The sequence below is a fragment of the Diplocloster modestus genome (assembly GCF_019042245.1).
Classification (GTDB): Bacteria; Bacillota; Clostridia; order Lachnospirales; family Lachnospiraceae; genus Diplocloster; species Diplocloster modestus.
The window spans coordinates 1-115,343 of sequence record NZ_JAHQCX010000004.1; the positions used below are offsets into that span (position 1 = coordinate 1).

Genomic DNA, 115,343 nt, shown 5'->3' on the forward strand with positions numbered 1-115,343 from the left:
TTTAAGTAAAGCGGATGAAACCACCACCATAAGTATAACATTTCTAAACGGATAAGACATCTATCCGTTATTAGTCATGCTTAAATTTTCTGCTCCGTTCATCCTTCTTTACTCCTATGGCTTCCCGTCTCAAACAAAGTGGGATATTTATTCTATTATCCCATATGTTTATCCTTAACTAACTGACATTGATTCACAGCCAGGGAGAGGGCTGGCATCTTTCGGCTATTTTCCCAATAAAACACTAATCACATACTCATTGTTAGGCACAGTTTTATGAGTGATATTCTCCAGCCGGTTCATCACAGCGTCTATCCAAAGGTCATCAATGGCGATCATCAGGTGTGCGAGAACTATCCCCATGTCCACCCGTTCCCACTTCCTGCTTCTGTAGGCCAAACGAGCCGATTTCCTCATAAATACATGGATTCGGTTCCCATACACCACGAATCTCCATGGCTGTCCATTCATGGCGGACGGTGCCATACGGGCAGCCTCCAGCAGCTCCTTTTCGCTGAGGCCGGGTTCTTCTTTGAATACACACAGATCCTGCAAATCCAGTCTTTTGGCATCGGAAGGTTTCCTGCGGAGTTCACCTTTGGCCTGACCGAAGGCGATCACCAGCGCCAGGATCCGGCCCTGTTCGTCAACTTCACCTTCTGCTAATCTGGCCATTCCCTGATAGCAGCTGCCGATTCCCCTGGAAAACAGGTATAATACCATCTGCTGCGCCATATAGCCCGCGTTCTGCAGATATCCTTCCTGTTCTTCGGAATAAAACAGCAGATAATAAGGAGCCTTTACCGTAAACATACCCTTGATGCCGGCCTGCTTGTCTAGATTGGAAATGATCTCTATATTTGTATCAATTTCCGCAAAAAGCGGAATCAGCTCTTCTTTATATCGGCTGATTCCGCTCATACTCTTTTCATTCAATGGATCCATCCGGAAATTTCGGACGGATCTCCGCTCAAATATACTTTCATACAGAGTCATGCACTTTCACCACCGTCATAATTCTGTAATTATTATACTACAAAAATCACAAACATTATGACAAAAATGCAATAGAATTTAAAGAAATTCTTATTAATTTTCTCCTTCTGCATCGAGCCCATTCATATAGTCATCCACAGCAGTCAAATCTACATAGGCAGTTTCCACAGGTTTTTTCTGAACGATATCGTAAACGGAAAAACCGACCCAGCCCAGAGCCGCGACCAAAACGACAACGGCAACCACCTTTAAGACTATCCGTTCCACTTTTTGTTTTTTTAATATTTTCTGTCTGTTCGCCTTTTCTTTCTTATAGCGATCCACTTTTTCCTGGCTCATTCGTATTTCTCTCCTTGTGCATAAGTTCCAACCGCTTTGGCTGTTTATCTCGTATCAGTATACACTATTCGCGGGGATCTGTCCAGATTCTCATGTAAAATCGCTGTCTCCTGCATCCTTATTCTTCAGAGAAGAGTTCTTTGCCAACACCACAGATCGGGCAGACCCAGTCATCCGGAAGATCTTCAAAAGCTGTTCCGGGCTGAATTCCATTATCGGGATCTCCTGCTTCCGGATCATAAACATAACCGCATGGATCACAAACATATTTTTTCATCGTAAATCCTCCTGTTTTCTCAATGTTTAATATCAGTAACTATTACTGTTATTATAGTACCATATTTCTCCACATTGTCAAGTCTATTCCGTAGATTTTTAATTTATTTATCAAATTTAGTGTTACTATTCACGGCCAATGTCAGTTAGTTAAGCTCATAGATTGAATACCCTATGAGCTTAACTAACTGACATTGGCCGTGAATAGTAACAATTTAGTTCCAATTTCAAAATTTTTCTTTTTTATTAATTGAAGAGATGGGCATCAAAAAAGCCGCCTGAATAAATAATTTCCTGCGGCTTATCGATTTGCATTTTAAGAAAAGTTTATGTGATCACAACTGCTCTTACATTATTATATCGTATGGTCGGACGGATCACCGGTTTAGACTGCGATAATGATACCTCCGTCATTTGCGTACATACTGCTGATACCGGCTGTGTCTACCACAAAGATGCCTTTAGGCATATAGCGGGCAATGATTTCCTTTTTCACTTCCAGCGCCCGTTCCGGACAGTTGCAGTGGGCGATTCCCAGTACCCTGTTCTTAATATCCGGTGTTTTTTCTCCGATTTGCTCTATCATCTTCATCAGGGCTTTGCGCACTCCGCGGGCCTGGCCCAGTTGATAGATCGTTCCCTCATCTGTAGCTCCCATGACCGGCTTAATGTTCAGCGCGCTTGCTACCAGAGCCTTAACACCGGTCAGCCGGCCGTTTTTGCGGAGAGTCTCCAGGGACTCTAATACAAAAAAGGTATTCATGGAATTCAGATAAGCCTCCACGGTTTTTACAACCTTTTCAAAGGGCATTCCCGCCTCCTCACACTGCTGTATCTTCATGGCAGTCAGGGTCTCTCCAACGGACGCCGAACGTGAATTAAATATCCATATTTTCTTATCGTCGTGTTCTTCTTTATATAATTTCTTAGCCAGCTCCGCGCTATTGTGAGAACCGGATAGTTCCGCGGACAGGGTTACCGCGTAGACATGCTCCGCTTCTCCTTCAAAGGCCTCCACATATCTCTTGGGAGATGGACAGGAAGACTTCGGACAATTAGGGCTGGCCGCTACTTTTTTTAAAAAATCGGCCTGATCAAACGTCTCGTCATCTACTATATGATACTCATCCACATCCATAGACAGAGATACCGTCTCAAAATGTGGATCTTTCTTTAAATTTTCAGGTAATTCCCCGCAGCTGTCGACAACAATTTTATAACTCATAAATTTCCTCCAAAATAATTACCATGATATGTAGTTTTTAATACCACATAATAGTAACATAGATGACACTTTTTGAAAAGGGGGAAACTTAATTAAATCCAAAGAAATGCTGCGTGATTTTATAAGCCGCGATCGAAAGCTTTCGTCCACCCTTTCCCGGAAGGTTACAGGCTCTTCCCAAAAGGCCGAATCTCAGTTTGATGTACAACCTGAGATTTTGCTGTTTTAAATATTTCCACAAATCATTTTTCTTATTCAGATTTTCTTCGGTTCCGGAACGAATCAGCATAATAGAAGATACCGTCATCATGATCTCCAGATAATTGATCATATATTTTCTGAGTTTCCGGCTGGGAATCCGGAATACGTCATAGGCGTCGATCATCAGCCGGTTGACTAAGAGCTGCTGGTCGATCCTGCGGATCATGACCTCCTCATTCACAGACTGGTCTTCCCTGCCGATAAAATAGCGGTAGAAATTCACATCCAGATAATACATCGTCTTTACATAGGGCAGCGGCTGGTATACAAAAATGTTATCCACATAAAAGGTGTGCTTCGGCAGCTCTAATCCACATTCCCGCAACAGTTGTGTACGGTAGATAACCGAGTGCATCAGAATATACTGGCCTCTGTGAAGATGCATCACGTCCTTCCAGCCGAACAGCTCGTCCACCGGAAAAGCCGTCTTATAGCGCATGACCTTCTTGTGAACCGCGCCCTGTTTTTCATAGACGAAATTACTGATCAGCATATCCAGTGTCGTTCTGCCTCCCGCCATCTGGTGAAGAACACTTAATATTTTCTTATAAGCCGCTTCGTTTACCCAGTCGTCACTGTCCACCACCTTAAAATACAGACCGGTGGCATTCTTAAGCCCGCTGTTCACTGCTTCACCATGCCCCCCGTTCTCCTGATGGATCGCTTTCACGATACCCGGGAAATGCCTCTGGTATTCATCTGCGATCTGCGCGGTCCGGTCTGTGGACCCGTCATCCACGATCAGTATTTCGATCTCCTCTCCACCGACTAACAGGGAATCGATACATCGTGTCATATATCCGTCAGAGTTATAGCAGGGTACTGTTATCGATAATAATTTCATTTTTTCCTTGTCCCCCTATGCATTCATTTACTTGATCAATACTAACTGCATTATAAAGGCTTTTATCCGATATTCCAATGGACTTTTCCAAAAATTAATGAACTTTTATAATTGTTTAAAGAATTTTTAACTTCTGCCTGAACCTTCTCACATGTCTTTTTGTTATGCCTGTTATAGGTCCTGCTTTGTCTCTTTTGGCGCCTCGTACAGAAGTTCTCCTTCTTTTAATGTCGCCAGGACCCGTATCCTGCGGATCGCATCTGGCTCCGCCTTAAGGGGATTTTCGGACAATACGATCATATCGGCCAGTTTCCCCGGACTCAGCGTTCCCTTTTCGTCTTCTTCAAAATACTGCCGGGCCGCATGACAGGTTACTGCCTGCAAAGCCTCATACGGAGTGACCACATATTCCGCTCCCAGCGTCTGGCCGCTTCTGGTTTTCCGATTGACCGCACACCAGACCGTCTCCAGCATATCCGGCTCGATTACCGGAGTGTCCTGGTGAAAGGTATAGGTCATATTCAGATCCGCTGCTTCCTTTGCGGGGCTGATTCTGTCTGCCCGGTCCTCTCCCAGGTTTTTCCTGTGGATCTCACCCCAGTGGTAGACGTGAGCGATAAAAAAGGATGGGATAATCCCAAGCTCTTTCATCCGCACCAGTTGATCCCTGCGAACAGTCTGCGCGTGAATCATGACCGGACGCAGCTGTGTAGGCTTCGGATAGGCCCCGATCATCTGTTCCGCCGCGGCATCCCCGTTACAGTGAACCAGAAGCTGGCGGCCTTCCCCCTCAGACCGCTCCACATAGGTATCCACCTGTTCCTGGGTATAGACCGGATATCCGCTGTATCCGTCTTCCGCTTCCTCATAGGGTTTGGACAGCCACGCGGTCCGTCCCTGTGGAGATCCGTCCAGAATGATCTTATATCCGCCGATCTTCAGATGCCGGTTATAATGCCGGTCATATTCCGGTTCTTTTTGAACCAGCTCCGGTGCTTTTAAAAGATCCGCGTAGCAGACGATATCCGTCTTTAAGCGGCCGGCCATGGCTGCCTCTTTTAATAGGGTAAATGCAGCCTCCTCGGTTAAACCGTCCTGAATCGTGGTAATTCCATAACTTACATATATATCCTGCGCTTTTTCAAGGGCGTCTGCCGCGGATCCGGAAGAGGGCCTGGGTATCTTTGAGGAAAATGTCATAAAAGCTTTCTCCTCCAGATAGCCGTCCGGCGTCTCCCCGTCCGCTTCCCGACCGATACGCCCGCCCGGCACTTCCGGGGTCTTAGCGTCGATTCCTAGCGTTAAGAGGGCTGCTGTATTCAGCACTGCCATGTGTCCGGATGCGTGGACCGCTATGACCGGTATGGTCCCGCTGACCCGGTCCAGCACTTCTCTGGTCGGATGCCGCCCCTCTTCCAGGCTGTTGTGGTCGTATCCAAAACCCATGAGGAATTCTCCGGGCGCCAAAGACCTCTCTTCCAGGAACTTCTTCAGGCAGCCGACCAGCTCATCGAAACTGGACGCGCTGCCAAGCCTGGCCTGGCTCAATATCTCGGCGTAGGCCGTGATATGACTGTGCGGATCCAGAAAAGAAGGCATTAAAGTCCTTCCCTGCAAATTCAAAAGCTTCGTATCCTTGCCCACAAGCTTTGTCATCTCGCTTTTGGTTCCGGTGGCCAGAATCCTTCCATCTCTTACGAACAGAGCTTCCACATAGCGGGGTTCGTCGCCCTCCATGGTCAGAATATCTCCGTTAAAACAGATCGCATCGCTCACAGATGTCACTTCCTTTTTTCTTCTAATTATTATCCAATCCCCATTTAATATTCATATATTTGGTATAGGCTCCGAAGGCAGCCGGTATCGGATAGTCTCTTCGGGTATCCTGGGGTTCGATAAAAATCCAGTCGGAGATATCCATATCCTCCAGCTCTTCCACCCGGACTACATAACCAATCATATGCCATTCGATATGGCTGAATATGTGTTTGGATGGTTCTAACTTCTGAATCCGGATCGGGGACAACTTTCTTCCTTTTAAAAACGCCAGCACCTCGTCATCCGACAAGAAGCCCTCCACATTGGGGAATTCATACAGACCGGCCAGCAGTCCTTTTAGGGGCCTTCTGTGTATGGCCACCTTTTCCCCGTCCCGGACAACCAATACTGTCCTGTCTTCCAGTTTTCTGGCTTTTTTCGGGGTCTTTTGGGGAAGTTCCATGACAATTCCCTGTTTTCTGGCCTCGCAGAGTTCCCGGAGCGGACAGCTGTCACATCTGGCCATGCCGTTCGGCACACACACCATTGCCCCCAGCTCCATCAGCGCCTGATTAAACGCTCCCGGCCGTTCAGCCGGAATAACATCCCCCACCAGTTGTTCCATCCTCTTCTTTACAGACTGTTTCAATATGTCATCCCGGCTGGCTGTCAAACGGGAAACTACCCGAAGAACATTGCCGTCCACAGCCGGAACACAGATTTGATAGGCAATAGAAGCGATCGCTCCTGCCGTATAAGAACCAATCCCCGGAAGGGCCAACAGCTGTTGATAGTCCGCAGGAAGCCCGCCTGCGAACTCATTTACCACCTTCTGCGCCGCCTTCTGCATATTTCGGACCCGGTTATAATATCCCAGCCCTTCCCATAGTTTCAGCAGCCTGTCCTCCGGCACCTGTGCCAGAGCCTGCACATCCGGAAGCTCCCTGGTAAACCGTTCAAAATATGGTTTGACCGCCTCCACACGGGTCTGCTGCAGCATAATCTCAGAAACCCATACCCGGTAGGGGGTTGCATCTTCCCGCCAGGGCAGAACCCTGGCATTGCCGTCATACCAGGTAAGCAGCGGCTTTACAATATTCGTTAATTCCATAGCATCTCCATTCTATAGACACAAAAAAGAGCAATCATCAAGGATGAGGGTGTCCCGCTGTGCTAGCCTGAACACCCCCATACCCGCTCACAAATCCGGTGGCAGCTGTATTTCCACCTCATCCCGGATTTTCAGCGTATCCACAGTAACCACACAGTCCCGGGCCATCAGCCGTACTCCGGCCTTTTGGGCTCTCACCAGCGCTTGTCCGAACTCCGGCGCTGTCGCCATGTTCGGAATAAAACAGGCTACTCCCTTCATCTGTATCACGAAAAGCACATAAGCCTCGTATCCCTCCCGGATGCAGCCGCAGAGTTCATTCAGATGTTTGATACCGCGTTCTGTGGGCGCATCCGGGAACATGGCGATCCCGCCCCGTTCCAGTGTCACCCCTTTTACCTCCAGGAAGATTTTTCTTCCCATTTCTTCTATATATAAATCAAATCGGGAGCTGCGATATTTCATTTCTCTTCGTACAAAGGACGCGCCGGGAAACAGTCCGCCTTCCCGGATCCACTCTTCTGCCACCTGATTGGGCGCCTGAGAATCCATATTGATCAGCCGCTCTCCCTTATAGACCCCGATCAGGTCCAACGCAGTCTTACGCTTTATATTATCCGACCTCTGCACCAGAATATCTGCCCCTGGAATCAACAGTTCGGCACAGCGCCCCGTATTCTTCACATGACAGATCTCCCGGCCCGCATGGGTCTGCACATAGGCTACAAACCGGTTCGGCCGTTCCAGGAATCTGGCCGGCTCCATTCTTTCATATTTCATCTTTCCTCCATGCGCGCGTTTATCCGTACAGATAGATATCGACAAACCTACTTTTTTTGTTCCGCCTCAGACTCGCTCCACCTCAAACTCGTTCCACCTTAGACTCCCCGGAACGTCCAGCCGGGCAGCCACTCCAGCGCATCGGAATAGGCTGTGGAACATTCCACCCCGGATATCACAGGGAAGAACAGAATAAACAGCGCAAGGGCCAGACCCATCCAGGCCCATTTAACCCAGGCCAGTTTCGGATGCTTTTTCTCCAACTCAAACAGCAGGCAGACCGTCGCCAGCAGGATAAACGGCACTGTGGCGAAGAAATGATAGATAAAGATACAGCGCCGGATCAACAGCCACGGCACAAAATTGGCAGCTATACCCACCAGCGACATAAAAATCGCTGGATTTCCTTTTATTTTACGCAGGCATAAAGCCACGATCAGCGCAATTGAACCGGTGGAGCAGATCCACCAGACCGCGGGATTACCCATGACAGAGATCGTAGCCACCGAGCCTTCCGGCTCGAAAGTCCCCATAAAATACCAGACCGGACGCAGAATATAAGGCCACTCGATGGCCAGAGACTGGTACGGGTGCGTCGCCTCCAATGTGGAGTGATAGCTGTACATGGTCACCTGGCAGTCCCAGATCCCCTTCAAGTCATACCCGATATTGAAATACGGAATATAAGCCAGCAGATAAACCCCGATGGGCAGAGCGATAAAGAAAATGACACACCATCCGATCAAAATCCAGGCATTCTTTTTAAAGATCCGCCCCATTTCCTGCGCGGTCTCATCCCCGGCGATCTTAAGACGCCGGTATTTCAGATACCGCTGTACCAGCGAAGTGAAGAACATCACCGCCAGACCGGCACCCGCATAGATTCCGATCCATTTTACCGCCACCCCGATCGCAAAAAACACTCCCGAAAGCGCCAGCGGCCGCAGCGTCTTCTTCAAGCCGTCCCGGTAAAAATCCATCGTATAATATTCATACATAAAATAGAACATCAGCAGTATAAAAAATACCGCGAACACATCCAGGGTAGCGATCCTGGACTGTGTATAGTGCATAAAGTCAAAGGTAAATAAAAATGAAGCCAGCAGCGCGTATTCGGATTTCTTAAACAGCCGTTTACCGAATACATACATAACCGGTACCATAAAAATTCCAAACATCACTCCCATAATCCGCCATCCAAACGGATTCATGCCGAACATACGGATTCCAAAGGATATCAGCACCTTCCCCAGCGGCGGATGCACAGTCTCATAGGGTTCCATCCCGTGAATATACTCATATCCCGTTCTGGCATGGTAAAGCTCGTCAAAGTACATCCCGTCCGTAAACGTAGGACGCTGTGGCACATGGCCGGATTCATCCAAAAGGTTCTGCGCTTCCGGTTCCCCGGCCGCCAGATAGCCCCTGATCTGTTCCCCCTGCGCATCCCAGAACACGATCTCCAGGATTTCCAGATCGCCGGATTCTGAGGAAAATGTCAGTTGTTTTGTATGAAAATCCCCGCCAATATCCGCATAGCGGTACATCTTTCCAAACTTCTGCTCGTAATCAAGCTCCTGTCCGTCCTCGGAAGTCACCTTCAGATTTCCTTCCGAGATGCCGGAATAAACCCAGATCTGCGCGATATCTTCTTCCTGTTCAAATCCGATCACCGCAGGCGCTCCGCCCTGTTTCAGGGTGTAGCCGTTCTCCGGCGTTTTATTGGATCCGACATTGGTGAGGGCAATGCAGGCGTACAAAAGCGTCAGAGCGATACAAAAAATCCAGTCTTTCTTCGTAAATGTCAACATCATCAACTCCACTTTCTCGTTGGTATTCTGTTCCATTGTACCACATTTTCACTGGGTGGCAAGGGGGAATAAAGAGGGAATAAAGAGGGAACGAAACGGCTGCTGCGCTGCGGCGGGGGATGGGCTTTCGTTTTTGCCGGGAGACTGTGCCTGGGCTGGCCGGGGAGCGGGGACGGATTGGTCATGGGGAATAAGACAACCTCATGGGCAGCTGCAGGAGCCTCTGAAAGCAGCGAGAATGGAGGCGCGGGGGCCTCCATTCTCACTTGAGTCTCCCTCCGCTATTCGGCCATGTCTTTTTCCCCATGACCAATCCGTCCCCGCTCCCCGGCCAGCCCAGGCACAGTCTCCCGGCAAAAACGAAAGCCCATCCCCCGCCGCAGCGCAGCAGCCGTTTCGTTCCTTTTATTGCTAGGCGGTGGTGGTTTTTAGATGGCATTGGAGATAGGGCGGGGTACTATTTAGTACCATAAAAGTGTATGTTAGAGAGGCATTTATCATTATCCAGTTTTGACATTCCTTCATGATAAGGGATATTTCGTATCTGTTGTCAACCCATTTGCAATGAAGAAATATGCGAAGGACAAAGCACTGCAGGAGCTAACGCATATCCTGGATTATGTGATGCCGGGAATCAAGAAGATGTTTAACAGTTGAAATGAAGCGAATGGCAAGGACAAACTCAGCGACTTTGTGGAGAAATTTTGGCATTTTGATTTAATCACGTCTATGAGCCTTGAAGAATTTACAGAGGAGTATTATGCAAGAGTAACAGCTGTTTATCAATAGATTACGAAAACATGAGTTTGTGCAGGCTGGAGCACAATGCCAGCCTTTTTAGCATGCAAAAAAATAGATCGACGAAATAACTTTAAAACCTGCCGGAAAGTACTTGACTTTTGTTAGCAGGTTTAGTCGCATAAGAACCTCACGGTCTGGGCGATTTTTCTCTTAAGGGAGTTTTTTTACAGACCCTTGAAATTTTATTACTCATATCACAGATTATTATATCGACTACATGTGCTAAATCTGGATTAAATTATCTATTACCACAAAAGATTAGTTCAAATTTTTATCTAATCAATTACAGGGATATCTGGAACATCTGAAAACATATGCACACCATATAGAAGTCTTTGGAGAGGAAAGAAACAGTTATTCCAAAACGGACCACGATGCGACGATTATGCGCATAAAACGGGATTACATGGGAAACGACCAACTGCTTCCAGCGTATAATCTCCAGACCGCAGTCTGTGATGAGTACATTTCGGTAGTAGATGTAAAACCATATGCATCAGACATATTCACCATGTTCAAAAAAGAAACAACAGATAAAAAGTATAACGAAAACCCATATCGGGCAGTAAACTTTAAGAGAGCTGAATCCGGAAAACTGATATGTCCAAACGGGAAAAAATTTCACTTTAAAAGCAGTCAACATGTTTACAAAAACAAATATGGAAGAACGGAAGAAATCTATAAAAGCGAATCATGTGAAGGATGCAGTATAAAAGTGACTGTTGTCCTAAAGCATCCAATAACAGGACAATCCGAATGAATCAGGAATTAACCTCTATTCATCAGGAGGTAATTTCAAACCTTGAATCCATACACGGAGCACTTTTAAGAATGAATCGCAGTATGCAGGCACTCACCCTAACTATTGAATAATAAATTAAAGAATCGCCAGACTCGGCAAATGCCGGTTCTGGCGATTCTTGATTAGGGAGTTTTTTTACAGCACCTTCTTTTGATTTAGTTAAAATAAGGAATATTGCTGGTCTCAGATTGGGTTTTGGGGGGTGCATACCTTGGGGATCAGTCTGCAGAACCTCTTTTAAGGATCGTTCCGCCGCCCAGTACACAGTCTCCATCGTAGAAAACTACGGCTTGTCCGGGGGTAATGGCTCTCTGGGGTTCTGTAAAGGTACACTGGATGCGGTCGTCATCCGTTTTTTGGATGCGGCAGGGCGCACCTTTGTGGCTGTAACGGATCTTTCCGGTAACTTCCAGTTCTTCCCCGGTATCCATGCCGGGGATCGACATGAAGTTCAGGTGGTCTGCAGTAAGTACGGTGCAGAATACATCCTCACTTTCTCCGATTACGACTTCATTGGTCTCAGGGCGGATCTCGGTCACAAAGACGGGATGGCCCATGGCAATGCCCAGGCCTTTCCGCTGGCCCACGGTGTAATGGATGATACCGGCATGCCGGCCGATCACCTCTCCGTCTGGTGTTACAAAGTTGCCCGGGGGGAATTTTGTACCGGTGTATTCTTCGATGAAACCGGCATAGTCCTGGTCCGGTACAAAGCAGATCTCCTGGCTGTCCGGTTTGGCTGCTACCCGCAGCCCGATCTTCTGAGCGATTTGGCGGATTTCTTCCTTCGTGTACCCGCCTACCGGCATCAGTGTGTGTGCGAGCTGCTGCTGGGTCAGGTTGTAGAGCGCGTAGGTCTGGTCTTTGGCCGCGGTGGCTGAATGGCAGATCGCGTATCGACCGTTTGGCAGCTGGGTGATACGGGCGTAATGCCCGGTGGCGATGTAGTCCGCCCCGATGTCTAAGCTCCGCTTTAACAGGGATTCCCATTTGACATAGCGGTTACAGGCGATGCAGGGATTTGGCGTCCGGCCCCGCGTATATTCTTCAGTAAAATAATCGATGACATGCTTCTGAAATTCGGACCGGAAGTTCATGACATAGTAGGGGATGCCGAGGCTTTGGGCCACTCTTCTGGCATCATCCACAGCGCTTAAGCCGCAGCAGCCTCCGTTTTCTTCCTGGATGCTCCTGTCTTCTTCCTGCCAGATCTGCATGGTGACACCGATTACTTCGTATCCCTGCTCTTTTAATAAGTAGGCGGCAACCGAAGAGTCTACACCTCCTGACATTCCTACCACTACTTTTTTTCTATCCATGGAGGTTCCTCCGGCTTTAGTAGTCTTCTTCGTCTTCTTCCTCACTGATATCGGATTTGGGTTTTTCCAGGCCCTCTATTTTGATATCATGCTTCTGCGCATAATCCCACAGGGCGGCATGAATCGCTTCCTCCGCCAGAAGGGAACAGTGGACTTTTACCGGGGGAAGTCCGTCCAGGGCTTCCATAACGGCTTTATTGGTTATTTCCAGGGCTTCCTGGACGGTCTTGCCTTTGACGAGTTCTGTGGCCATACTGCTGGTAGCTACGGCTGCCCCGCATCCAAAGGTTTTGAATTTACAGTCCTGAATGATTCCGTCGTTGTCGATATCCAGGTACATTCTCATGATATCTCCGCACTTGGCATTTCCAACAGTACCGACGCCGCTGGCATTTTCTATTTCCCCTACATTTCTGGGGTTTTGGAAGTGATCCATCACTTTTTCTGAGTACATAGTTATTTCCTCCTGATCTTTGTTTTCCCGGCCTGCCGCCTGCTGAACCTGGCGTTTATTTTTACCGGCTTCTTCAAAATTAATCTGTAATTCTCTTTAAAATAATCGTAGCTTTTTCGAGCGCTGTTTATTCTGGTTATATTATCCCCTCAATTCTGCAGGGATTTAATTCTGTTTAATAAAATCCTCATACAGGGGCGACATGCTTCTGAGCTTTGTGACAATCTTTTTAATGGATTCCACAACAAAATCGATGTCCTCCTTCGTGGTCTCAGCGCTTAAGGTGAGACGCAGGGAGCCGTGAGCGATCTCATGCGGCAGTCCGATTGCCAGCAGTACATGGGACGGGTCCAGAGAGCCGGAGGTACAGGCCGAACCGCTGGAGCCGCAGATGCCGTCCATGTCTAACATGATTAACAGGGATTCCCCTTCTACGAACTGGAAACTGAAGTTGGCATTGTTGGGAAGGCGACTGGTCCGGTGTCCGTTCAGTCTCGTATAGGGCACTTCCTTTAATACACGGCCAATCAGATAATCCCTGAGCTCCTTTTCCCGCGCAGTTCGGTTTTCCATAGTACTTACCGCCAGCTCCACCGCTTTTCCAAGGCCCACGATGCCGGGGACATTTTCCGTGCCGGCCCGGCGCTTGCGCTCCTGGGCTCCGCCGTGGACAAAGGAACGGATCTTGATACCTTTTCGGATATACAGGAAGCCTATTCCTTTTGGTCCGTTTAATTTATGGCCGCTGGCGCTCAACATATCGATGTGGTATTCATCCACATCAATGGGTACCTGGCCGAAAGCCTGAACCGCATCCGTGTGGAATAGAATTCCGTGTTCACGGGCGATCTCACCGATTTCTTTGATAGGCTGTATGGTTCCGATCTCATTGTTGGCAAACATCACGGATATTAATATGGTGTCCGGCCGGATGGCTTTCTTTAACTGATCCAGTTTCACGACTCCGAATTCGTCCACATCCAGGTAGGTTACCTCATATCCCTGTTTTTCCAGATATTCCCCGGTGTGCAGGATGGCATGGTGCTCAATCTTGGTCGTGATGATATGTTTTCCTTTATTCGCATATGCTTCAGCTGTGGCTTTTAAGGCCCAGTTGTCGGCTTCACTGCCGCCGGCGGTAAAGTAGATCTCGTTATCGTTGGCATGCAGGGCTTTCGCAATGGTTTCACGGCTTTCGTCCAGAGCTTTTTTACTGATTCCTGCAAATTCATACACACTGGATGGATTCCCGTAATATTCCGTAAAATAGGGAAGCATGGCCTCCATCACTTCCGGTGCAGTCTTTGTTGTCGCAGCATTATCTAAATAAATTAATTTTTTCATGGCCCTTTCTCTCCTTAATTTTTACAGCCTTTGTGATAGTCCTTCCGTTGGTTGTCACATTGCTTTGTCTTACTTTCTTCTATTAACTGGCTTAAATAGATCTCATCCACCGTCTTATTGACGCTGTCATTGATTCTCTGCCAGACATATTTGGTTACACAGGCTCCCGCTCCGCTGCAGCCGCCTTCGTCGCTGATCCCCGGACACTCCACCGGGTCTAAGCTTCCCTCCAGCGCTCTTAAGATATCTCCCACTGAGATCTCCTCGGCTGGTTTGGACAGCATATAGCCTCCGGATGCTCCGCGGATGCTGGTGACGATTCCCGCTTTCTTTAGCTTCGCAATCAGCTGTTCCAGATAGCTCTCCGATATATCCTGTCTGGCGGCGATGCTTGCAATCGATACCGCTTCCTCTTCGCTGTGGACTGCGAGGTCTATCATTGCCCTTAATCCGTATCGTCCTTTTGTGGACATTTTCATAGGCTTCACCTCAATTCCCAGTAAATTACTCGGATTTCGTTCTAAGAATATCACCCTTTCTATGTTCTGTCAAGACGTCTGAAAGAATATATTTACATAGATTACAAATTTGGAGATTCCTATGAAAAAGCACATGCTGATCCGCGGAACCCTGATTTTGACCATCACCGGACTGGTCACCAGAATCATAGGGTTCTTCTATAGAATATTCTTATCCCATACGATCGGTGCGGAAGGGATGGGAATTTACCAATTGATTTTCCCTATTCACTCTATCTGCTTTTCTCTGACCGTGGCCGGTATCCAGACTGCCATCTCGCGCTTTGTGGCCGCAAAGGTATCGACCGGTGACGACCGCAGCGCCAAGGATACCCTGTATGTAGGCCTGGGCCTTTCCACCGTTTTGTCCTTCCTGGCCAGTTATATTTTGTTCCAATACGCGCCGTGGCTGTCTGTACATATGCTGGGCGAACCCAGATGTTCGGTCCTGCTGCAGATCACAGCCATCTCCATCCCGTTTGGTTCCATTCATGCCTGTATCAACGGCTATTATTACGGGCTGCAGAAGACCTCTGTCCCCGCCATGACGCAGCTCATCGAACAGGTAGTGCGGGTAGCCAGCGTCTACCTGCTGTATCTGATCTGTCTGGAGAAAGGATTCGCCGTAACCGCTTCCATCGCGGTGATCGGGCTGGCGGTGGGGGAACTGGTCTCTACCTTGTACTCCCTGACTGCGCTGGGGTACCACTTTCACCGGAATCCGGTCCAGTCCTCCAGAACGGCCACCCCCTTCTCACAGCTGCGCAATATTTTCACCCTCTCACTGCCCCTGACGGCCAACCGGGTGTTGATCAACCTGCTGCAGAGCGCGGAGGCGATCCTCATACCAGGGCAGCTTCGATTGTTCGGCATGGATAATACCGGGGCGCTCAGTGTGTACGGCGTGCTGACCGGAATGTCCATGCCTCTGATTTTATTCCCCTCCGCCATCACCAACTCCGTCTCCGTGATGCTGCTGCCTGCGGTGGCTGAAGCGCAGGCCAGGAATGACCGCCGGATGATTGGTAAGACTATAGAAAATACGATCAAGTACTGCCTGATTCTCGGGATCATGTGCACCGGCGTATTTCTGGCTTTCGGGGATGAAATGGGACTGTTTATTTTCAACAATGAAATGGCAGGCAGTTTTATCGTAACGCTGGCCTGGATCTGCCCGTTTCTCTATCTGACCACCACCCTGTTCAGTATCATGAACGGATTGGGTAAAACCACTACGACTTTCCTTTTTAACATGTTCGGACTCGGGATACGGATAGCTTTTGTGTTCTTCTGCGTTCCCCGCTATGGGATTAAGGGATACCTGTGGGGTGTTCTGATCAGCGAGCTTGTGTTGACATTTATGGGAATGTTCGTGCTGAACCGGGAGGCGGCCATGGACTTTCCTCTGCACGACTGGGTGGTGAAACCGGTGATTTCGATTCTTATCGCCATAGGAGGCGGTCTATTGAGCTATTCTGTATTAAAAAAACTTTCGATTCCGCTGGATCTGATTGTTATGGGTATTTCAGCCGGGATTATCTGTGTGCTTTATGTTATCTTGCTGCTGGCTTTTGGGGCGCTGCATTTGCGGAAGCCTTATTCTGGGGTGAAGGAGGGCCGGTAAATGATTTATTTGCATATTTTCTCTAAGTTCTGTTTGCTTTATGAAACAGGTATTCCAGGCCTTTTGTCCCTGAATAGCCGGTCATTTTAATCTTCTTGGACAATTTCAGATATGTACACAGGCCCACAAAATCATAAAAAAACCAATCCTCAATATATTTGCGGGCCTGTACCCTACTGGCCCGGTAAACAGATGCACCGAAGGCAGTAAAACGCACCTTCTAAAATAAAAAAGATACTCATTTTATCACGTATATCACATGAATATTGATACAAAATATTGGTATAAAGTAAATTATGAACAGAGATAATAGCCTGATAGCCGATGATTCACTGTCTGCCCTATATTAATTTCCCGGCACCCCAGATATACTGCCAGATATCGTGTATCGGGAAATAACAAAATCCTGGATTTAGGTAATCAGCTTTCGCTGAAAAGAATATCATAAAAAGTAAGAAAATAAGAAAAGGAAAAATAAGACCATGACTTTTGAAGAACTGTATCGGGAAGTGTTGAAACAAACTTTGAAGCCGGATGGAAAACCGCTGCCGGAGCACGAAGCAGGGCATCTGGACTGCCTGCTGTACCCGGAAAAATATCCGCCGGTTTTGCGTACCGAGTCCTGTGAGAAGTGTGAATATGACCAGGCCTGTGAGAAGAGCTGTGTATTTGACGCGATCGTTCCGGGGCCGGATGGGAAGCTTATCATCGATCCTGATCTGTGTACCGGCTGCGGCGCCTGTATCGAGGCCTGTCATTCGGACAAGCTCACCGCCAGCAGAGATATCCTGCCTGCCTTAAAAGCAGTCCGGGATAAGGAAAAACTGGCCTACGCTCTGGTAGCGCCGGCTTTTCTGGGCCAGTTCAGCGAAGATGTGACACCGGGTAAGCTGCGCAATGCCTTCAAGGCTCTGGGATTTGACGGGATGGTGGAAGTAGCTCTCTTTGCGGATATTCTGACGTTAAAAGAGGCGCTGGAGTTTGACAAGAATATTCTTCATGACGGGGATTATCAGCTGACCAGCTGCTGCTGTCCGGTGTGGATCGCCATGATTCGGAAGATTTACCGGGATCTTATGCCCCATGTGCCCGGTGCGGTCTCCCCTATGATCGCCTGCGGCCGGGTGATTAAGAAGCTGCATCCGGAAGCGGTCACCGTGTTTATCGGACCATGTATCGCTAAGAAAAGCGAGGCACGGGAGCCGGATCTGGCCGGGGCCGTTGATTATGTGCTTACATTTCAGGAGATACGGGATGTTTTTGAGGCGGCTGACATCGATCCTTGCGTTCTGCCGGAGAGTGAAAAGGATCACTCTTCCCGGGCAGGCAGGATCTATGCCCATACCGGGGGGGTCAGTGAAGCGGTGAAATCCACCGTGGAACAGCTGAATCCCCACCGGAATATCGCGATACACACCAGACAGGCCGACGGTGTGCCGGCCTGCCGGGCCATGATCCAGCAGCTGGAGAATGGCGGGATCGATGGTAATTTTTTCGAGGGCATGGGCTGTGTGGGCGGCTGCGTCGGCGGCCCCAAAGCGATTCTGGACCGGGAAGAGGGCCGCAGGCATGTGGAGGTCTACGGCGATGACGCTGCCTATTACACCCCCCTTGAAAATCCCTATGTGATGGAATTGCTTCACCGGCTGGGATTTGACACGGTGGAAGATTTACTCCACAAGAGCGATATATTTACCAGGGACTTTTAAGGTTTGGGTCTGATCCTATCTTCCGCAGCTTCCTTATCCTTCCGTTTTTGGGCCGCCGTCTTCACTTAGAATAACCGGAGCACAGATACCCGCCTCCCTGTTTTCCGTATTTTGATTGCAAATGACCACGGTACAGGTTCCTGTATTGCCAAACGCGGCAGGTATCTCTACCTTCAGCGGTCCTGATGTCAGATGGATCCGTTCCGCCACCTGTTCTTCATTCAGGCTGACCCAGACCTGGCCTTTGATTTCCGGGAAATACAGGTATCTGCCTCCCTTGTTCCCAGTCAAGGACAGCTGGGTTTGATAAACTCCGAATTTATTCAGCTTTCCGGTGAATTCGCTCTGCGGCCTGCCGTGAAACTCGATCGGCTCAAAGCTGTTTCTGTCATTGACATCGGCGCTGAGCAGGATATCCGGCTGCTGGTCAAGAAGCTGGTGATACATCCTCCACCCTTCCACGACGGTATCTTTCGCCTCTTCCACGTATGGGATATGCGGGATCTGCCGCACCGGAAGGACCGCGTTTGCTTCCTTTAATCCCTCAGACCTTACACGGACTACGACGGCTTCCGGACCTTCGTTTCGTATGACCGCCTGGGCGTATCCGTGAAATAATTTCCGGGATGAGGCAGTATCCGGCTCATGGGAATTGGGATCTCCGTTACCGGTGCCGATCAATACGGCTCCCCCGCTTATTTCAAAGAATACGGTCTGATCCGCGTCCGGGATCACATTTCCTTCGTTGTCCACCGCACAGACATTAACCACGACGGCATCCAGACCGTCACCCTTCAATTCCGCACTGCTGGTCCGGATCTGCAGCGCGCAGGCTGACCGGACCGGCGCCAGCGTATGTTCGGCCGCCGCCTCCCTGTCCCTGTACCCTACTGCCTTTAGAACACCAGCTTCATAGGGAATACGGATCAGTTCCGGTTGGAAGCGGTCTGCCGGTTTCCTCTGAACCAGTCTGCCATTCACCGTAATTTCCACTTCCTGACAGTTCGATATGATCAATATCTTCACCGGTTCACCGGGCGTACTCCCCGTTCCCCACGGGGCCGCCAGATGTACCATAGGCTCATCCGTCCAGAATGCCTGGTATAAGTAACAGGCCTCCTTGGGAAACCCGCAGGAATCATAGGTTCCGAAGAAGGTTCCCACACTGGGCCACTCAAAGGGCGTGGGCTCTCCCCGGTAATCAAATCCGGTCCAGATAAAACCGCCCGCTACAAACCGCCGCTCCATGACCCATCGCCAGGCGTCCCTGTGCGTATCCCCCCAGGGGGCACAGGATTCATCATAGCTTGCAATGATATGAAGTCCTTCGTCGTTCTTATATTCGCCACGGACCATAAAGGCGCTGGCCGTCTCAGAAGCCACCAGAGGAATATCCGGGAACTTGCTGTGGAACTCATCATAGCGCTTCGGATTATAGTTGATTCCCACCGCATCCAGAGACAGGGCGGCGCCTTCTTCTTCCAGATATCCTCCGTTAAATGATCCCAGTACCGGCCTGGCAGGATCCATCTCGTGGACGGCCTGGCGCAGCCTGGCCGCCATGCGTCCTCCGCGGAGCGTCCCCTGTAACGGCTCCTCGTTGAAAATAGAATACAGAATCACACTGGGATGGTTCCTGGCATTGCGGATGATCCCTCTCACCTGGGCGATGGTATCCTCATCGGAGGAAAACGTCCGGTTCTCTTCCATCACCATCATTCCCAGCCGGTCACAGATGTCCAGGATCTCAGGGTCCGGGTTATGGGCGCACCGGTATGCGTTGGCCCCCAGCTTTTTCAACAGTCTGATCCGGTATTCCTTGACCGCATAGGGGACCGCCACCCCTATACCTTCGTGATCCTGATGGCAGCAAAAACCCTTTAGCTTTATGTTCTCATCGTTCAACCAGAATCCGGTGTCTGCATCTAAGCGGATCGTACGGAATCCGAATCTTGTGTTCAGATAGTCCAGCGAGTCTGATCTGAGTAGGATGTCAGGTGCTTTGACCTTTTCCCCCTCCGCGGCCTTACCCTCATATGGCACTTTTTCACCTTCCGAGGCCTCACCATCCGTCCCCCTGCAGACAGACCGCACTTCATAGAGAACTGGATTCCCGGTATTCCAGATTTCCACCTGATCCACAGTGATGCTCTGCTCATAAATGACACGCGCAAATCCGGGCACCTTTTTGCACACCGCAGGAAACTCCCGCTGCTTTTTCCCATCCAGATACAGGGCCGCTTCCAGTCTCATCCTCTGATCCCGTCCGAAGCTGTTCTCAACCGCTGTCTCTACGTCCAGCTTCCACGTTCCGTCCGATTGCTGTTCCGGTTTTACATATACCCCCTGGCACGCGATATGAACAGGGCTTTTTTTGACCATCCAGACATTTCGGTAGATCCCAGCCCCCTCATACCACCAGCCCTCCCAGGCGTCTGCCTCGATCCTGACCGCCAGCAGGTTGACCGCAGGGGCAAAACAGGCCATATCCGTGATATCAATGCAAAAGCTGTTATAACCATAAAACTGCCGTTTACACAGTGTACCGTTTATATAGATCAATGCTTTGCTGCTCAGACCCTCGAACTCCAAAAGGATCTGTTTATTCCGGTCCTCCTCCTGAAGCCGGAATTTTAAACGGTACCATCCTGTCCCCCGCTTCTTATAGCCATGATTCGGGGACGCCTGTTCAACAAAAGGCTTTTCTGTCACCCAGTCGTGGGGCAGGATCACCGGCTCCCAGCCCGAATCATCAAAGGACAGCTCCGCAGGGCCTTTGGCACCGCCCGCCTTCGTATAGTCATAAATATCATCATGCCGGACTCCGGCCGGCAGATCACTGCAATCCGTCTCTTTAAATTTCCAGCCGCGGTTTAAACACCAGACACCCGGCTGATCTTCATAAAATTTCATGTTTAACCTCCTCAATGGGTTATTTTCTGCAGATTTCTCAGCTGCTCATTATATTTCTCGTCCTCTGAGATGCTGACCAGCGTCCAGTTTACATTGTCCCCCATTCCCGATCGGAGTCCCCCAGGTTCCTTCCGCATTCTTCTCCGGCTCTCCCACTTAATAGTCTTATTATATCATTATTTTACGGAAAATATATTCATAGAATTGTCCCTTTTGTTTACTTTTTTGACCCATTCTGGAATAATATTTCATTCATAGGAGCACTTTCCTATGAATGAAATAAAAAAAGCCGGCTGGTTTTAGGAACAGAATTGTCCGAAAACCGGCCGGCGGGCTTCAGCTATATGTTCGGGCCGGGCACCCGTCTCATACGGGCTGCCCGCCGCCGCACTACAAACGTTAAATTTTCCGGGTACTGGCCCGTTTCAGCAATTCCACCGGGAGGATCTCCTGGTAGATATAGTCCCGCTCCCCACTCAGGAGCTTCCTGGCGATCCGGGCCGCCTCATATCCGATCTTAAAGAAAGGCTGTTCTATGGTAGAGATCGGAACCGCAGCGCTCTGGGCGATACTCAGATTATCAAAGCCGATCAGGATCATGTCATCCGGCACCTCGATATGGATCGACTGCAGATAGTTCATAACCTCCACCGCAGTCACATCATTGGCGCAGAACAGCGCGTCCGGAGGCTCCGGCAGTTCCAGCAGCCGGTCCACGATCTGCATGGATTCGTCTCCCGGCTCACTGAACTGCACATACTTTTCATCATAAGGAATACCGGCTTCCTGAAGGGCGATCTCGTAACCCGCCCTCCTCTGCACCAGGGAATAGGCGACGCTGACCGGCTCCATGCTGACGAAACCGATACGTCTCGCATTGCAATTGATCAGATGCCTGGTGGCCATGTAGCCGCCGTTTACATTGTCGCACACGACCATATTTGCCACCAGATGCTGCGGGATCCGGTCCACGAACACGAACTCGACCCCTTTTTGCATCATCTGAAAATACAGAGAAAAATTCTCCGATGAGGAACAGGGCTGGATCATGATGCATTTGGACCCATCCTCCACCAGCCGTTTTATCACCTCGCATTCCTCCTGCGCGTTTTTATGGCTGGAATGCACGGTCAGATAATAGGAATGATTCGATAAATAGGCGTCCGCTCCCTGTATATAGTCCAGGGCACCCGTGTAATCATTTTCACTCGCAAGTACGAAGGGAATAAACTGGATTTCCTTTTCTTCTTCCGTTTCCTCCGTCTCACCGGCGATATAGGTTCCGCCACCCTGCACGCGCCGAACGATACCTCGCTGCTGAAGCTCCCGGATCGCCCTCTGAATCGTGATCCGGCTGGTTCCCAGCTTCTCTACCAGCTGCATTTCCGTGGGCAGTTTATCTCCTGCCGTTAAATGGTGTTCTTTTATGTAATTCAGCAAATAAGTGGTAACCATTGCATATTTGGTTTCGTTTTGATTGCGCATACAGTCACTCCTTCTATCCCCTCTGTTTCTTCTTAAATTATAAATGTGTTTGTGCGGAAGTGCAACTGATATTGCCAAAATCTGGTTCGCACAGTGAATCTGCCGTCAATACAGGATCTTTATGCAGTCCAGCGTGCCGGCTGCCTGGCGGACGGTCAGATCATTTCCTTTGTCTGCCAGTTTTTCACCGGTGTTTTCCATGGCATCCGAACGGCTGACCTCTTTCCAGCTGTTGGGGGAAGCCACTGTCAGCTTTTCATCCTTCTTTGCGCAGTTATAATATCGAAGCAGAAGGCCTTTCCCATCTTCCGTTTCCTTTAAGGCCGTTACTTTTACCTGGCCGTCCACATTCAGGAAACTAAAGGACTGTCCCAGCGTTCCGGGATGGACACTGTTCGAGTAGGCATAGACCGGATGGGAGAAACATATGGCCTCGGACATCATCTCACACCAGTCTGCCGACGACAGAACCCCGATTCCCAGATCCCAGCGATGGAAGCCCTGATCCGGGTACCGGTCAGGTGTGTACGCGGCCCGCAGCAGATTCATCAGGATCGCCTGTTTCTCCGTCCGATAGCCATATTTACTGTCTGACGTGAGCATCAGGCAGCTTCCTTCCTCCACCGGAAGCGGCGCTCCATAGTAGATCGCCGGAACATCATGCCCGGCGCTTTCCCGCTCTACCACACCGCCTGGGACGTCATATCTGGTCTGATCTGAGGCATATCCAAAGGGCATATAGAACTGAAGCTGGGGCGTTACGCCGCCCGGTGTTCCTGTCTCATGCCAGTCTGCCTTTATCCGGTAACGAAGCATCTTAGACTGGTCATCCAATATGACTTTCACCACCAGGGAAGAATGATGGAAATCCATCTGATATGTGATCCACTGCCGGATACCGCTGCTCTTCTGATCCAGGATACGGATCGCACACTCCTCATTCAGATCCTCGATTTTCCGATAGGCCCCGACCATCCACGCGGAGTAATCCCGGGAATCATCTTCCAGGATATACCGGAAGAAACCAGAAGGTGTTCCGGCCAGCAGCTCTTTTTGGTTCTGCTTATCCGTAAGGGAAACCAGTTTCATCGAATCGGTGGCAAATACAGCCTTCAGCTTCTGGTTTTCCAGCACATAGACCCCGTCCTCCATCCGGTGGACCCTGGGTTCATCTGTCTTATGCATTTTTATGGGCAGTTCGTCTTCCCTGATATAATAATTGGCATATCCAAAAGCCGGGACCTGCGCGGTAAACACCAGCTTGTGGAAGCTGTGTTGCCAATAGGCCTGATCCTTCTCCACTACCTCATATTCTACCGGTTTTCCTTCCCCATCTGTCACCCTGGTTCTGTCCAGAGATGCCTGCCAGTCCCATAGGGTGATTTCCACGGGTTCCAGACGGGGATACTGCGTGGTATTGAACAATGTGTAGACTCGGATATTTCCCTTTCCCCTGCACGCCTCTGTGATTTTCCTACCGTCAGACGCGGCCTGGCCGGACCGCATGGGGGTCCCCATGGTATTATAACCCACTCCCGCTCCTTCCGATGTGGAGTCCTGGCCATCCGGATAACCCATGGCCGAAGTGTCGATCCGATCACCCACCGCCTTCATGGACCGGTTCGCACAGGCGATTCCATAGGACATGGCCTCCTGGCTGATTCCCAATGAATAGGATACCGTGTCATCCACGCAGGAGCCGGGCAGGATATCGTGAAACTGGTTGAACATAAGATTTCTCCAGCCCTTCCGAAGGCCGCTGCGGTTGCTCCTGGATTCCTGGCAAAGGTATTCCATCGCTCCCAGCACCTCGCTGTCATAGAAGCTGTCCTCTAAGGTACGGTTCGCATTTTTGATCCGGGACTGAGTCGTATAGCACCCGGTGAAAATGTAATTCAATTCCCGTTCCACAACGGGATAATCTTCCATGTTTTTTTCAAGCGCCTGAAAGAAATCGTGATATCTGCCGAACTGAATCTCTGGCAGCAGCGGCCATTCCCGCATATCGATAATGCGCTCCAGGTCCCTTCTGGTGGGGCCTCCGCCATGGTCACCCACTCCATATACATAGAGCGCCTCCATGGTATGGTTCCTCTTACAGTATCCTGGTACATAGGAAGTCATCTCATAGTCCACAGGTCCCAGATACCAGTTCGGTTCCCGGTACACCAGCACTTCCTTCCCCGAGGGTACTCTCCAGCGGTATACTTCCTCCTGATCATTTCCCCGGCAGTGGAAATAATATTTGATACCGCCGTGGCTTAAAATCTCCGGTACATAACGGCTGTGTCCGAAGGTATCCGGTTCAAAATCCACCTGTATGGAATCCGGATCGATCCCCAGCAGTTCTTTCAGATATTCTTTGGTGTATAAAATATGGCGGACCATGGCTTCCGTACCTGTCATATTTTTGTCCGCTTCCACCCAGCTGGACGCGGTTACCTCCCAGCGTCCCTCCTGCACCCGCTTCCGGATCTCCGGCAGCATGGACGGCGCATATTTCTCGATAATCTCATAAGTCGACGCCTGAGACTGTGAAAAAATAAAATCCGGATATTCTTCCAGCAGGTTCAGCATCGTCTGGAACGTATCGATCACGACGCCGACCGTTTCCGGCATCCCCCACATCCAGTTCATATCGATATGGGCGTGAGCCGCACAGGTGACATGGTATTGTTTGGCTCTGTCGTGATATGCGGCCAGCGCTTCCTCCGCCACTCTCACATCTTGTTCGATGAGGCCGCCCTGGGCCTTTAATTTCCCGTACAGTCCATCTGCTGTCCGGCAGAACAGCTCGGGTACGGCCTGGTCTTCCTCCTCAAACATATTGCGCAGGAATTCCAGTTCGGCCAGAATCCTCTGTTCCCAGTAGTTCCGCCCGCATTCCTCTTTCAATTTCCAATATAATTTTAATTCGCTCATCCTCATCCTCTTTTAACCTTTTCCTGCCCCCGACATACTGAACCCTTTGGACATATAGTTCTGGCCGATGACATATAAAAACAGTACAGGAACCGCATACAGAATGGAAAATGCGGTGAGTTCCCCGTAGGAAATATCCCACATGCCAATATACTGATACATGGTTACCGCAGCCGGATATTTGTCAGCCGATTTCAGCAGAATAAACGGCACCATAAAGTTCCCCCATGCTCCGATAAACGCCTGTATCGCTACACAGAACGTACCAGGCACCATCAGCGGCACGATAATCCTGCGGATCCGCTGCCAGGTACCTGCCCCATCCACACTGGCTGCTTCCTCCAGATACAGCGGCACGCTGTCCATAAAGTTCTTCATCATCCAAAGGGAATACGGCAGCGTCGTGGCAGCCATAAACAAAATGATACCCGCCAGGCTGTCATTGAGTTTCAATGTTACAAACATCCGGTAAACCGGAACGATCAGCACGGTCCCTGGCAGTGATGACATAAACAGCACCGTCATCAAAAAAGATTTCTTATATTTCATCTCATATCTGGACAGCGCATATCCGGCCAGTCCGGAACAGATAATAACCAGAATCGCGACTCCGAACGAGAGAATCAGGCTGTTCAGGAAGGACATCTGATTCGTATGGCTTTTCAGCACGGAGGCAAAATTCTGCATGGTAATACCGGAAGGCAGCTTGGTAAATACGTTCGCGCTGGGATCGACCGAGGCCATAAACATCCACAGCATGGGCAGCAGCCACATAACGGCCATGATGATCATCACGACATTCACAATCAGCGCAAGTTTTCTCTTTCTCTTCATGTCAATCCTCCTTGCCTGCTGCTTTTATGTAGAAAATACCGAAGATCACTCCGACCACCAGTGAAATAATAGAGATCGCCACTCCATAACCCAGCTGAGAATTTTTAAATGCCTTGATATACATCAGGATTGGAAGTGTCTGCGTCTTTCCGCTGGGACCGCCGCCGGTCATGATCCAGATCAGGCCGAAAGATCCAAGCGTCATCAGTGTGATCAGCATGGTATTTGTCATTATCGTATTTTTGATAGTCGGTAAAATAATATAATAGATTTTCTTGATCAGGTTCGCCCCGTCCAATTTTGATGATTCTTCGATATCTGACGGGACATCATCCAACGCTGCCTGGTACGCCAGCATGGAAAACGCGGTTCCTCTCCACACATTCGCTATGATAACCGCCGCCATCGGGAAGGTATACAGCCAGGAAACTCCGGAAATCCCCAGTCCCTCCAGAATCATATTCAAGGTACCGCTGTCATGGAATAGGGAACTCATACAGAAAGCAGCCACCATCTCCGGCATAATCCAGCCAATCATAATGATACTTCCTACAACTTTCCGTACTTTTTTGTGACAGCTTCTCATCATATAGGCAAAGCCGAATCCCAGCAGCGTCTGTCCCACTACGGAACCCACCATAAACACCAGTGTATTTATAATTGCTTTCTTTACCATTGGATCTGAAATCATATGCTTATAATTTTCCAGTCCGATAAACCGCAGATCACTGGCATTGCTGCCTGTTAATGCCATATTGGTAAATGAAAAATAAAGGCTTAATATAACCGGTCCCACGAAAAAAATCAGCAGCAGAACAACAGAAGGAACTAAATAGATTACTTTTTTCCCAAACGAAATTTGTTTATGCAACTTTTTTCTCCTTTTTTTGAAGAGAGTTCGAAACTCTTAGCTTGAATGAAAAGGGGGGCTGCCGGAATCTTGCTTAACAGCCCCCATTTTTCTATTTGGACAGGTCCTGCGTATTCTCCTCGCCTACGATGGAGATTACAGATTGAGAATAGTTCTCCAATGCTTTTGCGGGGTCATTTCCACACACAACGGAATTGACCATTTGAGATAGGAAGGTGGATACTTCCGAATACTTTTCATTGTGCGGCCGGTACTGTGCGTTTTGCAGCAGTTCTGTAGCTTCCTGCATAAACGGCCGTGCAGACAGGTCCGCGTAGTTTGCAGCATCTGTTACATCTATGGTCGGCAGCTGACCGCACTCCATCATATAGGTAACTACCTGTTCTTTGTTATCCATCATAGCTGTGATAAAATCAAAAGCAAGTTCTTTCTCCTCAGAATGGGATGAAACAGACCATGCATAACCTCCGGACATCGTAACGCTTCCGCCCAGATCTCCATTTTGGGTAGGCATCGGGATCAAGGAAAGCGTTTTATCCCAATCCGCCCATTCAAAGCTTTGTCCGGCACTGTAAAACGCATTGGGGACTGCGGTTGACGTAAGTACCATGCCTAATTTTCCGTCTCTCATATACTCCATTGCATAATTCAAAGAGTTGGTATTCGTAACTTCAGAAGCGCTTCCGGTCAGTTCTTCCTGTACCGTAGTCTGGAAAAATTCGAGGCTGGAGAGCATGTCCTTGCTTCTGATATTCCATTTTCCGGATTCCGTATCAAATAGGTGATCGTTGGTTCCGTACAATACCATTTCAAAAGTATTGATGCTGGTAGCCTCTGAAGTCTCCTCACAGGTATACCAGAAAGGAACTACTCCTTCACATTTTTCCTTAATCTGACGGCAGCCATCCAGCAGCTCCGCCCAGGTGGCAGGTTTCCAGTCTTTCGAAAGCCCGGCCTGTTCCAGTACCGCGGTGTTTGCCCAGATTCCTCTGGAATCCGTAGCCAGCGGGATACCATAAACCTTACCATCCATACCGGTTGCCGCTTCTTTACAAGCATCTATCACAGAGCCGTTGGACCAGGACTCCCAGCTTCCCAGATATTCATCCAGCGGAGCCAGATAATTGGCTGCCGCATCCGCCGTCACCTGGAAGGAATCTTCATAGAAAATGTCAGGTGCTGTGCTTTCATCAGAGAGCTCCAGCGCCATCTTCGTAAAGTAATCCCCTTCCGTTCCTACATAGGGAATCAGTTCCAGCTCTACATTATCTTTCTGATCCCATTTGTCGTATGTATCCATTGCCCATTTGTGGATCCAGCCGTCTTCCTTAGCGTCTTCCCCGCTGGCATCCAGATATGCAAAGGTTATTTTCTTTTTATCACCGGACTGTCCGGAATCAGAACTCTGCTCCGTGCCCGTACCGTTATTTGTGTTCGTATCAGTGCCCGCGCCGTCGTCCGACTTTCCACAGGCGGAAATTCCCAATACCGTCATACAAATTACCAATAAAATACAAATTTGTTTTTTCATAACCTTCCTTTTCCTTTCCTAATTACCCTTTTTTCATTCGACCACATGTCTATCTGTACCACTATTCGTAATATCTACTAATTTTCCGGTTTCCCTCCTTTTCAAAGTATTTAAATTTGATATGTATATGATATATCATTTTATATAACATGTCAATATATTTTTCCATATTGTCCTATATATTTGTTTTATTCTATTCTCATATTTGTATTGTCAATTTCAGGACTCTATGATAAAATACTCGTAGGCGCTAGAAGCAATTCTGCGCAGGAAGGAGAAACCGATGATACATAAAAAAATCGAACAGTTTTCTATGAAAGCTCATGATCCCTATACCCCGTTTTTGGGAAATTCTATGGAAACAGGGGAAGAACTGTTAGGAGTCACAGACTGGATTCCCGCAAAAGTACCGGAAAGCGTATATAAAACGCTGCTAAGGGAGGGCTATATCGAAGATCCCTTCCTTGACCAGAATAGTTTAAAATGTGAATGGATCCCCAACCGCTGGTGGGAATACCGGGCGCATTTTCCGCTGCAAAGAAACGGCGGACGGCATTACCGGCTACGGATCGATCATCTGGATTATACCGCACATCTGTGGTTTAATCACCAGCCCCTCGGAGACAGCACCAATTTATTTGTCCCATTTTGCAAAGATGTCACTCCATATATTCAGGAAGATAACGAATTATCCGTTCTGATTGAGCACGCCCCCACGGAACACGGACAGATCGGCTATACGTCCAGGACCCATACCCAAAAACCCCGTTTCAATTACAAGTGGGACTGGTGTATGCGGTTGGTGAGCATCGGCATTGACAGCCCTGTATATATCGAAGAATTCGGCGATACCTCCATTGAATCCCTGCGGGCAGAACAAACCTTTGCAGATGACAATTCCTGTACCTTGTCCGGAGAGGTGGAGCTCTACGGATTCGAGGACAGCGAGCAGCAGCTCCTGCTGGAATTATCTCTTCACGGGGATACCGTAGCCAAACAGGAGCTTACGGTTCCCGTATCCTGCGGCTGCCATCATGCGTTTCCATTTTCCATGGATATCCCTTCCGCACAGCTGTGGTGGCCTAACGGCCATGGCGAACAGCCTCTGTACCAGCTGCGTGTCACCACGCGCAATGCAAGGGGCGAATGCTCTGATGAGAAGTCCTACTCGATCGGCTTGCGTACGATCCGGCATCTGCCGAGTATCGGCGGCGCCAGGGACGCATTTCCCTACCGTATGCAGATAAACGGGAAAGACATTTATCTGAAAGGGGTTAACTATCTGCCGCCTGAGATGCAGCAGGCCGATATCACCCGGGACCGTCTCCGGCAGGTGATCCAGAATATTGCGGATGCCAATTGCAATCTCATCCGGGTGTGGGGCGGAGCTTACATCGGATCAGAAGATTTATACGATATCTGCGATGAGCTGGGCATATTGATCTGGCAGGAGTTTACACAGAGCAGTTCCGGGATTGACAATGTGCCGTCCAAAGATCCCTATTTTATGGCCCAGCTTGCGGAAACAGCGAAAGCGGCCGTGCCCAGGATCCGTACCCATCCGTCTCTGGCTCTGTACAGCGGCGGCAATGAACTGACGGATTTTGACGGGGTCCCGGCTACTTTTGAGGACGAGAACGTAGGAATGCTTCAAAAAATCGTGTCGGAAAATGACAGCAGATACATGCTTCCCACTTCCGCTTCCGGACCAAACGAATTCCTGGATATCACTACCCCCGGGAAAAACCACGATGTCCACGGCCCCTGGAAATATGAAGGCACCACCCAGCACTATACTATATATAATCAATCGGACAGCCTGCTGCACAGCGAGTTCGGTGTAGACGGCATGGCGAACTACACTACCATGAAGCGATTCCTCTCCCCCGAAAACCTGGCCGTCACCAGCATGCGGGACAATCTGGTCTGGCGGCACCGGGGCGAATTGTGGGATACCTATGACAGAACCTGTCGGATATTCGGCACTTTTCCTCCGGAAGCCCTCCAGGAATTCATCATGTGCAGCCAATACATACAGGCCGAAGGTCTTCGCTATGCTCTGGAAGCAAACAGAAGGAGAGCTTTCCAGAACTGCGGAAGCATCATCTGGCAGTATAACGAACCCTGCCCGCATGTGTCCGGCACCAATCTGGAAGATTACTATGGGGAGAAAAAACTGGCCTACTATTTTGTAAGGAACGCCTTTCGTCCTCTCACCGCTTCCCTCCGATATGACAAGCTGCTGTTTACGTCCGGGGAAAACGTACCGCTGCAGGTAACTGTGCTCAACGATTCCGAGGCGTTTCACGGTGAACTATCGGTAACCGCAAAAACGGAAGAAGGACAGATATTATATCAACAGGACATACCAGTATCCGTACCGGAGAACAGGAATATTGCCCTCGAACCTTTTACCGTCACCATTCCAGATACGCGTGCGCTGTCTGTCACATTGAGTCTTACCGGAAAAGGTCCTGCGGTTGTCTCTCATTATATTTTGTTTGTGACGGGCGCAGATCAGATCGCAGATAAGGCAATAGCGGTCAGGGAATATCTCTCCTATATGGAGACTGTATAAAATTAGCCGTCTGCTTAGATAATGGAGCAGCTATGCTGCGACCCCTGCCAGGAGGGCATGTATTAAGGGATGCTGTAAAGTATAAGTTTCTTTGAGACCGGGTTAGGTAAAAAACTGTAAGTTTCTGCGAATCGGTTTCATGATGAGACAGCATGCTGCTGGCGCATGATACTGTGCCAACAATGAAAATCCCCCTGCGCGATGGTACCCAATTGTTCCTATCCGCAGGGGGGTTTTCATCTACTTAATCAAGTACCTATTCCATTTTTATCCTTTTCCCCTCACCTTTGGAGCAGGACGAAACGGCTACGCCGCCGGAACGGAAAGGAATGTGAAAGAATGACCCATACAAAATCTCCGAGGAAATCATTAAGGACAATATGGAGTACGACCACCTTACCGTGGACAACACCATGGTCCGGGAACATCTTGACGAGATTGTAGACCTCATGCTTGCGATCATAGTAGTTTACATACATCTGCATCTGACCAATATTCTGATGCTTCAATTCACCGATTTTTAAATCAAATAAAACAAAACAGCGGAGAATTCTATTAAAAAACACCAAATCTTTTTTCCAATTCAGTTTCTGAATACTCCGGCAGTTCTGATAAACCTAAAAATTCTAACGCATATGGGTCTTTTATCAAATCCTGTGGTAATTCAATTATTTGTCCTTCTGTTGCCAGCTGTGCAACTGCTTTCCTGTTTTTGCTTAATGCCAGCCGTTCATACAAAGAACTATTAAACTGCCTTTTCAGCTCCGATAAACTCCAATCATTTTTTGCTGCCTCTATTTCATAAAAATGACTTTTCGTCACTGCCTCCGTCACCCGTATGTCAAGCACACGACAAAAAATATAATTCTGAAAAGCAGAAAACCCAAGCTACCAAGATGGATTTGATAGCCTGGGTTTTCTGTTTTTGTATCTTCAATTATTCAAAGAGGTCATGGACTTTGTAAACAATCTCAATGCGATTGTCGGGGAATACATACACCTTTTCGATCAGCAGATCGGTCAGCTCGGAGGTTAGAACATCCGCTGCCGCAATCGAGTGAGTAATCTCTTGTCGGCTGTTTTGGCGGGCCTGTTCTTCTCGCTTCAGCTTTGCCTGGGCGGTGACAGCAGCATAAGCATTTTTGACTTTCAGTATTTCTGCGTCATAAACAGCTTTCTCCGATTTATAAGTGTCCAGCTCGATCTGCCCCAGGAGATACCGTTCAAAGAGAGCTTGCTTCTGGTCCTTCAGGCTTCCAGCTGCTTCTCATACTCGGAGCATTTGGCAGCGGTGGCCTCCAGGTGAATGGTGCCGTCCTCATGTACGGGCAACAGGATTTCCAGCTGCTTTTTCAAAGTGAGGAGGACTGCTTCTTCCAGACCGGCAGCATCTGCCCGGACATCTCGGCAGCGGCTGTTTACATCGGCAGTAGAATGGCGGCACATATAAAACGGTCCCTTTTGGGCGATGCGGGAGAGTGTATGGTCGCAGCAGCCGCAATAGACCTTGCCTTTCAGTGGGTACTCCCTGTTTTTCCTGGTCGGCAAGGAAAACCGGCGCTGCACGGCCTGCAACTTTTCAAATAGTTCTTTGTCAACGATTGCCGGATGATGGTCGGGAATAATGAACCACTTGTCCTGGTCTTTCCTGCGGCTTCGCGTGCCGCCCACTTCGATGACTGCACGACGCCCGATGACATAAGAACCGATATAGCGTTCGTCCTCCAGGATACGGAGAACCGTAGAATTACTCCAGCGGCCACGGGAGCGAGAGACATCGTGGTACTGCTGCCCATGAGCTGCTTTGTATTCTCCAGGGGTCGGGATACCTCGCTTATACAGTTCTCTGGTAACGGCTGCCGCTCCAACGCCGGTTGCGGCAAGTTGGAAAATGAGCTGTACCACCGCAGCGGTTTCCGGGTTCGGTTCCATTCTGCCATCGGCGCTTTTGCGATACCCATAAGGGCAAACTTTGCTCGGTATTCGCCACGCTGCATTTGGTTGGTAACGCTGTCGCTCTCGCTGGAGCGATCATCTGTGTAAGACAGACGAATGTAAGCTGTCGCCTGATATTTTATTGTACAACATCATTCTTTATGTTCTGCCATGCCATGTGAAATTTGTATGACACCGTAAATTGGGCCAATAGGTTCGATAACTTCTATCGCCAGCGGCAACCCATCCACAATGGATGTTAGTCTTAATTTTTCAAATCTTGTATGAGTATTTCCTTCCATATCATTACCTCATTTAGTTGTTGCGAGCTTTCCCCCAAAAGAACAATGCTACAGTACCTGGGCCAGTATGCGCTCCAATAATTGCACCGATCTGATAAATCCGAACCCCGCCGGGAATTCTTGGGAAGTTTTGGTTCAAAAGTTCCGCTGCTCGCATGGCAAGCTCCGCACAGCCGGAATGCGCTATAAAACAAGATTCATTATAATTTTGACCATTGTCAGCCAGTAAGCACATTTTATCGTTCAAAGCAGCAATCGTCCGCTTCGTCCCTCTGATTTTTTCCCGTGGGATTAACCTTCCCTTCACATCCACATCCAACAAAGGGCAAATTCCCAACATTGTCCCTGCTATTCCGGCCGTTTTGGAGATTCTGCCGCCTCGAATATAGTATTTAAGATCACTGGAGAAGAACCAATGATTAACTCGTAGCTTGTTTTCTTGAACCCATCGCCATAATTGCTCTATATCCATTCCTTCGTCTCGCAAGTCAGCTGATTTTTCTACAAGAAGCCCACTGCCAGCCGAGGCGGCTAAAGAGTCAACAAGATAAATCGTTCTGTCTGGATATTTATCTTCCAACTCGTTTTTTGCCATCTGTGCAGCATTCAATACACCAGTAATCCCGGATGATAAACAGATGTGTAACACATCTTTCCCTTGTGAAAGAAAAGTTTCAAAATATTGAGTGAATTCATAAGCGTTAATTTGGGCAGTTTTCGTACTGGCACCTTGTTCCATTTCACGGTAAAAGCTCTCCAAAGAGAGTGTTTCCCCAAAATCGTCTTGGTAAAAACGGCCATTTAATTCATAAGGATAACCGATGTAGGCGATGTGTCTTTGCTGAAGGTATGACTTTGTTAAATCTACTGTTGACTCACAGCTAAGTACATATTTGCTCATTTTCCTCATACCTTTCTCTTATCTTTGATTTCCCCTATACACCAGCGCCAGTAGTCCAGGTCCTGTGTGAGCCCCAATAACCGGGCCGACGGATGCGGTATAGCATATTGCATCTGGAAATTGGGAAATAACTGTATCACAGAGCGATTTGACCTGCTCAGGAGATCCGCTGTAAACGATGGCCACAGACTTGGAAATCTGAGGATTCCACTGCTTCCTCATCTTGGTAATTAGTTCCAGCAATGCGCGCCTATTCCCACGTGGCTTTCCGGCCACCTCCAGTTTCCCCTCATTATCTAGTCGTAACAAGGGTTTGATTTGCAAAGCGGTACCGGCGACTGCTGACGCCGTGGATACTCGTCCCCCTTGATGCAGATAAGATAGACCGTCTACCGTAAACCAATGACAGACCTGAAGACGATGTAGCTCAACCCAATCTGCCAGGTCGTCCAGCGAGAATCCCTCTCGTTTCTTTTTGGCTGCTTCCAGGACCAAGAATCCTTCACCTGGTGCAGCACACAGAGTGTCCACACAGCGTATTTTGCATTGCGGATATTGCTCGGAAAGTATTTCAGCTGTCATTTCGGCATTTTGATACATCCCAGATAAACCGGATGAGAATCCGAGATATAAAATATCGTAGCCAAGATCAAGAATTTTTGTAAATTCTGCCAGATAACATGAAGGATTGATTTGAGAGGTGGACGGTCTTTTCCCTTGCTTCAGCAACCTATAGAATTCCTGGTTGCTTAGATTCCCACCGGGCCCATAATTGTAAGAGACTCCTCCAACCACAACTTCCATGGGAAGAACCTGGACTTCAGGAAAATCTGCCACCAGGGAATCGGTTAAATCAGATGCGGCATCAGTAAGAATTTTGTATTGCAATGAACAGTTTTCAGACATAACATTATTTCTCCTTGTCTGTATATTCTCGTATCTGCAGCATTCGTTTATCTGTATCTGCAATTGTATCGGCACAGTCTCGAAGCGCGTCAACTATTTCCACCCCCTTGGTGGATTTACTGTTGTACTTTATTTGGTGCTCCAGAGTTGCCCAAAAATTCATAGCCACCGTACGAAGCTGAATTTCAACTCGCATATATTCTTTTTTTGCAGAAAAATACGGGAACTTCCACTATCATGTGATAACTGCGATATCCGTTCGATTTCGGTTGAGAGATATAGTCTTTTATGGAAACCACTTTGATATCATCCTGCTGGGCAAGCGACTGGGCAACTATATTTATATCATCTAAAAAAGGACAAATTACTCTTACACCGGCAATATCATTTAACTGCGTGCGTAGCGCCTCAATGCTGGGAGTAATTCCTTTTCGGTTCAGCTTATTGATAATGCTGGATGGTGCTTTTAATCGGCAGGTAATGGCCTCAATGCAGGCTCGTCCATTTTGAGCCACAAAATCTTGCTGGAGTATCTCCAGTTTTGTAGTAATCTCTTTTGGTGCTGCCTGATATTTTCGCATCAGTTCGTTAAACTGAACAATGTGTGTGAGCAGATCATCTTTATGTGTAGAGAGATACTCCTGTAATTCTACCGATTCCTGCTTTGTCAAATTAGGATATTCCATGCTCCTCCCCCTGATTCGATGTGTGCATTGAGGTATTGGACCTTTCTCTTGTATACAAGCGCAGTCCGATTTTTTCTGTTACAAACGCACTAAGCAAAAATGGAACAAAATATGTGGAGAGCCGATAGAGAACAAGTACAGAAGATACATCTGCCGCATCCATGTAACAGGAAAACAACAGCAGAAAAGCTGCTTCTACTGAGCCCATTCCAGCAATATTAGGCAGAGCATTGGAAATAACATGGGCCAAAGCAGATAATGTCTGTATTTGAATAAGAGAAAAATAATCAATACCAATCGCTCTTATGCACAGGTATGGAATCGAATAGAGCCCCATCAACTTGATTGCGTTGATTCCTACCCCAACCAAGATTATATTTGGAGTGTGAAGCAAATCCCTTGCTCCCATATGTAGCGCATCCACTTGCTGTTTCCATTGAATCGCACGATCTGCCCACTTTGAAAGACTTTCTAATCGACAGATTCCTTTGCAGATGAACCGATAGAAATTTTCCCGTGTACATATCAGAATGAGCAATATAATGATAACAATACATATCAGCATCGCTTTTCGGGGAAGATGGCGTTTAGCAACAGTGTCGCCCCCAAAATAGCAATATGTGGTGTGAATTTGCCATAAGGGTCAAACAGCAAAAGGAGAGATAAAATCAGACGAATAAGTAGTTCTCCAGAGCAGGCAGGACACCATGTTTGGCCTGATATGCTTCCCAGAAGTCAACGAAAGCATCTGCCGCCTTCCAAAGCCCCAAAACGGCCCAGATAATCCCTATTGGCACCAGTGCAGTTTTGCCTTGAACCAGAAAAGAGATTCCCACGATCAATAGAACCAATTTACGAGCAAATATGTCAGGAGCCTGCCGGAATTTCTCCCCAATTTGGCGGATGCCAATCAGGCCGATTAGAATCATCATAATGCCCATCAAATATGGTAGGAGAGAGGCGATTTGTTTTGGAAACAAGATGCAAACTATTCCAATAAGCCCAAGTGCAATTTGCGTAACACTTATCATAAAATCTCCCCATAATTTACAAGCCGCCGAAATCTCTGCCGCAAACAGAGATTCCGACGGCTTGCTCTGTCAGAGACAGCCTATTGGCTCAATTCTTATTTCTTTCGTTCCATAAAAGGTCCGCTTTCGGGGCCCAACAAGCAGCATAGTTACGGCATTTATCGCACAGATGGTCAGCACTCTCCTGAGACTGAAGATCCGTAGAATGGGCTCCGGATTGATCTACCATCATTTTTAACATGTCAGGATTCTCCAGCATGGGGCAGGGACGCAAGTGGTTGCAGTTGAAGGGCTGGTGGTTGTGATAGGCCATAAACAGAGGAGATTGGAAAGCTTCCAGCAAGGTTTTTTCTCTGATATTGGAGTCAGAGTAGTGGATAAACGCACAGGGTTCCACATCGCCGTTGGCGTTAATATGGAGATAGTTACGGCCTCCCGCAATGCAGCCGCCTACATACTCGCCGTCATTCTGAAAATCAATCGTGAAGATGGGCTTGGTGGAACGGTACTCCCGCACCTTACGGTACATGAGCTTGCGCTGCTCCGGATTGGGCAGCAGGTCGGTCACCGCCTCGTTACCCACCGGCATGTAGTGGAAGAACCAGGCGAACTTGGCCCCACACTCCACCAGATGATCGATAAAAGCCTCGGAGCTGATGGAGTCCACATTTTTCGAGGTGTAGCAGCAGGATGCACCAAAGGGCAATTTGTATTGTTTCAGAATCGTCATGGCCTTCATGATTGCCTGATAGGTACCTGCCCCCCGTCGAAAATCGGTAGCATCTTCAAACCCTTCTACACTGATGGCGGGAATAAAGTTTTTCACCCGCAGCATTTCCTTCGCAAACGCCTCATCAATCAGAGTGGCATTGGTAAAAGCCAGGAACTGGCAGTCGCTGTGTTCGGTACACAGCCGGAGGATGTCCTTCTTCCGAACCAGAGGTTCGCCGCCAGAGAAGATGTACATATAGGTTCCAAACTCTTTGCCTTGGCGGACAATGTCGCTGAGTTCCTCGTATGTCAGGTTCAGCTTGTTGCCGTATTCAGCAGCCCAGCAGCCAGTACAGTGAAGATTGCAGGCAGAGGTAGGATCCATGAGAATCGCCCAGGGAATATTGCAGTTCAGCTCCTTACGATAGTGCTCCTGCTTGGGCCAGCCGATGAGGCTGGCATTCAGGAAGAAGTTCTCAAAAACCACCTTTAACACATCATTGTCAATGTCCCGGAAAACGCTCATAATGAGCTGGTACATGCTGCATTCCGGATCGTTTAAAACATTTCGAAACGCTTTGCGCTGTGCGGGGAAGCTGTCCGGCCCATCTCCGGCCAGTTTATCCACCCAGTCCATCAGTTTGAGCACATTTTCCTCGGGTTTTTTTTCAATATATCCCAGCGCTGTGCGCAAGGCTGTTTTTTTTATCTGCATAGAAATGTCCATCTTCTATTTCTCCTTCTCAAATAGTATCTTTCCATTGAGTACTGTTTGCCGCACGACTATGCGCTGCACAGTTTACAAATGTTCTGACTGGAAGAATTGCTAATATACGATATCGTTATATTCAGTGGAAAAGGTATAATAAAGGTCAGATGACATGATATTCCTTTAGCAGCGTCTCCACATCCGTACCGGAGATTTTTTTCAGCACTTCCTTCAATGCCATCCGCTCTTTTAAGCCCAAATGCATATCTGTGATCTTCCTGCCGTCCCTCAGCTGTACCGTTGCATTGAGCAGGTCTCGAACATCGAAGGTACTGCCCCAGACCTCTGGCACTCCCCGGTCGATGTCCAGCAGGGTATATACCGCCTCCATGCCGGTGCGCATGGAGTATTCCGTAGTGAAGATGGTATCTCGGGGGGTCTCGGCGAACTGACCGATGAAGGCGAAATTGACAGCCTCCCTGGGCACCACATCCGGTCGGTCTCCCGCCGCCCGGGGCATGAAGAAGGCGGTGATGTAGGGCAACATGCAGGGGACGGTATTGGCGCTGTGCTCGGCCAGATACTCAATCTCCCCCTCAGGTACGCCCAAGTGGTAGAGCCACTCCATGCAGATCTCCTTGCCGGTACACTCCCGTATGGGCTTTTTCACATAGTTGCCGGGCTTATCGCTGAACAGGCCGTAGATCCAGCCCACCAGCTGGCCCTTGGGCTCGCTGCGGAACTGGGGCTGGCGGTTGAAGGTCCAGCTCAAAAGCCAGTTGGAATCCTTCACGGTGACGATACCGCCGGTGACCACCTTGCCGCTGAAGGGATCCCGCTGACAGATTTTTTGGATATAGGGCGGGATCTTGTCATCCAGGGTGGTAACGGTGGCACTCATCCAGTTGCTCTTTTCCGGGTCACCGCAGAACTTATCGGGATGACCGAAGGAAGGATCCTGGGCAGCGATGCGCCGCCACATATCCCAGCCGCCGCCCTCTTTCAGCTCCGGCTTGTAAGGAGCGGGAGTGTTCTGTGAACCCAGAGCGGAGTTCTCCACGCAGCCACCCGGTGTGATAAAGACCAGATCCTGCTCCATGAGATCAATCTGCTCCTCTCCGTTTTCAAACTGCAAGGTGAGGCGGCGGGCAAGCTTTTGGCCGGCGCGAATGTCAAAGTCCACATCAATGACCTTGGTATTGTAGTGGAACTGTACGCCTGCCTTCTCCAGATAGGCCACCATGGGCAGGATCATGGATTCGTACTGATTGTAACGGGTGAAGCGGAGGGCCTTGAAGTCGGGCAGACCGCCGATGTGGTGGATGAAGCGACGGAGGTAGAGCTTCATCTCCAGGGCGCTGTGCCAGTTTTCAAAAGCGAACATAGTGCGCCAGTAGAGCCAGAAGTTGGAGTTCAGCACCTCGTCGCTGAAGTAGTCTGTGATGGGCTTGTCGTAGAGTTCCTCGTCGGGAGTGAAGAACAGCTTCATAATCTCCATGGCCCCGGCGTCGGAAAGGCCGAATTTTCCGTCGGTACGGCCGTCCTCCCCGCGGTTCTGGGTGGCCCGCATGAGGGAGTAGTTGGGGTCCCGCTTGTTGAGATAGTAGTACTCGTCCAGCACGCTCAGTTCCGGGTTCTCAATGGAGGGAATGGAGCGGAACAGATCCCACATCACCTCAAAGTGGTTATCCATTTCCCGACCGCCCCGCATCACATAGCCCAAGCCCGGGTACTCCCAGCCGTCGCAGGCCCCGCCGGGGACAGGATCCTTCTCAAAGATGTGGATGCGTTTTCCCGGCATCTGCCCATCTCTCACCAAATAGCAGGCAGCAGTCAAAGCAGCCAGACCAGTTCCAACAATATAGGCGGATTTTCGTTCTACGCCCTCCGGTTTGAGTGGCCGAACAAAAGCTTCATAGTTTCCACTGGAATAATACACTTAAATGACCTCCTTCATCATTTCTTTGTCTGTATTGTACCTTTCCTCCAATACCCATACAATAAACAAAGCACCCCGGATGATGAAAATTACATCATCCGGGGTGCTTTGTAAAAAGTTTTATCATTCCAGCTTTTTTGATAAAATTGGTGTTTCTGCCATATTCTTAATAGCTAAAAGAAGTTGGCCATGTATCATCTGACTCACCCGACTGACAAATATTTTCGGATCTTCTTTCATTCCACACTTGACCCACTCCAACATGATACCTACAAATCCGTGTTTGTAAAAATCGGCGATATACTGTTTGTTTTCGAGAGAAATGGAATAGCCCTTGGATAGTTCGCATACAACATCAAACAGCAAATCATAAACAACTCGGCAAAGATAATTCTCAATTTTTTCTCGCTGGATGGAGTGATACACACCTTCCACAAATGCCCTGTTCTCCCTTGTTGCACAGCATAAAGCGAGGAAACCTTCCTGCCAGGTTTTATAATCTTTTCGCCCTTGTATGGCTTTGGCGCCTTCTTCTTGGCATATCCAATCAATGAGATCAAAGATGTCTTGGAAATGATAATAGAATGTCATGCGGTTGATGCCGCAGGCTTCCGTAATATCTGCAATAGTGATTTTAGACAGAGGCTTTTGCGTCATAATACGTTTCAACGCCATAGCCATTGCCCACTTTGTTGTTTGAGACATTGTTATCTCACCTCTTGTGTTAAGTATAGCATGATTTACAGGGGTGTGAAAAGTAATTATCCTCTTACGTTAAATATTTACATAGTAACATGTGCCGTGTCTGGGTGAATTAGAATTACGGTAATCTGTTTTTTCCGTGCATACCGGACACATTGTATTGTACCGGACCGCAGATTCCGCAAATCGTCATAAACTGCCACTAGGTAGTTGGCCTGATCCACCATATAGCAATTTCTCTTGACATAGCTCTCACGGCAATCCTCGTTTCCAATGACCTCTTTTCTGCTGCAATGTTGTAGGATAAACTCCATCCGGCGCTTGCTGCGCTGATCCCACTTGGCATCATGGCCGACAAACGGCAGGGCCACAACCAATTCAATATCTTCGTATCCAGGCTGTTCCTTCAGACGAAGGATTTGTTCAGCCGCCCACATATCCACACCCAGGGCGCCGCCAACATAAAAGCGTCGGACTTCCTTTTCATCATGTAGCTTTCGGAACACCTCCAGCATATTAGCTTTGATCTTCTTGCATAGGGCATAATCTTCACTGTATTTGAACTTGAACCGGCTTGGCCGGTGTCCAGTAATAGCACAAACGCATTCATTCATGCGGTTTCCTCCTGTTCTAATAGCAGTCAACACATAGAAAATAAAAATAACTTATTTAATAAGTTGCAAACGAAATTATCAGGCAAATTATAACACAAATAATGTTCAATATCCCGTGGCTACATCCAGGCTATTTCCTCCGGCCGGGCATTGCCTTCCATGAAGCAATTCTTAAATATCTGCGAATATTTTGAAATAACGCCCTAGCAATTTTTTGACGCTACCGAAATACCCCACAGCTTGTCAGAAAGGCGTTGGATGGTATCAGGACATTATCAGATGATGATTTAATTATATTGCTTGGTCTTATCGCACGGCTGAATCAAGGAAAATGACGGCAGGCGCCAAATGGCTCCTGCCGTTTAGTTTTTCTTGTGTTGCTAATCATCTGAGGCCTTATTGCACCACACCTGTTGATTTACCGCTGGCTTATTTTATTCCTGCGGGAAAGAGGTTATCCCGACTTTTGAGTTATCCCGACCTTTGCCCAATTTCTAAGGAAAGAACCGAAGGTGGGTTGAATAAGAGGGCAGTTCCCTATGCCCTCTTATTCAGCACACTTTTGGTTTTTCCGAATTGAACAAAGTCGCGTACGGTATATGGGAGTTCAAAACTTCATTTGTCGTTAATGAAACACCCCCTATAATTCGACTTATTTCAGTGTGATTTTTCGGTTTGGAAAAGGATGAAAAAACCAGACTAAAAACCTCAAAGCCCTTGATTCTACGGGGCTTTTCCGGTTTGTCGTAATTATACCGCAAGGGCATACAGCGGCTACTAATATGCACCAACTGACGGGTGACTTCTTCACGGTGGGCGAAGTGTTGGGGACATACGCTTGCGGGTATTTGCGCGTCGCTTGGATTGTCTATGAACTTTGAAACCGTCACCGCCCGCTATGTTGATATGCGGCTTAAGCGAAAAAAAGGAAGTGCTTGACAGTTACCGCAACGCAATCAAGCAGGCCGACCCGGCAGTAAAAAACACCGCCAAACAAAGAACGCCCCAGACCTGCAAAAACATAGTGTTTATGCGGGTTTGCAGCGTTTTGTAAATCGGTTTCCTACTTTTTTCCGCCATTATAGTGCCTTGACAATTTCCGGCAACAACTCTTTAACCTGCCCGTATAGGACCAGATCGGCTTTTTCATCCAGAAAATGTGGCTGACTTTTCAGGAGAATAATTTTACCGCCTGTAAAATCATTAAAAGTCTGCTCATAACCGGAGGAATTCAGGTCCAGTTCCAGGGCGAGCAGCACATCCGCCTGTTCTATCGCATCCACAGACCTGGTCATGACGCCATTATCCACCATATCCCCATACAGGCGGATCGATGGTCTGATGATCGACTTACACACATCACAGGTGGGTACTTTTGTACTTTTCTTGAGGTCCTCAATACTGTAATCCTTTTTGCAGTGGATACACTGATTCCGATAGATACTTCCATGCAGCTCGATCACGTTCTTACATCCGGCTCTCGTGGGCAGCCCGAAAATATTCCGGGTGATAATGGATTTTACTTTCCCTTTTCTCTCAAGCTCTGCCAGTGCATAATAGGAATCACTGGGTTCTCCCTGGTTGCTAAGAATGACATCCCGGTAATAATTGTAGAACATTTCCGGTCGGGTGACAAAAAACACACTGCTCAAAATCTCCTCCGGGGAGTAGCCGTACTTAGATTCCACCTCATAGGCAACCTCCTGCACTCTGAGTCTGGGGACGCCGCACTCTTCCTGCAGCTTATTCCCCACCAGGCATACCAGATGTTTCGATTCCCGGATATAATTTGTCACTAAATCCAGATTCATAGAACCTCACCTCTTTCTTCCTAGTACTAACTCTATTTTCCCATTTATGCCAGGCTGTGTCAATGTATTTAAGGGAATTCCCTGAGCTGGCTAAGAGCAGGAAAGTACTAATCTTTTTCCCATTTCTCTTGGAAAAGCAGCCCTAAAAACAGAAGTTATAAACGGAATTCCTGCATGATGTCACTGACATGCTCTATACGGTCAGCCCGGGCGGCATTGGTGCCGCAGAAGAGAAGGCCATGGTCGATATCTCCCTGGACCGCGCGGACCAGAGCATCTGTGATGCAGTATGGGATATGGGCCGGATCACAATGTTCCAGACATTTGTGGCAGCGGGCGGGGCGGTGCAGATTTAATGCCGCCTCATCCACAAACCGGTTGTGAACAGCCCGGCCGGGCATTCCTACCGGGCTGTCGACAATAATAATGTCTGCTTCGGAGGCATTTAAGTATGCCTGCTTATATTTCGGATGGGCATCGCACTCATGGGTAGTGACAAAACGAGTGGCCATCTGTACGGCGTCAGCACCCAGTGCAAGCGCGTGGTCCATATCGGATCTGGTGTAAATTCCACCGGCTACCGCTACAGGAATAGGCCGCTGATATTTAATTTCATATTCCTTGATTACGGTTAGGATATCTTTAATCTCCGTATCGTAATCCAGCGTATCGATATGCAGCAGCTGGTCTTTGTGGAAGCCTAAGTGGCCGCCGGCTTTGGGTCCCTCGATGATGACCAGGTCCGGAGCTCTGTGATCTTTGCGGTCCCACATTTTACAGATGACAGAAGCTGATTTAGCGGAAGATACGATAGGAGCGATGCTGGTGCCGCTTTCTTTTACAAGGCCCGGAAGGGCCAGAGGTAAGCCGGCGCCGGATATGATCAGATCTGCTCCCGCATCTGCGGCGGCTTTAACATAAGAGGCGTAGGGTTTCGTGGCTACCATAATATTAACCCCAATGATTCCCTCCGGGGCAATCTGCCTGGCTTTTTTTATTTCTTCGTGGATCGCACGGATATTGGCTGCTGCCGGATCTTTGTCAAAATCAGGGTCCCGGAATCCGATCTGGGCGGCAGAAATGATACCAACTCCGCCGGCTTTCGCTACAGCGCCGGCCAGACCGGACAGGCTGACCCCCACTCCCATTCCACCCTGTATAACCGGTACGGTGGCTTTCCGGTCACCGAATTTTAGTTCTTTGTTCATAAAAATCTCCATTCCGCCGCCAATATGGCGGCATAAAAAGTAAGGAAAGCCTGTTTTCTTTCACACTAATTTACTCCCTTCTGCCGCCGGCAGACGGCTTTGGGGATACGTATTTCTAGTATTTCAGAAAACGCTCATAACGCTGGCGGGTGATCTCTTCTTTGTCCTTACTTAGATAGCTTTGCAGGAATCTTTGGATTTCGGTTTTCATGGGGCTGCAGATTTCTTCCAGGTTATGGGGCTTTGCAGGCTCCGGTTCCGGTATGATTTTATCTATGACTTTAAGTTCTGACAGATCCGACGCGGTTATTTTCATAACCTCAGCCGCTTCATCACATCTTTTGCTGTCTTTCCACAGGATTGACGCGAATCCTTCCGGGGACAGTACGGAGTATATGGCATTTTCCATCATCCAGACTTCATTTCCCACCCCCAGGGCCAGGGCCCCGCCGCTGCCTCCTTCCCCGATGACAATGCAAAGGACCGGCACCTGCAGCGCGGACATTTCCATCAGATTTCTGGCGATGGCTTCTCCCTGTCCGCGTTCCTCGGCATCTAACCCGCAGAACGCTCCGGGGGTATCCACAAAAGTAATCACTGGACGGCCGAATTTTTCCGCCTGCTTCATCAGACGAAGCGCTTTGCGGTAACCCTCAGGATTCGGCATACCGAAGTTTCGTAATACATTTTCTTTCGTATTACGTCCCTTTTGCTGTCCGATTACAGTTACCGGTATTTCGTCCAGCCAGGCAAGGCCTCCGACTACAGCTCCGTCATCCCGGAAAGAACGGTCTCCATGCAGTTCCATGAAATCTTCAAACAGAGTCTGGATATAGTCCACAGCAGTGGCACGGTCCGGCATCCTGGCCGTCTGGACGCGTTCCCAGGCCGTTACCTTCCCGGGATGGATTTCTGAAGGATTGAAAGCTCCGTCTATCGGATGATCAGCTCCATTTACCGGATTGCCAGACCTGTCTGAAACATTGCCGGCATATATAGGTTCTGTATTTCTTGTGTCCGGGCCGTTGTCCTGGTTCATCGGAACAGCATTATGCAGATGAGCGGACTTGTTCTCCCGGAACGAATTGCACTTCTGAATGGGCTTATGCATCTGGATCAGTTTGTGCAGAGTATCTTTCAGGTCTTTTCTCTCTACGATACCGTCGATGATTCCGTGTTCCACCAGGAATTCCGACCTCTGGAACCCCTCCGGCAGCTTCTGGCCTATGGTCTGTTCTATAACCCTGGGGCCGGCAAATCCCACCAGCGCGCCCGGCTCCCCCAGAATGATGTCTCCCAACATGGCGAAACTGGCCGTAACCCCTCCGGTAGTGGGATCGGTCAACACGGATATATAGAGCAGGCCCGCGTCGGAGTGACGCTTCAGGGCCGCCGCCGTCTTGGCCATCTGCATCAGGGAAATCATCCCTTCCTGCATCCTGGCCCCGCCGGAGCAGGTGAAGATGATCAGCGGAAGCCGTCGGGCGGTGGCGCGTTCAATGGCTCTGGTCAGTTTTTCCCCGACCATGTGTCCCATGCTTCCCATCATAAATCGGGAATCACAGATTCCTAAGACGGTATCTTCTCCATAGATTTTCCCCTGTCCGGTGATGACAGCTTCGTTTAGCTTCGTCTTCTCCCTTGTCTGCTGCAATTTATCTTCATATCCTTTAAACTCCAGCGGGTTTCCGCCGTACAGATCCGCATCCCACTCTTCAAAGGTATGCCGGTCCACCACCATCCGTATCCGATTTTTTGCCTTCACCCGGAAATATCCTCCACATTTATAACATACATAGCGGTTGGAGGCCACGTCCTCTTTGTAAAGCATTTCCTTGCATTTCGGACATTTGATCCATAGGCCCTCTGGCACCTGGGGTTCTGCGCTGTCTTTTGTCTTATTAAGCGTTATATAGACCGGTTTTTTGAACATTTCTTTTAACATGACAGATGCTCCTCAATAAAATGGGTATTGGTGTTTCCACTCTGAAAATCGGGATGATTGATGATCTCGTACTGGAAATCAATATTTGTGGTAATTCCTTCGATGACCAGCTCCCCCAGTGTACTCTGCATCTTACGGATCGCCAGGTCCCGGTTTCTGTCATAGACAATCACCTTTACAATCATGGAATCATAATTGGCCGGAACCATATAATCCTGGAACAGGGCGGTTTCGATCCGTACACCGTTGCCGCCCGGCAGATGCAGATTCGTCACAGTTCCAGGGCAGGGCATAAAGTGTCTGGCCGGGTTTTCCGCATTGATCCGGCACTCCAGCGCATGACCGCGGATGGTGATCTCTTCCTGGGTAAAGCTTAAGGGTTCTCCCGCTGCAATGCGTATCTGCTCCCGAACCAGATCGATACCGGTCACCATCTCGGTTACCGGATGCTCCACCTGAATCCGTGTGTTCATTTCCATAAAATAATAACTGCCGTCTCTGTCCAGCAGGAATTCGATGGTTCCGGCATTTTCGTAACCGGCTGCTTTGGCGGCGCGGATCGCCGTGTCACCCATTTCTCTGCGCAGTTTTTCATCGATGGCACAGGAGGGGGATTCTTCGATCAGCTTCTGATGGCGTCTCTGGATCGAACAGTCCCGTTCACCCAGCTGTACCACATGACCGTATTGATCCGCCAGGATCTGGAACTCGATATGACGGGGACGCTGTACATATTTTTCAATATACATGGCATCGTCGGCAAATGCGTTTATGGATTCCCGCTGGGCCGTGGAAAACTGTCCCTCGAATTCTTCCGCCTTTTCCACGATTCGCATCCCCTTGCCGCCTCCGCCCGAGGAAGCTTTGACAATGACCGGATATCCGATCTGATCCGCGGCTTTCCTGCCGTCCTGCACCGTATACACGGCTTCTTTTGTACCCGGCACCACCGGAACGCCCGCCTCCATCATGGTATGTCTGGCTTCTGATTTATTTCCCATCCGGCTGATCACTTTCGCCGGGGGGCCGATGAAAGTAATATGGCATTTCTCACACATTTCCACAAAGCGGCTGTTCTCCGACAAGAAACCGAATCCGGGGTGGATCGCATCCGCTCCCGCCGCGATGGTAGCACTTAAGATCCGCTCCATATTCAGATAGCTCTCCGCAGCCGGCGCAGGACCGATGCAGACAGCTTCATCGGCCAGCTGGGCGTGAAGCGCATCCCGGTCCGCCTGTGAGTAGACCGCCACGGTCTTTATCCCCATCTCCCGGCAGGCCCTGATGATCCGGACCGCGATCTCTCCTCTGTTGGCAATTAATATTTTCTGAAACATAGACAACTCCTATCCGATGGCAAAGGTCAGCTCAGCTGACGCCGCGATCTGCCCATCCACCCGTGCCGTCGCTTTTCCGACGCCGATCGGGCCTTTTTGTTTGATCATTTCCACTTCCAGCGAAAGCACGTCGCCGGGTAACACCTTTTTCTTAAACTTAGCCGAGTTGATCGCACCGAAGTAGGCGACTTTCCCCTTGAATTCCGGCTGGCTTAAAATAACCACTGCACCCACCTGGGCGAGGGCTTCAATGATCAATACCCCCGGCATCACAGGCTCCTGCGGAAAATGTCCAGCAAAAAAAGGTTCATTATAGGTGACGCACTTTGTCCCCACCGCTCGTTTGCCCGGCTCCAGCTCTTCGATCCGGTCCACCAGCAGAAACGGCTGGCGGTGCGGGATGGTTTCCATAATCTGCTTAATATCCATAACCATGTCTCTATTCTCCTGCCCTTCGAATTTGGGACATGTCCATTTCAGTTTGGGACATGTCCATTTCAGTTTGGGACATGTCCATTTCGATTTGGGACATGTCCATTCCGTTTGGACATGTCCCAGATCGATTTGGACATGTCCCAGTTCGTCAACGGATGCGGAAAAGAGGCTGGTCGTACTCTACCATTTGTTCGTTTCCGATCAGAACTTCTTCTACGATTCCGTCGTATTCACTTTCGATCTCATTCATCAGTTTCATAGCCTCCACGATGCCCAGAACCTGACCTTTTTTCACTGTGTCGCCGGCCTGGACGAAAGCTGCGGCATCTGGTGACGGAGCATTGTAGAAGGTTCCCACTAACGGGGATTTGATGAGATTGCCAGTTACGGCTTCCGTGTCCGGTGCCGCTGCGGCCGAAGGGATGAGGTCAACCGCTGCGGTGGTTATCTGAGGATTCCCTCCACTTACATTCACGGTTTGGGTGTCCCGACGGGTCTCCAGTGAAATTTTCATATCGCCCTCTTCCAGTGTAAAGCTGGACAGTGCGGATTCGGATACTGTATGGATCAATTTTATTATATTATCTAATTCCATGATTACCTCCAGTGGCGCATTTACTGCGCCTTTATTCAGGGATGGGTGAACTTTATGTTCAACCTTACCTCCAGTGGCGCATTTACTGCACCTATTATTCAAGGATGGGTGAACTTAAGGTCGATATTTTCGGATCAACACGCTGGCGTTATGACCTCCGAATCCCAGTGAGTTACTGAGCGCATACTCCACTTCCTCGGCAATGCCCTTTCCTGGAACATAGTTGAGGTCCAGTTCTTCATCCGGTACCTGGTACCCCGCAGTCGGGTGGATATAACTGTCTGTAATGGTTTTGACACAGGCAATCAATTCGACAGCTCCCGCGGCTCCCAGTAAATGTCCGACCATGGATTTGGTGGAATTAACCTTGAGGCTGCAGGCGTGTTCCCCAAATACTTTTTTAATCGCCCTGGTTTCAAACAGATCGTTGTGGTGGGTACTGGTACCGTGCGCATTGATGTAGGTAATCTCATGAAGTCCTGCGCCGGATTCCTGAATGGCTCTGCGCATTGCCTGCGCAGCTCCCTCACCGTCTTCTGCGGGGGAAGTGATATGATATGCGTCACTGGTAGCTCCGTATCCGACTACCTCAGCCAGAATACGGGCGTCTCTGTGTTTCGCATGTTCCAGTTCTTCCAGTATCAGGACGCCGGCGCCTTCACCCATAACAAAACCATTTCGCTCCTTGTCAAAGGGAATGGAACAGCGGTCCGGATCTTTGGAAGTGGACAGGGCAGTCAGGGCGGCGAATCCGGCTACTCCGATGGGGGTAATCGAGCTTTCCGCGCCTCCGGCTAACATCACATCCGCATCGCCGGTCTGAATACTGCGGTAAGCCTCTCCTACCGAATGGGTCCCGCTGGCGCAGGCAGTTACCACATTGATGCTTTTGCCTTTCAATCCATATTGAATGGACACATTGCCGGCCGCCATATTCGTGATCATCAGCGGAACCAGCAGCGGGTTCACCCTGCTGGGCCCTTTATCCAGCAATTTCTTATGTTCCCGCTCCATGGCCTGCAGGCTTCCGATACCGCTGCTGACCGCGCAGCCCACCATGTAGGGGTCCTCCTCTTCGATCTTAAGGTCCGCATCAGCTATAGCTTCTCCCGACGCAGCCACTGCATACTGGCAAAAGGCCTCCATTCGTTTTGCAGCCTTGAAATCCATGTATTCTCTGGGGTTGAAATTCTGTACTTCTGCCGCGATGCCAGCCTTGTATTCGGACGCATCGAATTTAGTTATTTCCCGGAATCCGGTTTTTCCGGCTTTTAAGCCTTCCCAGAAATCCTGTACATTGAGTCCGATGGGGGTGATCGCGCCCATACCGGTAATTACTACTCTTCTCATATCGCCATACCTCCGTCCACATGAATAATCTGTCCCGTTATATAACTGGCCTGATCAGAAGCCAAAAAACCAACAACACTGGCGATCTCATCCGGGTCCCCCATCCGTCCCAGCGGGATCTGTGTCTTAACCTGTTCTTTCAGCTTATCACTAAGACTGTCGGTCATGTCGGTCTGTATGAATCCGGGAGCCACCGCATTGACTCGTATCCCACGGCTGGCCAATTCCCTGGCCATGGTCTTAGTCAATCCGATCACTCCGGCCTTGGAAGCGGCATAATTCGCCTGCCCGGCGTTTCCTAATACTCCGGAGACGCTGGAAATATTAATAATGCTGCCGGCCCTTTGCTTTATCATCTGCCTGGCACTGTGACGGATCGTATGAAAGGTCCCTTTCAGATTGATATCCATCACCCGGTCAAAGTCTTCCTCACTCATCTTCATAATCAAGCCGTCCCGGGTGATACCCGCGTTATTTACCAGAATATCCAACCGCCCGAACTTCTCAACGACTGTCCGCATCATATTTTCCACCTGCTGAAAATCCGCTACGTTACACTGATAGGTCATGGCAGTTCCGCCGTTTTCCATAATCTTCTCTGCCACCTCTTTGGCAGCCTGCATAGAGCCGCTGTAATTGATGACAACCGTAGCTCCCTGTCCTGCTAATGTCAGTGCAATAGCCCTTCCGATTCCACGGCCCGCTCCGGTCACCAGCGCGATTTTGTCTTTTAACATTTCATTTCCTCCATTATCTTCTTCAGGTCATCGGGCTTTTCGATATTCATCACTTTCACATCTCTTTGGATCTTTTTCACAAAACCGCTAAGTGTCCTTCCCGGACCAATTTCCAAAAAGGTATCGGTTCCGTCCGCAATCAGCCGCTCCACGCTCTGCTGCCATAAGACGGAGGAATAGACCTGTCTTCCCAGCAGATGTTTGATCTCTTCCGAATCTGTCACATATTCCGCCGTCACATTTGTGATATAGGGGATCTGGAGTTTCCGAAGCACGATAGGTCTTAACACCTCTTCCAGCTGTATTCCCGCATTTTCTAATAATTCAGAGTGAAATGGTCCGCTGACTTTTAACGGCACTGTTCTTCTGGCTCCCGCCTCTTTTAGTGACTCACAGGCTTTTGCCACTGCTTTTTCCTCCCCGGTTATGACGATCTGACCGGGACAATTATAATTGGCTACAGACACGATACCTTCCGTCTCCCCGCAAATTTTCCGGATCAGCTCTGCGTCAGTTCCCATAACAGCCGCCATGGCACCTCCTGCCGGTACGGCTTCCTGCATCAGGATTCCCCTTTTGCGCACAACTGCCACCGCATCTTCAAAGCTCATGGCTTTCCCGGCCAGAATCGCCCCATACTCACCCAGGCTTAATCCAGCAGCCGCATCCGGGCGGATCCCCTCCGCCTCGATAACTGCCAGCATCGCTGCCGAAACCGTCAGCATCGCCGCCTGTGTATAGGCCGTTATATTAAGCCTCTCATTTTGCTCGAAGCATAACTCCTTCATATCCATTGAAAGGACATCCGAGGCTGCTTCAAATATTCGGCGGCTTTCTGCAAACTGATCATAAAATTCTTTTCCCATGCCGGCATACTGGGCCCCCTGCCCGGGAAATATAAAAGCTAGTTTCATACTGAATTTCTCCTGTTATTTTCATTTCTCTGCCATTCCATTTATCAGTCTATTGAATCTACTTTGTTTATTTCATAGGCGTTTTCCATTCTCTGCTTAATGAATTCCTCGGATTATTTACTGGTGTAAAATCCCGCTTCCGCATCCATCTATATACTTTGATATTCAAAGCATTTATTCAAAAGAATGGAGACGCCTCTTCCGTTTTAGTTGGTATCAATCGTAATATACGGATGAAAGTGTACGTCCCCTATGTTTTATCCTATGTTCCAGTCTTTCTTAAGCAAAGCCTTGGCTTCCCCGAGCATTTCCTGAATGATTTCGGCACAGCTTTGCTCCTTCTTAACCAATCCGGCGATCTGCCCGGCCATTACCGTACCTCCCTTGACATCGCCATCCATCACTGCCTTGCGAAGGGATCCCAGCGTCATATATTCCAGTTCTTCAAAGGAAGCGCCTTCCTGCTCCATTTTCAGATACTCTCTGGTCATTTGGTTGCGCAGCGACCGCACCGGATGGCCGGTAGTGAGACCCGTCACCTCGGAATCGATATCCCGGGCCTTTATCACTTTCTGTTTATAATTCTGATGTACAATGGATTCCTCAGCCACAACAAACCGGGTTCCCATCTGAACCGCTTCCGCTCCCAGCATCAGCGCAGCTGCCATTCCTCTGCCATCGCCAATACCGCCGGCCGCAATCACCGGAATCTGCACCGCGTCTGCCACCTGTGGAACTAAAGCCATCGTAGTCGTCTGTCCAATGTGTCCGCCGGACTCACATCCTTCCGCCACGACCGCGTCCGCCCCGTGCTTTTCCATCCTCTTAGCTAACGCCACCGAAGCGATAACCGGGATCACACGAATCCCCGCCTCTTTCCACATAGGAATATAAGGTTCCGGGTTCCCGGCCCCGGTAGTCACCGCAGCCACTTTCTCCTCTGTAACCATCAACGCGATATCCTTCGAATGAGGGCTCAACAACATAATATTTACGCCAAAAGGTTTATCCGTCAGCTCCCTGGCTCTCCTGATCTCATCCCGGACAACCTCCACAGGCGCGTTGGCCGCTCCGATCAGGCCGAAGCCTCCGGCCTGTGATACCGCTGCCGCCAGGGAATGTTCCGCTACCCAGGCCATTCCGCCCTGGATAATCGGGTACTTTATATTCAGCAGTTCAGTCACTCTGGTTTTCATCTATTCCACACCTTTAGCTTTAAGGTAATCCATAACCTTGCCAACCGTAGTCAGTTCCGTGAGATCCTCCGCAGGAATTTCCACTTCATAATTTTCCTCCAGCGCCATAACCAGCTCGAACAGGTCCAGCGAATCCGCGCCCAGGTCCTCCTTAAAAGAAGTCGCCTCGGAAATCTCCGCTTCATCCGCATTCAACTGCTCTGCTATTATCTCTCTCATTTTTTCCAACATGATTATAATCTCCTTTATTTTGAAAAACAAATATTTTGATATTCAAAGTATATCTCCCGAGTACACCTTCTGTCAATAGTTTTTTTTATAATGGTCCGGGTTGAGCGGGGTGGGGCGGCCTTTCGGAGCCGGGCGGCAAATCACGCGGGGCCAAATCACTTCGGCCAGACCTAAGAACGGGTAACTCCGAAGGCGGGAGAACCTCTTATTGGCAGGGCCTGGAACAAACTCGCCACAAATCGGCTCGGACAGTGTTCCAGGTCCTGCGAGGTTCTCCCACCTTCTGCGTAACCCGTTCTATGGCCTGGCCTCAAGTGATTTGGCCCCGCGTGATTTGCCGCCCGGCTCCGAAAGGCCGCCCCACCCCGCTCACCCCTGCTTTAAAAAAGGCTGTTTATATGCTGATGGGTCAGTGATATTATGGACGGTTAAATGACTTTTTGATTAGCTTTCATCAAGACTCCCTCCCGCTCTGGGATCCCAGCTTGATCCGAAAGATCCTGCGGAATAGCTGTTTCCCATTGAAGGGGATCAGGGGGTACAGATAGCTCTTGCCAGAAAGGGTGCGGTTCAGGGCGATGGAAAGGATCGTGATCAGAACACCCGCCACGAATCCAAACAGGTTAAACAGAGCTGTCAGTATCAGGGTGATAATTCTCATAAATTTCAACGCGTAGCCCAGCTCAAAGCTGGCCTGGCTGTAGTTGGATACCGCTACGAAGGCCATGTAAAGCATGACTTCCGCGTTAAACCATCCGGAGTTGACGGAAAATTCTCCCAGTACCAGAGCGGCGATAACGCTTAGGGGAGTGGTCAGCATACTGGGTGTATTAAGAGCGGCCAGTCTCAGTCCGTCGATGGCCAGCTCCAGAATCAGAAACTGGGCCAGGATCGGGATATTGACTTGATCTTTTACCATGATAAATGCAAAACTCTGGGGAATCCATTCGGGATTCTGCATCAGAAGAAGGAATAGGGGTGTCAATAAGTACGTCATCAAGGTGATGGCGAAGCGGGACAGCCTTAGATAAGTTCCTGTGACCGGAGGAAAATAGTAGTCGTCCGCTTCTTCCACAATATCAAAAATAGAGGTTGGAAGTATCATGGCGGAGGGGGAATTGTCCACCAGAATGATGATATTGCCCTCCAGAAGAGCGGATGCGGCGGTGTCCGGTCGTTCGGTATGTTTTAATTTGGGAAAGGGATTAAACCATTTCCGGTGGTACAGGCATTCGGCCAGGCTTTCCTGGTTCATGGTCAGGGAATCTACCTGAATGCTGTTAATGCGTTCCTTCATCCGCTCCAGGAACTGGGTGTCCACCCGGTCATCCATGGAACACACGACCACATCGGTCCGGGAGCTTTTCCCGACCTGGAGCATCTCCACAGATAGTTTTGGACTGCGGATTCTTCTTCGGATCAGCGCGGTGTTAAAGACGACCGTTTCCACAAAACCGTCTCTGGAGCCCCGCAGCGTCTTATCCTTCTCCGGTTCTTCCACGCTCCGCATGGGATAAGTTCTGCAGTCGATCGCCAGGCAGGAATCATACCCGTCTATGAACAGGCAGAGCACACCAGAAAGAATATTGGTAAGAATAGCATTCCAGTTATTCAGGATGTCCACTTCCACATACGGAAGGAATTGATGGGAAAATTCATGCATGTCTTTTGCCATCTCTTCCGCCTTAATCCCATAGAAAAATTCCAGCACTTTTTCCATGATATCGTCTTTGACAAAGCCGTCTATAAAATAGAACCCGGCCTGCCGGTCCGCGATCTTCAATGTCCGGCATATGATGTCAAAATTCTTATCCGTATTCAGTTCCGAATTCAAGTATTCAATATTATTCTTTAATACAGCTGATATGTCCTTATTCACTCAAAAAACCTCTCTTCCAGACAGATGCAGCACCATACTCCATGGCGCTATAACTAGTATGTCTAGAAAAGAGGTATCTTATGTGCTGAATGCAATTGTCTTATGCGCGGGACTTGCGTCTTTCTTCAAATGAGCCGGGCATTACAGGCGGATCTTACATCCCTTGGTATCCCGCTTTCCGATTTTCAGCCGGTTGAGCTGGACATGCTTTTCCTTATATTGGACATCGGTGTCCTGTCCTTCCTGGAGGAAGTAGACATGCTCCAGGGAGTCCCCTCTTAACAGTTTGATTCCCCTGACGCCGATCGCCCCTTTCTTTTTCTCGGGCACTTCTTCCAGCGCGAAACGCAGGAATACACCGCTTACCGTTTGCAGCACGATCTGTGTACAGTTTCCTGAGATCTTCACACTGACCAGTTTATCCTGATCCGCCAGCTTGGTAGCTGCGATCGTTCGTTTCGACGCGTCGAACTCGCTGCCGTCTACCTGTTTTAACATACCCTGTTCCGTGGCAAATAGAAGCTTCTCACCGCGGATATGTTCCAGGGCGTTGACATAGACGATGTTTTCTCCGCTGCTGTCATAATTCCCCAGGTTGTCCATCGGTGTTCCCTTATCCCGGAATCTGCCGTATGGGACATCCATCACCTTGACCAGATGGAGCCTGCCGGTGTCTGTGAATACACAGATCTTGTCCGTATTCATACAGTTAATTACGTATTTGTTCTCCGCATCGGCCGCTTCCTGGTTACGGTCATAGACGGAAACGTCGATCGTTTTGACATATCCGAATCGGTCCATCAGGAATACCACTTCCTGCTCTTCGATCTTCTTTTCCTCGAAGACCGCCTCTTTTGCATTCTCGATCCTGGTCTTGCGGGGTACCGCGTATTCGGAGACGATCGCATCCATCTCTTCCTGGATTACCCGGGACATGACCGAGGGGAGTTCCAGAATTTCCTGGTAATCTTCGATTCGGCGCAGCGTCTCTTTGTGTGCTTTCATTAACGCCTCGATCTCCAGTCCGATCAGCTTATACAACCGCATTTCCAGGATTGCCTGAGCCTGCCGCTCTGTAAATTGCAGCTGGGCGGCGGCTTTTTCAGAGAATTTACTCTTGAATTTTATGGGACCAGTTTCGCCGTTGACCAGACAGGCTTTGGCGTCTTTTATATTTTTACTGCCCCGTAAAATCTCGATAATCAGATCGATTACATCACAGGCTTTTATTAAACCTTCCTGTATCTCTTTCTTTTCCAGTTCCTTCTGCAGAAGTGTCTGATATTTTCTCGTCGTCAGCTCATATTGGAAATCCACGTGATGGCGGATAATATCTTTGATCCCCATGGTCTCTGGACGGCCACTTACCACCGCCAGCATGTTTACCCCGAAGGTATCTTCCAGTCTTGTCTTTTTGTAGAGCAGATTTTCCAGGTTTTGGGAGTCTGCCCCCTTTTTTAACTCGATTACAATGCGGATTCCCTCTTTTGAGGACTGATTCGATATATCTACGATGTCGCTTGTTTTTTTCGTCTCTACCAGACTAAAGACATCATTCAGGAATTTTCCGATATTGGCTCCGATCATGGTATACGGGATCTCCGTGATGACCAGGCGCTCTTTTCCGCCTTTCACCGCTTCCACTTCCACTTTGCCGCGCAGGCGGATCTTTCCGCTCCCTGTGCGGTAAATGTCCAAAAGCTCATCCTTGTTGACCACGATTCCGCCGGTAGGAAAATCAGGCCCCTCCACATACTGCATCAGTTCTTCTGTGGTGATGTCCGGATGCCTCATATAGGCTTTGACCGCTTCCACTACTTCGCCCAGATTATGGGGCGGTGTGCTGGTGGACATACCCACCGCGATTCCCTCCGAACCGTTGACCAGAAGATTCGGCACTCTGACCGGAAGCACCTCCGGTTCCTGTTCCGTAGAGTCGAAATTGGGAATGAAGTCCACCACATTCTTATCCAGATCCCCCAGAAAAGCTTCCTGTGTGATCTTTTGCAGGCGTGCTTCCGTATACCGCATGGCCGCCGCTCCGTCCCCCTCGATCGAACCAAAGTTCCCGTGCCCGTCTACCAGGGGCATCCCTTTTTTAAAATCCTGTGCCATCACAACCAGGGATTCATAGATGGAGCTGTCTCCGTGGGGATGGTATTTTCCCATGGTATCCCCCACGATTCTGGCGCACTTCCGATAGGGCCTGTCGTAGCGGATTCCCAGCTCATACATATCGTACAGCGTTCTTCTCTGAACCGGTTTTAAACCGTCCCTGACATCAGGAAGTGCTCTGGCTATGATAACGCTCATCGCATAGTCGATGTAGGATTTCTGCATGATCTCTGAGAATTCCGTCCTGATTATCTGTTCCTGTGTTCCCTGCATATTCCTTCACCTCCTATATATCCAGTTCCGCATCCTGGGCATGTTCATAGATAAATGCCCGTCTGGGAGGAACTTCCGTACCCATCAGCATCTCCGTTACCTCCGAAGCCATTCTGGCATCCTCGATCTCCACCAGCTTTAACATCCGGGTCTCGGGATTCAATGTGGTCTCCCAGAGCTGTTCTGCGTCCATCTCACCAAGCCCTTTATAACGCTGCAGCGTAAACGGCCCCTTGTGTCTTCTCCGGTAGTGCTCCAGCGCTTTGTCATCATAGAGATATTCTTCCTCCCCTTTGGAAGGGATCGCCTTATACAAAGGCGGCATGGCGATATAGACATGTCCCTCATAGATCAGTTCCGGCATAAAACGGTAAAATAAAGTCAGCAGCAGCGTGGAAATATGGGCGCCGTCCACATCCGCATCAGCCATGATAATAATCTTTTCATACCGCAGCTTCGTGATGTCGAAATCATTCCCGTAGCCTTCCGAAAAGCCACAGCCGAACGCATTGATCATGGTCTTGATCTCCGCATTGGCCAGGACTTTATCAATGCTGGCCTTTTCCACGTTCAGGATCTTACCGCGGATCGGCAGGATCGCCTGATACATCCGGTTTCTGGCCGTCTTCGCGCTGCCGCCGGCGGAATCCCCCTCTACGATAAAGATCTCACACTCACCGGCATTCCTGCTCTCACAGTTGGCCAGCTTTCCGTTGGAATCGAAGGAAAACTTCTGCTTTACCAACAGGTTGGTCTTCGCCCGCTCCTCCGTTTTCCGGATCTTGGCAGCCTTCTCCGCGCATCCGATCACATTCTTCAGCGTATCCAGGTTTTTATCAAAGAAAAGGATCACCTCGTCCGTTGTCACCTTGGCCGTCGCCCGGGTGGCGTCAGGGTTGTCCAGTTTTGTCTTGGTCTGCCCTTCGAACCGCGGGGACGGATGCTTGATGGACACCACCGCCGTCATCCCATTGCGCACATCAGCGCCGGTAAAATTCGTGTCCTTCTCTTTTAAAATCCCCAGTTCCCTGGCGTAGTTGTTGATCACGTTGGTAAAAGCGGTTTTAAATCCGGTCAGATGGGTACCGCCCTCCGCGTTATAAATGTTATTGCAGAATCCCAGCACATTTTCCCGGAATTCGTTGATGTACTGGAAAGCGACCTCCACCATGATATTTTCGGATTCCCCTTTTAAATAAACCACATCATGTACGGGATCCACATTTTTATTCAGATCCTTGATGAAGCCGATAATGCCGTCTTCCTCATGGTATTCGATATGTTCGACTGTTTCTCCCCGCCGGTCTTCAAAAATGATCGTAAGCTTCGGGTTCAGATAGGCTGTCTCGTGAAGCCTGCTCTTAACCTCATCCGATTTGAAACGGGTCTTTTCAAAAATCGTGTCGTCCGGCAGAAAATTAATCGTCGTTCCGGTTTTAGCGGATTTTCCCACCACCGGCAGCAGGCCGTTTTCCAGTTCAATTACCGGAATGCCCCGCTCATATCTGTCATGATGGATCATCCCTTCCCGGCTGACCTTGATATCCAGATAAGCCGACAGGGCATTTACCACCGAAGACCCCACCCCATGCAGACCGCCGCTGGTCTTATATACGGAGTCGTCAAACTTACCGCCCGCATGAAGCGTGGTAAATACAAGCCGCTCCGCCGACATCCCTTTTTTATGCATACCAACTGGAATCCCACGTCCGTTATCACTGACTGTGGCCGATCCGTCCTTTTCCAGGTATACCCATATTTTGTCACAAAAACCAGCCAGATGCTCATCCACCGAGTTATCCACGATCTCATAGATCAGATGGTTTAAACCCTTCCGGGACACACTGCCGATATACATGCCTGGCCGTTTCCGGACCGCTTCCAATCCTTCCAGTACAGAGATACTGTCCGCATCATACTTTACATTCTTCGTCATAGCTAACCTCACTGCTTAATTCTAAATGCTTCGTCTGTATTTCCAATACTAACACCCACAAAAGGTACGCGCCGCGTACCCTTTCCATAACATCTTTTTGATTATAGCACAGGAGCGGTTCTATTTTCCAATCATTCTCCCGTATCCGTAAAAAATTCCCTATACTTTGTCGTGCTGATCAGCTGCGCGCACGCCCATAGGGCATGCATTATGGCCATCAGAAATAGTATACGTCCCCGGCATCTGTGCGCAGTCATATTCCAGTCCGCATGAACGCCCTCCATGTCAAGAACATACGTTTGTATTATTATAATATAAAATACTGCAGACCGCAAGTATATTTCGCAGCCAATTGATCCCGCTGATTTTTTCAGCCAATTATCCAACCGATTCATTCCGCCAATTTTACCGCTGACAATTTACGCCGGACCGCTGACAATCTAAACTTAGCCTGACACCAGAGCTACCAGCTCCCAGGCCCGTATTTTCTCAATATAATCCGCTGATAAAAAACCTAAGACCGTCCAACACTCCCCGCGCGTAGCACAAGTCCGAAGTCCTTTCCATGGTACAGTCCCTGGTCAGCATAAAACTCTCTATTATATCAATCTGAGCCTGTGAGAGATCCCGGTATATCTCAAAATAGGATTCCGCCGCCTCATCTTCCTCTTTTTTGTACTGTTGTAATTTATCGTCCCGATCGAGTATCTCTTCCATACGCTGTTTCTTCAGATCGATCAATATGTCCTGAAGCTCAGCCGTAATATTTTCAGCCGGTTCTTTGCCGAATAGTTGTTTCAGCTTTTCTAATAAAAACTTTTCCGACTCTGATTGTGGTATGTTCATTAGACTCCTCCTCATTCACCATACCTCAATTTTCAGGGAGGTCATAAATCTGACCCCTGATTCTTAGGTCTATGATTAAAAAATACTTAAATTTATAATAGAAAAAAAGGGGAATGGATTAAAAATGATTACATATGAACCTTTATGGAAAACACTAAAGCAAAAAGGCATATCAACTTACGCGTTAATTGTAAAGCATAATGTCAGCAAGGGCACGATTTATCGACTCCGTCACGGTCAGGGTATTACTTTACACACGGTGGAATATTTGTGTGATATTTTGGATTGCAATATTGAAGATATTGTACAATACAAAAAAGAGAATGATTAAAAGCCTTTTTAGGCTTTTTTTTATTCAATAGGAATGTGCTCCTATTGAATAAAATCCACACCCGGAACCGGCAGACGGCGGTAAGCAAGAGGCGGCTATTTCTGGTTCGCCGGTTCAATATTAATCGATCTTCCTTTAATTTTCGCGTGATCCATTGCATGCAGGACATCCATCGCATATTCGCGGGGAACTTCAACAAATGTATATTTATCATACATATCAATGGATCCGATTAATTTGCCGGGCATTCCGCTCTCTCCCGCGATCGCTCCCACGATATCGCCGGGTCTGATATTCTGTTTTTTACCCGCATTGATGAAGAGACGTACCATTCCCTCTTCTTCCGCGCCGGTATTCAATAGCTGCGTCGTATCCTCATCCTGAGCGGCGTCGTCTGTATTGGTAATCAGCTTCAGAAAAGCCGCGGCCAGATCCATGGCTGTATAATCCGATTCATTTACACGATCCTGGATCATCTGAATCATGGAGGTAAGATCTTCCTCCTGAATCAGCTGCTCCACCTGATGGAAAATCTTCTCCTGTTTTGTCGCTGCCACATCATTTACCGATGGTACCGGCCTGGCATATATTTTGGTCTTGCAGTATCGCTGGATCTCTTTTAATTTATATACTTCTTTTCCCACAACAAAGGAAAATGCCGTTCCGTTCCTGCCGGCACGCCCGGTTCTTCCAATCCGGTGTACATAATACTCATCATCCTGAGGAATGTCATAGTTGAAAACAGCCTCCACGTCATCCACGTCGATCCCCCGGGCCGCCACATCCGTAGCCACCAGAATATCAGTCTTTCCCTTCCGGAAACCGTTCATGACACGATCCCGCTGTGACTGCTTCATGTCTCCATGCAGCCCCGCCGCAAAGTAGCCTCTTCCGACCAGCCCGCTCACCAGTTCATCCACCTGTCTTTTCGTGTTGCAGAACACCAACGACAGGTTCGGATCATACATATCCAGAAGCCTGCACAGTACCTCTTCTTTATTTTTGGGTCTGACCTCGTAGTAAAACTGGTCGATACTGGGAACTGTCAGCTCTTTTTTTACTACCCGGATCAGTTCCGCGTCCTTCTGATAGGTTTTCGCGATATCCATAATCGGCTTGGGCATGGTAGCCGAGAACAGAATCGTCTGCCGCTCTTCAGGGATTTCTCTAAGGATGGTTTCGATATCATCCCGAAAACCCATGTTCAGCATTTCATCGGCTTCATCCAGAACCACCGTGTTCACATCTTCCAACCGGATCGTTTTCCTTCGCATATGATCCATAATTCGTCCGGGGGTACCGATAATGATCTGTATCCCCGCCTTCAGCGAACGGATCTGTTTTACGATCTCCTGTCCTCCATATATCGGAAGGATTTTAATTCCATGCAGATATCTGGAAAGATTCCGGATCTCGTCTGCTACCTGAATAGCCAGCTCCCTGGTGGGGCATAGTACCAGAGCCTGAAGCTTTTTATTTTTTGGATCTACTTTCTCCAATATGGGGATACCGAAAGCCGCCGTTTTTCCGGTCCCCGTCTGCGCCTGACCGATCAGGTCTTTCCCCTGCATCGCTGCTGGTATCGCTTTCGCCTGTATCGGAGAAGCCTCCTCAAATCCCATTGTTACTGTTGCCTTTACGATCTGCTCGGACAGTCCGAGCTCATCAAATCTGATTGTTTCCATAGAATTCCTTTCTGTCTTCCTTTACTTTTCCCCGCTGTCTATCCCTTTATGCTGTCAGTTACCACATTCTTATATTTAACACAAATTCGAGTATATCATACCTATTGTTTTTATGGCAAGAAAAAAACTGTTGTAAAACAGGAACCGCCTACTTTTACAACAGTTTCTTTTAAATTTTATAGCTATGAGCACTTAGCGGCTGTTTTTTAGCCGCTTACATGCGATGCATGAAAAATAGTCAGCGAGGCTTTTTCGAGCGCTGCTATTTTTTACAGAACTTTCGACAGGAAATCCCTCAATCTGGGGTTTTTCGGGTTAGCAAAGAACTCTCCCGGTTCATTTTCTTCCTGTACGATTCCCTCATCGATGAAGAGAACCCGGTTTGCGACCTCTCTGGCAAACCCCATCTCATGGGTCACCACCACCATGGTCATCCCGTCATGCGCCAGCTCTTTCATCAGCTCCAGCACTTCCCCCACCATCTCAGGGTCCAGCGCTGAAGTAGGCTCATCAAAAAGCATGACATCCGGGTTCATGGCCAATGCCCGGATAATCGCGATCCGCTGCTGCTGCCCGCCGGACAGCTGTCTGGGATAAGCGTCGGCTTTTTCCTCCAGGCCGATTCTCTTTAAGAGTTCCATGGCCCGGTCATCCGCTTCTTTTTCACTGATGCCCGTCAGTTTCCTGGGGGCAAGCGTAATGTTCTCTTTCACGGACAGATGGGGAAACAGATTAAACTGTTGAAATACCATTCCCATCTTCTGTCTCAGTTTATTGATATTGCAGGACGGATCTGTGATATTCGTACCTTCAAACCAGATCTCACCGCCGGTCGGCTCCTCCAGACGGTTAAGGCACCGCAGAAATGTGGACTTGCCGGACCCGGACGGGCCGATTACCACCACTTTTTCCCCTTTATCGATATGCTGGTCAATACCGGCCAGGACCAAATGATCGCCAAAGGCTTTCTGAAGATTTTTAGTTTCGATCACCTCTTGACATCCTCCTTTCCAGTAAGCTCAACAATTTCGTCAATATCATTACAATTACCAGGTAGCAAAGCGCTGCCACGACTAACGGCGGGACTATGTCCCAGGTACGGCTGCCGATGTACTGGGCCATTTTGGTCAGATCCGAAACCGCGATCACACTGGCCACGGAACTTTCCTTGACCAACACAATGAATTCATTTCCCAGGGCCGGAAGCGCATTGCGAAATGCCTGCGGCAGGATGATATAGCGCATAGTCTGAAGATCATTAAAGCCAAGAGAGCGGCCGGCCTCCGTCTGTCCTTTATCGATGGATTCGATCCCGCCGCGGATAATCTCCGCCACATAGGCTCCTGAATTAATTCCGAAACAGATTCCGGCACACAGAAGCGGATTCGAATCTCTGGATGTAAATATCATATTGTAAATAATCAGCAGCTGGACCATAACAGGTGTACCGCGGATCACCGTCACGTAAATACCGCAGATTTTGCCAAGCCAGTGAAGCCCCTTGATCTTAGAGGAAATCACCCGCACCACAGCTACCAGCACACCGATTATGATACCGATGGCGATGGCCATCAGGGATATCAGCAGAGTATTCTTAATTCCCTCCGCATAGGCCAGGTAGCCCTGATTCATGAATACCGCATTATAAAATGGCTCTATCAAACCCCATAGAAAATCCTTCATATGTTCCAAAACCCTTTCTGTCTATCGTGCTCTTTTCTTACCTTCAGCAGCGCATTTCTTCTGGATAATAAAGGCAGACGAAAACGTCTGCCTTACGAATCCGGTAAATCTTATTTTGCGGTGGTATGTTTTGCGAAGAATTCGTCAATGGTTCCGTCTGCGATTAATTTTTCAATAATCGGATTGATCTTATCCAGTAATTCCTGATTCCCTTTCTTAACAGCGATCGCGTAGCTGTCTACAAACAAGGGATCTCCTTCCAGAATCTTCAGAGCGCCGCCAGATCCTGCCACCAGCTCTTCCGCCGGATACTGGTCCATAACGATGCAGTCGATCTTGTCATTTTTCAGGTCTTCCGCTGCCTGGGCGAACTTCGTATAACGGACGATCTTCTCGGGCTTGCAGTTCTCTTCATTGGACACATACAGATCCGCAATATTTCCCTGCTGAACACCAACGATCTTATCATTCAGTTCATCAAAGGTAGGGGTGCTGACACGTCCCTGGGACGCATTCACTACAACCACTTCCGTAGAATCCACGTATTTGCTGGAGAAATCCATCACCTTCTGGCGAGCCTCATCCACCGATACACCCGCAGCTACCATGTCCACCTTACCCTGCTGAACAGCCAGCAGCGCGCCGTCAAAGTCCATGTTCTGAATTTCCAGGGTCATTCCCAAGGCATCGGCAATCGCCTGGCAGATATCCATATCAACACCTACCACCTTATCCCCGTCCAGATATTCATAAGGAGCAAAACCCGCTTCGGTACCTACAATGAGTGTTCCGCCTTCGCCCGCTGCCGCGTTGTCCGCAGGTGCCGCGGTATCCGCAGGAGCTGCCGTATCTGCAGGAGCTTCACTGGCTTCCGGAGCCTGAGTCGCTTCCGGAGTCGCCGCAGGAGCTGCCGGTTCCTCTTCTTTACTGCCGCAGGCGGTCATAGACACAACCATAGCCGCGGATAACATTACTGCCAATAATTTTTTCATTTCATTTCCTCCTCTTAATTCATAACCATTCATAAATATGCATATTTATACGCACACAACTGTATTTTAACTGCTTTCCCGCTAAAATACAAGCATTTTCGCAGGAATCTTTCCGGAATCTTTCCGAATCTTCTAACTTTTGTTACCGCTCCTGGTAAATTGGGGTGGGGCGTTTGGCTTAGGGCCGGGATGAGAGGGAAGGGCCGGGGGAATCGGAACCGGCCCTTCCCTCTCATCCCTACTCTACCAAAGGCTTGTCCATATTCCATAAAGCTGGACGTTCATGCACTATAGAGACTGATACTATAAAACCCGCTGTACTGGAGAATTATTAATTTTTCAGTATGAAACTTATGTAACAATAACTGTACATTCAAAAGGAACGCGGACTTAACTGCTTAAAATTCACCAAAGCAGGGAAGAACCCTGGGGGGCGGGACGCGTACCCCTGTTTGGGGAGGCGGGGCGGGCACCTGTCCTTTGACGGGCATAGGGCGGCTGTGCAGCTGCTTAGTGCCATCCCGCCGGCAGACTAAGGATGCACGGCGGACCTCACGTCCGACGGGCAAGGGCCACTGAACCGGAAACGCATCATGCGTTTCTGGCGAATTGGCCCGGTTCCTGAGTCTGCCGGCGGGATGGCACTTAGCAGCTGCCAGCAGGCAGCCCTCCGCCCGTCAAAGGACAGGTGCCCGCCCCGCCTCCCCAAACAGGGGTACGCGTCCCGCCCCCCAGGGTTCTTCCCGGCCCTAAGTCAACTAACTTCCCTTCCAAGGAACTCTATCACATCAGCCACCGCGCCCTGCATACAGGGGCCCACCAGCAGGTCCGCCTTCTCGCGGACTTCCGGCTCCGCCTCCTGTACCGCTGTGGACAGGTCCGCTTCCCGGAACATGCTCAGGTCGTTGTAGCTGTCTCCTACGGTGACCAGCCGTTTGACTTTGGCGCCGAGAAGGGTGCGGAGGTTTCTCAGGCCTGTGCCTTTGTCACAGGCAGCGTCGATCATCTCCAGAAAGTAGGGGGCGGTTATCATGACGTGGATTCCCTGGCTGGTATGGTGGTCTTCAAAATAGGCCTGGGCTTCCCGCATCCGGTCTCCGGTGACGAGGAACAGGATCTTGGTCCAGTCGGGATACAGGCTTTCCATGGTGCCGTCTACGTATTGGCCTAATGACTTGAAACGGTCCAGGCGGTATCTAAGGTCGCCCACAGCGTATTTTCCCTCTTCGATGATTGTGTAGGTATTGTCCGCTACGATCATGACACCGATATCGGGGAATTGTTTTCGCATATCTGCCAGGATCTTTTCGGCTTCTTTGGGCAGGTAGATTTCGGATATGACTTTTTTTTGCTGAAAGTCATAGAGCTGCATTCCGTTGACACAGATTCCAGGGACATTGACCGGCACCTGATTGACGATGTCGTAGGTCATGGCGTAGCCCCGGCCGGTGCATACGGTGAACATGCCGCCTTCTTTTACAAAATGCTGGATCGCTTCTATATTCCTCCGTGGTATCTCGTTGAAGTTCGCCAGCGTTCCGTCTACATCTGTCGCCAGCAGTATTCCGTCGAATTTTCCGCTCATATTCGTTTCCTCCATCCTGATACTTTTTATGCATTAGGGACACTATGTTTTTACATAAAAATTGCCGGTGAAGTCAGTGCGGTAAGGTTCAAATGATAAACCTTACGACCTTTTCCACGGCAATTTTTTGTTTTGTGGTTATTTATAATTTGCCAGAATACAGTCTCTTAAGAGCACCAGGGAATTGACTACTGAATATTCTCTGATTTTCTCACGATTTCCTTTGAATTGGAATTTGCGGACCGTAACTTTATCTTTCATATAACAGGAAATGTAGACCAGGCCCACTGGCTTGTCCTCGGTACCTCCATCAGGCCCGGCGATACCGGTGATGGCCACGCAGACATCGGATCCGGTGGAAAGCACTCCGCCTTTGGCCATTTCTTTTGCGCACTGTTCGCTGACTGCGCCGTGGTCTTTTAATGTGCTCTTCTTGACATCCAGTAATTTTTTCTTAGCCCGGTTGGAGTAGGTGACCAGACCCTGTTTGAACACATCGGATACCCCCGGTACGTTGACCAGACGGGCTGAGAGCATGCCGCCGGTGCAGGACTCTGCTGTCGTCAAAGTCAGGTTGTTTTTTTTCAGCAGCTTTATAACTGCTTCTTCCAGAGTCACCTGTTCTTCGGTGGTGTAGATATAGTCCTCGAATCTGGATTTTAATTCTTTTACCAGCGGTTTGGTTAATTTCTTCGCTTCCTCTTCCGTTTCTCCCTTGGCGGTTACCCGAAGATGCACTTCGCCGATCTTGGCGTAAGGCGCCACCGTCGGATTCGTCTGGGAATCGATCAGATCCACGATTTTCGTTTCCACCATGCTCTCACCCATACCGCAGATCTTTACCATCTGGGAATAGATGACCTCCGGCTGCCGGTTTCTCAGATACGGGAAGATATCGTGTTCAAACATGGGGATCAGTTCATTGGGAGGACCCGGAAGGAGGATTACCGCTTTATCCCCCTCTTCTATGATGATACCCGGCGCCGTGCCGTTGGCATTTTCCACAACGATGGAATCCTTTGGCACCAGCGCCTGTTTCCAGTTATTCTCCGTAATCACTTTGAACTGGCTGTTTTTGAAAAAAGCCTGAATCCGCTCTTTGCTGTGGGCATCCTCCACCAGTTCCCGGCCCATCACTTTTGCCGTAACTTCCTTGGTCAGATCATCTTTGGTCGGCCCGAGACCTCCGCTTAATATGACCACATCGGAACGGTCCACCGCTGTTTTCAGCGTTTCCGCCAGGCGTTCTTCGTTATCCCCCACCACTGTTTGATAATACAGGGATAAGCCCAGCTGCGCGCATTTTTCAGAAAGATAAGCTGCATTTGTATTTACAATATTTCCCAAAAGCAGTTCTGTACCGACAGAAATCAGTTCTACTACCATGGTTATTTACTCCCTTCGCTTATAACGCTTTTGTTCTTTACCAGATAATCAATGAGTGAAATGACCGTAAGGGCCAGGGCCAGATATACGAAGAGCGTCTCCAGGATACTGAAAACCCCCCCCAGATCTGCAATCAAAAGGCAGATCATAAGCATCTGAGCCGTCGTTTTGAATTTGCCCCAATAGCTGGCTGCGATTACTACACCACTGTCCGCCGCTACCAGTCGGAAACCGCTGATGATGAACTCCCGGCTGATGATAATGATGACGATCCAGGCCGCCAGCCGGTCCATTGCCGTCAGGCAGATCATCGCGGAGCAGACTAACAGTTTGTCAGCCAGTGGATCCATAAATTTCCCGAAATTGGTGACCAGATGATATTTTCTGGCGATTTTTCCGTCCAGCAGGTCCGTCAGGCTGGCTATGATGAAAAGAGCCAGTGCGATCCACTTGGAAGCCGGGCCTGCCAGATCCACCAGCATGAAAAGGACAAAAAACGGTATCATACCGACACGTAAAATGGTCAGCTTATTGGGCAGATTCATCAGCTATCTCTCCTATCAAATCATATTCTTCGGCACCGGTAACTTTCACCTTGACGAAATCTCCGGATATCAATTCCTCATCGGTCTGGATAAACAGATATCCATCCACATTGGGAGCATCCCGGTAAGTTCTGGCCACATAGGCATTCTCATCGGCTACTTTGCCCTCCACCATGACCAGCAATTCCCTGCCGATCATCTGCTGGGCCATATCAAAAGCGATCTCCTGCTGAAGGCTCATCAAATCATCCTGGCGCTCCTGCTTTATTTCCTCAGGGACCTGATCGGGCATCCCTTCGGCCGGCGTGTTCTCCTCCGGTGAGTAGGGAAATACCCCGAGGCGGTCGAATTCCATCTCATCTACGAATTCCATCAGTTCTACATGGTCACTTTGCGTCTCTCCCGGGAACCCGGTGATCAGCGTGGTACGCAGAGCGATATCCGGTATTCTCTCCCTCAGCCTGCTTACGATATCGGTCAGCTGCTTTTTAGTGGTCCTGCGGCCCATGCGCCTCAGGATATCATCGTTGGCATGCTGGATCGGCAGATCCAGATAGTGGCAGACTTTCGGTTCCGAACTGATCGCATCGATCAGCTCTTCCGTGATCTCCTCGGGATAACAGTAGAGAATCCGGATCCAGCGCAGTCCTCTGATTTTACACAGTTTGTGCAGCAGGGTGGGCAGACTCTTCTTCCCATACAGATCCACACCATAGACCGTGGTTTCCTGGGCAACCAGGATCAGTTCTTTTACTCCCTGCGCCGCCAGATCCTGCGCTTCCAGTATCAGCTCTTCCATTGGGACACTGCGGTAATTGCCGCGCAGCTTCGGTATAATGCAGTAGGTGCAGTGTTTGTCGCATCCCTCTGCTATTTTCAGATATGCGAAATGCCCGCCGGTCGTGACCAGCCGGCCGTGGGAATGGCCAGGCAGTTTGGATAATTCGGGACAGGACAGCAGATGCCCCTGCCCTTCCCGGAGTTCATCCAGCGTCCTGACGATCTCATCACAGGCGGTAGTCCCCAGCACCGCATCCACTTCTGGAATTTCATCTATGATCTCCTGCTGATAGCGCTGTGCCATACAGCCGGTGACGATCAGGAACTGACAGGGTCCGTCCTTTTTATATTCTGCCATTTGCAGAATCGTATTCACACTTTCTTCTTTTGCGTCGTGAATAAAGCAACAGGTGTTGATAATAATAACCTCCGCCTGTGTCTCATCATCCGTAAATGTATATCCGGATGCCGCCAGATCCCCAAGCATCGCCTCAGAATCCACCAGATTTTTGTCGCAGCCCAGAGATACGAATAAAATTTTCATAACCTATCCTCTTTCAATAATAAATATGACTCGTCTATGCTCATTGCCTATGCGGACCACAAGAAAGACGAAGGTCCTGTCCGCAGGGACCGTAAGCTGCTGCCACGTCCTTTCCAAAACCTTCGTCCGGTATCCTATTTCATTTTCACTGCTATTTTCCCGCTATGGCTGCTGGGCACCTGCAGGTGTTATTCGTCTTCCTTAGACTCTTCTTCCCCGACGATCTTAATCTTGGAGTGATACAGTTCATCAATGGCGATGGACAGAGGCTTTCTGCCGTCGTCCCTGACTAACGGTTCCTCGCCTCCGATCAGCTGTCTGGCTCTCTTAGCCGTGGCGAGTACGATGGAATATCTGCTGTTTACGACAGGCGTTTCGCCGACCTCCACGTCTTTGTTTACCACTTTCATTAAATCTGTGTAAGATGGATGTAACATAATTAAAATCTCCTTTCAATCTGTTTCCTGTTCAGAGTGTTTTTTAGAATTCTTTTAATTCCTTTCTGAACTGGTTCATAAACTCTATATTGCGCGCAGCGCGGTAATGTTCATTCTGAATGATCTGATGCATGGTTTCCACACACTCTTCCAATACATCGTTGACGATCAGGTAATCATATTCCTCGATCCCCTCCGCCTCCTCGGCAGCTCTCTTCAACCTGCAGCGGATCGTGTCACAGTCTTCTGTGCCTCTGTTTTCCAGCCGCTTCTTCAGATCGCCTGAGGTGGGAGGTGTAACAAATAAAAGCAATGCCTCGGGAAAATCCTTTTTCACCTGTCTGGCCCCCTGGATTTCTATCTCCAGGATCACATCTTTGCCAAGAGCCATCTGTTCCTCCACATAGGCCTTCGGCGTACCATAGTAATTATTGACATAACAGGCGTATTCTATAAGCTCCTGTTGTGCGATCATCTGTTCAAATTCTTCCCGTGTCCGGAAGAAATATTCCCGGCCGTCCTGTTCTCCCGGTCTGGGAGATCTGGTGGTCGCCGATATGGACAACGCATACAGATCCTGGTAACGGCTCAGCAACCCTTTCATCAGAGTACCCTTTCCGGCTCCGGAGAATCCGGATACCACCGTCAGAATCCCTTTCTTATTCATCCATATCTTCCTCTTCTTTCGTCAAATATTCGGAATCATTGGAGACACGTCTGGCAATCGTCTCCGGCTGCAGGGCCGACAGCACGATATGGTCGTCGTCCATGACGATCACACCCTTTGTCTTGCGTCCCTGCGTGGCGTCCACAGCTCTTCCGTCTTCTTTTGCTTTTTGGACCATTCGTTTTACGGGAGCTGCTTCCGGACTCACCACCGCGACAATCCTGCTGGTATTGACTCCGTTTCCAAATCCTACATTGATCAACCTAGCCATGTGCATCCATTTCCTTTACTCAATGTTCTGAATCTGTTCCCGTACTTTTTCTATTTCTGTTTTCAGATCGATCGCCACGTTGGAGATCTCCATATCGTTCGCTTTCGACAGGATCGTATTGGCCTCCCGGTTCAACTCCTGCGCGATAAAATCCAGTTTTCGGCCTACACCGTCCCCTGCCGACAGAGCCGCCTTGGTTCCCGCTATATGGCTGCGCAGACGGACCATCTCTTCATCCACACAGATTTTATCCGCATAGATCACTACCTCCGTGGCGATCCGGCTTTCCTCGATCTGTGTGTCAGCCAACAGCTCTTTCACCTTTTCCTCAAGCTTTTCCCGGTATTCCCGGATGATTTCGGGAGAACGGCGCTCGATCTCATCCACCAGCACAGTCATCCCGTCAAGCTTCGCCAGCAGATCATTCTTCAAATGCTCGCCTTCCACGAGTCTGGTCTCTACAAACTGTTCTGCCGCCCCCTTCAATGCCTCTTCCAGCAGCGCCCACAGCTCCTTCTCATCCGGAGCCTGATCCTCCAGCGTAAACACCTCCGGAAGTCTCGCCAGAGTAGACACATGGATACTGTCTTCCAGCTCAAAATCCTGAGCCATCTTCTTCATATACTGAAAATACTCGGCTGCGATGTCCGAATTATATCGAAGCGCCAGTTTATTTTCTGTGAAATCTTCATATGAAATAAAGACATCCACCTTGCCTCGCTGTATGTAATTCTTCAACAGACTGCGGATTGCTGTCTCGAAAAAAGCCAGTTTCTTAGGCATTCGGATATTGATGTCCAGATAGCGGTGGTTAACCGCCTTCATTTCGACCAGAAACTTCCTATTCTCATCCTGAGCCTCACTTCTGCCAAAGCCCGTCATACTTTTTACCATGAAAGTTTTCTCCTGTCTTCGGGATTTCTGCGCACAGGAATCCATAATATTTTTCATTATAACTGCTTTTGCGGGGCACGTCAATGCGGTTTTTCGTTAAGCTGTCCCGATCAGATTTGATATTCGCTATATAATCTCCACCGTACTTTTTCTCACCATGCTTCTTTTTCTCTGCACAATTTATCCACCCGAAGCACCTGAGTCCTTACTATACTTCCACAGTTCGTGCACACCGTATGCTCCAGCGGGCTGCCGTTGCCGACCATCCTGCCTACAGGAAAGATACCGTTTCCGGCAGTGGTCGCTCCCTTTACAAATTCATTTCCCCCGCAATACGGGCATGTATCTATTTTAATTTCTTTCATAACCATTCCTCTCTTTTAATCATGCAATCGTAAATCATCCTGATCAATCAGAAACTTCCTGCATTGCTCACAGTAGAACACCTTTACCGTCACTTCGTCCATCATAGAGGTCAGCTTAATTCCTTTCACCAAAGGTGTGAAATTCAATAATCCCTTATCCTTATCAGCTGGAATCCATTTGAGAGCATATCTGTCCTGCGAAATACTTCCAACAACCATCTCTCTATCACAATATGGGCATTTCATAAGAACTTCCTCCTCACTCAAATTCCCATTTATAGACCCTCTTTTTCATCTAAGGTGAATTTGGGGCAGTTCATATCTTACTTTTATAGATTTCATGAAGTCTGGTATACAGCGGTGATAATCTGCCATATATCTTTTTAAAGATTTCCTCATAGAGAATCCGGTAGATTTCATGCTGCTCCATATCTGGCCTGAAGGTATCCCGGACAGAAACCATCTGCTCCACCGCCTCCTTATAATCCTTAAATTCCCCCATACCGACGAAGCATGCGATCGCGCTGCCGATTCCTGAGACCTCATGGGACTGCGCCCTCTTCACCGGCAGGCCGAACATGTCGGCCGTAATCTGGCAGATCTCATCGCTCTGGGCTCCTCCGCCTCCTACGAAGATCTCCTGAAATGTGTGGCCCGACTGCTTTTCCAGAAGCCGCATCCCATCCAGCAGGGCAAAGTTGATCCCCTCAATAATAGCCCGGTAAATATGTATTCTGGTATGCACGTCGGAGAAACCGATGATCGCCCCTTTTGCGGAAGGCATGGTGGTATTCGGCGTAAAATAAGGCTGAAGAATCAATCCCTCACACCCGGCGGGTATCTCCTGTAACCGGCGGTTCAGCAATTCCTCCGCGGGTATCCCCAACTCTTCGGCCGCTGCCATCTCCTTCTGGGCAAACTCCTTTTTAAACCAGGACACCAGCCAGTACCCCCGGTAGATTTCTATCTCCGGGTTATAATGTTGATTCAGAATCGCCGCGTAAGGCGGGATAAACCGTTCCGGCTCCACATACCGGTCTGTGGTAAAGGATACCGTGGCCGTTGTTCCAAAACTTATGGCCGCCTTCTCCCGGGAAATACATCCCAGTCCGAGGATCTCGCACGCCTTATCCGACCCTGAAGCGATCACCGGAAGCCCTTCCCTTAGGCCTGTATCTGCCGCTGCGGCCGCCTGAATACACCCCAGACTGCTGCCCGGCTCCCGGATTTCACACAATTTTTCCGCCGGGATATCGAACACCGGCCGGGTCAGTGCCCCTTTTTTCTGCCAGTTCCGATCCCTGTGGTCGAACGGCACATGGCCGACCATGCTGGCCGCGGAGTCTGCCATGTTGCCCGTCAGCCGAAAGATCAGGTATCCGCTGATCAGCAGAAACTTGTATGTCTGCTCCCATATTTCAGGCTCATTCTCCATTACCCAGTTACACTTGGATTTCCGGTACTGCATATCGGCCGTCTTATCCATCCCGATGCTTTTCAGCATGACCCGGGCCATTTTGGAGAAGCCAGGCCGCCCCTTCGCGCTCCGGTTATCCAGCCACACAAAGGCATTTCGAAGAGGCTTTCCCTCCTGATCCACACAAAGAGTAGTATCCCGGATCGTCGTGACTGATACGGCCTCGATCTTCTCCCATTCTGCCGGACAGCCGTCCTTTAGTTTTCCAGCCGCCAGACAAATTTTTTCATAGTAAAATTCCGCCCGTTGCTCTGCCCAGTCCGTTTCCGGGGAGAGATAGGGAGGATCATGTTTTTCCGTCACCTTTGCCTTTATGTCACCGCGGTTGTTCACCAGCAACGCACGGGAGCTCTGCGTCCCCACATCAAACACCAGTACGATACGCTCCGTAAAGCCCTTCCCCGCATTTTTGCCTATACTCTCCTCCATACCCCTGCCTCCATTTCTAATTCCTTCAAAATATACGATCGTTTTACTACCCTGCGCACTTTTCTTATCTACTGTATATCCTCCCGCAGGAAACGTTTCTCCTTTTCCTCCAGATCAAGGCCCAGAGTCCCCCCCGGATTCATCATATAATCCGGATCAAAATAGTCTTTAAGCGCTTTGAATACCCCGTACTCGTTCCGGCCAAGCTGACCTTCCAGCCAGGGCGCGAACATTTTCCCGATTCCATGATGGTGGCTCATGGCGGCTTTGGACCGCTGGATCGCGTCCAGGATCGTGGCATGATAGGCCTTGAACTTCTCGGCATCGCTCATTCTGGTGATAAATATAAAATACAGATTCGCCCCCTGGGGATAGCAGTGCGACATATGTGTGGTCACAATGGTATTCGGCAGCCTGTGGCATACCTCTCTGACTTCCCTGTGAACCCGGGCCATATTCGACCAGTTTACCGTACATTCCAGCGTATCCGTCATAATACCAAAATCCAGCATAGTATCCCTCAGGTACGGATCATTGAACCGTCCCTTTTCCCAGCTTTTGGTCACATAGGAGGTCAGACTCATACCGCCGTACCGTCCGGCGATGCGTTTTATATTTTTCGCTACATTTTTGGCAAAGCCTTTTTCTCCATCACTGAATCCCAGGAACAGGCAGCGTTCCATATCTTTATATCCCCTTATGTCCAGAAGCTTTTGCAGCGGAGTCTCATCCACGTTGTAAAGGCGCAGCATCAGATTCGTCTCCTCCGGATCGGACAGCCGGAATACGGAAGAATATCCGGCTTCGCACTGCATCATCTCTCTGGCCGCCTCCATGGCTGTACTCCAGTCTTTAAATATATAGGAGAACCGCTTTCTGTTTTCCGGCATATAGCGGAATATCCGCAGCGTAACCTCCGTCAGCACGCCGAACGTCCCCTCCGCGCCCATCATAATCTGGTTTAAATTCGGCCCGGTAGCCTCTCTGGGATAGGAACTGGTCTTTACGACTCCGATCGGGGTGGCGTATTTCTGCCCTGCCACAATATCGGTAATACAGCCATAATAAGTGCTGTTCTGGCCCGCTCCCCGGGTAACCACCCAGCCTCCCACACTGCTGTATTCGAAAGACTGTGGAAAATGCCCGCAGGTGTACGGCCTCTTTGCCCCGAACAGCTCCTGCGCCCGGTTCAGGGTATCCTCAAGCTTTGGTCCCGACATCCCGGCCTGGACCGTGATCGTCTGATCCTGCTCCTGAAAGGACAAGACCTTGTTAAACCGCAGCCGCATATCCAGGGAAACACCGCCCTTGACCGGTTCCACCCCTCTCGTCACACTGCTGCCGCCACCGTAGACATACAGAGGGATCTTATGTGCAGTACAATAGGCGACGATCTGCTCCACCTGTTCTGAGGTGTCCGGATACACCACCACATCCGGCACACAGTCCACCCTCTTCTGACGCAGGCGCAGGGCGTCATAGCCAGTCTTTCCGTAAGCCACGGAAAGCCGCTCATAATCCCCGGTCGATACAAAATCTTTTCCCGCGATCTTCTCAAACGCTCTTATATGTTCCTCCGCCAGCGCGCAGGGAACCGACAGCTTCACCTCATCCATGCCGATATCACCGTCGTAATGCTCAAAGTCTTCATCTGTCATCTGAAATTTTTCTTTTATCATTTTATAGAGGCTTTCCTTTGGATATTTCACAAAATCCGGATCACCCCAGCGGAAAATAGAACGGAAGCTTTTCTCAGGCGCCTGCTCCTTAACCCAGGCCGGCTCAAATTCTTTATACGGTTTATTCATCGTGTTCCTCCTCTTTTTTGCTCCCCAGCTTTCTGCCTTCGTTTTCTTTTCCAGTACTCTCCTTTTTAAGATACCTTAAAAGGCTGCTGGTTGCAATCACATCCACTCCGAGTCCCAATACATCCGGCACAATCACATCGCCTCTGCCGACCGGTTCCTTTAGGACAACCTGGTTGATCTCCTGCATGACATCTTTGATCCTGTCTTTTGGTATTTCCGCTGAAACCCGTACCGGCAGCACCGGTACCGCCGCGAACTCCGTGCGGACCGTAGTGCAGATGGTCCGCACAGGGTGGAGTAACTCCTCTTTTGCAAACTGCTCTCCCCGCTTGCACAGGTTTCCGGTAACCCGGATGCGGTCCGCGTCTCCCTCCACGGTCAGGGCGCAGCCATTTGGGCATACGATACAGGTAAGTTTTTTCATGCTCATCCCATCACCTCTTTGATTTCAAACCGAAGTTGACCGCCCCTTTGAATCGGATATTTTCCAAAATCGATCTCCAGCCGCTCCATCTCAGGCGGCTTCAACTGGCTGTATTTTCTGGTATACACCACTTTCCCGCCGATCGACATGGTAAATACGGCGTTCTTAAGCACCTTCCTGCTTCGAAAATAGAGTACCGCCTTTTTGTCCCGGTCCTGATAGCGAAGCTGCTGGGGTACCAGGTATAAAAAAGATTCATCTGCCGAAAAGCCAAGGCACACTCCGGAATCCGAGTCATCCGCCTTACCCACCGCATAGGCCGCGGCGTATCTTCCGGCCAGTTCCCCGCTCTCCGACACATAGTCCACCAGATCATTTACATGCAGCGCATTTCCACAGGAAAAGACACCCGGCACTTGTGTCATAAACCGGTTGTCACAGACCGGGCCTTTGGACGCTCTGTCCATCGGTACCCCGAGCTGCCCGGCTACCTCATTTTCCGGGATCAGGCCCACCGACAGGATCAGGCCGTCGCATTCTATCATTCGGGCTGTTCCCGGAACCGGCTTCATCTGTTCGTCCACCTGTGCCACTTCCACCGCCGTAAGCCGTTCCTCTCCAAACACCCGGGTGACGGTATGGGACAGATACAGCGGTATATCAAAATCCTCCAAACATTGGACCAGATTCCTGGTGAGTCCGGAAGGCGTCGGCTTTGCCTCATATACTCCCAGCACCTCAGCACCTTCCAGGGTGAGCCGCCTGGCCATGATCAGTCCGATATCTCCGCTGCCCAGAATCACGCACCGCTTCGTGGGGAGCTGCCCCAGCAGATTCGTAAAATGCTGAGCCGTCCCAGCCGTAAATATCCCGGCCGGCCGGGTCCCGTGAATCAGAACCTGCCTGGCCGTTCTCTCCCTGCATCCTGTGGCCAGTACTAACGCCCCCGCCTGATAATCCGTAACCCCGTCACGGTTCACCACGCTGACACAGAATCCTCCGCCGTCCTTTTTAAGCTCCGTGACAAAAGATGTGGTCAGAAAATTGATTCCCAGTTCCAGTACTTCATCAATAAACCGTTCCGCGTACTCAGGCCCGGACAGCTTCTCCCCGAACCGGACGAGCCCGAAACCGTCATGGATACATTGCTTCAGGATACCACCGAGGCGTTCCTCCCGTTCTATGATCAGCACCCGGCTGCCGGCCCTGTGCGCGGCCAGCGCGGCAGCCAGACCCGCGGGCCCGCCGCCGATTACGATCACCTCATACGCTTTCATCCAATCCCCCCCTTTACTTGGTTCTGCCATAGGTGATTACCGATCCTCTGCCGGCCTTCCTCACCTCGGACAGGTCTGTATTCTCTTCCTCACTGATAATCTTCGCAACCAGCGGCATACAGAATCCGCCTTGACACCGCCCCATCCCCGGCCGCAGCCTCTTTTTGATCCCATCCACCGTAGCTACCGGCACCGGGGAGTGCAGCGCGTCCAGTATTTCCCCTCTGCTGATTTCCTCACAGCGGCACACGATCACTCCGTAATCCGGATTCTCACGAATCAGCCGGTTTCTCTCTTCCTTCGGCAGTTCACGAAGCCTGGGAATCCCTTTCCTGACAGGATGAAACTCCGGGTTTTTCTCCACATTCCTCTCACGGCCAAGCTCTTCCACCACCATTTTTTCCACATCCAGAGCCACCGCTGGAGCCGTGGTCAGCCCGGGCGACTGAATCCCGGCACAGTGTATCAGGTTTTTCGTACGTCTCCCTTTCTCGATAATGAAATCCTCCTCAAAAGTAGCTGCCCGGACTCCGGTAAAATAGGTAATAATATCTCTCTGCGACAGCTTTTCTACCGTATGTACCTGCTTTTGGAAAACTGCGTCAATGGAAGCCTGCTCCGTAGCAAAATTCTCTTTCTCATAAGTTTCCACCGCATTGGGCCCCACCAGCAGGTTATCATCCACCGTATGCAGAATCCCGCCTCCCTTCGTATGCCCCGTCTCTTTTTTCACCGTCTTGAATGACACGATAGACCTGGTCAGGCAGGCGGATTTTTTGTCCAGGATGGAATTCGTTCCCCTTCTGGGATGAATCGAGTAAAAACGGTCCTGCGCCATTGCCGCAATGTCCTCAGCAAAGGTTCCGGCGGCGTTGACCACGAACCTCGGCCATATCCTGCCCCGGTTCGTCAATACGCTCTGAATCCTATCGTCCCGAACCTCCATGGAAAGTACCGCTGTATTCAAAGAGATCTTCGCCCCGTTGGCTGCCGCGTTCTCCCCATAGGCAATCGTCAGGCCGTACGGGCAGACACATCCCGCGCTTTCATTATAAAGGGCAAACTGATAATCAGGATTCATCTCCGGTTCCTTCTCCTGCAGCTTTTTTCTCCCGATCACCCGTGTATCCTTCACACCGCAGATATATTTTCTCTCCCAGGCATACAGCCGGACCAGCGGATAACTCCACCAGCCGTGAAAGCCCACATACTGTCCGCAGCGCTTAAACGGCACATCCAGCTCCCGGCACACCCTGTCGTACATCCGATTCCCCAGCAGCACATAGTGCTGCTTTAGGCTGCCTTTCTTCAGGTCCACGCCCGGATGAACCTCCCCGTCATTTCGTCCTGACGCCTGGACCGCCAGGTCCGCTTCCTTCTCCACCAGCAGCACGGACAGCTTCCATTTCGTCAGCTCTCTGGCGATACTGGTCCCGGAGATCCCTCCGCCGATAATCAGCACGTCCGGCCGGGCCTCCTCCAGAGTGGAGTCGCTCTGCGCCGGCAGCCGCATTGGTTTTGGATCCATACCTTTCAGGGCGATGTCATTTACCACATGCTTATTTCCCTTTTTACTCACGCACATACTGCATGCTTCCACAACATCTTCCCAAGAATCCAGCCGGCCGGATACCACGATGCGGTCCGCTTCTTCCCGGACCTTCACCCGGCCCCCGAAACGTTTGCTAAGCTTTTGATTCCTCTTTTTTACATTCATTTTACCACGTGCCTTTCCGAGTCGCCTGTTTGACCGACTTTCTTATGTTCATCGTATCAAAAGGTGAGGGAAAAGTCAATGTTGGGTTTTTAGGGGTCTGAGGGAGAAATTTGGGGCGGGGAATTGCTGGGTCTTGGATAGACTTTTGGAGGGCATACGGCTATAATAAATATATTGCAGAATACCGCTGACTATTTTATTTTGTACATAGCGGTATATTTTAACGATAAATATAGCGGATTAATATGCAGGAGGGTTTTTATGGCAGCGCCAAGAAAAGATAATGTGAAAGAACTGATTCTGGATTCTGCGGAGTCTTTGTTGGAGAATAAGAAAACGACGGATATTTCCCTTGCTGAAATAGCAAGGACTGCGGGTGTTTCCAAAGGGACTCTTTATTATCATTATAAGAATAAAAATGAGGTGTTTCTGGATCTGACGAATCGGTATCTGGAAGAGCAGTGGAATAATCTGATCGCCTGGACCACCGATGAGTCTAAGGATACTTCTTTACACCGTTTGGTAAAATATGTTTTGGAGCGTGATGTATCTACTGTGAGGATGCGTCTGCACTTTTTTTATGACGCTATGATGGGAAATGAAGAAATAAGGCAGAAGCTGCTTTCCTGGTATTCCAGGTTTGCCGGCCTGATCGGGGAAAAGATCGGCGAGAGGACCCGGCTGATTGATCCCGAATATCTATCCTGGCTGATTCTTCTTCTCTCAGACGGCCTGTTCATCCATCAGACACTGCAGAATTCAAAATTGGACACGGAGGCTTTTATTAGCCAGACAGCTGAATATATGAAACTCTTCAATAAAAAGCAGGAATAAAACCGCTCCCTCAATCAGTCATATCATTCACCGCGTTAGGGAGGGGACTGGCATCTTTCGGCAGGAAAGCCAGCTCGAATAGTAACTGCGTGGAGAAAGGGGCCTGTCCCCGGATGACGGCCTGTATCAGGAAAAAAGCCTGCTTCCCCGGATGTTGAACTGCTCTATTCAACATCCGGGGACAGGCCCCTTTCTCCACGCAGTTACTATTCAGGTTGGCTTTCCTGCCGAAAGATGCCAGTCCCCTCCCTAATGGTGGTGCATGGTAAAGGGTAGTGACAAGCAATTTATTATTTAAAGTACGCCACACCGGACTCAAAGATCTTCAAATCCTGCTCACCATAGATGTTGACAGCGACGGATTCCCCGCGTCTCTCCACGTGGGCCATCTTGCCCAGGCATCTTCCGTCGGGGCTTGTGATTCCCTCGATGGATGCGTAGGAACCGTTAACGTTCCACTCTTCGTCCATTGTGGGGATCCCTTCCGGGGTTACATACTGGGTTGCCACCTGGCCATTTTCAAAGAGTTTTTTGATCCATTCCTCGCTGGCTACGAATCTTCCCTCTCCGTGGGATGCCGGGCTTACGTAGGTTTTGTTCAGCTCAGCCAAGGTAAGCCAGGGGGATTTGTTGGAAACCACCTTGGTGTAGACCATCTTGGATATGTGCCGGCCGATGGTGTTGTAGGTCAGGGTAGGGGAATCCGCGGTCTGGCCCGTGATATCGCCGTAGGGTACTAAGCCCAGTTTGATCAGGGCCTGGAAGCCGTTGCAGATTCCAAGCGCCAGTCCGTCCCGCTCGTTAAGGAGCTTCCTGACGGCTTCCTGGATCTTCGCGTTGCGGAACGCGGTGGCAAAGAATTTGGCGGAGCCGTCCGGCTCGTCTCCTGCGGAGAAGCCGCCGGGGAACATGATCATCTGTGCCTGCCCGATTCCTTTTTCAAACTCTTCCACCGAATCTCTGATCCCCTGGGCATCCAGGTTGCGGAATACTTTGGTGATGACTCTGGCCCCAGCCCGGCCGAAGGCTTTGGCGCTGTCGTACTCACAGTTCGTTCCGGGGAATACGGGGATAAATACGGTGGGTTCGGCCAGTTTATGGGTGCACACATGGATCGTTTTTGCATCGTAAACCGGTGTTTCCAGCACGCTGGTGTCTTTGTGTGCTTTGGTCGGGAACACTTTTTCCAGGGTTTTCGTCCAGTTGTTCAGCGCTTCCTCGATCGGAATCCTCACATCCTGATATTCCAGGCTGTCGCTTCCGGTTACCTGGCCGATGACCGTATAGGTTACCGACAGTTCGCCCAGCTTTCCATCAGGCACTTCCGCCACCAGGCTGCCGAATCCGGGGGCGAACAGGTCTTCCGGGGATACGTTGTGCTCCAGGCGGACTCCGATTTTATTGCCAAATGCCATCTTGCTGACAGCGGTGATCATCCCATTTCCATCCACGGCGTAAGCGGAGATGATCCGGCCGGTTTGGATATCATCGTGGAATTTTTTGTACTGCCCCATGGCATGCTCGTAATCCGGCAGATCGTAGGCATCCCGGTTGATTTTCACCAGAATCAGCTTGCTGCCGGCCTTCTTAAGCTCTGGAGTAATGATATCCTGCTCTTTTGCCACGTCCACCGCGAAGGAGACCAGGGTCGGGGGCACGTCGATGTCGTTGAAGGTGCCGGACATGCTGTCTTTCCCGCCGATGGAGGGCAGTCCCAGTCTTAGCTGGGCCTCATAGGCGCCCAAAAGGGCCGCGAAGGGCTGGCTCCAGCGTGTAGGCTCATTCCACATCCTGCGGAAATATTCTTGGAACGTAAAACGGATTTTCCGGTAATCGCCTCCGGCGGCCACGATCTTCGCCACGGATTCCAGTACCGCGTAGGAGGAACCGTGGTAAGGGCTCCAGCTGGACAGGTACGGATCGAACCCATAACTCATAAGCGTAACCGTATCACATTTGCCTTTCAATACGGGAAGCTTGGCGGCCATAGCCTGAACCTCGGTCAGCTGGTATTTTCCGCCATGTGGCATGAACACACTGGCCGCTCCGATCGACCCGTCAAACATTTCCACCAGCCCCTTCTGGGAGCAGACGTTTAGGCTGGCCAGGGTATTCAGCCATGCCTTTTTCACGTCGCCGACGGGCTCTGTCCGGAAATAATAGTTCTCTTCCGGCATCTGGACACACACATCTGTTTCCTGGTGCGCGCCGTTCGTATCCAGAAACGCTCTGGATATATTTACAATCTCTTTTCCACGCCACAGCATAACCAGTCTGGGCTCTTCGGTTACGACCGCGGCTTCGGTGGATTCTAAGTTCTCTTCCGCCGCATATGCCATGAACTGTGCCACGTCTTTGGGGTCCACAACCACAGCCATACGCTCCTGGGATTCTGAGATCGCGATCTCCGTTCCGTCCAGCCCCGCATATTTCTTCGGAACCTTGTCCAGGAAAATGTGAAGTCCATCCGCCAATTCACCGATGGCCACAGATACACCGCCTGCGCCAAAATCGTTACATTTCTTAATCAGCCGGCTCACTTCCGGCCTCCGGAATAATCTCTGCAGTTTCCGCTCCGTAGGGGCGTTTCCCTTCTGCACCTCAGCGCCGCAGGTCTCGATGGACGCTTCCGTATGAACCTTCGAGGAGCCGGTAGCTCCGCCGCAGCCATCTCTTCCGGTTCTTCCGCCCAGCAGGATAATGATATCGCCCGGATCTGAAGTCTCTCTCACCACGTCTTTTCTCGGAGCCGCGCCCAGCACCGCGCCGATCTCCATACGTTTCGCCACGAAGTTCGGGTGATAGATCTCTTTCACCAGTCCGGTAGCCAGTCCGATCTGATTTCCGTAAGAACTGTAACCGTTCGCTGCGCCCCGCACCAGCTTTTTCTGGGGAAGCTTACCTTTGAGCGTCTGCTCCATCGATACCGTCGGGTCCGCCGCGCCGGTTACCCGCATAGCCTGATACACGTAGGTCCGACCGGACAGCGGGTCCCGGATCGCGCCGCCAAGGCAGGTCGCCGCGCCGCCGAAGGGCTCGATCTCTGTGGGATGGTTATGTGTTTCATTTTTAAAATTGATCAGCCATTCCTCCGTAACTCCGTCGATCTCCACCGGAACCACGATGCTGCACGCATTGATCTCATCGGATTCCTCCTGGTCCTCAAGCTTCCCTTCCGCTTTCAGCTTTCTCATAGCCATCAGCGCCAGGTCCATCAGGCAGACGAATTTATCCTTCCGTCCTTTCAGCAGCTCCTCCCGGTCCGCCAGGTACTGCCGATAGGTCTTTTCCATAGGAGTCCTGTAATACCCCTCCTCAAATTCCACATGTTTCAATTCCGTAGAGAACGTGGTATGGCGGCAGTGATCCGACCAGTAGGTATCCAGCACCCGGATCTCCGTCATCGTGGGATCTCTTCTCTCCTCATTCAGAAAGTAATTCTGAATATGCTGAAAATCCTGAAAGGTCATGGCCAAATTCAAAGAATCATAAAGGCCCTTCAATGTCTCCTGATCCATCTGGACAAACCCGTCAAACACAGCGATATCCGCCGGCTCCTCAAACTCAGTAACCAGCGTCTCCGGTTTCACAAAATCCGTCTCCCTGGAATCCACCGGATTGATGCAATAACTCTTAATCTGATCCAGCTGCTCCTCATCAAACTCACCCCGGATCACATAGGTCGTAGCCGACCGGATCACCGGTTCCTCATTCTCATTCAAAAACCGCACGCACTGGACGGCGGAATCCGCCCGCTGATCAAACTGCCCCGGCAGATACTCTACCGCAAAAGCTTTTTCACCGGCCTTAAGCGGAAACTCCTCCTCATACAATATATCAACCGGAGGCTCTGAAAACACCGAAAGACAGGCTTTCTCATAACTGTCCTCTGTAATATTCTCCACATCGTACCGGATCAGTACCCGTACTCCCTGTACCCCGCTGATCCCCAGATAACTTCTGATATCCTCCAGTACCTCACTCGCTTTCACCGCATACGGCGGCTTCTTCTCGACATAAACTCTTCTTACGTTACTCATGATCAACCTCCTGATTCAGATTACACTCATGCATCCTGTTCTCTATTTTACCACATTCCGTTAAATTAGTACAATTAATATACTTAATCGTTTTTATAAGTAACACTAATATATCAATTTACCATCTGCCATCACTCTTATCCAAATCTCATCATAATATCCCCTGTTTCCATCCCATCATCTCCTATTCCTATCCTCTCTCCAATTATAATATAAAACTATAATATAAAAAGAAGTCTTCGGAAATAAGCGGGGACGTGGTGCTGCGGGCCTGGGTCCCTGCGCCGTCTGGCCGCGCCGGGGTTTTTCCGGGCCGCGAAGGGGGGAGAGGGAAATCATCCGTTCCGGTACATAAGGCGCCCGAGTAAAATCTTAATGAAATCCGCCCCGGCTGTTATGGGCGAAAGGCTGTTTTCCAAACAGACTTTCGGTGGCTTCTGAGCTGCGAATGCATCAGCATTCGGGGCGAATAAGCCACGCACCCATAACAGACGGGGCGGATTTCATTTAGATTTTACCCGGGGATAGCCTTAAGTACCGGAACGGATGATTTCCCTCTCCCCCCTTCGCGGCCCGGAAAAACCCCGGCGCGGCCAGACGGTGCAGGGACCCAGGCCCGCAGCACCACGTCCCCGTTTATTTCCGAAGACTTCCTTCCCCCTCCTCATACTGCCCGTTTCGAAGCTTACTGAGCTCTTCGTAGTTACGCGAAAAGCTCTCGGATTCCGGAATTATCTCCATCTCCGGGCTCACGGTTACCGGACCTCTCCGGAACACCGGTTTCAACAGAATCGGTGTGATAATCGTTGTTATCACGACCACAACCACCACAGGTCCCAGGAAAGCAGAACCCAGAAGCCCTAATTGCGCTCCCTTGCTGGCTACGATCAGAGCCACTTCACCTCGGGATATCATTCCGATACCGATCCTCCAGCACTGATAGTTCTGATAGCCGCACACTTTGGCACCCAGACCGCAGCCGATCACCTTGGTCAATATGGCCACCACTACCAGGATTACAGCAAACAGCACGATACTGGCCGTCATATTCGGAAGCTCTACCTTCAGGCCGATGCTGGCAAAAAAGACCGGGGATAGGAGCAGGTAGGATAAGGTATCAAATTTGGAGGCCAGGAACTGGGTTTTCTGGGTTTTGGAAATAATCAGGCCGGCGATAAACGCACCGGTAATATCGGCCACTCCAAACCATACTTCTGCCACATAGGACATCAAAAGACAGAACACAAAAGCGATGATAGCATGCCGGTGAAGTCCTCTTGGCGCGGAACCGCTCCACTTTTCATAAATCTTATAAAATAGAAAGCCCACAACCAGTGCAAAGACAAAAAAGCCGGCGATCTTCAGAAGTACGATCCAGATATTGACCGTACTGTCCGCCATACTGGTGATCACAGTCAGTGCGATAATGCCCAGGATATCATCGATAATGGCAGCACCCAAAATCGCATTTCCCGACCGGGTTTTTAATTTTCCCAATTCTTTCAGGGTTTCCACCGTGATACTGACGGATGTGGCGGTCAGTATCACACCGATAAACACATTCTGCAGGAACAAGGTACAGGACGCATCGGAATCGATCACTCCCGGTTTGTTGAAGAAGTAGGCCACGGCGAATCCGCCTGCCAATGGTACCAGCACACCGATCAACGCGATGAGGAAGGATTTCTTCCCTGTTTTCTTTAATTCTTCCATATCCGTTTCCATACCGGCACAGAACATCAGAACGATGACACCGATCTCTGACAGATCATGGATTAATACGGTCTCTTTTAGCAGATTCAGCACGGCTGGTCCCAAAAGCAGCCCGGCCAGCAAGGCGCCCACCACCTGAGGCATATGTATTTTCCGTGTAAACAGTCCCAGTACTTTTGTACTCAACAGTATCAATGCCAGATCGAACAAAAAATCATATGGGTTCATCTCATATCTCTCCTTTTTCCCTCAACACTCTATTTTTTGGTCCTCCAATTTTTACCAACTTACTAATTCCGGTTAATCTTACTACTTCTAATTTTACCTGTCAATCATTAAGATATTATGTTATAATATATCCATCATTTATAAGGAGTACTAATAATGGACATTAACTATGAGCTTTACAAAGTATTCTATTATGTAGCCGTGACTCTCAGTTTTTCTGAAGCATCCAAGCAGCTCTTTATCTCGCAGTCGGCCGTAAGCCAATCGATCAAGGTACTGGAAAAAAAGCTGAATCAGCAGCTCTTTGTGCGCAGCACCAAAAAAGTGTATCTGACACCCGAGGGGGAGACCCTGCTCCGCTATGTGGAACCCGCCATCAATCTGATCGAACGCGGAGAAAACCAGCTGTTAGAAGCTGATTCTCTGGGAGGGGGCCAACTGCGCATCGGCGCCAGCGATACCATATGCCGCTATTTTCTGGTCCCCTACTTGAAACGGTTCCACCGGGACTTTCCAAAGATTCACATTAAAGTTATGAACCAAACCTCCGTCAAATGCGTCGATCTGCTGGAAAGCGGACAAGTCGATCTGATCGTATCGAATTTCCCGAATTCCAGGCTGAACAACACGCACCAGATCACAACGATTAAATCTTTTCAGGATGTCTTCGTAGCCAGCAGGCAGTTTTTTGATCTGGCCGACCATGAGGTTTCTCTTCAGGAACTGTTAGACTATCCGATCCTGATGCTGGACCGGAAAAGCACCACCAGTGAGTTTCTGCATCATCTGTTCCAACAGAATCAGCTGGATCTGGTGCCGGAGATCGAACTGACCAGCAATGATTTGCTGCTGGATTTGGCCGGAATCGGTCTGGGGATCGCTTTTGTCCCGGATTTCTGCCTGTTAAATAAGTCACCGGACCTTTATCCTCTGACACTGCAGGAAAAAATGCCCCGCCGTCAGATCGTGATCGCCTATAATCAGCATCTGCCCATATCCCAGGCCGCCAGACAGTTTATTCAGTATTTTTCCTGAATGTGCCAGAAGTTTTCCAGTTTCTGATCGATCGTGTGCAGTGTACAGTGTTCGTGAACAGCCCATTCAGGCGGAAACAGCTGCTTATACTGAAACTGCGTAAACCGGTCGTCCAATAATAGGATTACTCCTGTATCCAGATCCGTGCGAATGACTCTGCCCGCGGCCTGCAGTACCTTGTTCATGCCCGGATATAGATAAGCGTAGGAAAATCCTTCGCGCCGGGCCTGATGCTCGTCATAGTACTGTTTCAGGATTTCCCGTTCGTTGCAGACCTGCGGCAGGCCCGTCCCGACGATAATCGCGCCGATCAGCTGCTCCTGCTTCAAATCGATCCCCTCAGAAAAAATTCCGCCCATCACACAAAAACCGATCAGCGTCCGGTCAAGATCAGTGGTAAACTGGGATAAAAATTCTTCTCTCTCCTGCTCCCGCATATTCGGCTGCTGTAGCAGACAGATACAGCCGGGTTGTGGAAGCAGCGATTGAAAACTCTCATAAACCGACTCCATCATGCGGTACGAGGGGAAAAACACCAGATAATTTCCCTTTTTATGGGAAATCGTCTTTTGTATATAGGAAGCCATCCGCTGATATTCCGCCTGACCGCGCCGGGTATATTTGCTGCTGACGTCGCTTCCGACCAGCAAAAGTCTCTGTTCCGGCCGGAAGGTGCTATTGGCGTATACCGCGTAATCCTGCATGTCCCCGCTCAATAAATTTACATAATACCGAAGCGGCAGCAAAGTCGCTGAAAAAAAGACCGCACTGTTTCCTTTATCCAAAAATTCTTTCAGGTTTCTGGCCGTATGAATGCAGAAAAGTTTCAGCTGGAAATTGCCGTTTTCCATGTGCTCTGTGTAAATCTCATAGTTTTCATCCACCCGGTCGTAAATATTCAGAAAGTCCCTGACCTGCATGTAAAACTCAAACACCTGGGTACGGATCTCATCCTGTTCCCATTCTTCCAGAAATTTCTCCAGCTCCGCCGCAAGCCTCATAAGAGCCATGATAAAATCGCCGATATCCGGCAGGAGCTGGTAAGTATCGCATTCTCTCTTCATAGCCAAAAGCCGCTTATTGCAGCTGTCCAGTTCTTTTGAAAGCTTTGGCCGCACAGGTTTGACCACCTTTTTCAGCTCCAGGAAATCTTCTTTGATCAGAGCAGCGCTGTACATTTCTCTTGCCCGCTCCACCAGGTTATGGGCTTCATCGATCAAAAACAGATAGTCCCCTTTGACCCCGTCCGCGAAAAAGCGCTTCAGATAAACCTTTGGATCGAACACATAATTATAATCACAGATTATGCCGTCGCACCATGTGGAAACGTCCAGGCAGAACTCAAATGGACAAACCTCATATTCCTTAGCATGAGCGCTTAAAACCTCTCTGGTAAAGTTATCTTCTTTTGTCAGCAGTGCATAGACCGCATCATTCACCCGGTCATAATGCCCTTTCGCATAAGGGCAGTGCTCCGGATTACATTCCATCTCCTCGCAGGCGCACATTTTCTCTTTTGCTGTGATAATTACCGTCTTATAACGCAGCCCCTGTTCCCGGAGCAGGGAAAATGCCTCACTGGCCACCGTACGGGTGATCGTTTTGGCTGTCAGATAAAAGATCTTATCTCCCAGCTCCTCCCCCACCGCTTTCACCGCCGGAAAAACCGTGGATATCGTCTTACCGACACCGGTGGGTGCCTGTATGAAAAGCCGTTTTTTCTGATACATGGTGCGATATACCTGGGCGGCCAGTTCCTTCTGGCCCTCCCGATAGGGAAAGGGAAATTCAATATTATGGATGGAATCCTTTCGGATTTTTCTCCATGCGAACTGAAAATCAGCCCACTTTCTATATTCTTCCATAAGATCCCCGAACCACTTCTCCAATTCCGGGAACTCATATTCCGACTCGAAATATTTTACAAATTCCGTATCCAGGTTAACATAGGTCATCCGAACCGCAATATGGGCAAGCCCCTGTTCCTGCCCATAGATATAAGCATAGCATTTTGCCTGTGCGAGATGCACGCCTATCGGTCTTTCCAGATGTTCCAGATCCATATAGATTCCTTTAATTTCGTCGATCAGGACCGTTCCCTCTTGTTCCTGAATACCGTCAGCCCTGCCTTCCACACATATGTCATAATCCCCAGCCGGCACGGTGATCTTCAAAGGAACCTCCGCCCGGTAACCGGCGCCCATCTGCCGCTGGATCTTCCGGTGAATTCTGCTTCCAGCCTGCATCGCTTCCGTATCTTTCCCGGCTTTCCTCCGGTTATCGATATCCCCTTCCCGCAGAATAAACTCCACCAGGTTGCGCACCGATATCTTTATCACTGTATCCGACATCTTCCTATCTCCTTCAGGTCTTCTGTACCCTATTATCCCCTTCCCGCCGGGCCGCGTCAAGAAGGAAACCTGTGTACCGCTTTTGCCTCAAATTGAAAATGCCCCCCATCCCATATGATTTACAGGATAGAGGGCTCATTGTTCCGCATCAAAATCAATTAATAGGTCGCATACGGTTATGCAATCGAATATTTATCCAAGATGTTCTCAAACCGGAGGTCATTTCCGCCGTAACGAACTGTCAATTCTTTGGTCAGGTCCATGCTCAAAACGCCCAAAATGGACTTCGCATCAACCACAAAGCGATTATAAAAAATATCCACATCGAAATCACATTTCTCAGCCGCGGCTACGAACTCTCTTACATCTTCTGTTGCGGACAACTTGATTTTTCGTTTCTCCATAGCAAACACTTCCTTAAATAAAATAGAACTAATACATGTGGTATCGATTTCGTTTGAATTATCCCACTATTTAGTCTATTTGTCAATTCTGTCCAATGTTCCCAAATTTAACCTGTTTTTAACTAAATTTGTAATTTTTTAATATGACCCTATTGGATTTTTCATAATTTCGCACAAAAGTGACAATTTCAAAAAGAGTTTCCCGTTTGTAAAAACCGAATTTTTATTCATTCTGTACCGAATGTGTCGACAAAATTCTAGCGAAATGTAGATAACATAATACCTTTTATCCGCAGTTACAAGTGGAAAAGCGCTTCTCTTACCTGACTTCCTGCGTAAATTCGGGCATATAATTCCTGAACCGCAGCGGCAGATTCTGACGTTGAAGCAATCTGTTCTCCCTTGCCTGAACACTGATGCTTTTCGTAAAAAGCCTCCACAGCTGCCGGAACTGATCCTCCTCCTCGCTGATATCAGCAAGCCACTGTTCGTTCAGCGCCTGACCCTGCATCAGCCCCCAGTATCCTCCTGCCTGATGCATCAAAAAAAGCTCCCGTCCATCATCATAAATCACCCAGTTTTCCTGCGGCAGCCGGTCGGCAAAATGTGGTCCTATCAGAGTAAGTGCATTATTCTTCGGCCGAATCCGTGAAAACAGGATCCCCCCCTTCAGCTCCTGAAACCGGATAAAACCTGTCAAATGATGAGCCTCATAGCCCGCCTGGCGGCTCAGCTCGAATACCCGACAGACATTTGGATCTGCCAGCGCGTCCATAACTTTCTTCCCATTTGACATGGACAGGCCTTTCACAACAACCCGATACAGCGCATCCGCCTTCTCAGAAGCGCAGGAAGCCGCCGCCTGACAGATCATCTCAAATACCTCGTCCCCTAACCGCCTCTTCAGCGTACGAGCCACCTTTTCCGCTTTTTCCCCGTCAGCCACAACCTCCACATACCTGGCAAATAACTCCATTGTCTCTTCTGATTCTATGATCAATTTTACATTTTCATGACCATACCGGCTGTCCCAGGCATCATAGATACCGGTGAATATCCCGTCCAGACTGTCTTCGCAGACAAAAATCACCTTTTCCACATCTGGTTCCCTCCGTTTCATCCGATCACTTATCCCTCAGATCTGTCCGCTCACAGTCTGCAGCCGTTCTTCCATGGTAGGATCGCGGGTCATTTTCATATCATCAAATAATGACAGCTGCCGATAGCGGACCTCGTCTTTATGCACCGGAAGTTTTTCATCCAGATTCAGCAGATTCCTGGTAATATAATCTTCCTCAAGCTTCGTCGGATATATCATCTTCCCTTTGCAGGTGATAAAATACAACGCTCTTTTCAGGACTACTCCCATCTTCTTAATATCCGCAAAATCCAGAACGCCAAGTCTTCTGGCCTTCACGATCCGCTGGGCGGATTTATTTCCGATTCCGGGCACACGCAGCAGCGTATAGAAATCAGCTCTGTTAATCTCAACCGGAAATTGTTCCAGATGGCGCAGCGCCCAATCACATTTGGGGTCCAGCAGCACATTGAAGTTCGGCTTATCTGCCGACAGAAGTTCATCTGCCCGAAAACCATAAAACCGCAACAGCCAGTCTGCCTGATACAGCCTATGTTCCCGCAGCAGCGGAGGCCCTCCCGGCAGCGCCGGCAGACTTGCATCCTCCGTCACCTGAACAAAAGCGGAATAAAACACCCGCTTAAGCGAAAACTGATCATACAAAGACTGCGCAACCGAAACAATCTGAAAATCCGTCTCCGGCGTAGCCCCAATGATCATCTGCGTGCTCTGTCCTGCCGGCACAAACTTCGGCGCATGGCGATACACCATCAGCTCATTCTTATTTTCGGCCATTCGGGTCTGAATCTGCCGCATCGGTTTTAAGATAGTCTTTCTATGCTTATTCGGGGCCAGCATCCTAAGACTATCCGCAGTCGGCAATTCCAGATTAATACTCATCCGGTCCGCCAGAAACCCCGTCTTATCAATCAGGCTCTGAGACGCTCCCGGAATTGCTTTCACATGAATATAACCCTGAAAATGCCAAACCGTCCGCAGCTTATACAAAGTCTGATAAAGCAGCTCCATCGTATAATCCGGACTATAAAGAACCCCCGAGCTCAAAAACAGCCCTTCAATATAATTCCTTCTATAAAACCCCATCGTCAGCTCACATATCTCATCCGGACTGAACGATGCCCTGGGTATATCATTCGACGCCCGGTTCAAACAATACTTGCAGTCATAAATACATTCGTTAGTAAATAGTATCTTCAGCAGCGAAATGCATCTGCCGTCTGCGGAAAAGCTATGGCAAATCCCCGCAGCTACACAATTACCGATCCCCTTTCCATCACCATTGCGATCCACGCCGCTGGAAGTACAGGCTACATCATATTTCGCCGCATCTGAAAGTATCTCCAATTTCTCCATCAAGCCCATCGACTTTCCTATTCTCATGAAATCGCTCCTTTTTCGAACGTACGTTTGTATTATCCTATCATATTTACCCGAAAAAGGCAAGGGGATTTCGAATATATGTTCTGATATTTTCAAAGGGCCGGCAGGAAATGGGGCGGGGGGAGAACCGGAATGTCTGTGGGGAAAAACTTCGGGACGAGCTAAGAGATATGGGCGGGGGCGGGTAAGAATCCCTTATTACATTTTTCTACGCAAACTCGCTGCGCTCAAACATACTCCGAAAAACGGGGATTCTTACCCGCCCCCGCCCATATCTCTAAGCTCCTCCCTCAATGTTTTTCCCCACAGACATTCCGGTTCTCCCCCCGCCCCATTTCCCGCCTGCTTTGGTACTGGCGAAATACGATCGACTCATGGTTTTATAATATGAATGCTTAAGAAGATAGAACGTATCGTTTCAGAAACACGAAAACAGGAAAAATGATTACAACTAAGGTATAGATACTTAAAGAACCTTCTATCTTCCACTGTCCAATCCGCTTCTTGCCATATAGACAGTCTGAAAAATAAAAGGTTCTTTTTATGAAATCCAAATCTACTTATATTTATAACATCTCTTTTCTATTTGAGCAGTCCTATATATCTCCATCTTTTACAGAATCCGACTGTTTCATGTCCCCATAGGCCATAAAACGATACGAGCGGTAATCACAGACATTGAGACAAAAGAAATATAACACCAGTACCACGTCATTGATCCGGCACTTCTAAGCTCTAATTAGAGCAGGGCCTGATGGAACCGGAATTCTGGGACAGTCTGGCAGAGGCCGGGCCTGGCTCCCGCTTCCGGATAAAATAGCATCCCGGAAAAAGCATGGCCGAATAGTGGAGGGAGACTCAAGGGAGAAGGGCGGCCCTCTGCCGCTCTTCTCCCTGTTTTAAGAGGCTCCCGGAACTGTTCATGAGGTTGCTTTTTCCGGGATGCTATTTTATCCGGGAGCGGGAGCCAGGCCCGGCCTCTGCCAGACTGTCCCAGAATTCCGGTTCCATCAGGCCCTGCCCCCCTATCAGAACTACTCCTCCCGAGGCAGTACAGAATCATGGCCTTCCGGTAACACAGCGGCCAGAATCATACCCACGACGGCAGCCAGGGCCAGTCCGGAGATGGTTACGGTGGAGGTTACGGGAATGCTGTCACATCCGATGCCCAGGACGACTATAATGGAGGCGATCATCAGGTTCCGGCTGTTACCGAAGTTCAGGCGGTTGTTGATCAGGATCCGGACACCTACGGAGGCGATCATTCCATAGAGGACGATGCTGATGCCGCCGCTTACGGGACCGGGAATACTGGAAATCAGGCCTCCGAACTTGCCGAGGATACCCAGAAGCATGGCAAATACTGCTGCGACACGGATAACGCTGGGATCGTAGACTTTGGTTACGGCTAAGACACCGGTGTTTTCACCGTAGGTGGTGTTGGCGGGGCCTCCGAGGAAGCCTGCCAGAGCGGTGGCTAAGCCGTCTCCCAGGATCGTTCTGTGGATACCGGGGTCTATCATAAAGTTCTTGCCTACTACTGCGCTGTTGGTGGTGATATCGCCTACGTGCTCGATCAATGTAACCAGAGCGATGGGGGCGATGGCCAGGATCGCATCCGCCTTAAAGGTGGGCAGTGCCAGGACCTGGGCGATGATATCTTTGTCCATAAATGAAAAGAAATGAGCCTGCTGTACCGGTGTGAAATCCAGGAATCCCATGGGGATGCAGACCAGGTAGCCGGCTATGATCGCGAACAGGATCGGCATCAGGTTATAGATGCCCTTTGCAAATACGGATATGGCGATGACTACCGCCAGAACGACTACCGTGACAAATACGGCTTTCAGGCTGAATGCCCCGTTGTGATAAAAAGCAGAATTGATGGCGGTGGAGCTGAGCCTTAAGCCAATGACGATAATAACCGGTCCGGTTACGATCGGGGGCAGAAGCTTATTGACTTTTTCATATCCGACCAGTTTGATCAGAATGGAAAATAATACGTAGATCAGACCCGCGATGATCAGAGCGCCTTTGACTGCGGACAGCTTGTCCATAAAATCCGGATCTCCTAAGCGGGAATCCCCGATGACGGCAATGATTCCGCCCATGAACGCAAAACTGGATCCCAGGAAGACCGGCACTTTTCTCTTGGTTACAAAATGAAACAACAGGGTGCCGAGGCCGGCGCAGAACAGGGTGATTGATGTGCTTAAACCGGTCAGGGCCGGAACTAAAACGGTTGCTCCGAACATGGCCAGCACGTGCTGAATGCCCAGAATCAGCTTCTTTTTGGCGGATAAATTCATATCCATGTGATCCCTCCTCATACTCTCATGTAAGTTTAGTGTGTTTGCCTTTGTATACTATACCTGCATTTTTTTTAGATATCAAGGATTTTAATCGAAATATGTAAATAAATTTAATCTCTTGTCACATTCTTCAGCCATTTTTTGGAACGGAACCTCCAGGTGGAGAATGGAAGCTTCAGCACCTCGTCGCTGACCAGTATCATGTACACGATAGGGATAGGAAGCCGGAATACAAAAGCCGCCAGAAATCCTCCGAAGATGGAGCCGCACCACATCATCACCGCGTCCAGGAAAAGACCGAATTTGATGTCCCCCCCGCCTCTAAAGACCCCTACCACCAAGGTGGTATTATAAGCCTGGGCCACAATAAAGTAGGCCATGACGAACAGCATTACGCTCAGATAACGGAAAGCCTCGTCCGTCAGGCTTAAGTAGCTCCAAAGCACCGGCCGGAGCAGCTGAATGATGCTGGACCCCGCAATGCCGAAAAGGATGCCCAGTTTCACGCATTTACGGGCATAGGCCTCCGCAAAATCATATTTGCCCTCACCGATCGCTTTTCCAATCATGATCGCCGTGGCGGATGATAGGCCGAAAGCTACGACTGTGGCCAGCTGGCGGCACACCTGAGCCACGGAATTGGCCGCCACTACAGGACTCCCCAGATGTCCGATAATGGCTGCTATCGCGGACATTCCGGCTCCCCAGAGCAGTTCATTTATCATAACCGGAATGGAATAGACGATAAAATCCTTCAGCAGCAGCGAATCAAACCGGAACATATAGCGGAAGCGGAAACGTACTTTGCGGTTTTTAAATTTCGCATACCAGATCACGATCAACAGTTCCACAATTCTGGCGATCAGGGTTCCCAGCGCCGCACCGGCGATTCCCAAAGCCGGACAGCCCAGAAGTCCAAAAATAAATATCGCGTTCAAGCCGATATTGACAATCAGCGAAACCAGATACACACAGGTCGATATCATTACCTTTTCCACGCTTCTCATAATATACAGATATACCATCGTAATCCCCGACAGGACGTAGGACCATGCGACGATCCGAAGATACACCACGCCCTCTGCGATTACATCTTCTTCTGCCGTAAATATTTTCATCAGCGCAGCCGGGATACACAGCGTCACCACAGTAAAAGCCACCGCGATCACCATAGTGATCCCCATCGCGATCCCCAGGATTTTCTCAATAGCCACAACATCCCGTTTTCCCCAATACTGGGCGGTCAGCACCATGGCACCTGAAGTCATGCCGAAAAAAATCAGATTTAATATGAAATAAATCTGATTTGCCAGGGATGAGGCGGATAACACCGTCTCCCCCACTCTTCCCAACATTACCACATCGGCGGTTGTCACACCTACATTAATTAAATTTTGCAATGCCATAGGAAGAACCAGAGCAAACATCCGCCTGTAAAAGCTTCTGCTTTCTTCCTGTGTTAATTTAAACTTTTGTTTTTCCATATTTTCCTCCATACGTGCATTTTTCTGCACATATAGGTATAGATGAACATCCTAATGTTCAACCTTCCCTACCTCACTCCTATACAAACTATCATAAAATCCTAGGCTTGGGAAGAGTTTTTTATCCATTTCCCAATTCACTTACCGATTTTCCTGTCAATCCCCCCCTTTTCTCGGATCCAAACTTTATTTCAAAAGCCGCACTTGATAACTTTGCAAAAACTAGATATAGTATAACAATGAGAAGAAAGAACAGGAGAGTGTAAAATGGCCTTTGATGGAATCGTTATTGCCAATCTGGCAAAAGAATTGAATGATATGCTGACCGGCGGCCGTATTTATAAAATTGCGCAGCCCGAAAAAGATGAATTGCTGCTTACCTTAAAAAATCAGAAAAATCAGTTCCGCCTGCTATTGTCCGCCGATGCAGGCCTTCCTCTGGTTTATATTACAGAAACGAATAAGCAAAGTCCCATGACGGCGCCGAATTTTTGCATGCTGCTGCGCAAGCATATCAGTAACGGACGTATTCTGGAGGTGACTCAGCCGGGGCTGGAGCGTATTCTGCGTTTTGAGATTGAACATCTGGATGAACTGGGGGATCTGTGCCGCAAAACCCTGGTGGTGGAAATTATGGGAAAACACAGCAACATTATTTTCTGCCGGGATGACGGTATGATTATTGACAGTATTAAGCATGTTCCGGCACAGATGAGTTCGGTGAGGGAAGTCCTTCCGGGAAGAGAATATTTTATTCCGCAGACGCAGGACAAGCAGGATCCGCTGCTGATTGACCGGGACCAGTTTCTGAAAGTGGTTTTCAGCAAACCGATGAAGCTGTCTAAGGCGCTTTATACCTCTCTTACGGGAATTAGCCCGCTGATCGCTGAAGAATTATGCTTCCGCGCATCCCTGGAATCGGACCAGCCGGCAAATACGATGGGTGAAAGGGAACGGTTGCATCTGTTCCGGATGTTCGAATTGCTGATGGAGGACGTGAGGGAAGCCCGTTTTGTTCCCAATATCGTAAACGACGGCCGGATACCTGTTGAATTCTCCAGTATAAAGCTGACCCAATACAGGGATCTCACCTGCCGGAACTATGATACGATCTCTATGGCACTGGAGGCCTACTATGCGGCGAAAAATACGGTTACCAGAATCCGGCAGCGCTCTTCGGATCTCAGACGCGTCGTGCAGACCATCCTGGACAGGGATCGGAAAAAATATGAGATTCAGCTGAAGCAGATGAAGGATACGGAGAAAAAAGACAAATATAAAGTGTATGGTGAACTGATCAATACTTATGGGTATCATGTGGAACCGGGTTCTAAGTCTATGGAAGCGCTGAATTATTATACAAATGAGATGATCACTATTCCACTGGATCCCATGCTTACCCCTTTGGAGAACGGGCAGAAGTATTTTGATAAATATAATAAGTTGAAACGGACGGCGGAAGCCCTTGCATCTTTGTTAAAGCAGACACATGACCAGATTCTGCACCTGGAAAGTATCGGTGCCTCCCTGGATATCGCGCTTTCTGAAGAAGATCTGGTACAGATTAAGGAAGAGATGGTGGAGTCCGGATATATCAGGAGAAAAAATACCGGCAAGAAGGTTAAGATTACTTCTAAACCGTTCCATTATGTTTCCAGTGACGGCTATCATATGTATGTGGGAAAAAATAATTATCAGAATGAAGAGCTTACCTTTAAATTCGCTTCCGGGAATGACTGGTGGTTCCATGCCAAAGGGATCCCAGGCTCCCATGTCATTGTAAAATCGGAAGGTGCTGAACTTCCGGACCGGGTCTTCGAGGAGGCGGGCCGCCTTGCGGCCTATTACTCAAAAGGCCGGGAGGCCGGAAAAGTGGAAATCGATTATACAGAGAAGAAGAATGTGAAGAAGCCAAACGGCAGCAAACCTGGGTTCGTCGTTTATTATACCAATTATTCACTGACTATAGAACCGGACCTGTCCGGGTTAACCCTGGCTGATTAATGGGTTTGGAGGAACGCGTGCGACGCATACCTGAATTTAGCCGCAGTAAATGCGGCACTGGAGGAACGCGTGCGACGCATACCTGAATTTAGCCGCAGTAAATGCGGCACTGGAGGAAACTATGAAGGTTTATATTGTGAGGCATGGAATTACGGAGTGGAATAAGGTAAGAAGAATTCAGGGGCATACGGATATCCCCCTGAGCACAGAGGGTATTCAGCTGGCTCAGAAAACTGCACATGGAATGGCCGGAATTCCCTTTACCAAAGCCTTCTCAAGTCCCCTTTCCCGCGCTTTTCATACGGCGGAGATCATTTTACAGGGACGGGGTATCTCTATTGAGACCGATGAACGGCTGGCAGAGATTAATTTCGGTCTGTATGAAGGGATGCGCTGTATCGAGCCTGGGCGGACCGTTCCGCCGGATTTTGATAACTTCTTTGGCGATTCCGCTCATTATATACCGCCTGCTGGAGGCGAAACATTGGCCTCAGTGATCCGCCGGGGTACGGGGTTTCTCAGGGAACTCTTTTTGCGGGAGGATCTGCAGGACGATACGATCCTCATCGCCGCTCATGGATGTATCATCCGGGGGATGCTCTATTATTTCCGTGAAGTCCCCCTCGCGAAGTTCTGGGGTACCGGAGTCCCTAAGAACTGTGCCGTTTCCATCGCGGAATCTGCCGTTCCCCATCCAGTCCTCCTGGAGGAGGATGTCCTCTTTTATCAAAATACCTGAGCTATGTCAGGATCATTCTTAACACAGAAAAGGCGTCGGAAACATATACGTTTACCCCGGCAAAGGGGCAACTGATATTTTCCAACGCCTTTTTCGTTTACTCTGTCCGAATCGCGGCCAGAGGACTGAGCTTCATTGCCCTAAGAGCCGGGAAGAATCCGGCCAGCATACCCACCAGAACCGCGAATACCAGCGATACCAGCATCAGCCACGGCGGAATATAGGAGGTGGTACCTGCCATATCGGCGCCCTGCATGGCCACGACTACATAGTTTATGATTTTCGAGATCAGCATACTTAACAGATTCCCCAGGAATCCTCCGATGAGGCCGATGAAACCTGCCTCCATCAGGAACATGGTCCGGATATTCTTCATATTGCAGCCCAGCACCTTTATGATACCGATCTCCTTGGTCCGCTCATAGATCGACATCATCATGGTATTCGCTATACCAATCGCTGCTACGAACAGGGATACCGCACCGATGCCGCCCAGGACTGCCTGAATGGACCGATATTGCTTCTGTGCCTGCTCCAGCCATTCTACCTCGCTGCTGGCCTGCAGTCCCAGGGCCTGTATCTGCTTTTGTACATCCATAACATTGTCCATCTCATCGATCTGGACATAGGCTGAATTATACACCAACTCTTTTCTCGGCTTTCCGGATGCCGTTGTGGGCTGTCCGGGAATCACTTTCCCTTTGAATACCTTCTGCAGCTGCTTTTTCAGAGCTTCGATGTCACAATAGGTGGAATAACTGTATTGTTTCCAGTCTTCCGGACCTCCTTCCAGAAGCCCTACACCCTGACCCATATATTTCTTCGGAGGCGCGATACCGCTCTGCGGATCCTGGGACTGATAGTAAGCGTCCGTGTCAAAGATCAGGAACAACGGCTGATTGATAAGATCTACGTCCGGAAGCTCTCCTGTCTGCCAGTAGCCTCCGCTGTTGGATTTCGGATTATAGAAATCCTGTATGACCATATTTCCAAATACAAACTTCAGCTCACTGCTGCCGGGTTCTGGCATGGTCCCTTCTGCCAGCGGATAATTCATTCGCTCCAGGGCATCCAGATCCATTCCCTGTATCTGCAGCCAGGACTCGTAAGCTCCCTGCTTCGCCAGCACGGAAGTGCTGAGTACCGGCGAGCAGACCGTGACGTGGGGCAGCTGTTTTAACTGTTCTATCATTTCATCGGTCAGGTATACCGGCTCGTTACTGCTGGAGCTGGAGGATGAGGAATCGACAGCCACTGCCATACCGCCTCCATAATACATCATATCCCCACCGCCGCCGCTGGATACATTGATCGTTGTAAGTCCTCCGGATTCTTCCACACTGTCGATCATCGACTTGTTCAGACCGATACCCAGGGAAATCATGACAACTATGGATGCTGTTCCGATAATTACGCCCAGAATCGTTAGGATGGTACGAAGCTTCCTTCTCCAGAGGTTACTGATGCTCATCTTGATCAAGTCCAGCAATTTCATCCTCGATACCTTCCCTTTCTAATCTTTCTTTTTTCTTTTTACGGATAATCACTATCGCAACAATACCGCCGATCACTACTAAAGCAATCACTGGGCCCAGGACAAACCAGATATTAAAGCCGCCGCCCTGCTCCTCCATTCCCGGGTCCATCATGCCGGGATCCATCATACCGGGATCCATCGCCATGGGCTCCGTCACGTAGAGCGTGATATCTTTTTCCAGAGTTGCCGCATTACCGGCATCATCTTCATAGGTGATTACGGCTTTTACGATACCTTCATCCATGGTTGCCTGGATTCCATTTACCATGGTATCTACATTACCGGTGGCTCCCGGGCTGATATTACCCAGATATGCTTCTCCGCCGTTGATCGAATCACCCTGGAATTTTACGGATACGTTGTAGAGAATGGTTTTACCGGTATTGTAAATACTGAACATAATGTTGGTCTGCTGTCCGACTTCTACGGACTCCGGCATCACCTCTGGTTCGCTGACGTCTAACTTCGCTTCCTGCTTGACCGGAATGGATACGCTGGCGTCGGCCGTGTATTCTTTGGCGTTGGCATCCTCGTATTTCATATTGACGCTGATCGCGTAAGGCTTCTGCATCAGGTCTGCCCGGGGCGTCATGTTAATTGTAACGTCTTTTGTGCTGTCGGCTGCGATCTTGTCCACAAATATCGTGCTGGAACCTGACGTGGGAAGAAACGCTGGCGCGCTGACACTGGTCGTGGTACCGCCGGTGCCGCCGCTGGATGTGGTCTCCTCCGTGGTCTGGATATCAAATTCACAGTTGGATACCACTGTGCTCTTGGAGGTATTGCGGATATGTAGGGTAAGATCAAAACTTTCGCCTGCTCGTACGTTTTCCGGGTTAGTGGTAAAGCCGGATATGATCACCCTGGGAACGGAACCAGTTCCCTGCGCAGAATTCGCGCCGGTACCACCGGTAACTTTTACATAGGTGACAAGGCTCGCGCTTCCCGCGGACTCATCCGGATTCTTGAACTGTACCTGGAAGGTGACGGGCTGATAACCGTTGACGGCGTCTTTCCTGGTTTTCAGAGTCCAGGTGATCTCCTGGCGGCGCTCGTTGGGTCCCAGGCCGCAGTCTTCGCCGGGCAGGATCGGCAGGGTTTCCGTATAACTGGATTTTTCTATTTCAAAAGGCCAGACGGCTGGATCACCGCTGATAACCGGAGTTACGATTACATCCGTTACGGATAATTCCGCCATGTTGACCAGCGGAAGAACTACATTTACCAGACCTCCGGCATTGGCGACCGGCGTCTGCCAGGTGCCGCCTACCATGACATTCCCGTTGATGTTGTTGGACTGGGGCGGATTCGGCGTTGGATCCTGATTATTTGGGGGAGCTGTCGGATTCGCCACACCTCCCGATGTATCTGTAGATCCAGACGTTGGTGTCTCGGCAAAAGCTGTCAGGCTCATCCCAAAGACCATAATACCGCATAATAATATGGTAATCAGTTTCTTACACTTGCTCATCTTCTACTTCCTCCCTGTGTTTACGATTGTCTTCGATTTTAAGTATTTTACCGTCGCTGATATGGAAAATCCGGTCCGCGAAACCGGCCAGATGCGTATCATGGGTTACCATCACCAGCGTCAGTTTTTCTCTTTCCACGATTTCCCTCATCAGATTCATCACATCCGCGGATGTATGGGAATCCAGATTACCCGTCGGCTCATCAGCAAAGATGATCTCCGGTTCCACCACCAGGGCTCTGGCCACGCCTACCCTCTGCTGCTGTCCGCCGGACATCTGGGTCGGCTTATGGGTCCTGTGCTTGTTAAGCCCCACCAGGTTTAACATCTTATCTGCCCGCTTCAGCCTCTCCTTTTTTGCCATCCCTCTGAATGTCAGAGGCAGCGCTACATTTTCCCTGGCATTCATCGTTCCCAACAGATTAAAGGACTGGAAAATAAATCCGACCCTCTCCCGTCTGAACTTCACCAGCTGATTCTCCGTCATCTTTTCGATGTGCTGCCGGCCTATGATAATATCGCCTTTCGTAGGTTTTTCCAGGCCGGCCAGCATATTTAACAATGTGGATTTGCCGGAACCTGAGGTACCTACAATCGAACAGAATTCGCCTTTATATATAGTAAAATCTACCCCGTTGAGAGCGAACACCCGGTTCTCACCTACAGAATAGACTTTATACAAATTCTTTACCTGAATCACCGGCTCTTTTTCTTCTGCCATTCTCCCACCCCTTTCCTTTGTGCCTGCTGCCCATTATACCATGCCTTCTGTATGGAATTCAACCGTCCAAACAGCCCGATAGCAAAATACACTTTTCCACCATTATAACATATCAGAGTTGTTTGTATATTAAATCCCGACATAATTTTCTTAAGATTTTCTTACTTTTCAACAAAATCCGCTAAAAGAAACGGCGGGACTTTGCCGGTTCCCTGCAAAGTCCTGCCGTTTTAATCACCCGCCGCCAAATCAGAGGGCAAATTACATTTTGAATACCCTTATCGTTCCCCATTCATCATTTCAAATAGCCGAACCGCAAACAGCCAATTCATTTTTCGATCCGGGTGGTTAATGTAGTTTGCCAGTCTTTCCGTTATGTCTACTCCATTACTTTCCAGTGCTTTCCAGTCCTTATAACAGTCACATACCGGGATCTGATGACTTTGGCATACTTCTCTGGCTTTTTCCACATACAGATCCATAAGCCCGCCGGTCTGATTTTCCTGGGCTGTGACGGCGATTTCACGGATTCTCTCATCCTTGATATGGCAGCTGACCTCCGTATTCATCATATTGGGAGTCATAAAGATGGTTTCGATTTCTTCGTTTTTCAGTCTTTCAAATATTTTTCCCAGGGACTCCGCATATACGTTGATATAATCCTGTCCTTGTCCGCAGTCGTTGAGGCCGAAGCACACCACCACAAGATCAGGCTGGAATTTCATCACGTCACGCTCTATACGCGCATATCCCTGTTCCGCAGTGTTTCCTGAGATACCGGCATTTATTATATTGACCGCGACATTCGGATACAAAGTAGTCAGAATGTTTTTCAGGTAGCTGTGGTACGCGCAGTTCACGTCATATACCGTTTCCACCTCTCCGTTGTTTTTGAAAAACACTTCGAAACACCCCTGTGTGACACTGTCGCCTAAAAAAGCAATTGTAACAGGCTGACAACCATTCATATCCTTTGCTTTATCACGAAAAAGATTCATGACTTTCATGCTGCTTCCCTCCAAGCATTACCCAATCAGCGGATACTGGTCCGTCAGCTTCTTAACGATTGCCATCGCCTTCTCCTTGCCGGCATCCTTTTCATGCAGCATGATGGAGATAGCCTCTGCGATCTGTACCATATCCTCCTCATTCAACCCGCGGCTGGTGACGGCCGGTGTTCCCAGGCGGATACCGCTGGTAACAAACGGGGACTTTGGATCATTGGGAATCGTATTCTTATTACATGTGATATGTGCTTCATCCAGTAATTTTTCAGTTTCTTTTCCGGTCAGATCCAGATTGGTCAGATCTACCAGCATCATATGATTATCCGTCCCTCCGGAAACGATTTTAATACCGCGCTCCATGAGAGCTTTACTGAGAGCCTGTGCGTTCTTGACGATCTGCTGCTGATATACTTTGAAGTCATCCGTCAGAGCTTCCTTAAAACATACTGCTTTGGCAGCGATCACATGCATCAGAGGGCCGCCCTGGATACCAGGGAAAATCGCCTTATTGAAATTGAATTTCTTAGCCGCCTCTTCGTTGGCCAGGATCATGCCGCCTCTGGGTCCTCTTAAAGTCTTATGGGTCGTAGTGGTAACCACATCTGCGTACGGGACAGGACTTGGATGAAGCCCCGCCGCTACCAGTCCGGCGATGTGGGCCATATCTACCATCAGATATGCTCCGACCTCATCACAGATCTCGCGGAACTTCTTGAAATCAATGGTTCTGGCATAGGCGCTGGCCCCTGCCACGATCAGCTTCGGTTTTGCTTCCAGCGCGATCCTGCGCACCTCGTCATAGTCGATGAATCCCTCGTCGTTCACTCCGTAAGGCACTACATGGAAATATTTTCCGGACATGTTCACAGGGCTTCCATGGGTCAGATGGCCGCCGTGGTCCAGATTCATACCCATGAAGGTATCACCAGGCTCCAGCATAGCAAAGAACACCGCCATATTTGCCTGTGCTCCGGAATGGGGCTGTACATTGGCATAATCGCAGCCGAACAGTTCCTTCGCGCGGTCTATGGCCAGATTCTCCACCACATCCACACATTCGCATCCGCCATAATACCGCTTGGCGGGATACCCTTCCGCATATTTATTCGTCATCGGACTTCCCATGGCTGCCATCACGGCTTTGCTTACCCAGTTCTCGGATGCGATCAGCTCGATATGGCTGTTCTGGCGTTCCATTTCGTCCGTAATTGCCTGCGCAACTTCCATATCCACTGCTTTTACTTCATCTAAAGAATACATTCCTTTTCCTCCTGTATGCTTATTCGCTCTAGTGAGATTATAACATACCGCGTACGAGAATGGAATATAGGTTTTCATTGAAAAGTAGGTGGTCTCATGATAAGCTGTGGTTATAAATAAAGAAGATTTTACATAAATTGCATGAAAACTGCGAAAGGAGCCGTAATGAATTTATTATTGGATTATCGTTTCTGGATTCTCGCCTATCTCTTGTTGATTAATCTCGTCGGATTTGCCCTGATGGGTATCGATAAATCCAAAGCTGTCCGCCACAGATGGCGTATCCCGGAGAAAATGTTGTTTCTGTCCGCCATATTAGGAGGCAGTATCGGTGCCAGAATCGGTATGAGTGTATTCCGGCATAAGACAAAACACAAGTCCTTCACCATAGGGATACCAGTTATCTTTTTCCTACAGCTGGTTCTTGTGCTTTATCTTATTACGCGGTAATAAATCCTGGTCTTAGAATCCACATACCGGGTGGATTGATCCGCCATTTTATGAAAGGGGACATGTCCAAACCGAAATGGACATGTCCCCTTTTGTTATTCTTCAGGCTGGATGGCAATACCAAGCTCATCCAGCTGTTTTAGGTCTACTACATTGGGCGCCTCGGTCATCAGACAGGAAGCGTCTTTTACCTTCGGGAAGGCGATGACTTCCCGGATGCTGTCCTCACCGGCCATCAGCATCAGCATACGGTCGAACCCATAGGCCAGGCCTGCGTGAGGCGGAACACCGTATTTGAAGGCATTCAACAGGAAACCAAAACGCTCATAGGCGTCCTCCATGGTGAAGCCTAATATCTCAAACATCTTCTCCTGCACATGATTCTGGAAGATTCTGACACTGCCGCCGCCCAACTCGGTGCCGTTGAGTACGATGTCATAGGCTTTGGCGCGTACCTTGCCCGGATCGGTGTCCAGAAGCTCCAGGTCTTCCTCCATCGGCATGGTAAACGGATGGTGCATGGCCACGAAGCGGTTCTGCTCCTCGGACCACTCTAACAGGGGGAATTCCGTTACCCATAGGAAGTTGAACTGGTCTTTGCTTAACAGGCCCAGGTTTTTCGCCAGCTCCAGCCGCAGGCTGCCCAGTACGTCGTAAACGACCTTGTTCTGATCGGCAGCGAATAACAGCAGATCCCCGGGTTTTCCCCGCATGGCTTCCACCAGTGCGCTAAGCTCCTCTTCGGTCATGAATTTGGCGAAGGAGGACTTATAGGTTCCGTCCTCGTTGACCGCCAGATAAGCCAGGCCTTTCGCGCCGAAATCTTTTGCCAGGTTTACCAGAGCATCGATTTTCTTTCTGGGCATGGCGCCCTGCCCTTCGGCATTAATACCGCGGACACTGCCGCCGTTGTCCAGCGCACCGGTAAAGACGCCGAAGCCGCAGCCTCTGACCGCCTCAGATACATCCACCAGCTCCATACCGAAACGGGTGTCGGGCTTGTCGGAACCGAAACGGTCCATAGCTTCCTGCCAGGTCATTCTCGGGATCGGAAGGGTTACCTCCACACCGATCGCCTCTTTGAACACACGGGCCAGCAGCCGTTCGTTGACATCGATCACGTCGTCCACGTCCACAAAGGATAACTCCATATCGATCTGGGTGAATTCCGGCTGCCGGTCAGCCCGCAGGTCTTCGTCCCGGAAGCATTTGGCGATCTGGAAATACCGGTCATATCCGGAACACATCAGCAGCTGCTTGAACAGCTGGGGGGACTGGGGAAGCCCGTAGAATTTTCCGGGATGGATCCGGCTGGGTACCAGGTAATCTCTGGCCCCCTCCGGCGTGCTTTTTCCCAGGATGGGAGTTTCTATCTCAAGGAAGCCCTCTTCTGCCAGAAAGTTTCTGACCAGAGTGGCCACTTTACTTCTTAAGATCAGGTTTCTCTGAAGATCCGGGCGGCGCAGGTCCAGATAGCGGTATTTTAAACGCAGCTCGTCCTTGGTCTGGGAATCCTCCTCGATGGGGAACGGAGGGGTCTCCGATTCGGATAAGATCCGAAGCTCATTGGCCCGCAGCTCGATATCTCCTGTTGCCAGATTCTCATTCACTGCCCCGGCTCTCTTCTCAATACGGCCGACCGCGGCGATCACGAATTCGTTTCTTAATTTTTCCGCTTTGGCGAAGCCTTCCTCGCCGATATCCTTCGTCTCAAATACTACCTGCAGCAATCCGGAACGGTCTCTTAGATCCACAAAAATCATGCTTCCCAGATTCCGCCGCTTCTGTACCCATCCCATGACGGTTACGATTTCCCCAATATTCTGACTGCTCACTTCTGTACATCTGTGGGTCCTGTGCAACCCCTTCATTGCCTCTGCCATATCACTTTTATTCCTTCCTGACTTACCGAATTTATACATTTATATTTATAACATAAACACCGTTTCTCAGGCAAACAGCCCCGGGATCTCATCCAAAGCCACCTCTGTCTGCTCACCGGACTGCATGTCCTTTACATTGGCTCTGTTGTTGGCCAGCTCGTCGCTGCCGATGATCACGGTTTTCTTCGCGCCGATTTTGTTTGCATATTTCATCTGCGCTTTCACGCTGCGGTCCAGATAGTCTGTTTCCACGATGATTCCGTGAGACCTTATCTCATTGACCAGACGATACGCCCGGGCTTTCGCATCTTTTCCAAGAATACCGACATATAACTCCGGCACATCCATGGAAGGCAGATCCACGCCCTCTTTGTCCAGAAAATATAAAATACGCTCGATCCCCATACCGAATCCCACGGAAGGGATGTCCTGCTTCTCGTCGATTTCATGAATCAACCCGTCGTACCTGCCGCCTCCGCACAGGGTAAAGCCTTCGGAATTCACAAACTCAAATACGGTCTTCGTATAATAGTCCAGCCCGCGGACGATACCCGTGTCGATCTCAAAAGGAATCTTAAGCTCTGTCAGCAGCGCCTGCAGTTCTTCAAAATGGTTCCGGCAGTCCTCATCCAGATAATCGATGGTTCTGGGGGCATCTTTGACAATCTTCTTACAGCTGTCCACCTTACAGTCGATGACCCGCAGCGGGTTCGTTTTCATCCGGTCCCGGCATGTCTCGCACAGCTCGCTTTCATGCTCGGACAGGTACTTAAGCAGCGCGTCGTTGTATGTCTTCCGGCAATCTTTACAGCCAATGCTGTTGATATGAAGTTTCGCATCTTTCAGACCCAGTTTTTTTATAAGAGCCGCCACCAGGCTGATTACCTCTACCTCCGCCAGCGGGCTCTGCGCGCCCACGAACTCCACGCCGAACTGATGATGCTGGCGCAGCCTTCCGCTCTGGGGTTTCTCATAGCGAAATGCCGGGGTTACATAATAAAACTTCACAGGCTGGGGATTGGCATACAGATTATGTTCCAGGTATGCACGCATAACCCCCGCGGTACCTTCCGGCTTCAGGGTTATGCTTCTTCCGCCCTTGTCCTCGAACGTATACATTTCCTTTTGAACCACATCGGTGGTCTCGCCCACGCCCCGCTGAAATAATACCGTATGCTCGAAAACGGGGGTAATGATTTCCGTAATATTATAGGTTCTGGCCAGATCCCTGGCAATCTTCTCTACGACCGCGCGCCGGTGCATATTCTCACCGTACCAGTCCTGTACTCCTCTTGGTGCCTGTGTTATCATATTTTTCCCTCCTGTATTTCCACCTGCAGGTCCTTCTGGTTTAGCAGCACGCTGATGTCATCCTCATGAACCATCCGCTGAAAAGCCAGAAATATCCGCATATCGAAATTTTTTATTTCTTCAATCATCAGTTCCATCGCCGTCTCCAGATCAAAGGCCCTGCGGTAAGGACGGTCCGCCGTCAGCGCCGCGAACACGTCGCAGATTCTCAAGATCCTGGCGCCGTAGGGAATCTCTTCCCCTTTTAAATGAAAGGGATATCCGGAACCGTCGTAATTTTCATGGTGATGCAGAATCCACTGCTGGATATGTTCCGGATAGCCGTGGTCCCTGGCGATCTCATACCCCAGCTCCGTGTGCTGATGGATGTATTTCATCTGCTCTACATCCAGCGCTTCCTCATCTCTGCCATACAGATAAGAGGACAGCTTTATTTTCCCGATGTCATGTATCGTTCCGGCCACAGCCAGATCATAGCACATCGCCTGATCTTCCTGAAGCTCCCCAGCCAGTCTCCCCGCCAGACAACTGACACAGATCGCGTGGCTGATACCATCGGACACATCCTGCTGTAAGAAATTCTTTTTTTCCAGACTCGTCTCCATACGATCCCATCCCTATACCCCATCGGCCAAAAGATTCCGCTTACGCTCAAGCATATCCTCAATCCTGCCGATATATGTGGGCACATCCTTCACATTCCCGCAACGTTCGATCCGGTTCTGTGAGGGAACAACCAGTTTACTGACGCTTCCCGCTCCCAGAGCCATAATCGTCTGCATCTCTTCCATCATAAGTATATTGTAAATTCCGGCTTTGTCAACCTTTGCATAGCCTACATTTTCAAAATTTCCCGCCATATTCTTCTGACGGTACAGATAATAGGGCTCCATCCCCATGTCCCTGGCGGTACGTGAGGCCAGGTTCATAATCTCCTCCGTATTCTCGATCTTCAGCTCCCTATACTCTTCCCGGAACATATTCAGCCTGGCCGCCCTCTTAATCGCCAGCGAGTGAACCGTAATATTATCCGGGTCCAGTTCCTTAAGCACTTCCAGCGTATAGGCAACTTCCTCCGCCCCTTCCCCGGGCAGCCCCATAATAATATCCATATTAATATTATCAAACCCCAGCTCCCTGGCCATATAATAAGCCTCTACGGTCTGCTCCACCGTATGCCTTCGTCCGATCACGTCCAGTGTTTTCTGATTCATGGTCTGCGGATTGACGGAAATCCTGCTGATTCCATGGCTCCTGAGCACCTCCAGCTTCTCTCTGCTAATACTGTCAGGTCTCCCCGCTTCCACCGTAAACTCCAGCAGGTGCTCATAAGAAAACTTCTCCTCCAGCCTGGTAAGCAGCCGGTCCATCTGATCCGGCATCAGCGTCGTGGGCGTGCCGCCCCCCATATAAATAGAATTCAGCTTCTTCTGCCCGCACATTTCGGCAACTCCGTCAATCTCCCGAAACAGCGCCTGCAAATACTCCTCTATCCGATTCTCCCATCCGGAAATCGGATATGACGTAAAAGAACAGTAAAGACAAGTACTGGGACAAAAAGGAATGCCCACATACATACTGTATCCTTCCTCATAATCAATATCCTTCAGAATATGCAGCTCCCGGTTAGCGATCGCTATAGCCAAAGCGGTCTTTTCCCTGCTGACCAGATACTCCTCCCGCATCTTCGCGGCGATCTCCACATTCCTGTGCCCTTCCATCAGCATAGAAAGTGCGATCTTCGTCGGCCGTATCCCGGTCAGGCTCCCCCAGGGCAGCTCCTTTTTCGTATATTCTGCAAGAAGCTGGTACACCGCCCGCTTACATTCATTCTTAGTCTCCATCCGGTCCGCACTGTTTCTTGGAACCGTTACCTCCTTACAGACGCCCTCTTCCCCATTCAGCCGAATCACGATAGTCCCCGCCAAATACAGAAGCAGAATCTGTATCCTGGCCTCCTCCACAGGCTCCTCTGTCACAACAACCTCTTCCCCCGGAAAGAACGACTTCACCAGCGGAAATATTTCATTCAAAAACTCCCGGTTACCAAATTGAATCGTAATCATTCTTATAACTCCATACATTCTAAATTATTCTTAATTCCAATAAACCGGAATAAAAAATGCTTCTTAAACTCCTCTGATTATATCCAACTTCATAAGCAGAAGATCCCGTACATTCCCGGCAATATAACAGCAACACAGAGCGCGAAGTCAAAACCATCCCGCCAGCTATCATGCAGGGAGGAGAGGAAAGCGGCGGGGCCTTGGGGGGATGGGCCGCAAATCTCGTGGGGCCAAATCGCTTGAGGCCGGATCTTAGAACGGGTTACGCAGATGGAGGGAGAACCTCGCAGAGCCCGGGACACTGTCCGAGCCGTATTTCGGCGAGTTTGTCCCGGGCTCTGTTAATAAGAGGTTCTCCCTCCATCGAAGTTAGCCGTTCTTAGGTCGCAGCCCAGATCCGCTTACCGGATCCAGGCGTTATATTCTCTCTCCCGTCCGATCGTAGTCGGCTCTCCATGTCCCGGATAGACATCCGTCTCATCCGGAAGAGTCATCAGCTTATCCCGCACAGAACGAAGCAGCTCCGACATGCTCCCTCCCGGAAAATCCGTCCGGCCGATGCTGTCATAAAACAGCGTGTCTCCCGACATCAGCACCTGTTCCTGCGGCAGATAATAACAGCATCCCCCGGCTGTATGTCCCGGTGTGAACAGGACCCGGATCTCAAAACCCGCTAACTGTAACTCCTGTTGATCCTTCAGGCATACATCCGCTTTTATCGATGTTTCACTGCCGAACATAAGAGACAAATTCCTGTCCGCATACAGAAGCGGCTCACTGTCCACCTCGTGTATATAGACCGGAATCTGATAGGCATTCTTTAAATATTCCACCCCCAGGATATGATCCCCATGGGCATGGGTCAAAAGGATGGCCTGTGGTTTCAGTTTTTGCTCCTCGATTTTGACTTTCAGCCGCTCTGCGTCCGCTCCCGGGTCAACGATCACCATCTGCCTGGTATCCTTATGGATCAGAAAATAGCAGTTAGTGGAAAGCATTCCCACCGCATATATTTTAATTTCCAGTGCTCCCATTGCCATTACTCCTCTTTCTTTTCACATGGGAACCGGATCAGCCGGTCGTCCGTTCAATATCCATGATTCCCTCTACCTGGCGCAGCTTGTCGATCACCAGATTCAGCTGCTCCCGCCCGGTAATATTAAATGTGACATTGATCGTAGCCGTTCCCTGCTTGCTGGTCCTTACATTGATCGAAGTCATGTCAATCTGTTTCTCTGTAAATATCTTGGATACATCCACCAACAGACCCATCCGGTTCCTGCCGAAGATCTTAAGCTCCGCCAGATACAAGCCGTTGCCGGCCCCTTCATCCGGCTGCTGCCACTCAGCGTCGATCAGCCGTACCCGGTCACTGTCCGGTAAGTTGATCACATTCACACAGTCCGTCCTGTGAATGGACACGCCCCGGCCTCTGGTGACAAAACCTACGATCTCATCTCCCGGAACCGGGCTGCAGCATTTGGAGAAACGCACGGCCACATCGTGGATTCCCTTTACCACGATACCGCTTTTGGACTTAGCGATACTGATCCGGTTATCCTTGACCTCGGAGACTGTCTCCAGGATCTTTTCATCGGTAATCTCTTTTTTCAGGGTCTTCTGCCGCTCTTCCTGCAGCCGGTTGACTACCTGCCCTTCCTTTAAGCCGCCATGGCCGATGGCCGCCAGCACGGAATCCCAATTCCGGAAGCCGTATTTGCGCTGTACCACTTCCTGGAAATCCGGTTTCATAATCTCGCTCTGGTTGATGCTCTTTACTTTACAGTACTGGTTCACCATGTCCTTGCCGCGAGTGATATTTTCTTCTTTGAACTCGTTTTTAAACCACTGATTGATCTTGTTTTTCGCTTGTGTGCTCTTGACAATGGCCAGCCAATCCCGGCTGGGCCCTTTAGAATTTTGGGAGGTGAGGATCTCTATCCGGTCGCCGTTCTGGATCTCGTAGTCGATATTGACCAATTTGCCGTTTACCTTGGCGCCGATCATCTTATTTCCCACTGCACTGTGAATGCTGTAAGCGAAATCTATCGGCGTGGAACCGGCGGGCAGATTCTGCACATCTCCCGACGGAGTAAAGCAATACACGCTGTCGGAGAACAGATCCAGATCGCTCTTTAACAGGCTCATGAACTCCCGGTTATCCGACATATCCCGCTGCCATTCCAGAATCTGACGCAGCCAGCTTAATTTTTCTTCTTCCTGGTCCGCCACACTCTTCTTACCGTCGGAGGACTCTTTATATTTCCAATGGGCAGCGATACCATATTCCGCCGTCCGGTGCATCTCATAAGTCCGGATCTGAATCTCAAAGGGCTGACCGGTAGGTCCGATCAGAGTCGTATGAAGGGACTGGTACATGTTTGGCTTCGGCATGGCGATATAGTCTTTGAACCGGCCGGGGATCGGTTTATACATTTCATGAATGACACCTAACGCCGCATAACAGTCCTTGACCGTATCCACGATAATCCGCACTGCAAACAGATCGTATATCTGATCCAGGGTCTTATCCTGGTTTACCATTTTCTTATAGATACTGAAGAAATGTTTGACCCGCCCGGACACATCCGCTCGGATACCGGCCTTGATAATATGGGTCTGCACCTCATCCACAATACTCTGGACATATTCTTCCCGGGTACTTTTGCGAAGTGCGATCTTCTCCACCAGATCATAGTACACATCCGGCTGCAGATATTTTAAAGCCAGATCATCCAGTTCCACCTTCACCTTGGAAATACCCAGCCGCTGTGCGATGGGCGCGTAGATATCCATGGTCTCTCTGGCTTTTTCTTTCTGTTTCTCCGGCTTCATGTATTGGAGCGTACGCATATTATGCAGACGGTCCGCCAGCTTGATCAGTATGACACGGATATCCTTTGCCATGGCCAGGAACATTTTCCTCAGATTCTCCGCCTGTACCTCGACCTTATCCGCCTTGTACGACAACTGGCCTAACTTCGTAACCCCGTCCACCAGGAGGGCGACCTCACTGCCGAAACCAGCTGCTACCTCTTCCACCGTCATGATCGTATCTTCCACCGCGTCATGCAGAAGCCCTGCTACGATCGTCTCTTTATCCAGTTCCAGGTCCGCCAGAATGATCGCAACACAAAGAGGGTGAGTTATATACGGCTCACCCGATTTTCTCGCCTGGTCCTTATGTGCTTCCCTGGCTGTTTTATATGCTTTTTCTATTATGGATATATCTGTAGACGGGTGATATTTTTTCACACTTGCTATCAATTCGTCATACAGTACATCCGGACTGGTAAATTCAGCCGGCGCTTTTACACAGCTCTCGATCTCTTTTAGCTTATCTGCCGGTATCTGAAAGTCAGATTTTTCTTCCATTTATGCCCACCACTTTAATCGGTTATCTTTTTAGTCGCTTACGTGCGATGCATGAAAAATAGTCAGCGAGGCTTTTTCGAGCGCTACTATTTTTTATCGCTATGAGCACTTAGCGGCTGCCTTTTAGTCGCTTACGTGCGATGCATGAAAAATAGTCAGCGAGGCTTTTTCGAGCGCTACTATTTTTTATTATAATGAGATTCCTCAAAAAATGCAATCTTTTGTACTTATTTTACATCAACACCGCCAAATACACACTGAGCGTCAATATAGATGACTGCTCTGGGCGTTCCGTAAGGAGGACTTTTTTTGTTGGAAACCCCGCCGCAGAAGGACTGGTCTTTTACCATGACAAGCACGTCATCCGGAGCCAGGATATCGATCCCGCCAAAAATGGAATTCACTTTGATCAGCACATCCTGATCGATGATCGCATTCCGGATATCCAGATCCATGCCGCCGAACACGGTATGAAGAACAGCGCCCTGAAACACTTCATTATTATAGCTGATTTTTCTTCCGTTAAATATGGTTGAAAACTGAGGTACTCCCGCCTCCATATGAGGCTGATAGCTGCCGCTTTTTCCCGTATCCTGGCCTGCATATTCACTCTGGCCGGAATACTCACTCTGGCCGGCATATCCGCTCTGACCGGTCTGCTGCCCCTGCTGTGCCCCTGCGGAACTCCCTGCCTGACTACTCTTATTGCCCTTCGGTCCTCCCCGATAGCCTCCATGATAACTTTCATCCTGATAGGTATTTCCCTGATAAGTATTGCCGCGATATTGATTTCGATTACTTCGAACCAGGAAATTAATACCAATTACCACCAAAATCACCGGGAACACCATGCCCCACATCACCCGGCTGGGCAATACATTCTGCGACGACAAAAGCAGCAGGATACCGATACACAGACCGATAATATTTCCGGTATTCGGCCGGTTCTGTATCATGCTGATCACGCAGGGTACAATGATAAACAAGGTCCA

The 115,343-nt window shown here is 49.5% G+C and carries 96 protein-coding genes and 3 pseudogenes (1 of these 99 running past the window's edge); 11 read left to right on the top strand and 88 right to left on the bottom strand.

From position 1 onward, the window contains the following. Positions 1–225 precede the first annotated feature (225 nt). The 9 genes from KTH90_RS07070 to KTH90_RS07110 form a co-directional block, all read right to left on the bottom strand. Positions 226–996 carry a nitroreductase family protein gene (locus KTH90_RS07070; protein ID WP_158349987.1) on the bottom strand — a complete coding sequence of 257 codons (771 nt, stop codon included), beginning with the start codon at positions 994–996 and terminating at the stop codon, positions 226–228. 93 nt (positions 997–1,089) lie between these two features. After that, positions 1,090–1,335 (bottom strand): hypothetical protein, encoded by a 246-nt coding sequence (locus KTH90_RS07075; RefSeq protein ID WP_158349988.1) that lies wholly within the window; start codon positions 1,333–1,335, stop codon positions 1,090–1,092. A 118-nt stretch (positions 1,336–1,453) separates the two neighbouring features. Next, positions 1,454–1,612, bottom strand: a complete 159-nt coding sequence (gene rd, locus KTH90_RS07080; protein ID WP_158349989.1) for a rubredoxin — start codon at positions 1,610–1,612, stop codon at positions 1,454–1,456. 384 nt (positions 1,613–1,996) lie between these two features. Then, a complete protein-coding gene (locus KTH90_RS07085) occupies positions 1,997–2,836 on the bottom strand; it encodes a DegV family protein (RefSeq protein ID WP_158349990.1) in 840 nt (279 codons plus the stop codon). A gap of 88 nt (positions 2,837–2,924) precedes the next feature. Further along, complete coding sequence (locus KTH90_RS07090; protein ID WP_158349991.1) at positions 2,925–3,941, bottom strand: glycosyltransferase family 2 protein; 1,017 nt, start codon at positions 3,939–3,941, stop codon at positions 2,925–2,927. Positions 3,942–4,112: 171 nt separating this feature from the next. Continuing rightward, positions 4,113–5,717, bottom strand: a complete 1,605-nt coding sequence (locus KTH90_RS07095) for an amidohydrolase (protein WP_158349992.1) — start codon at positions 5,715–5,717, stop codon at positions 4,113–4,115. Positions 5,718–5,739: 22 nt separating this feature from the next. Further along, complete coding sequence (gene mutY, locus KTH90_RS07100; protein ID WP_158349993.1) at positions 5,740–6,810, bottom strand: A/G-specific adenine glycosylase; 1,071 nt, start codon at positions 6,808–6,810, stop codon at positions 5,740–5,742. Positions 6,811–6,897: 87 nt separating this feature from the next. Continuing rightward, complete coding sequence (gene sfsA, locus KTH90_RS07105; RefSeq protein WP_158349994.1) at positions 6,898–7,590, bottom strand: DNA/RNA nuclease SfsA; 693 nt, start codon at positions 7,588–7,590, stop codon at positions 6,898–6,900. Between the two features lie 98 nt (positions 7,591–7,688). Then, positions 7,689–9,437, bottom strand: a complete 1,749-nt coding sequence (locus KTH90_RS07110) for a phospholipid carrier-dependent glycosyltransferase (RefSeq protein ID WP_158349995.1) — start codon at positions 9,435–9,437, stop codon at positions 7,689–7,691. Positions 9,438–9,890: 453 nt separating this feature from the next. Here KTH90_RS07110 and KTH90_RS25285 point away from each other — a divergent pair. Both KTH90_RS25285 and KTH90_RS25570 read left to right on the top strand, forming a co-directional pair. Beyond that, positions 9,891–10,160, top strand: a pseudogene (locus KTH90_RS25285) (IS110 family transposase); the annotation flags it as partial. Between the two features lie 322 nt (positions 10,161–10,482). Beyond that, positions 10,483–11,054, top strand: a pseudogene (locus tag KTH90_RS25570) (transposase); the annotation flags it as partial. Positions 11,055–11,222: 168 nt separating this feature from the next. Here KTH90_RS25570 and mnmA read toward each other — a convergent pair. The 4 genes from mnmA to KTH90_RS07135 form a co-directional block, all read right to left on the bottom strand. Then, positions 11,223–12,323: a tRNA 2-thiouridine(34) synthase MnmA gene (gene mnmA, locus KTH90_RS07120; protein ID WP_158349996.1), complete on the bottom strand. Its 1,101-nt coding sequence runs from the start codon at positions 12,321–12,323 to the stop codon at positions 11,223–11,225. 16 nt (positions 12,324–12,339) lie between these two features. Then, positions 12,340–12,777 (bottom strand): Fe-S cluster assembly scaffold protein NifU, encoded by a 438-nt coding sequence (gene nifU / locus KTH90_RS07125; RefSeq protein ID WP_158349997.1) that lies wholly within the window; start codon positions 12,775–12,777, stop codon positions 12,340–12,342. A gap of 165 nt (positions 12,778–12,942) precedes the next feature. Next, the gene (nifS, locus tag KTH90_RS07130) at positions 12,943–14,121 is read right to left on the bottom strand and encodes a cysteine desulfurase NifS (RefSeq protein ID WP_158349998.1); all 1,179 of its coding nucleotides are present in this window, start codon (positions 14,119–14,121) and stop codon (positions 12,943–12,945) included. A 14-nt stretch (positions 14,122–14,135) separates the two neighbouring features. Further along, positions 14,136–14,600, bottom strand: a complete 465-nt coding sequence (locus KTH90_RS07135; RefSeq protein WP_158349999.1) for an RrF2 family transcriptional regulator — start codon at positions 14,598–14,600, stop codon at positions 14,136–14,138. A gap of 121 nt (positions 14,601–14,721) precedes the next feature. Between KTH90_RS07135 and KTH90_RS07140 the strand changes: the two genes are divergently transcribed. Both KTH90_RS07140 and KTH90_RS07145 read left to right on the top strand, forming a co-directional pair. After that, on the top strand, positions 14,722–16,263 hold the full coding sequence (locus KTH90_RS07140; protein WP_158350000.1) for a putative polysaccharide biosynthesis protein: 1,542 nt from the start codon (positions 14,722–14,724) through the stop codon (positions 16,261–16,263). Between the two features lie 482 nt (positions 16,264–16,745). After that, complete coding sequence (locus KTH90_RS07145; protein ID WP_158350001.1) at positions 16,746–17,972, top strand: [Fe-Fe] hydrogenase large subunit C-terminal domain-containing protein; 1,227 nt, start codon at positions 16,746–16,748, stop codon at positions 17,970–17,972. A 33-nt stretch (positions 17,973–18,005) separates the two neighbouring features. Here the strand turns inward: KTH90_RS07145 and KTH90_RS07150 are convergent, their stop codons facing one another. The 7 genes from KTH90_RS07150 to KTH90_RS07175 form a co-directional block, all read right to left on the bottom strand. Further along, positions 18,006–20,885: a glycoside hydrolase family 2 TIM barrel-domain containing protein gene (locus tag KTH90_RS07150; protein ID WP_158350002.1), complete on the bottom strand. Its 2,880-nt coding sequence runs from the start codon at positions 20,883–20,885 to the stop codon at positions 18,006–18,008. An 11-nt stretch (positions 20,886–20,896) separates the two neighbouring features. Further along, positions 20,897–21,022 (bottom strand): hypothetical protein, encoded by a 126-nt coding sequence (locus tag KTH90_RS24860; RefSeq protein WP_275061350.1) that lies wholly within the window; start codon positions 21,020–21,022, stop codon positions 20,897–20,899. 262 nt (positions 21,023–21,284) lie between these two features. Then, on the bottom strand, positions 21,285–22,370 hold the full coding sequence (locus KTH90_RS07155; protein ID WP_158350003.1) for a GntR family transcriptional regulator: 1,086 nt from the start codon (positions 22,368–22,370) through the stop codon (positions 21,285–21,287). Between the two features lie 105 nt (positions 22,371–22,475). After that, positions 22,476–25,292 (bottom strand): glycoside hydrolase family 38 N-terminal domain-containing protein, encoded by a 2,817-nt coding sequence (locus tag KTH90_RS07160; RefSeq protein ID WP_238726549.1) that lies wholly within the window; start codon positions 25,290–25,292, stop codon positions 22,476–22,478. A gap of 12 nt (positions 25,293–25,304) precedes the next feature. Further along, positions 25,305–26,126 carry a carbohydrate ABC transporter permease gene (locus tag KTH90_RS07165; protein ID WP_158350005.1) on the bottom strand — a complete coding sequence of 274 codons (822 nt, stop codon included), beginning with the start codon at positions 26,124–26,126 and terminating at the stop codon, positions 25,305–25,307. Between the two features lies 1 nt (position 26,127). Beyond that, positions 26,128–26,997, bottom strand: a complete 870-nt coding sequence (locus tag KTH90_RS07170) for a carbohydrate ABC transporter permease (RefSeq protein ID WP_238726550.1) — start codon at positions 26,995–26,997, stop codon at positions 26,128–26,130. 91 nt (positions 26,998–27,088) lie between these two features. Beyond that, positions 27,089–28,528 carry an extracellular solute-binding protein gene (locus KTH90_RS07175; protein WP_158350006.1) on the bottom strand — a complete coding sequence of 480 codons (1,440 nt, stop codon included), beginning with the start codon at positions 28,526–28,528 and terminating at the stop codon, positions 27,089–27,091. A gap of 283 nt (positions 28,529–28,811) precedes the next feature. Here KTH90_RS07175 and KTH90_RS07180 point away from each other — a divergent pair, with 283 nt between their 5' ends. After that, entirely contained in the window at positions 28,812–31,106 is a 2,295-nt protein-coding gene (locus tag KTH90_RS07180) for a glycoside hydrolase family 2 protein (RefSeq protein WP_158350007.1), read from the top strand. 452 nt (positions 31,107–31,558) lie between these two features. Here the strand turns inward: KTH90_RS07180 and KTH90_RS07190 are convergent. The 28 genes and pseudogenes from KTH90_RS07190 to KTH90_RS07320 all read right to left on the bottom strand — a co-directional run. After that, positions 31,559–31,928 (bottom strand): annotated as a pseudogene (locus tag KTH90_RS07190) (PDDEXK nuclease domain-containing protein); the annotation flags it as partial. A 426-nt stretch (positions 31,929–32,354) separates the two neighbouring features. After that, positions 32,355–33,038: a recombinase family protein gene (locus KTH90_RS07195; RefSeq protein ID WP_238726551.1), complete on the bottom strand. Its 684-nt coding sequence runs from the start codon at positions 33,036–33,038 to the stop codon at positions 32,355–32,357. A gap of 155 nt (positions 33,039–33,193) precedes the next feature. After that, entirely contained in the window at positions 33,194–33,343 is a 150-nt protein-coding gene (locus tag KTH90_RS07200; RefSeq protein ID WP_238726552.1) for a hypothetical protein, read from the bottom strand. A 13-nt stretch (positions 33,344–33,356) separates the two neighbouring features. Continuing rightward, positions 33,357–34,253 (bottom strand): DegV family protein, encoded by an 897-nt coding sequence (locus KTH90_RS07205; RefSeq protein WP_330655956.1) that lies wholly within the window; start codon positions 34,251–34,253, stop codon positions 33,357–33,359. A 9-nt stretch (positions 34,254–34,262) separates the two neighbouring features. After that, entirely contained in the window at positions 34,263–35,150 is an 888-nt protein-coding gene (locus tag KTH90_RS07210; RefSeq protein ID WP_158350008.1) for a DegV family protein, read from the bottom strand. 4 nt (positions 35,151–35,154) lie between these two features. Beyond that, a complete protein-coding gene (locus KTH90_RS25430; RefSeq protein ID WP_158350009.1) occupies positions 35,155–35,346 on the bottom strand; it encodes a nucleotidyltransferase family protein in 192 nt (63 codons plus the stop codon). Beyond that, the gene (locus KTH90_RS07215) at positions 35,336–35,836 is read right to left on the bottom strand and encodes a GTP pyrophosphokinase (RefSeq protein ID WP_158350010.1); all 501 of its coding nucleotides are present in this window, start codon (positions 35,834–35,836) and stop codon (positions 35,336–35,338) included. The genes KTH90_RS25430 and KTH90_RS07215 overlap by 11 nt, the downstream gene beginning before the upstream one ends. After that, positions 35,823–36,401, bottom strand: coding sequence for a lysylphosphatidylglycerol synthase transmembrane domain-containing protein (locus tag KTH90_RS07220; RefSeq protein ID WP_158350011.1), 579 nt, complete (start codon positions 36,399–36,401; stop codon positions 35,823–35,825). The genes KTH90_RS07215 and KTH90_RS07220 overlap by 14 nt, the downstream gene beginning before the upstream one ends. Positions 36,402–36,504: 103 nt before the next feature. Next, complete coding sequence (locus tag KTH90_RS07225) at positions 36,505–36,867, bottom strand: hypothetical protein (protein WP_158350012.1); 363 nt, start codon at positions 36,865–36,867, stop codon at positions 36,505–36,507. 88 nt (positions 36,868–36,955) lie between these two features. Further along, entirely contained in the window at positions 36,956–38,305 is a 1,350-nt protein-coding gene (locus tag KTH90_RS07230) for a radical SAM protein (RefSeq protein ID WP_158350013.1), read from the bottom strand. Between the two features lie 145 nt (positions 38,306–38,450). Further along, complete coding sequence (locus KTH90_RS07235) at positions 38,451–40,226, bottom strand: oleate hydratase (RefSeq protein WP_238726553.1); 1,776 nt, start codon at positions 40,224–40,226, stop codon at positions 38,451–38,453. Between the two features lie 123 nt (positions 40,227–40,349). Further along, positions 40,350–40,931, bottom strand: coding sequence for a TetR/AcrR family transcriptional regulator (locus KTH90_RS07240; protein ID WP_158350015.1), 582 nt, complete (start codon positions 40,929–40,931; stop codon positions 40,350–40,352). A 77-nt stretch (positions 40,932–41,008) separates the two neighbouring features. Continuing rightward, complete coding sequence (locus KTH90_RS07245) at positions 41,009–41,542, bottom strand: SLOG family protein (RefSeq protein WP_158350016.1); 534 nt, start codon at positions 41,540–41,542, stop codon at positions 41,009–41,011. Between the two features lie 1,079 nt (positions 41,543–42,621). Further along, positions 42,622–43,353 carry an SIR2 family NAD-dependent protein deacylase gene (locus KTH90_RS07250; RefSeq protein ID WP_158350017.1) on the bottom strand — a complete coding sequence of 244 codons (732 nt, stop codon included), beginning with the start codon at positions 43,351–43,353 and terminating at the stop codon, positions 42,622–42,624. 155 nt (positions 43,354–43,508) lie between these two features. After that, positions 43,509–44,561 carry an NAD(P)H-dependent flavin oxidoreductase gene (locus KTH90_RS07255; RefSeq protein ID WP_238726554.1) on the bottom strand — a complete coding sequence of 351 codons (1,053 nt, stop codon included), beginning with the start codon at positions 44,559–44,561 and terminating at the stop codon, positions 43,509–43,511. Positions 44,562–44,676: 115 nt separating this feature from the next. Continuing rightward, on the bottom strand, positions 44,677–46,506 hold the full coding sequence (locus KTH90_RS07260; protein WP_158350019.1) for an acetyl-CoA carboxylase carboxyltransferase subunit alpha: 1,830 nt from the start codon (positions 46,504–46,506) through the stop codon (positions 44,677–44,679). Further along, the gene (locus KTH90_RS07265; protein ID WP_158350020.1) at positions 46,500–47,843 is read right to left on the bottom strand and encodes an acetyl-CoA carboxylase biotin carboxylase subunit; all 1,344 of its coding nucleotides are present in this window, start codon (positions 47,841–47,843) and stop codon (positions 46,500–46,502) included. Before KTH90_RS07265 ends, KTH90_RS07260 begins: the two co-directional genes overlap by 7 nt. Before the next feature lie 9 nt (positions 47,844–47,852). Beyond that, positions 47,853–48,278 carry a 3-hydroxyacyl-ACP dehydratase FabZ gene (gene fabZ / locus KTH90_RS07270; protein ID WP_158350021.1) on the bottom strand — a complete coding sequence of 142 codons (426 nt, stop codon included), beginning with the start codon at positions 48,276–48,278 and terminating at the stop codon, positions 47,853–47,855. A gap of 148 nt (positions 48,279–48,426) precedes the next feature. Beyond that, positions 48,427–48,873: an acetyl-CoA carboxylase biotin carboxyl carrier protein gene (accB, locus tag KTH90_RS07275; protein ID WP_158350022.1), complete on the bottom strand. Its 447-nt coding sequence runs from the start codon at positions 48,871–48,873 to the stop codon at positions 48,427–48,429. A gap of 114 nt (positions 48,874–48,987) precedes the next feature. Beyond that, complete coding sequence (fabF, locus tag KTH90_RS07280; RefSeq protein ID WP_158350023.1) at positions 48,988–50,223, bottom strand: beta-ketoacyl-ACP synthase II; 1,236 nt, start codon at positions 50,221–50,223, stop codon at positions 48,988–48,990. After that, positions 50,220–50,960, bottom strand: coding sequence for a 3-oxoacyl-[acyl-carrier-protein] reductase (fabG, locus tag KTH90_RS07285; protein ID WP_158350024.1), 741 nt, complete (start codon positions 50,958–50,960; stop codon positions 50,220–50,222). The genes fabF and fabG overlap by 4 nt, the downstream gene beginning before the upstream one ends. Next, positions 50,954–51,874, bottom strand: a complete 921-nt coding sequence (gene fabD / locus KTH90_RS07290; RefSeq protein ID WP_158350025.1) for an ACP S-malonyltransferase — start codon at positions 51,872–51,874, stop codon at positions 50,954–50,956. The genes fabG and fabD overlap by 7 nt, the downstream gene beginning before the upstream one ends. A gap of 257 nt (positions 51,875–52,131) precedes the next feature. Continuing rightward, positions 52,132–53,070 carry an enoyl-[acyl-carrier-protein] reductase FabK gene (gene fabK, locus KTH90_RS07295; RefSeq protein ID WP_158350026.1) on the bottom strand — a complete coding sequence of 313 codons (939 nt, stop codon included), beginning with the start codon at positions 53,068–53,070 and terminating at the stop codon, positions 52,132–52,134. After that, positions 53,071–53,301: an acyl carrier protein gene (gene acpP / locus KTH90_RS07300; RefSeq protein ID WP_158350027.1), complete on the bottom strand. Its 231-nt coding sequence runs from the start codon at positions 53,299–53,301 to the stop codon at positions 53,071–53,073. Positions 53,302–53,755: 454 nt separating this feature from the next. Further along, complete coding sequence (locus tag KTH90_RS07305; protein ID WP_158350028.1) at positions 53,756–55,180, bottom strand: spore germination protein; 1,425 nt, start codon at positions 55,178–55,180, stop codon at positions 53,756–53,758. A gap of 141 nt (positions 55,181–55,321) precedes the next feature. Continuing rightward, positions 55,322–57,568 carry a DNA gyrase/topoisomerase IV subunit A gene (locus KTH90_RS07310; RefSeq protein WP_158350029.1) on the bottom strand — a complete coding sequence of 749 codons (2,247 nt, stop codon included), beginning with the start codon at positions 57,566–57,568 and terminating at the stop codon, positions 55,322–55,324. Between the two features lie 13 nt (positions 57,569–57,581). Further along, the gene (locus KTH90_RS07315) at positions 57,582–59,504 is read right to left on the bottom strand and encodes a DNA gyrase/topoisomerase IV subunit B (RefSeq protein WP_158350030.1); all 1,923 of its coding nucleotides are present in this window, start codon (positions 59,502–59,504) and stop codon (positions 57,582–57,584) included. A 489-nt stretch (positions 59,505–59,993) separates the two neighbouring features. Then, on the bottom strand, positions 59,994–60,350 hold the full coding sequence (locus tag KTH90_RS07320) for a hypothetical protein (protein ID WP_158350031.1): 357 nt from the start codon (positions 60,348–60,350) through the stop codon (positions 59,994–59,996). A gap of 124 nt (positions 60,351–60,474) precedes the next feature. Here KTH90_RS07320 and KTH90_RS25295 point away from each other — a divergent pair, with 124 nt between their 5' ends. After that, positions 60,475–60,681: a helix-turn-helix domain-containing protein gene (locus KTH90_RS25295; protein WP_158350032.1), complete on the top strand. Its 207-nt coding sequence runs from the start codon at positions 60,475–60,477 to the stop codon at positions 60,679–60,681. A gap of 95 nt (positions 60,682–60,776) precedes the next feature. Here KTH90_RS25295 and KTH90_RS07330 read toward each other — a convergent pair whose 3' ends face one another. The 19 genes from KTH90_RS07330 to KTH90_RS07420 form a co-directional block, all read right to left on the bottom strand. Then, complete coding sequence (locus KTH90_RS07330; protein WP_158350033.1) at positions 60,777–62,366, bottom strand: DEAD/DEAH box helicase; 1,590 nt, start codon at positions 62,364–62,366, stop codon at positions 60,777–60,779. Positions 62,367–62,635: 269 nt separating this feature from the next. Then, positions 62,636–63,358, bottom strand: coding sequence for an amino acid ABC transporter ATP-binding protein (locus KTH90_RS07335; RefSeq protein ID WP_158350034.1), 723 nt, complete (start codon positions 63,356–63,358; stop codon positions 62,636–62,638). After that, positions 63,345–64,049 (bottom strand): amino acid ABC transporter permease, encoded by a 705-nt coding sequence (locus tag KTH90_RS07340; protein ID WP_158350035.1) that lies wholly within the window; start codon positions 64,047–64,049, stop codon positions 63,345–63,347. The genes KTH90_RS07335 and KTH90_RS07340 overlap by 14 nt, the downstream gene beginning before the upstream one ends. 110 nt (positions 64,050–64,159) lie before the next feature. Then, positions 64,160–65,041 carry an ABC transporter substrate-binding protein gene (locus KTH90_RS07345; protein ID WP_238726555.1) on the bottom strand — a complete coding sequence of 294 codons (882 nt, stop codon included), beginning with the start codon at positions 65,039–65,041 and terminating at the stop codon, positions 64,160–64,162. A 754-nt stretch (positions 65,042–65,795) separates the two neighbouring features. Further along, positions 65,796–66,626 (bottom strand): HAD-IIB family hydrolase, encoded by an 831-nt coding sequence (locus tag KTH90_RS07350; RefSeq protein ID WP_238726556.1) that lies wholly within the window; start codon positions 66,624–66,626, stop codon positions 65,796–65,798. Between the two features lie 138 nt (positions 66,627–66,764). Continuing rightward, the gene (locus tag KTH90_RS07355) at positions 66,765–68,012 is read right to left on the bottom strand and encodes a competence/damage-inducible protein A (RefSeq protein ID WP_158350037.1); all 1,248 of its coding nucleotides are present in this window, start codon (positions 68,010–68,012) and stop codon (positions 66,765–66,767) included. Between the two features lie 2 nt (positions 68,013–68,014). Beyond that, on the bottom strand, positions 68,015–68,557 hold the full coding sequence (pgsA, locus tag KTH90_RS07360) for a CDP-diacylglycerol--glycerol-3-phosphate 3-phosphatidyltransferase (protein WP_238726557.1): 543 nt from the start codon (positions 68,555–68,557) through the stop codon (positions 68,015–68,017). Further along, on the bottom strand, positions 68,541–69,881 hold the full coding sequence (gene rimO, locus KTH90_RS07365) for a 30S ribosomal protein S12 methylthiotransferase RimO (RefSeq protein ID WP_158350039.1): 1,341 nt from the start codon (positions 69,879–69,881) through the stop codon (positions 68,541–68,543). The genes pgsA and rimO overlap by 17 nt, the downstream gene beginning before the upstream one ends. A gap of 188 nt (positions 69,882–70,069) precedes the next feature. Next, a complete protein-coding gene (gene rpoZ / locus KTH90_RS07370) occupies positions 70,070–70,318 on the bottom strand; it encodes a DNA-directed RNA polymerase subunit omega (protein WP_158350040.1) in 249 nt (82 codons plus the stop codon). Positions 70,319–70,361: 43 nt separating this feature from the next. Then, entirely contained in the window at positions 70,362–70,985 is a 624-nt protein-coding gene (gmk, locus tag KTH90_RS07375) for a guanylate kinase (RefSeq protein ID WP_158350041.1), read from the bottom strand. After that, positions 70,978–71,256: a DUF370 domain-containing protein gene (locus KTH90_RS07380; RefSeq protein WP_158350042.1), complete on the bottom strand. Its 279-nt coding sequence runs from the start codon at positions 71,254–71,256 to the stop codon at positions 70,978–70,980. Before KTH90_RS07380 ends, gmk begins: the two co-directional genes overlap by 8 nt. 15 nt (positions 71,257–71,271) lie before the next feature. After that, positions 71,272–72,150, bottom strand: coding sequence for a YicC/YloC family endoribonuclease (locus KTH90_RS07385; protein WP_158350043.1), 879 nt, complete (start codon positions 72,148–72,150; stop codon positions 71,272–71,274). 152 nt (positions 72,151–72,302) lie between these two features. Continuing rightward, the gene (locus KTH90_RS07390; protein ID WP_158350044.1) at positions 72,303–72,515 is read right to left on the bottom strand and encodes a hypothetical protein; all 213 of its coding nucleotides are present in this window, start codon (positions 72,513–72,515) and stop codon (positions 72,303–72,305) included. Between the two features lie 15 nt (positions 72,516–72,530). Next, positions 72,531–72,761: a PF20097 family protein gene (locus KTH90_RS07395; protein ID WP_158350045.1), complete on the bottom strand. Its 231-nt coding sequence runs from the start codon at positions 72,759–72,761 to the stop codon at positions 72,531–72,533. A 70-nt stretch (positions 72,762–72,831) separates the two neighbouring features. Next, positions 72,832–74,421: an FGGY-family carbohydrate kinase gene (locus KTH90_RS07400; protein WP_158350046.1), complete on the bottom strand. Its 1,590-nt coding sequence runs from the start codon at positions 74,419–74,421 to the stop codon at positions 72,832–72,834. Between the two features lie 68 nt (positions 74,422–74,489). Then, entirely contained in the window at positions 74,490–76,229 is a 1,740-nt protein-coding gene (locus KTH90_RS07405) for an FAD-binding oxidoreductase (protein ID WP_158350047.1), read from the bottom strand. Next, positions 76,222–76,659 (bottom strand): DUF1667 domain-containing protein, encoded by a 438-nt coding sequence (locus KTH90_RS07410; RefSeq protein WP_238726558.1) that lies wholly within the window; start codon positions 76,657–76,659, stop codon positions 76,222–76,224. Before KTH90_RS07410 ends, KTH90_RS07405 begins: the two co-directional genes overlap by 8 nt. Next, on the bottom strand, positions 76,656–77,930 hold the full coding sequence (locus KTH90_RS07415) for an NAD(P)/FAD-dependent oxidoreductase (protein WP_158350048.1): 1,275 nt from the start codon (positions 77,928–77,930) through the stop codon (positions 76,656–76,658). Before KTH90_RS07415 ends, KTH90_RS07410 begins: the two co-directional genes overlap by 4 nt. Before the next feature lie 13 nt (positions 77,931–77,943). Beyond that, positions 77,944–79,647, bottom strand: coding sequence for an NAD(P)/FAD-dependent oxidoreductase (locus KTH90_RS07420; RefSeq protein ID WP_158350049.1), 1,704 nt, complete (start codon positions 79,645–79,647; stop codon positions 77,944–77,946). A gap of 261 nt (positions 79,648–79,908) precedes the next feature. Between KTH90_RS07420 and KTH90_RS07425 the strand changes: the two genes are divergently transcribed. Beyond that, a complete protein-coding gene (locus KTH90_RS07425; RefSeq protein ID WP_158350050.1) occupies positions 79,909–80,481 on the top strand; it encodes a TetR/AcrR family transcriptional regulator in 573 nt (190 codons plus the stop codon). Between the two features lie 10 nt (positions 80,482–80,491). Here the strand turns inward: KTH90_RS07425 and KTH90_RS07430 are convergent, their stop codons facing one another. The 3 genes from KTH90_RS07430 to KTH90_RS07440 form a co-directional block, all read right to left on the bottom strand. Beyond that, complete coding sequence (locus tag KTH90_RS07430) at positions 80,492–80,656, bottom strand: hypothetical protein (RefSeq protein WP_238726559.1); 165 nt, start codon at positions 80,654–80,656, stop codon at positions 80,492–80,494. Between the two features lie 115 nt (positions 80,657–80,771). Next, positions 80,772–84,521 (bottom strand): phosphoribosylformylglycinamidine synthase, encoded by a 3,750-nt coding sequence (locus tag KTH90_RS07435; protein ID WP_158350051.1) that lies wholly within the window; start codon positions 84,519–84,521, stop codon positions 80,772–80,774. A gap of 636 nt (positions 84,522–85,157) precedes the next feature. Next, the gene (locus tag KTH90_RS07440) at positions 85,158–86,462 is read right to left on the bottom strand and encodes a cation:proton antiporter (RefSeq protein WP_158350052.1); all 1,305 of its coding nucleotides are present in this window, start codon (positions 86,460–86,462) and stop codon (positions 85,158–85,160) included. 156 nt (positions 86,463–86,618) lie between these two features. Here KTH90_RS07440 and KTH90_RS07445 point away from each other — a divergent pair, with 156 nt between their 5' ends. Then, the gene (locus KTH90_RS07445; RefSeq protein WP_158350053.1) at positions 86,619–87,497 is read left to right on the top strand and encodes a LysR family transcriptional regulator; all 879 of its coding nucleotides are present in this window, start codon (positions 86,619–86,621) and stop codon (positions 87,495–87,497) included. Here the strand turns inward: KTH90_RS07445 and KTH90_RS07450 are convergent. The 6 genes from KTH90_RS07450 to KTH90_RS07475 all read right to left on the bottom strand — a co-directional run bounded on the left by KTH90_RS07450 (position 87,482) and on the right by KTH90_RS07475 (position 96,527). Next, on the bottom strand, positions 87,482–89,848 hold the full coding sequence (locus KTH90_RS07450) for an ATP-dependent DNA helicase (RefSeq protein ID WP_158350054.1): 2,367 nt from the start codon (positions 89,846–89,848) through the stop codon (positions 87,482–87,484). The two genes, KTH90_RS07445 and KTH90_RS07450, sit on opposite strands and share 16 nt — an antisense overlap. A 176-nt stretch (positions 89,849–90,024) precedes the next feature. Next, positions 90,025–90,252, bottom strand: coding sequence for an HPr family phosphocarrier protein (locus KTH90_RS07455; RefSeq protein ID WP_158343987.1), 228 nt, complete (start codon positions 90,250–90,252; stop codon positions 90,025–90,027). Between the two features lie 319 nt (positions 90,253–90,571). After that, on the bottom strand, positions 90,572–91,351 hold the full coding sequence (locus KTH90_RS07460; RefSeq protein WP_238726560.1) for a TIGR03915 family putative DNA repair protein: 780 nt from the start codon (positions 91,349–91,351) through the stop codon (positions 90,572–90,574). Between the two features lie 36 nt (positions 91,352–91,387). Further along, entirely contained in the window at positions 91,388–92,731 is a 1,344-nt protein-coding gene (locus KTH90_RS07465) for a putative DNA modification/repair radical SAM protein (RefSeq protein WP_158350056.1), read from the bottom strand. A gap of 1,034 nt (positions 92,732–93,765) precedes the next feature. Beyond that, positions 93,766–95,046, bottom strand: a complete 1,281-nt coding sequence (locus tag KTH90_RS07470) for a uracil-xanthine permease family protein (RefSeq protein ID WP_158350057.1) — start codon at positions 95,044–95,046, stop codon at positions 93,766–93,768. A 107-nt stretch (positions 95,047–95,153) separates the two neighbouring features. Continuing rightward, the gene (locus tag KTH90_RS07475; protein ID WP_158350058.1) at positions 95,154–96,527 is read right to left on the bottom strand and encodes an MATE family efflux transporter; all 1,374 of its coding nucleotides are present in this window, start codon (positions 96,525–96,527) and stop codon (positions 95,154–95,156) included. Between the two features lie 267 nt (positions 96,528–96,794). Here KTH90_RS07475 and KTH90_RS07480 point away from each other — a divergent pair, with 267 nt between their 5' ends. Both KTH90_RS07480 and KTH90_RS07485 read left to right on the top strand, forming a co-directional pair. Continuing rightward, positions 96,795–98,531 (top strand): Rqc2 family fibronectin-binding protein, encoded by a 1,737-nt coding sequence (locus KTH90_RS07480; protein WP_158350059.1) that lies wholly within the window; start codon positions 96,795–96,797, stop codon positions 98,529–98,531. Between the two features lie 121 nt (positions 98,532–98,652). After that, positions 98,653–99,270 (top strand): histidine phosphatase family protein, encoded by a 618-nt coding sequence (locus tag KTH90_RS07485; RefSeq protein ID WP_238726561.1) that lies wholly within the window; start codon positions 98,653–98,655, stop codon positions 99,268–99,270. Between the two features lie 97 nt (positions 99,271–99,367). On the opposite strand, the gene KTH90_RS07490 is transcribed toward KTH90_RS07485, so the two are convergent. The 5 genes from KTH90_RS07490 to glyA all read right to left on the bottom strand — a co-directional run bounded on the left by KTH90_RS07490 (position 99,368) and on the right by glyA (position 105,266). Next, the gene (locus KTH90_RS07490; protein ID WP_158350061.1) at positions 99,368–100,765 is read right to left on the bottom strand and encodes an ABC transporter permease; all 1,398 of its coding nucleotides are present in this window, start codon (positions 100,763–100,765) and stop codon (positions 99,368–99,370) included. Next, the gene (locus KTH90_RS07495; RefSeq protein ID WP_158350062.1) at positions 100,728–102,278 is read right to left on the bottom strand and encodes a COG1361 S-layer family protein; all 1,551 of its coding nucleotides are present in this window, start codon (positions 102,276–102,278) and stop codon (positions 100,728–100,730) included. Before KTH90_RS07495 ends, KTH90_RS07490 begins: the two co-directional genes overlap by 38 nt. Beyond that, entirely contained in the window at positions 102,265–102,999 is a 735-nt protein-coding gene (locus KTH90_RS07500; RefSeq protein ID WP_158350063.1) for an ABC transporter ATP-binding protein, read from the bottom strand. Before KTH90_RS07500 ends, KTH90_RS07495 begins: the two co-directional genes overlap by 14 nt. Before the next feature lie 278 nt (positions 103,000–103,277). After that, positions 103,278–104,006, bottom strand: a complete 729-nt coding sequence (locus KTH90_RS07505; protein ID WP_158350064.1) for an SGNH/GDSL hydrolase family protein — start codon at positions 104,004–104,006, stop codon at positions 103,278–103,280. A gap of 18 nt (positions 104,007–104,024) precedes the next feature. Beyond that, the gene (glyA, locus tag KTH90_RS07510) at positions 104,025–105,266 is read right to left on the bottom strand and encodes a serine hydroxymethyltransferase (RefSeq protein WP_158350065.1); all 1,242 of its coding nucleotides are present in this window, start codon (positions 105,264–105,266) and stop codon (positions 104,025–104,027) included. A gap of 165 nt (positions 105,267–105,431) precedes the next feature. On the opposite strand from glyA, the gene KTH90_RS07515 reads away from it, so the two are divergent. Then, positions 105,432–105,716, top strand: coding sequence for a DUF1294 domain-containing protein (locus KTH90_RS07515; RefSeq protein WP_158350066.1), 285 nt, complete (start codon positions 105,432–105,434; stop codon positions 105,714–105,716). A 95-nt stretch (positions 105,717–105,811) separates the two neighbouring features. On the opposite strand, the gene aspS is transcribed toward KTH90_RS07515, so the two are convergent. The 7 genes from aspS to KTH90_RS07550 all read right to left on the bottom strand — a co-directional run. Next, on the bottom strand, positions 105,812–107,599 hold the full coding sequence (aspS, locus tag KTH90_RS07520) for an aspartate--tRNA ligase (protein ID WP_158350067.1): 1,788 nt from the start codon (positions 107,597–107,599) through the stop codon (positions 105,812–105,814). A gap of 66 nt (positions 107,600–107,665) precedes the next feature. After that, positions 107,666–108,910, bottom strand: coding sequence for a histidine--tRNA ligase (gene hisS, locus KTH90_RS07525; protein WP_158350068.1), 1,245 nt, complete (start codon positions 108,908–108,910; stop codon positions 107,666–107,668). Further along, the gene (locus tag KTH90_RS07530) at positions 108,907–109,515 is read right to left on the bottom strand and encodes an HD-GYP domain-containing protein (RefSeq protein WP_158350069.1); all 609 of its coding nucleotides are present in this window, start codon (positions 109,513–109,515) and stop codon (positions 108,907–108,909) included. The genes hisS and KTH90_RS07530 overlap by 4 nt, the downstream gene beginning before the upstream one ends. A gap of 12 nt (positions 109,516–109,527) precedes the next feature. Beyond that, positions 109,528–110,976, bottom strand: a complete 1,449-nt coding sequence (hemZ, locus tag KTH90_RS07535; protein ID WP_158350070.1) for a coproporphyrinogen dehydrogenase HemZ — start codon at positions 110,974–110,976, stop codon at positions 109,528–109,530. A gap of 401 nt (positions 110,977–111,377) precedes the next feature. Beyond that, positions 111,378–112,010 carry an MBL fold metallo-hydrolase gene (locus KTH90_RS07540; protein ID WP_158350071.1) on the bottom strand — a complete coding sequence of 211 codons (633 nt, stop codon included), beginning with the start codon at positions 112,008–112,010 and terminating at the stop codon, positions 111,378–111,380. Between the two features lie 37 nt (positions 112,011–112,047). Continuing rightward, the gene (locus KTH90_RS07545) at positions 112,048–114,351 is read right to left on the bottom strand and encodes a RelA/SpoT family protein (protein ID WP_158350072.1); all 2,304 of its coding nucleotides are present in this window, start codon (positions 114,349–114,351) and stop codon (positions 112,048–112,050) included. Positions 114,352–114,578: 227 nt separating this feature from the next. Next, on the bottom strand, positions 114,579–115,343 hold the 3' portion of the coding sequence (locus tag KTH90_RS07550; RefSeq protein ID WP_158350073.1) for a LiaF transmembrane domain-containing protein. Its footprint extends 114 nt past the window's final position; 765 of the gene's 879 nt are visible here — the last part of the coding sequence; its start codon lies off the right edge, out of view; its stop codon occupies positions 114,579–114,581.

Bases quoted from the DNA above. Each gene is read 5' to 3' on its own strand.
- KTH90_RS07070 (WP_158349987.1), bottom strand. From the start codon at position 996: ATGACTCTGTATGAAAGTATATTTGAGCGGAGATCCGTCCGAAATTTC.
- KTH90_RS07075 (WP_158349988.1), bottom strand. From the start codon at position 1,335: ATGAGCCAGGAAAAAGTGGATCGCTATAAGAAAGAAAAGGCGAACAGA.
- rd (WP_158349989.1), bottom strand. From the start codon at position 1,612: ATGAAAAAATATGTTTGTGATCCATGCGGTTATGTTTATGATCCGGAA.
- KTH90_RS07085 (WP_158349990.1), bottom strand. From the start codon at position 2,836: ATGAGTTATAAAATTGTTGTCGACAGCTGCGGGGAATTACCTGAAAAT.
- KTH90_RS07090 (WP_158349991.1), bottom strand. From the start codon at position 3,941: ATGAAATTATTATCGATAACAGTACCCTGCTATAACTCTGACGGATAT.
- mutY (WP_158349993.1), bottom strand. From the start codon at position 6,810: ATGGAATTAACGAATATTGTAAAGCCGCTGCTTACCTGGTATGACGGC.
- sfsA (WP_158349994.1), bottom strand. From the start codon at position 7,590: ATGAAATATGAAAGAATGGAGCCGGCCAGATTCCTGGAACGGCCGAAC.
- KTH90_RS07110 (WP_158349995.1), bottom strand. From the start codon at position 9,437: ATGGAACAGAATACCAACGAGAAAGTGGAGTTGATGATGTTGACATTT.
- mnmA (WP_158349996.1), bottom strand. From the start codon at position 12,323: ATGGATAGAAAAAAAGTAGTGGTAGGAATGTCAGGAGGTGTAGACTCT.
- nifU (WP_158349997.1), bottom strand. From the start codon at position 12,777: ATGTACTCAGAAAAAGTGATGGATCACTTCCAAAACCCCAGAAATGTA.
- nifS (WP_158349998.1), bottom strand. From the start codon at position 14,121: ATGAAAAAATTAATTTATTTAGATAATGCTGCGACAACAAAGACTGCA.
- KTH90_RS07135 (WP_158349999.1), bottom strand. From the start codon at position 14,600: ATGAAAATGTCCACAAAAGGACGATACGGATTAAGGGCAATGATAGAC.
- KTH90_RS07140 (WP_158350000.1), top strand. From the start codon at position 14,722: ATGAAAAAGCACATGCTGATCCGCGGAACCCTGATTTTGACCATCACC.
- KTH90_RS07145 (WP_158350001.1), top strand. From the start codon at position 16,746: ATGACTTTTGAAGAACTGTATCGGGAAGTGTTGAAACAAACTTTGAAG.
- KTH90_RS07150 (WP_158350002.1), bottom strand. From the start codon at position 20,885: ATGAAATTTTATGAAGATCAGCCGGGTGTCTGGTGTTTAAACCGCGGC.
- KTH90_RS24860 (WP_275061350.1), bottom strand. From the start codon at position 21,022: ATGCGGAAGGAACCTGGGGGACTCCGATCGGGAATGGGGGACAATGTA.
- KTH90_RS07155 (WP_158350003.1), bottom strand. From the start codon at position 22,370: ATGCGCAATCAAAACGAAACCAAATATGCAATGGTTACCACTTATTTG.
- KTH90_RS07160 (WP_238726549.1), bottom strand. From the start codon at position 25,292: ATGAGCGAATTAAAATTATATTGGAAATTGAAAGAGGAATGCGGGCGG.
- KTH90_RS07165 (WP_158350005.1), bottom strand. From the start codon at position 26,126: ATGAAGAGAAAGAGAAAACTTGCGCTGATTGTGAATGTCGTGATGATC.
- KTH90_RS07175 (WP_158350006.1), bottom strand. From the start codon at position 28,528: ATGAAAAAACAAATTTGTATTTTATTGGTAATTTGTATGACGGTATTG.
- KTH90_RS07180 (WP_158350007.1), top strand. From the start codon at position 28,812: ATGATACATAAAAAAATCGAACAGTTTTCTATGAAAGCTCATGATCCC.
- KTH90_RS07195 (WP_238726551.1), bottom strand. From the start codon at position 33,038: ATGGAACCGAACCCGGAAACCGCTGCGGTGGTACAGCTCATTTTCCAA.
- KTH90_RS07200 (WP_238726552.1), bottom strand. From the start codon at position 33,343: ATGGAAGGAAATACTCATACAAGATTTGAAAAATTAAGACTAACATCC.
- KTH90_RS07205 (WP_330655956.1), bottom strand. From the start codon at position 34,253: ATGAGGAAAATGAGCAAATATGTACTTAGCTGTGAGTCAACAGTAGAT.
- KTH90_RS07210 (WP_158350008.1), bottom strand. From the start codon at position 35,150: ATGTCTGAAAACTGTTCATTGCAATACAAAATTCTTACTGATGCCGCA.
- KTH90_RS25430 (WP_158350009.1), bottom strand. From the start codon at position 35,346: ATGCGAGTTGAAATTCAGCTTCGTACGGTGGCTATGAATTTTTGGGCA.
- KTH90_RS07215 (WP_158350010.1), bottom strand. From the start codon at position 35,836: ATGGAATATCCTAATTTGACAAAGCAGGAATCGGTAGAATTACAGGAG.
- KTH90_RS07220 (WP_158350011.1), bottom strand. From the start codon at position 36,401: ATGCTGATATGTATTGTTATCATTATATTGCTCATTCTGATATGTACA.
- KTH90_RS07225 (WP_158350012.1), bottom strand. From the start codon at position 36,867: ATGATAAGTGTTACGCAAATTGCACTTGGGCTTATTGGAATAGTTTGC.
- KTH90_RS07230 (WP_158350013.1), bottom strand. From the start codon at position 38,305: ATGGACATTTCTATGCAGATAAAAAAAACAGCCTTGCGCACAGCGCTG.
- KTH90_RS07240 (WP_158350015.1), bottom strand. From the start codon at position 40,931: ATGTCTCAAACAACAAAGTGGGCAATGGCTATGGCGTTGAAACGTATT.
- KTH90_RS07245 (WP_158350016.1), bottom strand. From the start codon at position 41,542: ATGAATGAATGCGTTTGTGCTATTACTGGACACCGGCCAAGCCGGTTC.
- KTH90_RS07250 (WP_158350017.1), bottom strand. From the start codon at position 43,353: ATGAATCTGGATTTAGTGACAAATTATATCCGGGAATCGAAACATCTG.
- KTH90_RS07255 (WP_238726554.1), bottom strand. From the start codon at position 44,561: ATGAACAAAGAACTAAAATTCGGTGACCGGAAAGCCACCGTACCGGTT.
- KTH90_RS07260 (WP_158350019.1), bottom strand. From the start codon at position 46,506: ATGTTAAAAGAAATGTTCAAAAAACCGGTCTATATAACGCTTAATAAG.
- KTH90_RS07265 (WP_158350020.1), bottom strand. From the start codon at position 47,843: ATGTTTCAGAAAATATTAATTGCCAACAGAGGAGAGATCGCGGTCCGG.
- fabZ (WP_158350021.1), bottom strand. From the start codon at position 48,278: ATGGTTATGGATATTAAGCAGATTATGGAAACCATCCCGCACCGCCAG.
- accB (WP_158350022.1), bottom strand. From the start codon at position 48,873: ATGGAATTAGATAATATAATAAAATTGATCCATACAGTATCCGAATCC.
- fabF (WP_158350023.1), bottom strand. From the start codon at position 50,223: ATGAGAAGAGTAGTAATTACCGGTATGGGCGCGATCACCCCCATCGGA.
- fabG (WP_158350024.1), bottom strand. From the start codon at position 50,960: ATGTTAAAAGACAAAATCGCGCTGGTGACCGGAGCGGGCCGTGGAATC.
- fabD (WP_158350025.1), bottom strand. From the start codon at position 51,874: ATGAAACTAGCTTTTATATTTCCCGGGCAGGGGGCCCAGTATGCCGGC.
- fabK (WP_158350026.1), bottom strand. From the start codon at position 53,070: ATGAAAACCAGAGTGACTGAACTGCTGAATATAAAGTACCCGATTATC.
- acpP (WP_158350027.1), bottom strand. From the start codon at position 53,301: ATGTTGGAAAAAATGAGAGAGATAATAGCAGAGCAGTTGAATGCGGAT.
- KTH90_RS07310 (WP_158350029.1), bottom strand. From the start codon at position 57,568: ATGCAGGGAACACAGGAACAGATAATCAGGACGGAATTCTCAGAGATC.
- KTH90_RS07315 (WP_158350030.1), bottom strand. From the start codon at position 59,504: ATGACGAAGAATGTAAAGTATGATGCGGACAGTATCTCTGTACTGGAA.
- KTH90_RS07320 (WP_158350031.1), bottom strand. From the start codon at position 60,350: ATGAACATACCACAATCAGAGTCGGAAAAGTTTTTATTAGAAAAGCTG.
- KTH90_RS25295 (WP_158350032.1), top strand. From the start codon at position 60,475: ATGATTACATATGAACCTTTATGGAAAACACTAAAGCAAAAAGGCATA.
- KTH90_RS07330 (WP_158350033.1), bottom strand. From the start codon at position 62,366: ATGGAAACAATCAGATTTGATGAGCTCGGACTGTCCGAGCAGATCGTA.
- KTH90_RS07340 (WP_158350035.1), bottom strand. From the start codon at position 64,049: ATGAAGGATTTTCTATGGGGTTTGATAGAGCCATTTTATAATGCGGTA.
- KTH90_RS07345 (WP_238726555.1), bottom strand. From the start codon at position 65,041: ATGAAAAAATTATTGGCAGTAATGTTATCCGCGGCTATGGTTGTGTCT.
- KTH90_RS07350 (WP_238726556.1), bottom strand. From the start codon at position 66,626: ATGAGCGGAAAATTCGACGGAATACTGCTGGCGACAGATGTAGACGGA.
- KTH90_RS07355 (WP_158350037.1), bottom strand. From the start codon at position 68,012: ATGGTAGTAGAACTGATTTCTGTCGGTACAGAACTGCTTTTGGGAAAT.
- pgsA (WP_238726557.1), bottom strand. From the start codon at position 68,557: ATGAATCTGCCCAATAAGCTGACCATTTTACGTGTCGGTATGATACCG.
- rimO (WP_158350039.1), bottom strand. From the start codon at position 69,881: ATGAAAATTTTATTCGTATCTCTGGGCTGCGACAAAAATCTGGTGGAT.
- rpoZ (WP_158350040.1), bottom strand. From the start codon at position 70,318: ATGTTACATCCATCTTACACAGATTTAATGAAAGTGGTAAACAAAGAC.
- gmk (WP_158350041.1), bottom strand. From the start codon at position 70,985: ATGAATAAGAAAGGGATTCTGACGGTGGTATCCGGATTCTCCGGAGCC.
- KTH90_RS07380 (WP_158350042.1), bottom strand. From the start codon at position 71,256: ATGGCTAGGTTGATCAATGTAGGATTTGGAAACGGAGTCAATACCAGC.
- KTH90_RS07385 (WP_158350043.1), bottom strand. From the start codon at position 72,150: ATGGTAAAAAGTATGACGGGCTTTGGCAGAAGTGAGGCTCAGGATGAG.
- KTH90_RS07390 (WP_158350044.1), bottom strand. From the start codon at position 72,515: ATGAAAGAAATTAAAATAGATACATGCCCGTATTGCGGGGGAAATGAA.
- KTH90_RS07395 (WP_158350045.1), bottom strand. From the start codon at position 72,761: ATGAAATGCCCATATTGTGATAGAGAGATGGTTGTTGGAAGTATTTCG.
- KTH90_RS07400 (WP_158350046.1), bottom strand. From the start codon at position 74,421: ATGGAGGAGAGTATAGGCAAAAATGCGGGGAAGGGCTTTACGGAGCGT.
- KTH90_RS07405 (WP_158350047.1), bottom strand. From the start codon at position 76,229: ATGAATAAACCGTATAAAGAATTTGAGCCGGCCTGGGTTAAGGAGCAG.
- KTH90_RS07410 (WP_238726558.1), bottom strand. From the start codon at position 76,659: ATGAGCATGAAAAAACTTACCTGTATCGTATGCCCAAATGGCTGCGCC.
- KTH90_RS07415 (WP_158350048.1), bottom strand. From the start codon at position 77,930: ATGAAAGCGTATGAGGTGATCGTAATCGGCGGCGGGCCCGCGGGTCTG.
- KTH90_RS07420 (WP_158350049.1), bottom strand. From the start codon at position 79,647: ATGAATGTAAAAAAGAGGAATCAAAAGCTTAGCAAACGTTTCGGGGGC.
- KTH90_RS07425 (WP_158350050.1), top strand. From the start codon at position 79,909: ATGGCAGCGCCAAGAAAAGATAATGTGAAAGAACTGATTCTGGATTCT.
- KTH90_RS07430 (WP_238726559.1), bottom strand. From the start codon at position 80,656: ATGTTGAATAGAGCAGTTCAACATCCGGGGAAGCAGGCTTTTTTCCTG.
- KTH90_RS07435 (WP_158350051.1), bottom strand. From the start codon at position 84,521: ATGAGTAACGTAAGAAGAGTTTATGTCGAGAAGAAGCCGCCGTATGCG.
- KTH90_RS07440 (WP_158350052.1), bottom strand. From the start codon at position 86,462: ATGAACCCATATGATTTTTTGTTCGATCTGGCATTGATACTGTTGAGT.
- KTH90_RS07445 (WP_158350053.1), top strand. From the start codon at position 86,619: ATGGACATTAACTATGAGCTTTACAAAGTATTCTATTATGTAGCCGTG.
- KTH90_RS07450 (WP_158350054.1), bottom strand. From the start codon at position 89,848: ATGTCGGATACAGTGATAAAGATATCGGTGCGCAACCTGGTGGAGTTT.
- KTH90_RS07455 (WP_158343987.1), bottom strand. From the start codon at position 90,252: ATGGAGAAACGAAAAATCAAGTTGTCCGCAACAGAAGATGTAAGAGAG.
- KTH90_RS07465 (WP_158350056.1), bottom strand. From the start codon at position 92,731: ATGAGAATAGGAAAGTCGATGGGCTTGATGGAGAAATTGGAGATACTT.
- KTH90_RS07470 (WP_158350057.1), bottom strand. From the start codon at position 95,046: ATGGATATGAATTTATCCGCCAAAAAGAAGCTGATTCTGGGCATTCAG.
- KTH90_RS07475 (WP_158350058.1), bottom strand. From the start codon at position 96,527: ATGGAAAAACAAAAGTTTAAATTAACACAGGAAGAAAGCAGAAGCTTT.
- KTH90_RS07480 (WP_158350059.1), top strand. From the start codon at position 96,795: ATGGCCTTTGATGGAATCGTTATTGCCAATCTGGCAAAAGAATTGAAT.
- KTH90_RS07485 (WP_238726561.1), top strand. From the start codon at position 98,653: ATGAAGGTTTATATTGTGAGGCATGGAATTACGGAGTGGAATAAGGTA.
- KTH90_RS07490 (WP_158350061.1), bottom strand. From the start codon at position 100,765: ATGAAATTGCTGGACTTGATCAAGATGAGCATCAGTAACCTCTGGAGA.
- KTH90_RS07495 (WP_158350062.1), bottom strand. From the start codon at position 102,278: ATGAGCAAGTGTAAGAAACTGATTACCATATTATTATGCGGTATTATG.
- KTH90_RS07500 (WP_158350063.1), bottom strand. From the start codon at position 102,999: ATGGCAGAAGAAAAAGAGCCGGTGATTCAGGTAAAGAATTTGTATAAA.
- KTH90_RS07505 (WP_158350064.1), bottom strand. From the start codon at position 104,006: ATGAAAGTCATGAATCTTTTTCGTGATAAAGCAAAGGATATGAATGGT.
- glyA (WP_158350065.1), bottom strand. From the start codon at position 105,266: ATGTATTCTTTAGATGAAGTAAAAGCAGTGGATATGGAAGTTGCGCAG.
- KTH90_RS07515 (WP_158350066.1), top strand. From the start codon at position 105,432: ATGAATTTATTATTGGATTATCGTTTCTGGATTCTCGCCTATCTCTTG.
- aspS (WP_158350067.1), bottom strand. From the start codon at position 107,599: ATGGCAGAGGCAATGAAGGGGTTGCACAGGACCCACAGATGTACAGAA.
- hisS (WP_158350068.1), bottom strand. From the start codon at position 108,910: ATGATAACACAGGCACCAAGAGGAGTACAGGACTGGTACGGTGAGAAT.
- KTH90_RS07530 (WP_158350069.1), bottom strand. From the start codon at position 109,515: ATGGAGACGAGTCTGGAAAAAAAGAATTTCTTACAGCAGGATGTGTCC.
- hemZ (WP_158350070.1), bottom strand. From the start codon at position 110,976: ATGATTACGATTCAATTTGGTAACCGGGAGTTTTTGAATGAAATATTT.
- KTH90_RS07540 (WP_158350071.1), bottom strand. From the start codon at position 112,010: ATGGGAGCACTGGAAATTAAAATATATGCGGTGGGAATGCTTTCCACT.
- KTH90_RS07545 (WP_158350072.1), bottom strand. From the start codon at position 114,351: ATGGAAGAAAAATCTGACTTTCAGATACCGGCAGATAAGCTAAAAGAG.